At 70.6% G+C, this 115,343-nt stretch carries 100 protein-coding genes and 1 riboswitch (2 of these 101 only partly in view); of the genes, 64 read left to right on the top strand and 36 right to left on the bottom strand.

All coding sequences use genetic code 11. The features are described 5' to 3' along the window. Both ACNYS0_RS12135 and ACNYS0_RS12130 read right to left on the bottom strand, forming a co-directional pair. Positions 1-403: the 5' portion of a hypothetical protein gene (locus tag ACNYS0_RS12135; protein ID WP_422473154.1), read on the bottom strand. The gene continues 362 nt to the left of window position 1, outside the view; the window shows 403 of its 765 coding nt (coding positions 1-403); the start codon lies at positions 401-403; its stop codon lies beyond the left edge, outside the window. A gap of 83 nt (positions 404-486) precedes the next feature. Further along, positions 487-1,407, bottom strand: coding sequence for an aminoglycoside phosphotransferase family protein (locus ACNYS0_RS12130; protein ID WP_422473153.1), 921 nt, complete (start codon positions 1,405-1,407; stop codon positions 487-489). A gap of 243 nt (positions 1,408-1,650) precedes the next feature. Here ACNYS0_RS12130 and recA point away from each other — a divergent pair, with 243 nt between their 5' ends. Both recA and recX read left to right on the top strand, forming a co-directional pair. Beyond that, positions 1,651-2,772 (top strand): recombinase RecA, encoded by a 1,122-nt coding sequence (gene recA, locus ACNYS0_RS12125; RefSeq protein WP_422473151.1) that lies wholly within the window; start codon positions 1,651-1,653, stop codon positions 2,770-2,772. A gap of 6 nt (positions 2,773-2,778) precedes the next feature. Beyond that, complete coding sequence (gene recX, locus ACNYS0_RS12120) at positions 2,779-3,558, top strand: recombination regulator RecX (protein WP_422473149.1); 780 nt, start codon at positions 2,779-2,781, stop codon at positions 3,556-3,558. Between the two features lie 126 nt (positions 3,559-3,684). Here the strand turns inward: recX and ACNYS0_RS12115 are convergent, their stop codons facing one another. The 8 genes from ACNYS0_RS12115 to ACNYS0_RS12080 form a co-directional block, all read right to left on the bottom strand. Continuing rightward, the gene (locus tag ACNYS0_RS12115) at positions 3,685-4,086 is read right to left on the bottom strand and encodes a rhodanese-like domain-containing protein (RefSeq protein WP_422482606.1); all 402 of its coding nucleotides are present in this window, start codon (positions 4,084-4,086) and stop codon (positions 3,685-3,687) included. Next, entirely contained in the window at positions 4,077-4,646 is a 570-nt protein-coding gene (locus ACNYS0_RS12110) for a cupin domain-containing protein (protein WP_422473147.1), read from the bottom strand. The genes ACNYS0_RS12115 and ACNYS0_RS12110 overlap by 10 nt, the downstream gene beginning before the upstream one ends. A gap of 90 nt (positions 4,647-4,736) precedes the next feature. Then, the gene (locus tag ACNYS0_RS12105; protein ID WP_385769274.1) at positions 4,737-4,826 is read right to left on the bottom strand and encodes a putative leader peptide; all 90 of its coding nucleotides are present in this window, start codon (positions 4,824-4,826) and stop codon (positions 4,737-4,739) included. A 60-nt stretch (positions 4,827-4,886) separates the two neighbouring features. Next, positions 4,887-6,572, bottom strand: a complete 1,686-nt coding sequence (locus ACNYS0_RS12100) for an FAD-dependent monooxygenase (RefSeq protein WP_422473145.1) — start codon at positions 6,570-6,572, stop codon at positions 4,887-4,889. Positions 6,573-6,784: 212 nt separating this feature from the next. Continuing rightward, positions 6,785-7,783 carry an amino acid ABC transporter permease gene (locus tag ACNYS0_RS12095; protein ID WP_422473143.1) on the bottom strand — a complete coding sequence of 333 codons (999 nt, stop codon included), beginning with the start codon at positions 7,781-7,783 and terminating at the stop codon, positions 6,785-6,787. Beyond that, positions 7,780-8,427: an amino acid ABC transporter permease gene (locus ACNYS0_RS12090; RefSeq protein WP_422473141.1), complete on the bottom strand. Its 648-nt coding sequence runs from the start codon at positions 8,425-8,427 to the stop codon at positions 7,780-7,782. Before ACNYS0_RS12090 ends, ACNYS0_RS12095 begins: the two co-directional genes overlap by 4 nt. Positions 8,428-8,570: 143 nt before the next feature. Next, on the bottom strand, positions 8,571-9,491 hold the full coding sequence (locus ACNYS0_RS12085) for a glutamate ABC transporter substrate-binding protein (RefSeq protein ID WP_422473139.1): 921 nt from the start codon (positions 9,489-9,491) through the stop codon (positions 8,571-8,573). A 94-nt stretch (positions 9,492-9,585) separates the two neighbouring features. After that, entirely contained in the window at positions 9,586-10,365 is a 780-nt protein-coding gene (locus ACNYS0_RS12080; protein WP_399230211.1) for an amino acid ABC transporter ATP-binding protein, read from the bottom strand. Between the two features lie 247 nt (positions 10,366-10,612). Here ACNYS0_RS12080 and ACNYS0_RS12075 point away from each other — a divergent pair, with 247 nt between their 5' ends. Continuing rightward, positions 10,613-11,296 carry a response regulator transcription factor gene (locus ACNYS0_RS12075; protein ID WP_422473137.1) on the top strand — a complete coding sequence of 228 codons (684 nt, stop codon included), beginning with the start codon at positions 10,613-10,615 and terminating at the stop codon, positions 11,294-11,296. 21 nt (positions 11,297-11,317) lie between these two features. Beyond that, positions 11,318-12,832, top strand: coding sequence for a sensor histidine kinase (locus ACNYS0_RS12070; RefSeq protein ID WP_422473135.1), 1,515 nt, complete (start codon positions 11,318-11,320; stop codon positions 12,830-12,832). Here the strand turns inward: ACNYS0_RS12070 and ACNYS0_RS12065 are convergent. After that, positions 12,811-13,806, bottom strand: coding sequence for a TAXI family TRAP transporter solute-binding subunit (locus ACNYS0_RS12065; RefSeq protein ID WP_422473133.1), 996 nt, complete (start codon positions 13,804-13,806; stop codon positions 12,811-12,813). The two genes, ACNYS0_RS12070 and ACNYS0_RS12065, sit on opposite strands and share 22 nt — an antisense overlap. Positions 13,807-13,951: 145 nt before the next feature. Between ACNYS0_RS12065 and miaB the strand changes: the two genes are divergently transcribed. Then, complete coding sequence (miaB, locus tag ACNYS0_RS12060) at positions 13,952-15,475, top strand: tRNA (N6-isopentenyl adenosine(37)-C2)-methylthiotransferase MiaB (protein ID WP_422473132.1); 1,524 nt, start codon at positions 13,952-13,954, stop codon at positions 15,473-15,475. 81 nt (positions 15,476-15,556) lie between these two features. Beyond that, positions 15,557-16,243, top strand: a complete 687-nt coding sequence (locus ACNYS0_RS12055; protein ID WP_422473131.1) for a class III extradiol dioxygenase subunit B-like domain-containing protein — start codon at positions 15,557-15,559, stop codon at positions 16,241-16,243. A gap of 76 nt (positions 16,244-16,319) precedes the next feature. Here the strand turns inward: ACNYS0_RS12055 and ACNYS0_RS12050 are convergent, their stop codons facing one another. After that, entirely contained in the window at positions 16,320-16,604 is a 285-nt protein-coding gene (locus tag ACNYS0_RS12050; RefSeq protein WP_422473129.1) for an antitoxin, read from the bottom strand. Between the two features lie 35 nt (positions 16,605-16,639). Beyond that, on the bottom strand, positions 16,640-16,918 hold the full coding sequence (locus ACNYS0_RS12045) for a hypothetical protein (RefSeq protein ID WP_422473128.1): 279 nt from the start codon (positions 16,916-16,918) through the stop codon (positions 16,640-16,642). Positions 16,919-17,100: 182 nt separating this feature from the next. Here ACNYS0_RS12045 and miaA point away from each other — a divergent pair, with 182 nt between their 5' ends. The 6 genes from miaA (at position 17,101) to hflX (ending at position 25,053) form a co-directional block, all read left to right on the top strand. Beyond that, positions 17,101-18,039, top strand: coding sequence for a tRNA (adenosine(37)-N6)-dimethylallyltransferase MiaA (gene miaA / locus ACNYS0_RS12040; RefSeq protein WP_422473126.1), 939 nt, complete (start codon positions 17,101-17,103; stop codon positions 18,037-18,039). A gap of 107 nt (positions 18,040-18,146) precedes the next feature. Then, positions 18,147-18,614 (top strand): hypothetical protein, encoded by a 468-nt coding sequence (locus ACNYS0_RS12035; protein ID WP_422482604.1) that lies wholly within the window; start codon positions 18,147-18,149, stop codon positions 18,612-18,614. Positions 18,615-18,660: 46 nt separating this feature from the next. Then, positions 18,661-19,530: a diaminopimelate epimerase gene (dapF, locus tag ACNYS0_RS12030; RefSeq protein WP_422473124.1), complete on the top strand. Its 870-nt coding sequence runs from the start codon at positions 18,661-18,663 to the stop codon at positions 19,528-19,530. A gap of 139 nt (positions 19,531-19,669) precedes the next feature. After that, positions 19,670-21,793: a RelA/SpoT family protein gene (locus ACNYS0_RS12025; protein WP_422473122.1), complete on the top strand. Its 2,124-nt coding sequence runs from the start codon at positions 19,670-19,672 to the stop codon at positions 21,791-21,793. Positions 21,794-21,871: 78 nt separating this feature from the next. Then, positions 21,872-23,368 carry a M1 family metallopeptidase gene (locus ACNYS0_RS12020; RefSeq protein WP_422473120.1) on the top strand — a complete coding sequence of 499 codons (1,497 nt, stop codon included), beginning with the start codon at positions 21,872-21,874 and terminating at the stop codon, positions 23,366-23,368. Positions 23,369-23,544: 176 nt separating this feature from the next. Then, positions 23,545-25,053, top strand: a complete 1,509-nt coding sequence (hflX, locus tag ACNYS0_RS12015; RefSeq protein WP_422410541.1) for a GTPase HflX — start codon at positions 23,545-23,547, stop codon at positions 25,051-25,053. A gap of 94 nt (positions 25,054-25,147) precedes the next feature. On the opposite strand, the gene ACNYS0_RS12010 is transcribed toward hflX, so the two are convergent. Then, entirely contained in the window at positions 25,148-26,371 is a 1,224-nt protein-coding gene (locus tag ACNYS0_RS12010; RefSeq protein ID WP_422473118.1) for a trypsin-like serine peptidase, read from the bottom strand. Positions 26,372-26,830: 459 nt separating this feature from the next. Here ACNYS0_RS12010 and ACNYS0_RS12005 point away from each other — a divergent pair, with 459 nt between their 5' ends. The 5 genes from ACNYS0_RS12005 to ACNYS0_RS11985 all read left to right on the top strand — a co-directional run bounded on the left by ACNYS0_RS12005 (position 26,831) and on the right by ACNYS0_RS11985 (position 35,253). After that, the gene (locus tag ACNYS0_RS12005; protein ID WP_422482602.1) at positions 26,831-28,249 is read left to right on the top strand and encodes a diaminobutyrate--2-oxoglutarate transaminase family protein; all 1,419 of its coding nucleotides are present in this window, start codon (positions 26,831-26,833) and stop codon (positions 28,247-28,249) included. Between the two features lie 99 nt (positions 28,250-28,348). After that, entirely contained in the window at positions 28,349-30,319 is a 1,971-nt protein-coding gene (locus tag ACNYS0_RS12000; RefSeq protein ID WP_422473116.1) for an IucA/IucC family protein, read from the top strand. A gap of 15 nt (positions 30,320-30,334) precedes the next feature. After that, on the top strand, positions 30,335-31,258 hold the full coding sequence (locus tag ACNYS0_RS11995) for a GNAT family N-acetyltransferase (protein ID WP_422473114.1): 924 nt from the start codon (positions 30,335-30,337) through the stop codon (positions 31,256-31,258). Positions 31,259-31,298: 40 nt separating this feature from the next. After that, entirely contained in the window at positions 31,299-33,197 is a 1,899-nt protein-coding gene (locus ACNYS0_RS11990; RefSeq protein WP_422473112.1) for an IucA/IucC family protein, read from the top strand. A 40-nt stretch (positions 33,198-33,237) separates the two neighbouring features. Continuing rightward, entirely contained in the window at positions 33,238-35,253 is a 2,016-nt protein-coding gene (locus ACNYS0_RS11985) for an ATP-dependent DNA helicase (protein WP_422473110.1), read from the top strand. 93 nt (positions 35,254-35,346) lie between these two features. On the opposite strand, the gene lexA is transcribed toward ACNYS0_RS11985, so the two are convergent. Then, positions 35,347-36,132 carry a transcriptional repressor LexA gene (gene lexA / locus ACNYS0_RS11980; protein ID WP_327661174.1) on the bottom strand — a complete coding sequence of 262 codons (786 nt, stop codon included), beginning with the start codon at positions 36,130-36,132 and terminating at the stop codon, positions 35,347-35,349. A 528-nt stretch (positions 36,133-36,660) separates the two neighbouring features. On the opposite strand from lexA, the gene nrdR reads away from it, so the two are divergent. Beyond that, complete coding sequence (gene nrdR / locus ACNYS0_RS11975) at positions 36,661-37,206, top strand: transcriptional regulator NrdR (protein ID WP_385765903.1); 546 nt, start codon at positions 36,661-36,663, stop codon at positions 37,204-37,206. A 137-nt stretch (positions 37,207-37,343) separates the two neighbouring features. After that, complete coding sequence (locus tag ACNYS0_RS11970) at positions 37,344-40,238, top strand: vitamin B12-dependent ribonucleotide reductase (RefSeq protein ID WP_422473108.1); 2,895 nt, start codon at positions 37,344-37,346, stop codon at positions 40,236-40,238. A 116-nt stretch (positions 40,239-40,354) separates the two neighbouring features. Here ACNYS0_RS11970 and ACNYS0_RS11965 read toward each other — a convergent pair whose 3' ends face one another. Continuing rightward, the gene (locus ACNYS0_RS11965) at positions 40,355-40,894 is read right to left on the bottom strand and encodes a TerD family protein (protein WP_422473107.1); all 540 of its coding nucleotides are present in this window, start codon (positions 40,892-40,894) and stop codon (positions 40,355-40,357) included. Positions 40,895-41,040: 146 nt separating this feature from the next. Here ACNYS0_RS11965 and ACNYS0_RS11960 point away from each other — a divergent pair, with 146 nt between their 5' ends. From ACNYS0_RS11960 to ACNYS0_RS11950, 3 genes are all read left to right on the top strand, one after another. Continuing rightward, complete coding sequence (locus ACNYS0_RS11960) at positions 41,041-41,646, top strand: YdbC family protein (RefSeq protein WP_422410554.1); 606 nt, start codon at positions 41,041-41,043, stop codon at positions 41,644-41,646. A gap of 108 nt (positions 41,647-41,754) precedes the next feature. After that, positions 41,755-42,414: a histidine phosphatase family protein gene (locus ACNYS0_RS11955; RefSeq protein WP_422473105.1), complete on the top strand. Its 660-nt coding sequence runs from the start codon at positions 41,755-41,757 to the stop codon at positions 42,412-42,414. Between the two features lie 12 nt (positions 42,415-42,426). Continuing rightward, a complete protein-coding gene (locus ACNYS0_RS11950) occupies positions 42,427-43,329 on the top strand; it encodes an ADP-ribosylglycohydrolase family protein (RefSeq protein WP_422473103.1) in 903 nt (300 codons plus the stop codon). A gap of 29 nt (positions 43,330-43,358) precedes the next feature. On the opposite strand, the gene ACNYS0_RS11945 is transcribed toward ACNYS0_RS11950, so the two are convergent. After that, positions 43,359-44,915: an MFS transporter gene (locus ACNYS0_RS11945; RefSeq protein WP_422473101.1), complete on the bottom strand. Its 1,557-nt coding sequence runs from the start codon at positions 44,913-44,915 to the stop codon at positions 43,359-43,361. 256 nt (positions 44,916-45,171) lie between these two features. On the opposite strand from ACNYS0_RS11945, the gene ACNYS0_RS11940 reads away from it, so the two are divergent. The 3 genes from ACNYS0_RS11940 to ACNYS0_RS11930 are packed head-to-tail and all read left to right on the top strand — an operon-like array spanning position 45,172 to position 47,255. Beyond that, positions 45,172-45,798, top strand: coding sequence for a TetR/AcrR family transcriptional regulator (locus ACNYS0_RS11940; protein ID WP_422482600.1), 627 nt, complete (start codon positions 45,172-45,174; stop codon positions 45,796-45,798). A gap of 51 nt (positions 45,799-45,849) precedes the next feature. Further along, positions 45,850-46,551, top strand: a complete 702-nt coding sequence (locus ACNYS0_RS11935; RefSeq protein WP_422473099.1) for a ribonuclease HII — start codon at positions 45,850-45,852, stop codon at positions 46,549-46,551. Between the two features lie 29 nt (positions 46,552-46,580). Beyond that, a complete protein-coding gene (locus tag ACNYS0_RS11930; protein WP_422410563.1) occupies positions 46,581-47,255 on the top strand; it encodes a hypothetical protein in 675 nt (224 codons plus the stop codon). 81 nt (positions 47,256-47,336) lie between these two features. Here ACNYS0_RS11930 and ACNYS0_RS11925 read toward each other — a convergent pair whose 3' ends face one another. Beyond that, positions 47,337-47,975: a hypothetical protein gene (locus tag ACNYS0_RS11925; protein WP_422473097.1), complete on the bottom strand. Its 639-nt coding sequence runs from the start codon at positions 47,973-47,975 to the stop codon at positions 47,337-47,339. Between the two features lie 221 nt (positions 47,976-48,196). Further along, positions 48,197-50,359, bottom strand: coding sequence for a RecQ family ATP-dependent DNA helicase (locus ACNYS0_RS11920; RefSeq protein WP_422473095.1), 2,163 nt, complete (start codon positions 50,357-50,359; stop codon positions 48,197-48,199). 132 nt (positions 50,360-50,491) lie between these two features. Here ACNYS0_RS11920 and ACNYS0_RS11915 point away from each other — a divergent pair, with 132 nt between their 5' ends. The 7 genes from ACNYS0_RS11915 (at position 50,492) to ACNYS0_RS11885 (ending at position 61,419) form a co-directional block, all read left to right on the top strand. Further along, entirely contained in the window at positions 50,492-51,952 is a 1,461-nt protein-coding gene (locus tag ACNYS0_RS11915; protein WP_422473093.1) for a DUF4192 domain-containing protein, read from the top strand. Between the two features lie 374 nt (positions 51,953-52,326). Beyond that, positions 52,327-54,294, top strand: a complete 1,968-nt coding sequence (locus tag ACNYS0_RS11910; protein ID WP_422482598.1) for a glycogen debranching N-terminal domain-containing protein — start codon at positions 52,327-52,329, stop codon at positions 54,292-54,294. A gap of 107 nt (positions 54,295-54,401) precedes the next feature. Next, entirely contained in the window at positions 54,402-55,163 is a 762-nt protein-coding gene (locus ACNYS0_RS11905) for an NUDIX hydrolase (protein WP_266714958.1), read from the top strand. 247 nt (positions 55,164-55,410) lie between these two features. Beyond that, positions 55,411-57,372: an ABC transporter ATP-binding protein gene (locus ACNYS0_RS11900; protein ID WP_422473091.1), complete on the top strand. Its 1,962-nt coding sequence runs from the start codon at positions 55,411-55,413 to the stop codon at positions 57,370-57,372. A 163-nt stretch (positions 57,373-57,535) separates the two neighbouring features. Further along, positions 57,536-58,420, top strand: coding sequence for a FadR/GntR family transcriptional regulator (locus ACNYS0_RS11895; protein ID WP_422473089.1), 885 nt, complete (start codon positions 57,536-57,538; stop codon positions 58,418-58,420). 454 nt (positions 58,421-58,874) lie between these two features. After that, entirely contained in the window at positions 58,875-60,425 is a 1,551-nt protein-coding gene (locus tag ACNYS0_RS11890) for an RNA polymerase sigma factor (RefSeq protein ID WP_422473087.1), read from the top strand. A gap of 160 nt (positions 60,426-60,585) precedes the next feature. Next, the gene (locus ACNYS0_RS11885; protein WP_422473085.1) at positions 60,586-61,419 is read left to right on the top strand and encodes a serine protease; all 834 of its coding nucleotides are present in this window, start codon (positions 60,586-60,588) and stop codon (positions 61,417-61,419) included. 102 nt (positions 61,420-61,521) lie between these two features. Here ACNYS0_RS11885 and ACNYS0_RS11880 read toward each other — a convergent pair whose 3' ends face one another. Then, on the bottom strand, positions 61,522-61,752 hold the full coding sequence (locus ACNYS0_RS11880) for a DUF7455 domain-containing protein (protein WP_422473083.1): 231 nt from the start codon (positions 61,750-61,752) through the stop codon (positions 61,522-61,524). A gap of 440 nt (positions 61,753-62,192) precedes the next feature. On the opposite strand from ACNYS0_RS11880, the gene ACNYS0_RS11875 reads away from it, so the two are divergent. The 6 genes from ACNYS0_RS11875 (at position 62,193) to ACNYS0_RS11850 (ending at position 69,097) form a co-directional block, all read left to right on the top strand. Next, the gene (locus tag ACNYS0_RS11875; RefSeq protein WP_422473081.1) at positions 62,193-64,316 is read left to right on the top strand and encodes a DNA gyrase/topoisomerase IV subunit B; all 2,124 of its coding nucleotides are present in this window, start codon (positions 62,193-62,195) and stop codon (positions 64,314-64,316) included. Between the two features lie 182 nt (positions 64,317-64,498). Further along, entirely contained in the window at positions 64,499-65,005 is a 507-nt protein-coding gene (locus tag ACNYS0_RS11870; protein WP_422473079.1) for a DUF1453 domain-containing protein, read from the top strand. Next, complete coding sequence (locus tag ACNYS0_RS11865) at positions 65,002-66,159, top strand: sensor histidine kinase (protein ID WP_422473077.1); 1,158 nt, start codon at positions 65,002-65,004, stop codon at positions 66,157-66,159. Before ACNYS0_RS11870 ends, ACNYS0_RS11865 begins: the two co-directional genes overlap by 4 nt. Then, positions 66,156-66,863: a response regulator gene (locus tag ACNYS0_RS11860; protein WP_422473075.1), complete on the top strand. Its 708-nt coding sequence runs from the start codon at positions 66,156-66,158 to the stop codon at positions 66,861-66,863. The genes ACNYS0_RS11865 and ACNYS0_RS11860 overlap by 4 nt, the downstream gene beginning before the upstream one ends. A gap of 93 nt (positions 66,864-66,956) precedes the next feature. After that, positions 66,957-67,490 (top strand): DUF485 domain-containing protein, encoded by a 534-nt coding sequence (locus ACNYS0_RS11855; protein WP_422473073.1) that lies wholly within the window; start codon positions 66,957-66,959, stop codon positions 67,488-67,490. After that, complete coding sequence (locus ACNYS0_RS11850; RefSeq protein ID WP_422473071.1) at positions 67,487-69,097, top strand: solute symporter family protein; 1,611 nt, start codon at positions 67,487-67,489, stop codon at positions 69,095-69,097. The genes ACNYS0_RS11855 and ACNYS0_RS11850 overlap by 4 nt, the downstream gene beginning before the upstream one ends. A 13-nt stretch (positions 69,098-69,110) precedes the next feature. On the opposite strand, the gene ACNYS0_RS11845 is transcribed toward ACNYS0_RS11850, so the two are convergent. The 4 genes from ACNYS0_RS11845 to ACNYS0_RS11830 all read right to left on the bottom strand — a co-directional run bounded on the left by ACNYS0_RS11845 (position 69,111) and on the right by ACNYS0_RS11830 (position 73,767). Beyond that, positions 69,111-69,788, bottom strand: coding sequence for a response regulator (locus ACNYS0_RS11845; protein ID WP_422473069.1), 678 nt, complete (start codon positions 69,786-69,788; stop codon positions 69,111-69,113). Then, complete coding sequence (locus tag ACNYS0_RS11840; protein ID WP_422473067.1) at positions 69,785-71,428, bottom strand: sensor histidine kinase; 1,644 nt, start codon at positions 71,426-71,428, stop codon at positions 69,785-69,787. Before ACNYS0_RS11840 ends, ACNYS0_RS11845 begins: the two co-directional genes overlap by 4 nt. An 86-nt stretch (positions 71,429-71,514) precedes the next feature. Next, a complete protein-coding gene (locus ACNYS0_RS11835; protein WP_422473065.1) occupies positions 71,515-72,471 on the bottom strand; it encodes a sucrase ferredoxin in 957 nt (318 codons plus the stop codon). A gap of 27 nt (positions 72,472-72,498) precedes the next feature. Continuing rightward, positions 72,499-73,767, bottom strand: a complete 1,269-nt coding sequence (locus ACNYS0_RS11830) for a citrate synthase family protein (RefSeq protein WP_422473063.1) — start codon at positions 73,765-73,767, stop codon at positions 72,499-72,501. 97 nt (positions 73,768-73,864) lie between these two features. Between ACNYS0_RS11830 and ACNYS0_RS11825 the strand changes: the two genes are divergently transcribed. Next, positions 73,865-75,061, top strand: coding sequence for a citrate synthase/methylcitrate synthase (locus tag ACNYS0_RS11825; protein WP_422473061.1), 1,197 nt, complete (start codon positions 73,865-73,867; stop codon positions 75,059-75,061). A 310-nt stretch (positions 75,062-75,371) separates the two neighbouring features. On the opposite strand, the gene ACNYS0_RS11820 is transcribed toward ACNYS0_RS11825, so the two are convergent. Beyond that, complete coding sequence (locus tag ACNYS0_RS11820; RefSeq protein ID WP_422473059.1) at positions 75,372-75,608, bottom strand: hypothetical protein; 237 nt, start codon at positions 75,606-75,608, stop codon at positions 75,372-75,374. 144 nt (positions 75,609-75,752) lie between these two features. After that, positions 75,753-76,283 (bottom strand): DUF6082 family protein, encoded by a 531-nt coding sequence (locus ACNYS0_RS11815; protein WP_422473058.1) that lies wholly within the window; start codon positions 76,281-76,283, stop codon positions 75,753-75,755. A 344-nt stretch (positions 76,284-76,627) separates the two neighbouring features. Between ACNYS0_RS11815 and ACNYS0_RS11810 the strand changes: the two genes are divergently transcribed. Continuing rightward, on the top strand, positions 76,628-77,719 hold the full coding sequence (locus tag ACNYS0_RS11810) for a CobW family GTP-binding protein (protein WP_422473056.1): 1,092 nt from the start codon (positions 76,628-76,630) through the stop codon (positions 77,717-77,719). Here the strand turns inward: ACNYS0_RS11810 and ACNYS0_RS11805 are convergent. Further along, positions 77,716-80,172, bottom strand: coding sequence for a DNA gyrase/topoisomerase IV subunit A (locus ACNYS0_RS11805; RefSeq protein WP_422473054.1), 2,457 nt, complete (start codon positions 80,170-80,172; stop codon positions 77,716-77,718). The two genes, ACNYS0_RS11810 and ACNYS0_RS11805, sit on opposite strands and share 4 nt — an antisense overlap. 295 nt (positions 80,173-80,467) lie before the next feature. Between ACNYS0_RS11805 and ACNYS0_RS11800 the strand changes: the two genes are divergently transcribed. From ACNYS0_RS11800 to ACNYS0_RS11785, 4 genes are all read left to right on the top strand, one after another. After that, positions 80,468-81,811 (top strand): M16 family metallopeptidase, encoded by a 1,344-nt coding sequence (locus tag ACNYS0_RS11800; RefSeq protein ID WP_385765954.1) that lies wholly within the window; start codon positions 80,468-80,470, stop codon positions 81,809-81,811. Positions 81,812-81,828: 17 nt separating this feature from the next. Then, complete coding sequence (locus ACNYS0_RS11795; protein WP_422482596.1) at positions 81,829-83,196, top strand: M16 family metallopeptidase; 1,368 nt, start codon at positions 81,829-81,831, stop codon at positions 83,194-83,196. A 241-nt stretch (positions 83,197-83,437) separates the two neighbouring features. Then, positions 83,438-83,600, top strand: a riboswitch (cyclic di-AMP (ydaO/yuaA leader). 13 nt (positions 83,601-83,613) lie between these two features. Next, positions 83,614-84,414: a M23 family metallopeptidase gene (locus tag ACNYS0_RS11790; RefSeq protein ID WP_422473052.1), complete on the top strand. Its 801-nt coding sequence runs from the start codon at positions 83,614-83,616 to the stop codon at positions 84,412-84,414. Positions 84,415-84,634: 220 nt separating this feature from the next. Further along, a complete protein-coding gene (locus tag ACNYS0_RS11785) occupies positions 84,635-85,321 on the top strand; it encodes a GntR family transcriptional regulator (RefSeq protein WP_422410605.1) in 687 nt (228 codons plus the stop codon). Positions 85,322-85,527: 206 nt separating this feature from the next. Here the strand turns inward: ACNYS0_RS11785 and ACNYS0_RS11780 are convergent, their stop codons facing one another. Then, the gene (locus tag ACNYS0_RS11780; protein ID WP_030021209.1) at positions 85,528-85,809 is read right to left on the bottom strand and encodes an HPr family phosphocarrier protein; all 282 of its coding nucleotides are present in this window, start codon (positions 85,807-85,809) and stop codon (positions 85,528-85,530) included. Positions 85,810-85,997: 188 nt separating this feature from the next. Here ACNYS0_RS11780 and ACNYS0_RS11775 point away from each other — a divergent pair, with 188 nt between their 5' ends. The 4 genes from ACNYS0_RS11775 (at position 85,998) to ACNYS0_RS11760 (ending at position 91,424) form a co-directional block, all read left to right on the top strand. Further along, entirely contained in the window at positions 85,998-88,847 is a 2,850-nt protein-coding gene (locus tag ACNYS0_RS11775) for a bifunctional acetate--CoA ligase family protein/GNAT family N-acetyltransferase (RefSeq protein ID WP_422473050.1), read from the top strand. 90 nt (positions 88,848-88,937) lie between these two features. After that, a complete protein-coding gene (locus tag ACNYS0_RS11770) occupies positions 88,938-89,528 on the top strand; it encodes a DUF5998 family protein (protein WP_385765818.1) in 591 nt (196 codons plus the stop codon). Then, a complete protein-coding gene (locus ACNYS0_RS11765; protein ID WP_422473048.1) occupies positions 89,525-90,712 on the top strand; it encodes an alkaline phosphatase family protein in 1,188 nt (395 codons plus the stop codon). Before ACNYS0_RS11770 ends, ACNYS0_RS11765 begins: the two co-directional genes overlap by 4 nt. Before the next feature lie 61 nt (positions 90,713-90,773). Further along, entirely contained in the window at positions 90,774-91,424 is a 651-nt protein-coding gene (locus tag ACNYS0_RS11760; RefSeq protein WP_422473046.1) for a thymidine kinase, read from the top strand. 50 nt (positions 91,425-91,474) lie between these two features. Here the strand turns inward: ACNYS0_RS11760 and ACNYS0_RS11755 are convergent, their stop codons facing one another. After that, positions 91,475-92,251 (bottom strand): VOC family protein, encoded by a 777-nt coding sequence (locus ACNYS0_RS11755; protein ID WP_422473044.1) that lies wholly within the window; start codon positions 92,249-92,251, stop codon positions 91,475-91,477. Positions 92,252-92,524: 273 nt separating this feature from the next. Here ACNYS0_RS11755 and ACNYS0_RS11750 point away from each other — a divergent pair, with 273 nt between their 5' ends. Beyond that, positions 92,525-93,382: a sulfurtransferase gene (locus ACNYS0_RS11750; RefSeq protein WP_422473042.1), complete on the top strand. Its 858-nt coding sequence runs from the start codon at positions 92,525-92,527 to the stop codon at positions 93,380-93,382. Positions 93,383-93,464: 82 nt separating this feature from the next. On the opposite strand, the gene sepH is transcribed toward ACNYS0_RS11750, so the two are convergent. After that, positions 93,465-94,556: a septation protein SepH gene (gene sepH / locus ACNYS0_RS11745; RefSeq protein ID WP_422473040.1), complete on the bottom strand. Its 1,092-nt coding sequence runs from the start codon at positions 94,554-94,556 to the stop codon at positions 93,465-93,467. A 519-nt stretch (positions 94,557-95,075) separates the two neighbouring features. Here sepH and ACNYS0_RS11740 point away from each other — a divergent pair. Further along, a complete protein-coding gene (locus tag ACNYS0_RS11740) occupies positions 95,076-96,374 on the top strand; it encodes a hypothetical protein (protein WP_422473038.1) in 1,299 nt (432 codons plus the stop codon). A gap of 31 nt (positions 96,375-96,405) precedes the next feature. On the opposite strand, the gene ACNYS0_RS11735 is transcribed toward ACNYS0_RS11740, so the two are convergent. Further along, positions 96,406-97,755, bottom strand: coding sequence for a D-arabinono-1,4-lactone oxidase (locus tag ACNYS0_RS11735; RefSeq protein ID WP_422473036.1), 1,350 nt, complete (start codon positions 97,753-97,755; stop codon positions 96,406-96,408). Then, positions 97,685-98,959, bottom strand: a complete 1,275-nt coding sequence (locus ACNYS0_RS11730) for an MFS transporter (protein ID WP_422473034.1) — start codon at positions 98,957-98,959, stop codon at positions 97,685-97,687. The genes ACNYS0_RS11735 and ACNYS0_RS11730 overlap by 71 nt, the downstream gene beginning before the upstream one ends. Before the next feature lie 105 nt (positions 98,960-99,064). On the opposite strand from ACNYS0_RS11730, the gene ACNYS0_RS11725 reads away from it, so the two are divergent. Beyond that, positions 99,065-100,204: a ferrochelatase gene (locus tag ACNYS0_RS11725; RefSeq protein WP_422473032.1), complete on the top strand. Its 1,140-nt coding sequence runs from the start codon at positions 99,065-99,067 to the stop codon at positions 100,202-100,204. Between the two features lie 10 nt (positions 100,205-100,214). Further along, positions 100,215-101,057, top strand: a complete 843-nt coding sequence (locus ACNYS0_RS11720; protein ID WP_422473030.1) for an inositol monophosphatase family protein — start codon at positions 100,215-100,217, stop codon at positions 101,055-101,057. Positions 101,058-101,167: 110 nt separating this feature from the next. On the opposite strand, the gene ACNYS0_RS11715 is transcribed toward ACNYS0_RS11720, so the two are convergent. After that, complete coding sequence (locus tag ACNYS0_RS11715) at positions 101,168-101,341, bottom strand: hypothetical protein (RefSeq protein ID WP_385765791.1); 174 nt, start codon at positions 101,339-101,341, stop codon at positions 101,168-101,170. 341 nt (positions 101,342-101,682) lie between these two features. Between ACNYS0_RS11715 and ACNYS0_RS11710 the strand changes: the two genes are divergently transcribed. The 4 genes from ACNYS0_RS11710 (at position 101,683) to ACNYS0_RS11695 (ending at position 105,258) form a co-directional block, all read left to right on the top strand. After that, entirely contained in the window at positions 101,683-102,336 is a 654-nt protein-coding gene (locus ACNYS0_RS11710) for a response regulator transcription factor (protein ID WP_266714992.1), read from the top strand. A 7-nt stretch (positions 102,337-102,343) separates the two neighbouring features. After that, complete coding sequence (locus ACNYS0_RS11705) at positions 102,344-103,585, top strand: sensor histidine kinase (protein ID WP_422410627.1); 1,242 nt, start codon at positions 102,344-102,346, stop codon at positions 103,583-103,585. Between the two features lie 427 nt (positions 103,586-104,012). Further along, the gene (locus ACNYS0_RS11700) at positions 104,013-104,309 is read left to right on the top strand and encodes a DUF4193 domain-containing protein (RefSeq protein ID WP_018535993.1); all 297 of its coding nucleotides are present in this window, start codon (positions 104,013-104,015) and stop codon (positions 104,307-104,309) included. A 13-nt stretch (positions 104,310-104,322) separates the two neighbouring features. Next, positions 104,323-105,258: a hypothetical protein gene (locus ACNYS0_RS11695; RefSeq protein ID WP_422473028.1), complete on the top strand. Its 936-nt coding sequence runs from the start codon at positions 104,323-104,325 to the stop codon at positions 105,256-105,258. A 25-nt stretch (positions 105,259-105,283) separates the two neighbouring features. Here the strand turns inward: ACNYS0_RS11695 and ACNYS0_RS11690 are convergent, their stop codons facing one another. Next, positions 105,284-105,733: a DUF3093 domain-containing protein gene (locus tag ACNYS0_RS11690; RefSeq protein ID WP_422473026.1), complete on the bottom strand. Its 450-nt coding sequence runs from the start codon at positions 105,731-105,733 to the stop codon at positions 105,284-105,286. Positions 105,734-105,791: 58 nt separating this feature from the next. On the opposite strand from ACNYS0_RS11690, the gene ACNYS0_RS11685 reads away from it, so the two are divergent. The 7 genes from ACNYS0_RS11685 (at position 105,792) to ACNYS0_RS11655 (ending at position 112,395) form a co-directional block, all read left to right on the top strand. Next, positions 105,792-106,376 (top strand): PaaI family thioesterase, encoded by a 585-nt coding sequence (locus ACNYS0_RS11685; RefSeq protein WP_422473024.1) that lies wholly within the window; start codon positions 105,792-105,794, stop codon positions 106,374-106,376. A 35-nt stretch (positions 106,377-106,411) separates the two neighbouring features. Then, a complete protein-coding gene (dut, locus tag ACNYS0_RS11680) occupies positions 106,412-106,936 on the top strand; it encodes a dUTP diphosphatase (RefSeq protein ID WP_422411684.1) in 525 nt (174 codons plus the stop codon). Position 106,937: 1 nt separating this feature from the next. Beyond that, complete coding sequence (locus tag ACNYS0_RS11675; protein ID WP_422473022.1) at positions 106,938-107,696, top strand: DUF3710 domain-containing protein; 759 nt, start codon at positions 106,938-106,940, stop codon at positions 107,694-107,696. Positions 107,697-107,861: 165 nt separating this feature from the next. After that, on the top strand, positions 107,862-110,444 hold the full coding sequence (locus ACNYS0_RS11670; RefSeq protein WP_422473020.1) for a DUF4118 domain-containing protein: 2,583 nt from the start codon (positions 107,862-107,864) through the stop codon (positions 110,442-110,444). Beyond that, complete coding sequence (locus tag ACNYS0_RS11665; RefSeq protein WP_422473018.1) at positions 110,441-111,124, top strand: response regulator; 684 nt, start codon at positions 110,441-110,443, stop codon at positions 111,122-111,124. Before ACNYS0_RS11670 ends, ACNYS0_RS11665 begins: the two co-directional genes overlap by 4 nt. A gap of 65 nt (positions 111,125-111,189) precedes the next feature. Continuing rightward, a complete protein-coding gene (locus ACNYS0_RS11660; protein ID WP_385765766.1) occupies positions 111,190-111,600 on the top strand; it encodes an OB-fold nucleic acid binding domain-containing protein in 411 nt (136 codons plus the stop codon). A 3-nt stretch (positions 111,601-111,603) separates the two neighbouring features. Next, positions 111,604-112,395: a DUF3159 domain-containing protein gene (locus tag ACNYS0_RS11655; RefSeq protein WP_422473016.1), complete on the top strand. Its 792-nt coding sequence runs from the start codon at positions 111,604-111,606 to the stop codon at positions 112,393-112,395. 123 nt (positions 112,396-112,518) lie between these two features. On the opposite strand, the gene ACNYS0_RS11650 is transcribed toward ACNYS0_RS11655, so the two are convergent. Together ACNYS0_RS11650 and ACNYS0_RS11645 are read right to left on the bottom strand one after the other, a co-directional pair. Continuing rightward, complete coding sequence (locus ACNYS0_RS11650; RefSeq protein WP_306318135.1) at positions 112,519-113,190, bottom strand: potassium channel family protein; 672 nt, start codon at positions 113,188-113,190, stop codon at positions 112,519-112,521. Further along, complete coding sequence (locus ACNYS0_RS11645; protein WP_306318136.1) at positions 113,190-113,858, bottom strand: potassium channel family protein; 669 nt, start codon at positions 113,856-113,858, stop codon at positions 113,190-113,192. The genes ACNYS0_RS11650 and ACNYS0_RS11645 overlap by 1 nt, the downstream gene beginning before the upstream one ends. 270 nt (positions 113,859-114,128) lie before the next feature. Between ACNYS0_RS11645 and ACNYS0_RS11640 the strand changes: the two genes are divergently transcribed. Next, on the top strand, positions 114,129-115,343 hold the 5' portion of the coding sequence (locus ACNYS0_RS11640; RefSeq protein ID WP_422410637.1) for an APC family permease. Its footprint extends 831 nt past the window's final position; the window shows 1,215 of its 2,046 coding nt (coding positions 1-1,215); it begins with the start codon at positions 114,129-114,131; its stop codon lies beyond the right edge, outside the window.

Genomic DNA, 115,343 nt, shown 5'->3' with positions numbered 1-115,343 from the left:
GCAGTGCCACCAGGATGCCGCCGCCCACCGCGAGGGACATGGAGACGGCGCTGTCGAACGCGGTCTCCATGTCGAGGTGCGACGGCACCTTGCGCCATGCCTGAAGCGTGATGCCGGCGACCTCCAGGACGCAGTCCGCGGCGAACACCACGAGCAGGGCGGTGCGCAGCCGGGCGCCGACCTTGAGGTACGAGGTCACCCACGTGACGGCCATGAGTGTCAGGCCGAAGGAGAGCCCGAAGGTGATGGGCTTGTGCCAGGAGACCGGCCCGTTCCAGGGGCCGCCGTCGACTCCGAGGACGACGAGGTGCACGAGGCCGGACGCGACCAGGGCGGCGCCGGTCGCGTGGCAAAGGCGCTCGGCTGGGCGGCGGATCGGGGCTCGGTTCGCATGGGTGGCCATGGGCACAAGGCTCGTCACACGGGCCCCTGTGGTCGTCGTCCGGCCGAAGACACCCGCCGTACGACGCGGGGAGTACGCCTGGGTCAGCGCGCGGCCGACGCGACAAGGCGGCGCAGCGAGGCGTGTCCGGGCGGCCCCCAGGAGGGCTTGCCGCCGGGGCGGCCGTGGTCTCCGGCGTGCCCGATGAGGATGCAGACCAGGGCCTTGATCACGGCCCAGCCGCGGGCACGGCGCAGGGTGGCGGCGTCGGAGGCCGGCCGGTAGACGCTGTGGAAGCGCTCGGTGGCGCCCTCCGGCAGCAGCAGCCAAGCGGCGGCGATGTCGCAGGCCGGATCGCCCGCGCAGAGGTCCCCGAAGTCGATCACACCGCAGAACGTGCCGGCCGAGGTGAGGACGTTGGCCGGGTGCAGGTCGGCGTGGAGCCACAGCGGCGGCCCCGACCACTCCGGCGCACCGGCGGCGTCGTCCCAGACCGCGCGAACCGCGTCCGGGTCGGGGATCAGGCCGCGCTCGGTGGCCTCCTCGAGTTGCTGGGCGAAGCCCTCGGCATGCTCGCTCAGCGGGCCCCCGCGCCCGCGGTCGCGGCCGTCCGGCGCCCCTTCGGGGGCCGGACGGTGGAGAGCGGTCAGGAAGGCGGCCAAGGCGTCGGCCGAGCCGGCGGAGGTGACAGGGGCCCGGTCGGCAGGGGTGCCCGGCACCCAGGTGGTGACGATCCAGGGGCGGGGAAACCGCTCGGAGGGCTCACCGAGGCGCTGGGGGACAGGGACGGGCAGGGGGAGATCCGCGGCGAGAGAAGGCAGCCAGGCGTGCTCCTTGCGCAGCAGGGCGTCCGCCGAGTCGGTGGCCCAGGGCAGCCGGACGGCGAGGTCCTCACCGAGCCGCCACAGCTGGTTGTCCCAGCCGCGGGCGCCGAGTCTCACGGGGCGGTCGGCCAGGTCGGGGTGCTGTTCGTGGAGCAGCTCCTGGACCAGTTCTGCGGTGATCTCGGTCGCTGTGTGGGTCATGCGGAGTCACGGTAGCCGAGGCGCGCCGACCCGCGTGGCGCGCTTGACACCAAAATCGAACATCCATTCTTATGGAATGTCCAGAGCCACTTTTCCCAGTGTTTCCAAGGGATTCGGGGAGGGTGGCCGGGCGAGGAGCCTCGAGTTATCCACAGGCGAGACAGGCGTCGAGGCCGATTGTCAGTGGCAGGCGTTAGCGTCTTTGGCGTGAAGCGATCGACTCAAGCAAACCGGGTGGAACCCATGGCAGGAACCGACCGCGAGAAGGCGCTCGACGCCGCGCTCGCGCAGATTGAACGGCAATTCGGCAAGGGCGCAGTGATGCGCATGGGCGAGCGGCCGAATGAGCCCATCGAGGTCATCCCCACCGGGTCGACCGCGCTCGACGTCGCGCTCGGCGTCGGCGGCATTCCGCGTGGCCGAGTGGTGGAGGTGTACGGGCCGGAGTCCTCCGGTAAGACGACCCTGACCCTGCACGCCGTGGCCAACGCGCAGAAGGCCGGCGGCCAGGTGGCCTTCGTGGACGCCGAGCACGCGCTCGACCCCGAGTACGCCAAGAAGCTCGGCGTCGACATCGACAACCTGATCCTGTCCCAGCCGGACAACGGCGAGCAGGCTCTCGAGATCGTCGACATGCTGGTCCGCTCCGGCGCCCTCGACCTGATCGTCATCGACTCCGTCGCCGCGCTCGTGCCGCGCGCGGAGATCGAGGGCGAGATGGGTGACTCGCACGTGGGTCTCCAGGCCCGCCTGATGAGCCAGGCGCTCCGGAAGATCACCAGCGCGCTCAACCAGTCCAAGACCACCGCGATCTTCATCAACCAGCTGCGCGAGAAGATCGGCGTGATGTTCGGCTCGCCCGAGACCACGACCGGTGGCCGCGCGCTGAAGTTCTACGCCTCGGTGCGCATCGACATCCGTCGTATCGAGACCCTGAAGGACGGCACGGACGCGGTCGGCAACCGCACCCGCGTCAAGGTCGTCAAGAACAAGGTCGCGCCGCCCTTCAAGCAGGCCGAGTTCGACATCCTCTACGGGCAGGGCATCTCCCGTGAGGGCGGCCTGATCGACATGGGCGTGGAGCACGGCTTCGTCCGCAAGGCCGGCGCCTGGTACACGTACGAGGGCGACCAGCTCGGCCAGGGCAAGGAGAACGCGCGCAACTTCCTGAAGGACAACCCCGACCTGGCCAACGAGATCGAGAAGAAGATCAAGGAGAAGCTGGGCGTCGGCGTCCGACCGGAGGAGCCGGCTGCCGAGCCGGCCGCGGACGCGACGGCGGAGGCCGCCCCTGCCGAGGACGCGGGCAAGACGGTGCCCGCGCCCAAGGCGGCCAAGTCCAAGGCCGCGGCGGCCAAGAGCTAGTCCGCCGTGACACGACGAACCGACTGGGCCGATGACGACGTACGCTTCGCCGTTCCCGAGGGCCGGGGGAGCGGGGGCGGCGGGGTGTACGACGACGCGGCGTACGGCGAGGCCGGGGACGACGTCGAAGCGGGGAGCGGCGCGGCGGACGGGCCGCGCCGTGGTGGGCGCAAGCGGAGCGGGGCCGGACCGCGCGGGCGCCGGCGCCGGGGCGGATTCGGGGATCCGCCCGGCGCCGAAGAGGACGACGGCCCCCCTGACTCGTCGAGGGCCGAGCGGGGGGCGCCGTCAGGAGACCCGGCTGAGCGGGCGCGGAACATCTGTCTGCGTCTGCTCACCGGGACTCCGCGCACGCGCAAGCAGCTGGCCGACGCACTGCACAAGCGCGAGATCCCCGATGACGTGGCGGACGAGGTGCTCACCCGTTTCGAAGAGGTGGGGCTGATCAACGACAGCGCGTTCGCGGACGCGTGGGTGGAGTCGCGGCACCACGGCCGGGGGCTCGCCCGCCGGGCGCTCGCCCGTGAGTTGCGCACCAAGGGCGTGGACTCGACGGTGATCGACGAGGCGGTCGGCCAGCTCGACTCCGAGCGGGAAGAGGAGACCGCGCGCGAGCTCGTTGCGCGCAAGCTCCGTTCCACGCGGGGCCTCGAGCGGGACAAGAGGCTGCGCCGTCTCGCGGGGATGCTCGCCCGCAAGGGCTATCCGGAGGGCATGGCGCTGCGAGTGGTGCGGCAGGCGCTGGAGGAAGAGGGGGAGGAAACAGAGGACTTGGGCTTCGAGTAACGGCTCTGCGGGTGTCGACTCAGCGGGTGCCGGGTGCCGGGTGCCGGGTGCCGGGTGCCGGGTGCCGGGTGCCGGGTGCCGGGGGCGCCGCGCTCTCGCGCCCCCGGACCACCACAGCCCGCCTCTCTAGGCCTCCGTGACGGGCAGTCCCGCCGCTCGCCAGGCCTGGAAGCCGCCGACCAGGTCCGTCGCGCGGTGCAGGCCCAGTTGGTGCAGGGAGGCGGCGGCGAGGCTCGACGCGTAGCCCTCGTTGCAGACGACCACGACACGCAGGTCGTGACCGGTGGCCTCCGGGGCACGGTGGCTGCCACGGGGATCGAGGCGCCACTCCAGTTCGTTGCGCTCGACCACGAGCGCGCCGGGGATCAGGCCGTCGCGTTCCCGCAGCTCCGCGTACCGGATGTCGACCAGGAGCGCCTCGCCATGGGACGCCGCGTCGAACGCCGCCCGCGCCTCGACACGGTCGAGACCGGTGCGCACCCGCTCGAGAAGCTCGTCGATGCCCACCGGCGAGGCGCTCACTGCCAGTCCTCCGGGCGCTCCACCGACTCCAGACGCAGCACCGGGCCGGTGCGGCTGTAGCGCCGGATCCGGGGGAGCGGCGGGTAGTAGGCGTGGACCGAGACGGCGTGTTCGGTGAGGGACTCGTTCAGGACCTCGTGCACATGGTGCCGACCGAAGGCGCGCCCCTCACCCGCCGTCAACTTTCGTTCCCTGTCGACGTCTTCGGAGAGTTCCAGGGTCTTCCAGCCGTCGGTGGGAAGGCGGGCGGCGAGCGAGTTCTCCGTGAGGGCGCCGCCCGCGGTCAGGAAGGCGCCGGCGGACTCGGCATGGTCGTGCCAGCCCGTGCCGGTGCCCGGAGGCCAGCCGATGAGCCAGGCCTCGCTGCCGTCGGGGCCTTCGAGCCGCAGCCATGTGCGGCCCTCCGGATCGAGCGGGAGCGAGGCGATCAGGTCGCGGTCCTCGGCGACGCGGCGGACGAATGCGAGGAGGTCGGCCTGCGTGGGCGCGGCCGACGGCGTACGGGCGGAGGCCGTACGGGAGTGCGCAGCGGATTGCGCGGGAGCGGATTGCGTGAAACTGGACACCAGTACCGTCCTGAGAGTTCGCGAGCAGCACGCGCCGCCAAAACGCCGGACGGCGTGGGCGCGTGGAAGGAAGGAATGCGAAGTGCGAATTCAGCAGGAGGGGTGACACACGCAGCCCGCGTAGCGGACGAGGTCCATATGGACCCTCCGCCACAGGCGTACATCGGTGTCGACCGTCACGCTCCGGAGTACACCATGGGGGCAGGAGACGGTCAACTCACCGAGGGAACGGCCGGCCGATCAGCGGCCGGCGCCGCTCTTCACCGGCCCCTTCTCCTCCGCGGGCCTGCCCACGGCCACGCGCGCGGCCTCGTACAGCTCCGCAGGGCGGACGCCGCTCAGGGCCGTGACCAGATGGCCGTCGGGCCGGATCAGCAGCACCGTGTGCGCGGGAGCCTGCGGGTAACGCTCCGCGACGAGCAGCTCGGCCTCGTGGGGGAGCGCCGCGACGGCCGCCGCGAGCCGTGGCATCAGCCCCGCCGACATCCAGTGCTTGCGCTCCCACACCCCGGTCCCGGGGGCGACGAGGACGACGAGCAGCGGCCCGCGGCCGAGCCGGTCCCTGAGGCGTACGGACGAGCCGTCGGGCGCGGTCACCTCGACGTCGGTGATCGGCGTGCCGGGCGCCGTGCCCACCTCCACCTGCGATTCGGAGCGCGCAGGCGCGAGCGGTGAGTCGGAGTACGCCCCCGGCGCGCCGAGCGGACCGTGCCCCAGGTGACCGTCCGTGAGCAGCGCGTCGTGCCCGCGCGCGGCACCGGGGACGTACGCCCGCAGCCCGCCGCCACCGCGCAGTATCGGCAGCGCCTGGTCCGCCGCGCGCAGCCGTCCGGCCACCACGGCCCGGCGCTCGGCCTGATAGCTGTCGAGCAGCGCTTCGGCGGCGGAGTGCGTCCCGTCGTGCCAGGCCAGAGCGAGCTTCCAGGCGAGGTTGTCGGCGTCGCGCAGCCCCTCGTCCAGGCCCTGGGTGCCGAGCGCGCCCAGCAGGTGCGCCGCGTCCCCCGCGAGGAAGACGCGGCCCACGCGCCACCGGCGGGCGAGCCGGTGGTGGACCGTATGGACTCCGGTGTCGAGCAGTTCGTACGGCGGGGTGGAGCCTCCGCACCAGCCCGCGAGCGTCTCCCGGATGCGGGTGACCAGGGCATCCGGGGTGACCAGGTCGCTGCGGGGCGGCAGCAGCCAGTCCAGGCGCCAGACGCCGTCGGCGAGGGGGCGGCCGACGACCTCCGAGCCCGAGCGGCCCGAGGTCCGCCACGGAGGGCTCCGATGGAGCAACGCCTCACCGGGCCACGGAAGTTCCGCGCGCAGCGCCGCGACCGCGTGCCGTTCGACGGCGGTGCGGCCCGGGAAGCGGATGTCGAGGAGCTTGCGGACCGTGGAGCGGGGCCCGTCGCAGCCCACCAGGTAACTGCCGCGCCACCATGTGCCCTTCGGCCCGCGGGTGTGTGCGGTCAGGCCGCTCTTCTCCTCCTCGATCGAGTCGAGGCGGCTGTCGACGGCGACCTTGATGAGCCGCTCGGCGGCGACGGCTCTGCGCAGGGCGTCCGTCAGGTCGTGCTGGGCGATGTGCAGCGGAGCGGGCAGCGATTCGCCGGGCGACACCGGCCCACCGGGTGACACCGGTCCACCGGATGCCCCCCGCTCACTCTCCGCGTTCTGCTCACCGAAGGTGAGCACACCCATCACCTGCTTGCGGCGCATGGAACGCCAACCCGTCCAGCGGGCACCGATCCCCTCGAACGACGTACCCGCGAGCCGTTCGGCGAGGGCCGCGGTGTCCTCGCGCAGCACCACCGTGCGCGCCGGCCGCTGTTCGTCCTTGCCGGGGCCCTCGTCCAGCAGTACGGAAGGCACACCGTGCCGGGCGAGGGCGAGGGACAGCGCGAGCCCGACCGGGCCGGCGCCGACGACGATCACCGGGTCCACGGCGTGGCCCCTCCCGCCCCGAGCGGCCCGCCGGGAAGTGTCCCGTGCCAGGGCACGGGCGGCGTACTGGACGTACAAGGACGGGCAGTTGGAGCGGGGTGCGCGTTCACAGAGCGTATGCAACCCATTGCCGGTGCTTGCGTCAAGTGACGGCGGCAGTGGCGATCACGCCACTGCCGCCGTGCAGCTCAGGCCCCGCGCCCGGGGTCGGGTCAACTCCTCGGCGAACCAGGTCCTTCGGATCGGTCATCGCTCTGTGACGGCTCGGCGGTCGCCTCGGAAGCGGCGGCTCCGTGGCCGGCCCCGCCGGGCAGGTCCGCGGCGTCCATCAGACCGCCCTCGCCGACGGGTTCGGCGGCCGCGGCCACCTTGATGCCGGTCTTGGCGCGGCGCCCGCGGCGCTCGATCCAGTTGGCGAGCCCCGACAGCGCCAGACACATCAGGACGTAGATCGTGCCGGTCACGATGAGCACGGGGACGTACGGGTATTCGCCCTCGACCAGGGTGTTGTTGGCCAGCTTGCGGGCCGCGTACAGAAGCTCCGCGTACGTGATGATGTAGCCGAGCGAGGTGTCCTTGAGGGTGACCACGAGCTGGCTGATAATCGTCGGCAGCATCGAGCGGATGGCCTGCGGCAGCAGCAGCATGGTCATCACTTGATACTTGCGCAGCCCCAGCGCGTAGGCCGCCTCGACCTGTCCGCGCGGCACGGCCTGGAAGCCGGCCCGCAGCACCTCGGCCTGAACCGAGCTGTTGTAGACCGTCAGACCGATCACCAGCGCCCAGAAGGCGTTGTTCTCGCCGATGACGCCCAGGTCGCTCTTGTAGGTGAGGAAAAGAACCCACAGGGCGTAAATGGTGATCAGCAGCGGGATGGCGCGGAACAGCTCGATGAAGCCCGTGGCGAACCAGCGGATCGGCCGGTGGTCCGAGTGGCGGGCCACCGCCAGGACGACGCCGAACACCAGTGAGAGCGCGCCCGCGGCGGCGAAGACCTTCAGCGTGGTCAGGATGCCGTCACGGATCGCCGCACGAACGTTGGCGTAGTTGAAGATGTCCCACTTGGCGGCGGAGAACTGATCCTTGGACGCGAGCTGCGCGATGACGAAGACGATCAGGCCGACGACCGCGAGCGTACCGACGACGGTGTAGATCCGGTTGCGCGTGCGGGCCTTGGGGCCCGGGGCGTCGTAGAGAACGCTGGCACTCATCGGGCGACCTCCAGGGTCCTCTCGAGCACCCGGAACAAGATGCTGATGGCGAAGGTGATGACCAGGTAGCCGAGTGCCACCCACAGGAAGACCCAGGCGATCGGGTACCCCTGGTCGCTCAACAGCTTCTGCCAGCCGAACAGTTCGGTGACGCTGAAGGCGCCCGCGATGGCCGAGTTCTTGGTCAGCGCGATGAAGATGGAGCTCAGCGGCGGCAGCACGGTGCGCACCGCCTGCGGCAGGATGACCAGGCCGAGCGTCTGGAAGAACGACATGCCGATCGAGCGCGCCGCCTCGGCCTGTCCGAGCGGCACGGTGCTGATGCCGGAGCGCACCGCCTCGCAGACGAACGACGAGGTGTAGCAGCTCAGCACGATCAGGGCCTTGACCCAGGGGCTGAAGCCGAAGTCGAGGACCTGGGGCACCGCGAACCAGATGACGAGGAACAGCAGCGTCAGCGGGGTGTTGCGGAAGAGCGTGACCCAGGCGGTGCCGAAGTACCGCAGGGGCGGTACGGGTGAGACCCGGAAACCGGCGAGGATCGTGCCGAGCAGCATCGCGAGGAGGCCACTGGCCAGGGTCAGGCCTATGGTGCCGAGGAATCCCTCGCGGAATTCCGAAAGGTGGTCGAGCAGTACATTCACGGGGAGTTCCTCGTGGGGCGGCAGCGGTCGGGCAGGGGGAGCCGCGCCCTGTACGCCGAGGCGGCGTACAGGGCCACGGTCAACTCACTGCCTGCGAGAGACAGGCGGCTGGACGCTCAGGAGTGCCGAACGCTCAGCAGCGCTCAGTAGCGCTCCAGGGCCGGCGGCTCGGTGTACTCGGCGCCGGAGAGGCCGAGCGTCGCGTCGTAGGCCTTCTTGTAGTCGCCGTTCTTCTCGTGCGCCTCCAGGGCGTCGGAGACCGCGTCGCGCAGGGCCTTGTCGTCCTTGCCCATGCCGACGCCGTACGGCTCCTCGGTGAAGGGCTTGCCGACGACCTTCAGCTTCTTCGGGTTCTGCGCGGCGTAGCCCTTCAGGATCGCGTCGTCGGTGGTGACGGCGTCGACCTCGTTGTTGAGCAGCTGCTGCACGCACTCCGAGTACTTCGCCAGTTCGACGGTCTCGGCGCCGTACTTGGGCTTCTTGATCTCCTGAAGCGGGGTCGAGCCCTTGATCGAGCAGACCTTCTTGCCCTTCAGGGACGTCGGGCCCGTGATGCCCTTCTCGTCGCTGCGGACGAGGAGGTCGGCGCCGGCCTGCATGTACGGGCCCGCGAAGCCGACCTGCTTCTTGCGCTCGTCGTTGATCGTGTACGTGCCTACGTAGAGGTCGACATCGCCCTTGGAGATGGTGGTCTCGCGGACGCCGGAGTCGATCGTCTTGAAGGTGATCTGGCTGGGCTTGAAGCCGAGGTCGGCCGCGACCATCTTGGCGATCTCGATGTCGAAGCCGGAGCGCTTGCCGCTGGAGTCCTGGAAGCCCAGGTACGGCTGGTCGTCCTTGGAGCCAATGACGAGCTTGCCGGCCTTCTGGGCCTTCTTCAGGGTCGCGGAGTCGACCTTCACATCGCTCTTCACCGCGTACGTGGGCAGCTTCGGCTGGTTCTTGCCACCCGAGGCCCCGGCGGGCTTGTCACCGGCGTTGCCGGACTCGCCGCCACAGGCGGTGGCGGTCAGCGCGAGCGCGGCGACGGCGGCGGCCGCGGCGGCGGACTTACGGAGCTTCATGGTGAACATCCTTCGTGTCGGCAGATTCGGCAGTAGGGAATAAGGCAACACGCGCGCGCGGGCCGCCGGTTGCGGCCCCGCGCGGGGCGCGCGTCTAGTGGTGCAGGATCTTCGACAGGAAGTCCTTGGCCCGGTCGCTGCGCGGATTGCTGAAGAACTGGTCGGGAACGGCCTCCTCGACGATCCGGCCGTCCGCCATGAAGACGACACGGTTGGCCGCGGAGCGGGCGAAGCCCATCTCGTGCGTGACCACCACCATCGTCATGCCGTCCCGGGCGAGCTGCTGCATCACTTCCAGGACCTCGTTGATCATCTCCGGGTCGAGCGCGGACGTCGGCTCGTCGAAGAGCATCACCTTCGGGTCCATCGCCAACGCCCTTGCGATGGCGACGCGTTGCTGCTGCCCGCCGGAGAGCTGCGCGGGGTACTTGTCGGCCTGCGCGGCGACACCGACGCGGTCGAGGAGCGCACGTGCCTTGTCCTCGGCCGCCTTCTTGTCCGTCTTGCGGACCTTGACCTGCCCCAGCGTCACGTTCTCCAGCACCGTCTTGTGCGCGAAGAGGTTGAACGACTGGAAGACCATCCCTACGTCGGCGCGCAGGCGGGCCAGTTCCTTGCCCTCCTGGGGCAGCGGCTTGCCGTCGATCGTGATGTCGCCGGAATCGACGGTCTCCAGGCGGTTGATCGTGCGGCACAGCGTCGACTTGCCGGAGCCCGACGGGCCGATGACGACGACGACCTCACCTCGCGCGATGGTCAGGTCGATGTCCTGGAGCACGTGCAACGCGCCGAAGTGCTTGTTGACTCGGCTCAGTGCGACCAGTGCGTCGCCCGCAGGGGGAGTGGCGTCCTTGGTCACCGAAACTTCGGTCATCGGGGTCTTGCTCCGTCCTCCTCGGTTGGGAGGACAGTAGTAACCCCGTACGACCAGCGTCATTACATCTGAGGGGAAATTGAGCATAACGATCCGGCCGCAACCGGACACTATGCGTGAAGGGGGCGCGGGCCGCTCATACCGGCTGCGTAACGGAACACGGCCGTAACCGGAAGGCTCTTGACGTCGTCCTTACTTTTCGGAGTGGATGCCTTGGTGAACCGCGCGGGAGAGGTGAGGGGGCGTAATGAGACTGCTTCTCGTCGAGGACGACGACCACGTGGCGGGTGCCCTTTCGGCGGTCCTTTCCCGGCACGGCTTCGAGGTGCGGCATGCCCGCAGTGGTGAGGAGGCCCTCCAGGCGCTGGTGCCCGAGGCGGACGCCTTCGGTGTCGTGCTGCTCGATCTGGGCCTGCCCGACCTGGACGGCTACGAGGTGTGCGGCAGGATCCGCAAACGCACCACGACGCCCGTGATCATGGTGACCGCGCGGGCGGACGTGCGTTCGCGCATCCATGGGCTCAATCTCGGTGCGGACGACTACGTGGTGAAGCCGTACGACATAGGGGAGCTGCTCGCCCGCATCCACGCGGTGAGCCGCCGCACCGTGCAGGAGGAACCCGCCGCCGTCGACCACGAGGTGCGGTTCGGGGACGTCAGCATCGATCTGCCCACCCGTAAGGTCGTGGTCGCGGGTGAGGTGGTTCAGCTCACCCGCAAGGAGTTCGACCTGCTCGCCCTCCTGGCGCAGCGCCCGGGGGTCGTCTTCCGCAGGGAGCAGATCATCAGCGAGGTGTGGCGGACCAGTTGGGAGGGCACGGGGCGCACCCTGGAGGTGCATGTCGCCTCGTTGCGCTCCAAGCTGCGCATGCCGACCCTCATCGAGACCGTGCGGGGAGTCGGTTACCGGCTCGCCGCCCCGGCCGCGTAACAGAAGTCGTAGAGTCCTGGCGTGCGCGCCCGCCTGCTTCCGCTGCTCATCGTCCTCATGGCGGGTGTGCTGCTCGCGCTCGGTTTCCCGCTGGCCGTGAGCGTGGCCTCCGCCCAGCAGCAGAAGGTGGTCGTCGACCGCATCGACGACACCGCGCGCTTCGCCTCCCTCGCACAGTTCGTGACCACGCGCCCGGACAAGGCCGGCAAGGGCGAGAAGCTGGTGAGCGACGAGCGACAGCAGACGCTGCGCACCGAACTCGCCCGCTACCACGATGTGTACGGCATCAAGGCGGGTGTCTTCTACCGGGACGAGGAGCCCATGGGGCGCGCTCCCGGAGACTTCCGCGTGCCGCCGCCGGGCTCCGGCGGTGTGCTGCGCGCCGCCTTCGACGAGGCGCTGTACTCGCGCGGCAGCCACGACCCGCCGCAGGTGTGGCCGTGGCAGCGGGGTCGGCTGGTGGTCGCGTCACCCGTCATCCGGGACGGAGACGTCGTCGCGGTCGTGGTCACCGAGTCGCCGACCGGCGCGATGCGCAGCAAGACGCTGCGCGGCTGGCTCGTCATCGGTGCGGGTGAGGTGGCCGCGATGCTGCTCGCCGTAGGTGCCGCGCTGCGGCTGACCGGCTGGGTGCTGCGGCCCGTACGGGTGCTGGACGCGACGACGCACGACATCGCCACGGGTCGCCTCAAATCGCGGGTCGCGGCAGCCGGTGGCCCACCGGAACTCCGGCGCCTGGCACGGTCGTTCAACGAGATGGCGGACAACGTCGAGGACGTGCTCGAACAGCAGCGCGCCTTCGTCGCCGACGCCTCGCACCAGCTGCGCAACCCGCTCGCCGCCCTGATGCTGCGCATCGACGTACTGGCGCTCGAACTGCCGGAGGGGAACGAGGAGATCGGGTCGGTGAAGGCCGAGGGCAAGCGCCTCGGCCGGGTGCTCGACGACCTGCTCGACCTGGCCCTGGCCGAGCACGCCCCCGCCGACCTCCAGCTCACCGACATCGGCGAGCTGGCCGCCGAGCGGGTGGAGGCCTGGCGGCCGCTGGCGGAGGAGAAGGGCGTACGACTCGTGGCCGACTGTCCCGCGGTGACGGGCTGGGCGGATCCGGTCGCACTGTCCAGCGCCCTGGACGCCGTGGTCGACAACGCCCTGAAGTTCACGCCCGAGGGCGAGCAGGTGACCGTCACGGCCAAGGCCACCGGAGACGCGACCGTGATCGAGGTCGCGGACGGCGGTCCCGGCCTGGGCGAAGAGGAACTCGCCCGGATCGGCGACCGGTTCTGGCGCAGCGGGCGGCACCAGAACATCAAGGGCTCGGGCCTCGGCCTGTCCATCTCGCGGGCCCTGCTGACGGCGGGCGGCGGCTCCCTCGGGTACGCGCGGCGGGAACCGCACGGTCTGGAGGTGACGCTGCGGGTGCCCAGGACGGCACCGGTGCCGGTCCAGGGGGCCGTGGAGCGGGTTCGCGAGGCGAAGGGCGCGGAGGGCGGTTCGGGCCGGGAGGCGGCCGCTCAGGGCTTGACCGAGCGGTAGTAGCGGCGCGCGCCCTCGTGGAGGGTGAGCGGGTCCGTGTAGACGGCCGTTCTGAGGTCGACGAGCTGGGCCGCGTGCACCTTGGCGCCGATGTGGTCGCGGCTGTCGATGACCGTACGGGTGACGGCTTCGGTCAGCTCCGGGTCCACCCGGTCGGTCGTCACCAGCAGGTTCGCCACCGCCAAGGTGCTGACGGGCTCGCCCTGTTGGGCCGCCGGATAGGCGTCGGCGGGCATCACGGCGGCCCGGTAGTAGCGCGAGTAGCCACCCATGGCGTGCAGCTTGTCGACCAGCGAGCCGAGTTCGACGAGCCGGATCGGGGCGTCCTCCGACAGCTTCCGTACGTGGTTGGTGGGCAGGCCTCCCGACCAGAAGAACGCGTCGATCTCGCCGGACTCCAGGGCGCGCGGCATGGCGTCTATGCCGATGCCCACTTCGGTGACGTCCTTGCTGACGTCGAGGCCCGCGGCCTTCAGGATCCGCTCGGCGATCAGCCGCACCCCGGAACTCCGACCGCCCACCGCCACCTTCATGCCGCGCAGGTCGGAGACCTTCCGCACGGAGGAGGACCGCTCCACGACGAGCTGCATGTAGTCGTCGTAGAGGCGGGCGCAACCGCGCAGGCGCCCCGCGCCGGGCCGGTCCTCGGACTGGTACTTGGCGACGGCGTCCGCCGCGGCGATGGTGAAGTCGGCCTCGCCGGTGGCCACGCGCTCCACGTTCTCCCAGGAGCCCTGGCTGCCCTTGAGCGTGACCCCCAGGTCGGGCAGGTCACGGTCCACGGCCCGCTCGAGGAGCTTGCCGTACCGCTCGTAGACGCCCGTGCGCGCGCCGGTGCTGAAGGTCACCTGGCCCCGGGGCGACTGCTCGCCGATCGGCAGCAGCCACCACAACAGCAGGCCGAACACCACGAGTCCGGCCGTGGCGCCCATGAGGGCGCTGCGGCGGGTGACGCGGAGGGGCGGCTGCGGCATGGCGTGATCCTGCCAGTTGGGGGCGCGTGGTGACCAGGTTCGGAACGTCCCCTTGCGGTCACGTTCGGTGACGTCGTCGCCACGGCGTCCGCAGGACGCGGAAGGCGCCACAGAAGCACTCCGGGAACCCCATACCCTTGTTGTTATGAGCAGCAGCGACCCGCGTCCGGCCGTGGACGACCGTTCACCGAAGACATACGAAGTACGCACCTACGGGTGTCAGATGAACGTCCACGACTCCGAGCGCTTGTCGGGTCTCCTGGAGGGCGCCGGTTATGTGCGCGCCCCCGAGGGCTCCGACGGCGACGCCGACGTCGTGGTCTTCAACACGTGCGCGGTGCGGGAGAACGCTGACAACAAGCTCTACGGCAACCTCGGCCACCTCGCCCCCAAGAAGGCGGAGCGTCCGGGCATGCAGATCGCGGTGGGCGGCTGCCTCGCCCAGAAGGACCGCGACACCATCGTGAAGAAGGCGCCCTGGGTGGACGTCGTCTTCGGCACGCACAACATCGGCAAGCTGCCCGTCCTCCTGGAGCGTGCCCGCGTCCAGGAGGACGCCCAGGTCGAGATCGCCGAGTCCCTGGAGGCGTTCCCCTCCACGCTGCCCACCCGCCGCGAGAGCGCGTACGCGGCCTGGGTGTCCATCTCGGTCGGCTGCAACAACACCTGTACCTTCTGCATCGTCCCGGCCCTGCGAGGCAAGGAGAAGGACCGCAGGACGGGCGACATCCTGGCGGAGATCGAGGCCCTGGTCGGCGAGGGCGTCTCCGAGATCACGCTGCTCGGCCAGAACGTCAACGCCTACGGGAGCGACATCGGCGACCGTGAGGCCTTCAGCAAGCTGCTGCGCGCCTGCGGCGGCATCGAGGGCCTGGAGCGCGTGCGCTTCACGTCCCCGCACCCGCGCGACTTCACGGACGACGTGATCGCCGCGATGGCCGAGACCCCGAACGTGATGCCGCAGCTGCACATGCCCTTGCAGTCCGGCTCGGACACGGTCCTGAAGGCGATGCGCCGCTCGTACCGCCAGGAGCGGTTCCTGAACATCATCGAGAAGGTCCGTGCGGCGATGCCGCACGCGGCCATCACGACCGACATCATCGTGGGCTTCCCCGGCGAGACCGAGGAGGACTTCGAGCAGACGATGCACGTCGTGCGCGAGGCCCGCTTCGCCAACGCCTTCACCTTCCAGTACTCCAAGCGCCCCGGAACGCCGGCCGCCACCATGGAGAACCAGGTCCCCAAGGAGGTCGTGCAGGCCCGCTACGAGCGCCTCGTCGCCCTCCAGGAGGAGATCGCCTGGGCGGAGAACAAGAAGCAGATCGGCCGCACCGTGGACCTCATGGTCGCCGAGGGCGAGGGCCGCAAGAACGGCGCCACCCACCGCCTCTCCGGCCGCGCCCCCGACAACCGCCTCGTGCACTTCACGAAGCCCGAGGCCGAGGTGCGCCCCGGCGACGTCGTGACCGTCGAGATCACGTACGCGGCCCCGCACCACCTGCTCGCCGAGGGCGACGTCCTGAACGTGCGCCGCACGCGCGCGGGCGACGCGTGGGAGAAGCGCAACCAGGAGGAGCAGGACACGAAGCAGGGCGTGCTGCTGGGCCTCCCGAAGATCGGCGTTCCCGAGCCGCTGCCCGCGGTGACCGGGGGCTGCGCCGTCGACTGACCGGTCGACGGCCTGGTCGCCGCCTGTGGGGGCGGCGGCCGCCTTTCCCGTGCGCGGCGGGGGCGCAGTAGGCTGCCGATCATGCTTGTCGCCGCTGCCGTCTGCCCGTGTCCGCCCCTGCTCGTGCCCGAGGTCGCCGCCGGTGCGGCCCCGGAGCTTGACGCCGCGCGCGCGGCCTGCGACGAGGCGATCGCGGCACTGCTCGCGGCGGAGCCCGACCTGGTGTGGGTCATCGGAGAGGGCCCGCGGACGGGCGTTCACGAGCCGGGTGCCCGCGGCTCCTTCCGCCCCTTCGGCGTCGACCTCGACGTGCGTCTGGGCACGGCGCCGTCCGACGCCGTCGAGCCGACGCTCCCGCCCTCCCTCTCCGTAGGCGCGTGGCTGCTCGCGCGCGCGGGGTGGAGCGGTGAAGTGCGCGGCTACGAGACGGCGGGCGACGGCACGGCGTTCTCAGGCGCCGCCGACGCCGAGCGGGTGGGCTTCCTCGTCATGGGCGACGGCACGGCCTGCCGCACGCTGAAGGCCCCCGGCTACCTGGACGATCGGGCCGAGGGCGTGGACACGGCCGTCGCAGCGGCCCTGCGCGACCTCGATGCCGACGGCACGCTCGCGAACCTCGACGCGGACCTCGCCCGCGAACTGAAGATCTCCGGACGCGCCCCGTGGCAGCTCCTCAGCGCCGCCTGGGACAGGCGGGACGGCACGGGCCGCCTTCTGTACGAGGGCGCGCCCTACGGAGTGGGCTACTTCGTGGCGTCCTGGACGTAGCGCTTCACACCCACAGACGGCGACGGCCGCGAAGCCCGAGGGGCTCGCGGCCGTCGCCGTCTGTGGGTGCGCGGGGTCACGATGTCGAGGAAGGGGGCGGCGGCGGGGTGTTTCCGCCGTCCGTGTCCCTGGGGTTCTCGGCGTTCTCGCCCTCTGTCGCGGACATCCGGCCGACGGCGTCCTTCGCCTTGTCCGTGCCCATCCGGATCTGGTCGCTGTACTTGCCCTTGGTCTTCTGGTCGACCAGCCTGCCGGCCTTGTCCAGGCCCTGGTCGATCTTGTCCCCGTGCTGCTGCGCGAGGTCCGAGACCTTGTCCTTGGCAGGGCCGAACTTGGCCTTCAACGAGTCCAAGATGCCCATCGCTGCACCCTTCTGTCGCACCGAGCTCTCAGGAGCTACTTGCGGACGCCCTCGCCGGCCTCGTTGTCCGCGGCCTGCTCGGCGGACTGCTGCTTCGGGATCTCCACGCCCTCCGCCGCCGCGGCCTCGGCGCCCTCGCCGTCGGCCGGGGCCTCCGCGGCCTCCTGCTCCGCGGTGGGAGCCACGGGAGCCTCGGTGGGTCCCTCGGCGTCCTCCGCCTCCGGAGCGGCCGTCAGAGTGGCGGCCTGGGCCTCGGCGGTTGACGCCTCGTCCGCAGCGCTGGCCTTCCGGCGAAACCTGGTAAAAACGCCCATTTCAACTCCATACGTTACTCGTGTGGGCGAAATCCCGCCCTACCCGGTGCGTCCCATTGCGGAGACCGGGGCGCCGGCTCTCGAAACCGGCGGCTGGAACCTCGCAACAGGCAACGAACCCGGACCTGTGGCGTCACGTAGCTCATTCGTGAACACGTGCCCGGGTTTGCGAGACTGGGGCGGTGAGTAGCGCAGCTCCCGCCCCGCGGGTCATCGCCGTCGTCGGGCCGACCGCGGCAGGAAAGTCAGATCTAGGCGTGTTCCTGGCCAAGGAACTCGGCGGCGAGGTGGTCAACGCCGACTCCATGCAGTTGTACCGGGGGATGGACATCGGCACCGCCAAGCTGACGCCCGATGAACGCGCCGGAGTGCCGCACCACCTCCTGGACATCTGGGACGTCACCGAGGCCGCCAGCGTCGCGGAGTACCAGCGCCTCGCCCGCGCGGAGATCGACCGGCTGCTCGCGGCGGGCCGCTGGCCCGTCCTCGTCGGCGGATCGGGGCTCTACGTAAGGGGCGCCGTCGACAAGATGGAGTTCCCCGGCACCGACCCCGAGGTCCGCGCCCGCCTGGAGGACGAACTCAGACTGCGCGGCTCCGGCGCCCTGCACGCGCGCCTCGCCGCCGCCGATCCGGAGGCGGGCACGGCGATCCTGCCGAGCAACGGCCGGCGCATCGTCCGCGCCCTCGAGGTCATCGAGATCACCGGCAAACCGTTCACGGCCAACCTGCCGGGACACGACTCCGTCTACGACACGGTCCAGATCGGCGTGGACGTGGCGCGGCCCGAACTCGACGAACGCATCGCCACGCGCGTGGACCGCATGTGGGAGGCGGGTCTGGTCGACGAGGTGCGCGCGTTGGAGGCCCAGGGGCTGCGTGAGGGGCGTACGGCGTCGCGCGCGCTCGGCTACCAGCAGGTGCTCGCGGCGCTCGCGGGCGAGTGCACGCTGGACGAGGCGCGCGCGGAGACCGTCCGCGCCACCAAGCGCTTCGCGCGCCGTCAGGACTCGTGGTTCCGGCGCGACCCGCGGGTGCATTGGCTCAGTGGAGCCGTGGCGGAACGCGGGGAACTCCCGGCTCGCGCAATGTCGTTGGTCGAACGACCGGTTACAGCCTGATCACGTGATGGCATCGGGACGCTCCGGCCGTCATCCCGGCCTCTGCGAGCGTGCCATCATCGACCATCGATCGACCAGTGGAGTCCGGAGTGGGAGGGCGCGTGGCGATGGAGGCCGGCCCTCGTGACACCGCACCAGGCGGAGAGCAGCTCAGTACCGATGGCCCTGAGGCGAGCGCCGACGGCGTGATCGCCGACGGTCCGACCCCGGAGGAACTCGCCGCGCAGGACGAGGGCCAAGAGGTCGAGGTCGAGCTGCGTCCGCAGCGCAGGCTCCGCATCTGGCAGCTGGCACCCATCGTGATGCTGGCCGCGATCGGTTCCCTGATGTTCGCGTTCCCGCTGTTCTTCGAGTTCGGCGACGGCGGCGCGGTCGTCGCGATGCTCGGCCTCCTGATCAGTTCCTGCGCCGCGGGCTGGGGCATGATGGCCGCCCGCCGGGTGGGCTACACGCTGCCGGGACTGCCGCCGCGGGGCTCGGGCAACTGGCCGGACTGGCGGGTCGTGGGGGCGTACGTGGTCGTGGTCGCGGCGGTGGCCGTGCTCGCCGTGTGGCGCGTCGCACGGTTGCGCTGACCACACCGCCCACCGTCTTGTCGGACTCATCTCGTACGATCGAGAAATGAGCACCTTCCTCAAGGGTCACGGGACCGAGAACGACTTCGTGATCATCCCGGACCCGGAGAACGCCATCGCGCTCTCCCCGGCCGCCGTGGCCGCCCTGTGCGACCGCCGGGCCGGTATCGGGGGCGACGGTGTGCTCCACGTCGTGCGCAGCGCCGCGCACCCCGAGGCGCGCCACATGGCCGACGAGGCGGAGTGGTTCATGGACTACCGCAACGGCGACGGCTCGGTGGCCGAGATGTGCGGCAACGGAGTGCGGGTCTTCGCCCGCTACCTCCAGCACGCGGGGCACGTCGGCGAGGGCGACCTCGCCGTGGCCACCCGGGGCGGCGTCAAGGTGGTCCACATCGACAAGGAAGGCCTGATCACGGTCGGCATGGGCAGGGCGGCGCTCCCCGAGGGCGACGTCACGGTCAGTGTCGGCGAGCGGACCTGGCCCGCGACGAACGTGAACATGGGGAACCCGCACGCGGTCGCCTTCGTGGCCGACCTCGCGCACGCGGGCTCGCTGTACGAGGCACCCCCCTTCGCTCCGGCGAACGCATACCCGGAGGGTGTGAACGTCGAGTTCGTCGTCGACCGAGGCCCGCGGCACGTCGCCATGCGCGTGCACGAGCGGGGCTCGGGCGAGACCCGCTCCTGCGGCACCGGCGCCTGCGCCGTGGCCGTCGCGGCCGCCCGCAGGGACGGCCTGGACCCCGCGGTGACCGGGGCTCCTGTCACATACGAGATCGATCTGCCCGGAGGCAGGCTGACGATCACCGAGCGTGCGGACGGCGAGATCGAGATGACCGGTCCCGCCGTGATCGTCGCGGAGGGTCGGCTCGACACCGACTGGTTCGCGGCAATCGAAACCGTAAACCAGTGAACCTTCGCTCGAATGGGTGATCCGTTTCACGCTCGGCGAGAGCGGGACTGCGCCACGTGATGGGCTCGGTAGCATCAAGCACCGGTCCGGACGGGTGCCGCCGCCAGCCCGCCGCCGGTCGACAAAGCCGGAGGTGCTCATGAGTGCGGAGGCGACCAACCCCGCGAACCCGGGACCGATCACGCCCGGAGCGCATCGTCGGCGCAGCCGCCCCCGGATCGACCTGCGACGTCTCGGCCGGGCCGCGCTCCTCGGCCCCACCGCCCGCGGCCGCCTCCCCGACGCGATCGGCCACGTGGCGGAGGCCCACAGGGCCCACCATCCCGAGGCCGTCCTGGACCCGCTGCACCGCGCCTACGTACTGGCCGAGTCCTCGCACCGCGGCCAGATGCGCAAGAGCGGCGAGCCGTACATCACACACCCGCTCGCCGTGACGCTGATCCTGGCCGAGCTGGGCGCGGAGACCACGACACTGACGGCGTCCCTGCTCCACGACACGGTCGAGGACACCGAGGTCACGCTCAGCCAGGTGCGCGAGGAGTTCGGCGAGGAGGTCGCCTATCTCGTCGACGGCGTGACCAAGCTGGAGAAGGTCGACTACGGAGCGGCGGCCGAACCCGAGACCTTCCGCAAGATGCTGGTCGCGACCGGGAACGACGTGCGCGTCATGTCGATCAAACTCGCCGACCGCCTGCACAACATGCGCACCCTCGGCGTCATGCGCCAGGAGAAGCAGGAACGGATCGCCAAGGTCACCCGCGACGTCCTGATCCCGCTCGCCGAGCGCCTGGGCGTGCAGGCGCTGAAGACCGAGCTCGAGGACCTCGTGTTCGCGATCCTGCGTCCCGAGGAGTACGGGCAGACGCGTGAACTCATGACGGCCTACGCCCAGCGCACCGAGGACTCGCTCGCCGGGTTCGCGGCCGATCTGCGCTCGGTGCTGCGCGAGGCGGGCCTGAGCGCCGAAGTCCTCATCAGGCCGCGGCACTTCGTCTCCGTCCACCGGGTGCGGCGCAAGCGCGGCGAGATGCGCGGGGCCGACTTCGGGCGCCTTCTCGTGCTCGTGAACGAGGACGCGGACTGTTACGGCGTCCTCGGCGAACTGCACACGTGTTTCACGCCGGTGGTCTCGGAGTTCAAGGACTTCATCGCGGTACCGAAGTTCAACCTGTACCAGTCGCTGCACACCGCGGTCGCCCGCAAGGACGGCGAGGTCGCCGAGGTCCTCATCCGTACGCACCAGATGCACAAGGTCGCGGAGGCGGGCGTCGTGGCGCTCGGCAATCCGTACGCGCCCTCCGCCGAGGAGCACCTGGACACCGTGGGCGAGCGCTCCGACCCCACGCGCCCCGGCTGGCTCAACAGGCTCCTCGACTGGCAGCAGTCCGCCCCGGACACCGACACCTTCTGGTCGACGCTGCGCGAGGACCTCGCCCAGGACCGCGAGATCACCGTCTTCCGGCCCGACGGCGGCACCATCGGGCTCCCCGCCGGCGCCAGTTGCGTCGACGCCGCGTACGCGCAGTACGGCGAGGACGCCCACGCCGTCATCGGCGCGCGGGTCAACGGCCGTCTGGCGACGCTCAGTACGGTCCTCGGCGACGGTGACACGGTCCAGCTGCTGATGGCCGGGGTGGAGGGCAGCGCCGCCTCCGAGCCTTCGGTCGCCTGGCTCGACCACGCCCGTACGCCCGCCGCCCGCATCGCCATCCGCCGCTGGCTCGCCACGCACCCGGAGGGGCCGAGCGCGCCCCAGTCGCCGCCCAGAGCCCCGTACAGCGGCCCCTCGGCGCGGCCCTTCGCGGCGAACGCCGTCGTCGACCAGCCGGGTGCCACGGTGCGCCTCGCGGGCTGTTGTACGCCCGTGCCGCCCGACGAGGTGACCGGGTTCTCCGTGCGCGGCGGTGTCGTGACCGTGCACCGTGTCGCCTGCTCCGGAGTGGCGCGCATGAAGGACGCGGGGCGCGCGGAGGTCGGCGTGCGCTGGGCGGACGCGGCGGCCGCCGAGTACCGGGTGACCCTGATCGCCGAGTCGTTCAGCCGCCCCCACCTGCTCGCCGACCTGACCGAGGCCATAGCGCTGGAGGGCGTCGCCATCATCTCGGCGACCGTCGACCCGCCCGACCAGGGCCGCGTCCGGCACACGTACACGCTTCAACTCCCGGACGCCGCGCACCTCCAGGGCCTCATGCGGGCGATGCGCAACGTGCCGGGCGTGTACGACGTGGGGCGCACGCGACACGCGGCGGCGGGCGCCCTGTAGGCCCACCCGGAAACCTCGTTCGGGTGGTGCGGCGCGTGCCGCACCGTGCACCGGGGCGCGCGCTGATAGCCGTAGCTCATGCTGCTCAGCTCCCGAACGCCCCGCGTCGCCGCGCTCCTCGCCGCCGGCGCCTCGCTCGCCCTTGTCGCCGCGGCCGCGCCCGCCGAGCCGCTCGGCATCGGCGACCGGCTCTTCCCGCACCTGGGCAACCCCGGCTACGACGTCACCGACTACGACATCTCCTTCACGTACCGCGGTGACAACAACAAGCCCCTCGACGCCGTCACCAGGATCAACGCCCGGGCGACCGCCCCGCTCGACCGGATCAACCTCGACTTCTCGCACGGCACCGTCCGCTCGGTGACGGTCAACGGTGCGCGGGCGCAGTACGTCACCAAGGGCGAGGACCTGGTCGTCACGCCCGCGGCGGCCGTGACGCCGGGCCAACCGCTGAAGATCGCCGTGCGGCACACCAGCGACCCCAGGCCAGGGAAGAAGGAGGTCGGCTGGGTGCGCACCAAGGACGGCCTCGCGATGGCCAACCAGGCCGACGCGGCGCACCGGGTGTTCCCCTCCAACGACCACCCCTCCGACAAGGCGTACTTCACCTTCCGGGTCACCGCCCCCAAGGGGTACACCGCGGTCGCCAACGGGCTCCCTGTCGCGAAGAACGGCCTTCCTGCTGCGAAGAACGGCCTTCCTGCCGCGAAAACGCGACAAGGAGGAGCCACGCAGTGGGTCTACCGCACCGCCCACCCCATGGCCACGGAGCTGGCCCAGGTCTCCATCGGCCGCTCCGCCGTGCTGCACCAGGAGGGCCCGGGCGGACTTCCCGTGCGGGATGTCGTGCCGGCCAAGGACGTCAAGGCCCTGAAGCCCTGGCTCAAGAAGACGCCCGACCAGATCGCCTGGATGGAGGGGAAGGTCGGCAACTACCCCTTCGAGAACTACGGGCTGCTGATCGCCCACGCGTCCACCGGCTTCGAACTCGAGACGCAAACGCTCTCTCTCTTCGAGAGAGACCTGTTCACGCGCTCCGAGTACCCGAAGTGGTACGTCGAGTCGATCATGGTCCATGAGCTGGCGCACCAGTGGTTCGGCGACAGCGTCAGCCCCCGCTCGTGGTCCGACCTGTGGCTCAACGAGGGCCACGCCACCTGGTACGAGTCCCTGTACGCCCAGGAGAAGGCGGACCGGCCCATGGTGAAGCGGATGCGCGCCGCCTACCGCGCGTCCGACGCCATGCGCGCCGACGGCGGACCGCCCGCCGCTCCGAGGAAGCCCACGAGCGACGGCAAGATCAGTATCTTCCGGCCGGTCGTCTACGACGGCAGCGCCCTGGTCCTCTATGCCCTGCGCCAGGAGATCGGCGCGGACGCCTTCCAGCGCCTGGAGCGCACATGGCTGGCCACGCACCGTGACTCCACCGCCACCACCGCGGAGTTCGTGCGGCTGGCCTCGCGGCTGGCCGGGCGGGACCTAAGCGGCTTCTTCGACGCCTGGCTCTACGGGAAGAAGACGCCACCCATGCCGGGCCACCCGGACTGGAAGTCCGACCCGGTGTCGAAGCACTGACACGGGGAAACAATCCAGATGACGAGACGGCCCGTACCGTGCGAATATCGTCGACGTCGACGGCGCGGGCCATCGGATCGGCGCTCGCGGGAATCCCCGGGGCAGGCCGGGCGTTGTCAGAGATGACGGGTGGGACATCCGTCGCGTATCCCGTATCCCACAGACGTAAGGATCCAATGACCTCCTCTTCTTCCCCTTCCCAGGACGCGCAGAACATGGTGCAGAACCACACCGAGAGCCTTCGGGCCGATGCCCTGATGGAAGAGGACGTCGCCTGGAGCCACGAGATCGACGGAGAGCGGGACGGCCAGCAGTTCGACCGCTCCGAGCGCGCGGCTCTACGCCGTGTCGCCGGCCTCTCCACCGAGCTCGAGGACGTCACCGAGGTCGAGTACCGACAGCTCCGTCTGGAGCGTGTGGTCCTCGTCGGCGTGTGGACGTCGGGAACGGTTCATGATGCGGAGAACTCCCTCGCGGAGCTCGCCGCCCTCGCCGAGACGGCCGGCGCGCTCGTGCTCGACGGCGTCATCCAGCGCCGCGACAAGCCGGACGCGGCGACGTACATCGGCTCCGGCAAGGCCCAGGAGCTGCGCGACGTCGTGCTCGAGACCGGAGCGGACACCGTCGTGTGCGACGGTGAGCTCAGCCCCGGCCAGCTCATTCACCTCGAGGACGTCGTCAAGGTCAAGGTGGTCGACAGGACCGCCCTGATCCTCGACATCTTCGCCCAGCACGCCAAGTCCCGAGAGGGCAAGGCGCAGGTCGCGCTCGCGCAGATGCAGTACATGCTGCCGCGCCTGCGTGGTTGGGGTCAGTCGCTGTCCCGGCAGATGGGTGGCGGTGGCTCCGGCTCCTCGGGCGGCGGTATGGCCACCCGTGGTCCCGGTGAGACCAAGATCGAGACGGACCGGCGTCGGATCCGCGAGAAGATGGCGAAGATGCGCCGTGAGATCGCGGAGATGAAGACCGGGCGCGACATCAAGCGCCAGGAGCGCCGCAGGCACAAGGTGCCCTCGGTGGCCATCGCCGGGTACACGAACGCCGGCAAGTCCTCGCTCCTCAACCGCCTCACGGGCGCGGGCGTCCTGGTGGAGAACTCGCTGTTCGCCACCCTCGACCCGACCGTGCGCCGGGCCGAGACCCCGAGCGGCCGGCTGTACACGCTGGCCGACACGGTCGGTTTCGTACGGCACCTGCCGCACCACCTCGTCGAGGCGTTCCGCTCGACCATGGAGGAGGTCGGCGACTCCGACCTGATCCTGCATGTGGTCGACGGTTCGCACCCGGTGCCGGAGGAGCAGCTCGCCTCCGTGCGCGAGGTCATCCGCGACGTCGGGGCGACGAAGGTGCCCGAGATCGTGGTGATCAACAAGGCGGACGCGGCCGACCCCTTGGTGTTGCAGCGGCTGTTGCGCGTGGAGAAGCGCGCCATCGCCGTCTCGGCCCGCTCGGGTCAGGGCATCGAGGAACTGCTCGAGCTCATCGACGCCGAACTGCCGCGCCCCGCGGTCGAGATCGAGGCCCTCGTGCCGTACACGCACGGCCAGCTGGTCGCGCGGGCGCACGCCGACGGCGAGGTGATCTCCGAGGAGCACACCCCGGAGGGCACGCTCCTGAAGGCACGCGTCCACGAGGAACTCGCGGCGGAATTCGCGCCGTACGTTCCCGCGGCGGTCGCGGGCTGACGGCTCGTACCGAAGTACCGCACATAGCTGAGCCCCTCTCCGGTCGACCGGAGAGGGGCTCAGCCATGAGACCGGCCGCCTGCGCGGCGCGTGCTTACTGCCCGGCGAACTTCCTGCTCACCGAGTCGTAGATCCCCTTGGCCTCCTTGCCGAGCCGCGGGCCCGCGAGCCAGCCCGCGGTCACCGGGCCGATCGAGGTGTTGGACACCAGGGCCGGCTTGCCGTCGGAGCCCTCGGCGACCCAGCCGCCGCCGGACGAACCGCCCGTCATGGTGCAGCCGATGCGGTACATCGTCGGGTCCGTGTCGCTCAGCGAAAGACGGCCCGGCCGGTCAGCGCACTGGTACAGCTTCTGCCCGTCGAACGGCGCCGCCGCCGGGTAGCCCTTCGCGGTCAGCTGCGCGACCTTCGGCACCGCCGGCGCGTTGAAGTCCACCGGGAGCGCCGAACCCACCGTCTCCTCCAGGGACTTGGTGGTGCCGCCCTTCTCCGGTGTCACATGGATCACCGCGAAGTCGTACGAAGCGCCCGCTCCGCCGCTCGGGCCGCCCTGCGCGATCCACTGGTCGGACGTCAGCGCCGCGTCGCCCCACCACACTCCGTACGGCGCGACCTCGTTCCTGGGCGCGTTCTGCAGCTCCTGCGCGGACTTGCCGCTGTCGTTGTACGAGGGCACGAACGCGATGTTGCGGTACCAGCCGCCGTTCTTGCCCGCGTGCACACAGTGGCCCGCCGTCCAGAGCATGTTGGACTTGCCGGGGTGCGCCGGGTCGGTGACCACGGTCGCCGAGCAGACCATCGAGCCCTTGGGGCCGTCGAAGAACAGCTTGCCCGCGTACGGGGCGTTCGCGTGGTACGGAGTGGACACGCCCGCGGCCGCCACCGGCTTCGGCTCCGGGTCCGTCACACCCTGGTCCCCGGAGAGGTCGTTCTCGTCGACCTCGCCACCGGTGGGCTTGTCGGCGTCCCGCATCCGGTTGGAGTCCCACAGCCCGTCGATGATCGGGTTGACGAAGTCCTGCGCCTCACGCAGCCACTTGTCCTTGTCCCAGTTCCTCCACTCGCCGTCCTTCCACTTGTCCGGGTCGATCCCGTGCTCCTTGAGCCGGTCCCCGATGTCGTCCGGGATCTTGAACTTGCCATCGCCCGCGGAGGCCGAGGCGGTCGGCTTGTCGTTCGCGTTGTTCTCGCCCGGACCGCACGCCGTGGCGGTCAGAGCGACCACGGCACCGAGCGCGACCGCCGCCGCCACGGGGGACGTTCTGCTTCGCGCGCCTCGAGTGCGGCGCGCGGCGAACTGCGGGCGTATGGGTCGCATGTCGTGAATCCCCCTGGGCTTCGAAAAGTTGAACTGTCGTACGCGTGCGGTGGGGACGAGGCGAACCCCGCCGTCTCCGAACGGCACACCACCCTATGCCGGTGCCGTCGGGGACGGCCGACGGAACAGCAACGGTTCCGTCACGGAGGGATCTTGCGGCCGGTACGCGTCGTTACGGGGCCGCGCGCTCCGGGCGCACGGTGAGGGAGCGGCGGCCGCGGTGACCCGCCGGCGCCGAGGACTGCCGGCAAAGGTCCCCTCATGAGTCCCGTACGAGCCGTGTTCCTCCGCCCGTCCCGTCGTTGGTACGTACGGGGGAACCGCAGTCGGCGTTCAGTGCGCGCCGACTCGCCCCGCCGATCGGTGAGTCGAGGGGCCTTTTCGGCCGTATATCCAGCGGGAGGACCAACAGCCGTGGCGGTGACCGATCCTGTGCCTGTGACCGATCCTGAGACCGTGGTGGTGCCGGCCCCGCATGGCGGGGGGACACACAGGAGCCCTGTCCACGACACCGTCGCGCACGAGGGGATCCTGCGCCGTCAGTGCGCGCGGGAGTCCGCGGCGCGCACCTATGCGCGCGCCCTGCCGATCGTGCCGGTGCGGGCCCGCGGGCTCACCATCGAGGGCGCCGACGGCCGCCGCTATCTGGACTGTCTGTCCGGCGCGGGGACCCTCGCGCTCGGCCACAACCACCCGGTGGTGCTCGAGGCCATCCGCAAGGTGCTCGACTCGGGCGCGCCGCTGCACGTGCTCGATCTGGCCACCCCGGTCAAGGACGCGTTCACCACCGAGCTGTTCCGCACGCTGCCGCCCGGACTGGCCGACCGGGCCCGCATCCAGTTCTGCGGGCCCGCGGGCACCGACGCCGTCGAGGCCGCACTGAAGCTGGTCCGCACCGCCACCGGCCGCTCGGGCCTGCTCTCCTTCGCGGGTGCCTATCACGGGATGACCGCGGGGGCGCTCGAAGCGTCCGGCGGCGCGCAGGACGTCCGGGTCACGCGCCTCCCGTATCCGCAGGACTACCGCTGTCCCTTCGGTATCGGAGGCGCACGCGGCGCCGAACTCGCCGCCCGCTGGACCGAGTCGCTCCTCGACGACACCAAGTCCGGGGTGCCACAGCCCGCGGGCATGATCCTCGAACCGGTTCAGGGGGAGGGCGGCGTCATCCCCGCCCCCGACGCCTGGCTGCGCCGGATGCGAGCCGCCACCGAGCACCGCTCGATCCCGCTGGTCGTCGACGAGGTGCAGACCGGCGTCGGCCGCACCGGCGCCTTCTGGGCCGTGGAGCACAGCGGTGTCGTGCCCGACGTCATGGTCCTGTCCAAGGCCATCGGAGGCAGCCTGCCGCTCGCCGTGGTCGTCTATCGGGACGACCTCGACGTCTGGCCCCCGGGGGCGCACGCGGGCACCTTCCGCGGCAACCAGCTCGCCATGGCCGCGGGCGCCGCCACCCTCTCGTATGTCCGCGAGAACCGCCTGGCCGACCGTGCCGCCGCCCTCGGTGCGCGCATGCTCGACCAACTCCGGGGTCTCTCGGGCGAGTTCGACTGCGTCGGTGAGGTCCGCGGGCGCGGCCTCATGATCGGCGTGGAACTCGTCGACCCGGAAGGCGCTGGTCCCGCCCACGCCGCCCCGGAACTCGCCGACGACCCCCTGCTCGCCGGGCCCGCCCCGCTCCCGGCCGCACCCCAACTCGCCGCCGCCGTCCGCGAGGCCTGCCTGCACCGCGGCCTGATCGTCGAACTCGGCGGCCGCCACTCCAGCGTCGTACGCCTGCTACCTCCCCTCACCATCACCGACGAGCAGGCCGCGGCCATCGTGGACCGGCTCGCCGACGCCCTGGCGGCCGTCGCCCGCACCCGCCGTCACGAGTCGTAGGAGCGCCCGACGACAGACCGCCAGCAGCGACGGCAGTGACGTGCCGGACCGGCCGGACCACTGCCTCACGGAGCCCACCACCCCACGCTAGGAAGCCAGTTGAACGCCACCCCCGCACCCGACGGCCGTCCCCGTCCCACCGTCGGCGGATCCTGCGACACGCAAGCCCCGCGCGCCCAGGAGCGCGACTCGGTCCCGCGGCAGCAGGGCGGCGACCAGGAGGCCGATCGTTCCCGTACGCCCGCCGTCGATCTCCTGGAGCACCCGGACCCCGCGACCGCCGCCCAGCTGGCAGCGGTCGAGAACCTGCTGCGCTGCTGGGTGCGTGAGAACAACATCGCTCCTCCTCCCTTCGGCGCGCTCCGCATCCCGCTGCCCGCGAGCGGCACCGTCCTCCTCGTCCCGGTCCACTACTGGTCGCTCTCCGGCTGGCACCGCTTCGGCCTGCCACACCTGGAGCACGCGCCTCCGCACGCCCCCGGCGTGGACGCCGTCGCACTCGCCGCCCTCCTGAGCAGAGAGTCGGCCCAAGGCGAACCCGCAGCTCCGGCCGCCCCCACGTCCTCCGGTGACTCCGCCCAAGGCGCTCCCACCCCCGGCGGTGACAGCGGTGAGCTGGTGGTCCGTGTCGCCGACTCGCTGCGCCGTACCACCGACTTCATCGCGGACCGCCGCGACCGCCCCGAGGATCGGGCCGACCCCTTCCTCGCCGCGGAGCAGGCGCTTCTCCTCGGGCACCCGCTGCACCCGACTCCGAAGAGCCGCGAAGGGCTCTCCGACGCCGAAGCGGCCCGCTACTCACCTGAGTTGCGCGGCTCCTTCCCCCTGCACTGGATCGCCGTCTCCCCGGACGTCCTCGCCCACGACTCGGCCTGGTCCGAGGGCGGCCGCGCCCGCCCCGCCGCCGAGCTCACCTCCGATCTGGCAGGGCCCGGGCTCTCGCTCCCCGCAGGGCACGCCGCGCTGCCCGTGCACCCATGGCAGCTGCGGGAACTGCGTGACCGCCCCGCCACCGCCGCCCTCCTGGACGCCGGGCTGCTGCGCGACCTGGGCCCGCACGGCGAGCACTGGTTCCCCACCTCCTCCGTCCGCACGCTGTACCGGCCCGGCGCGCCGGCCATGCTCAAGCTCTCCCTCGGGCTGCGCATCACCAACTCCCGCCGGGAGAACCTCCGCAAGGAACTCCACCGGGGCGTCGAGGTCCACCGGCTCCTCGGCACCGGTCTCGCGGAGCAGTGGCAGGCCGCGCACCCCGGCTTCGACGTCGTCCGCGACCCGGCCTGGCTCGCCGTCGACGGACCGGACGGCGAACCCGTGCCGGGCCTGGACGTGATGATCCGCACCAACCCCTTCCGCTCCCGCGACGACGCGGTGTGCGTCGCCGGATTCGTCTCTCCCCGGCCGACCGCCGACCCGGCCGACCCCACCGGCCACCCGGTCATGAACTCCCGCCTCGCCGACACCGTGACCCGGCTCGCGGCCCGCACCGGACGGACCCGTGCAGCCGTGTCCGCCGAGTGGTTCCTGCGGTATCTGGAACACGTCGTACGCCCCGTGCTCTGGCTCGACGGCGAAGCCGGCGTCGCCCTGGAGGCCCACCAGCAGAACACCCTGCTGCTCCTGGACACCGAAGGCTGGCCCGTCGGCGGACGCTCCCGGGACAACCAGGGCTACTACTTCCGCGAGTCCCGCCGCGCCGAACTCGAACAGCGCCTGCCGGGCATCGGCACACACAGCGACACCTTCGTCGACGACGACGTCACCGACGAGCGATTCGCCTATTACCTCGCCATCAACAACATCCTCGGCCTGATCGGAGCCTTCGGTTCCCAACGGCTGGCCGACGAGCAGCTGTTGATCGCCGCGTTCCGCCGCTTCCTCGGCGAGGCCGCCACCGGACCGAACCGGCAGCGCAGCACACTGCCCAGCCAGCTGCTCGACTCACCCACGCTGCGCTGCAAGGCCAACATGCTCACCCGGCTGCACGGCCTCGACGAACTCGTCGGCCCCGTCGACACCCAGTCCGTCTACGTCACCATCGCCAACCCCTTTCATTCCCGTCGTACCTGAGAGAGGAGCGTCGCCGTGCCTCCCACCGATGCGAGCACCGACGCCGACACCACTCCCACCACCGACCGCCATGCGCCCGCCCCACCCGCTGAGAGCGGAGAGCGCGCCGACGACGCCGACAATGCCGACAACGCTGACAACGTGCAGGGCGGCCAAGGCGTGCAGGGCGCGGAGCACGCAGAGCACGCAGAGCACGCAGAGCACACGAGGAGCGCGGACGGCGCGGACAGCGCCGACTTCCAGGACACCCTGGACCTGCGGCTCCCCGACGAACTGCTCGCGCTCTTCGCGGAGGCGGAGCAGGACGGCGGGCACCGAGCCACCCCCGATCTCAGCGCCGCGACCGAGCACGACCTGCTGGACGACGTGGGGGAGTGGGGACCGGTCACCACTCCCTCAGGCGTGTTCCAACTCGTCCCGGTGCGCGTCGAGCGAGACCTGGCACTGATCAGCCGCTGGATGAACGACCCCGCAGTGGCGGCCTTCTGGGAGCTCGCGGGACCCGACACCGTCACCGCGGAGCACCTCGCCCCCCAACTCGACGGCGACGGGCGCAGCGTGCCCTGCCTCGGTGTCCTCGACGGCGCCCCCATGAGCTACTGGGAGATCTACCGCGCCGACCTCGACCCGCTGGCCCGCCACTACCCCGCCCGCCCGCACGACACCGGAATCCACCTCCTCATCGGTGGCGTCGCCAACCGCGGACGAGGGCTCGGCACCACGCTGCTCAAAGCCGTCGCCGACCTCGTACTCGATCATCGCCCGCGCTGTGCGCGCGTCGTTGCGGAACCCGACCTTCGCAACACCCCCTCCGTCTCCGCTTTCCTGGGCGCGGGATTCCGCTTCTTCGCCGAGGTGGACCTCCCCGACAAGCGGGCCGCGCTCATGGTCCGTGACCGCGCCCTGCGCAACGTGCTCCAGGCCAGTCACTCTCAGTAACGAACCTCGACCCGATCCGGTTCCCGTCCGAGGAGTCCCCGTGCCGAATCCGTCCGTCGCCCCGAGTTCCGAAGAGCCGACCGAGCTGTACGACCCGCCCGAGCTCACATCCGGGAACTGGGACAGGGCGGGCGCCCGGCTGCTGGCCAAGCTGATCGGCGAATTCGCCTACGAGGACATCCTGCGACCCACGGCCCTCGCCCCGGACGGCCCCGGCCCCTGTCGTTACGCTCTGTCCCTGCCTGCCTGCCGGTCCGGCGGGGAGGGAGCGCCCGAAGCCGGCGCGAGGGAGATCGGCGGCACCGTCCACTTCCGTGCCCGCCGCGGCGCGTACGGAAGTTGGCAGGTCGACCCGGCGAGCATGGAGTGGGAACCCGAACTGCCGGGCGGCGGACGTGAGGAACGCGAGCCCTTCACCGACCCGCTCGCCTTCCTCCTCCGCGCCAAGCACGTCCTCGGCCTCGACGGCAGCACCCTCGGCCACCTCGTCCGCGAACTCACCGTCACCCTCGCCGCCGACGCCCGCCTCGACCACACCGCGCTCACCGCGGCACAACTGGCCGAACTCGGATACGCCGACCTCGAAGGGCACCAGACCGGCCACCCCTGGCTCGTCCTGAACAAGGGCCGTCTCGGGTTCTCCGCGACCGACACCGCACGCTGGGCGCCTGAATCACGCCGCCCCACCCGCCTCCCGTGGATCGCCGTGCACACCGGCCTCGCCACGTACCGGGGCGTCGCGGGACTGGAGGACCCCGCCTCCCTCTATGGCGGCGAACTCGACGCGCCGACCCGGACGTTGTTCGAGCAGGCGCTCCGCTCGCGCGGCCTGGACCCGGCCGCGTATCTCTATCTCCCGGTGCACCCCTGGCAGTGGGACGACATCGTGCTGCCGCTCTTCGCGCCGTCGATCGCCACGAACGACATCGTTCCGCTGCCCACGGACGGTGATCTGCGCCTGCCCCAGCAGTCCATCCGTACCTTCCTCAATACGGCCCGCCCCGACCGGCACACAGTGAAGTTGCCGCTTTCCATCTTCAACACCCTTGTCTGGCGCGGGCTTCCGACGGAGCGCACCTGGGCCGCGCCCGCCGTCACCACATGGGTGCACGCTCTGCGCGATGCCGACCCCTTCCTGAGCGAGGAATGCCGGGTCGTCCTGCTGGGCGAGGTCGCTTCCGTGACCGTGGAGCACCCGCTGTACGACGGTCTCGACGAAGTCCCCTACCAGTACAAGGAATTGCTGGGCGCGATCTGGCGCGAGCCCCTCACCCGGCACCTCGCTCCTGGAGAACGCGCTCGAACGCTCGCCTCCTTGTTGCACGTCGACACCGAGGGGCGCGCGTTCGTCGCGGAGCTGGTCGCACGGTCGGGCCTGGACCCGAAGACGTGGCTTCGTAGGCTCTTCGTGGCCCTGCTGCCCCCACTGCTGCGCTTCCTCTACCGCTACGGGACCGTCTTCTCTCCGCACGGAGAGAACGCCATCGTCGTCTTCGACGACCAGGACGTGCCCGTGCGGCTCGCGGTCAAGGACTTCGTGGACGACGTCAACATCAGCTCGGAGCCGCTGCCCGAGCACGACTCCATGCCGGACGACGTGCGCGAGGTCCTGCTCACCGAGGACCCCGCGTTCCTGACCCAGTTCATCCACTCGGGACTCTTCGTCGGCGTCTTCCGCTATCTGGCGCCGCTGTGCGAGGAGCAACTCGGGCTCCCCGAGGACGAGTTCTGGTCTCTCGTACGCGCCGAGATCCTGCGCCACCACGCGCGCTTCCCGGAGCTCAAGGAGCGGTACGAGATGTTCGACCTGCTCACCCCGGAGATCGAGCGCCTGTGCCTCAACCGCAACCGGCTGCACCTCGACGGCTACCGTGACCGCGCCGACCGCCCGCACGCCGCCGTGCACGGCACCGTGGCCAATCCGCTGCATCAGCCGTGATCGCCGGATTGTCAGTGGGTCCGTTTAGGGTGGTCGAGCTATGACGAAGCCCTCACTCCCCGAGCTCCTGCACGCCGCCGTCACCGCTGTCGGCGGCACGGAGCGCCCTGGCCAGGTCACCATGGCCGAGACCGTCGCCGAGGCGATCGACGACGGTTCCCATCTGCTCGTCCAGGCGGGCACCGGCACAGGCAAGTCCCTGGGCTACCTCGTGCCGGCCCTGGCTCACGGGGAGCGCGTCGTCGTGGCGACCGCCACGTTGGCGCTGCAGCGCCAGCTCGTGGAGCGGGACCTGCCGCGCACGGTGGAGTCGCTCCACCCGCTGCTGCGGCGCAGACCCAATTTCGCCATGCTCAAGGGCCGGTCGAACTATCTGTGCCTGCACCGCCTCCACGAGGGCGTACCGCAGGAGGAGGAAGAGGGCCTCTTCGACCAGTTCGAGGCGGCCGCGCCCACCAGCAAGCTCGGCCAGGACCTGCTGCGCATGCGCGACTGGGCGGACGAGACGGAGACGGGCGACCGGGACGACCTCACCCCCGGCGTCTCGGACAAGGCCTGGTCGCAGGTCTCGGTCTCCTCGCGCGAGTGCCTGGGCGCGTCGAAGTGCGCCTACGGCCAGGAGTGCTTCGCCGAGATGTCGCGGGAGCGCGCCAAGCTCGCCGACGTCATCGTGACCAACCACGCGCTGCTCGCGATCGACGCCATCGAAGGCGCGCCGGTCCTCCCGCAGCACGAGGTGCTGATCGTGGACGAGGCGCACGAGCTCGTCTCGCGGGTGACCGGGGTGGCGACGGGGGAGCTGACCCCCGGCCAGGTCAACCGGGCGGTGAAGCGGTCGGCGAAGCTCGTCAACGAGAAGGCGGCGGACCAGCTGCAGACCGCCTCCGAAGGCTTCGAGCGGGTCATGGAGCTGGCCCTGCCCGGCAGACTCGAGGAGATCCCCGAGGACCTCGGCTACGCGCTGATGGCGCTGCGCGACGCGGCCCGTACGGTGATCACCGCGATCGGCACCACGCGCGACAAGTCGGTCCAGGACGAGGACGCCGTCCGCAAGCAGGCCCTCGCCGCTGTGGAGAACATCCACGACATGGCGGAGCGGATCACGAACGGCTCGGAGTGGGACGTCGTCTGGTTCGAGCGGCACGACCGCTTCGGCGCCTCCCTGCGTGTCGCCCCCATGTCGGTGTCCGGCCTCCTGCGGGAGAAGCTCTTCACCGACCGCTCCGTCGTCCTGACCTCGGCGACACTGAAGCTCGGCGGCGATTTCAACGGGGTGGGTGCCTCCATGGGCCTGGCCCCCGAAGGCACCGAGGGCGAGGACCTTCCGGTCTGGAAGGGCGTCGACGTCGGATCGCCGTTCGACTACCGCAAGCAGGGCATCCTCTACGTCGCCAAGCACCTGGCGAAGCCGACGCGCGACGGCACGCGCACGGACATGACGGACGAGCTGAGCGAGCTGATCCAGGCGGCCGGCGGCCGCACGCTCGGCCTGTTCTCGTCGATGCGGGCGGCCCAGGCGGCGGCCGAGGAGCTGCGCACGCGGATCCCGGAGTTCCCGATCCTGTTGCAGGGTGAGGACACCCTGGGGGAGCTGATCAAGGCCTTCGCGGCGGACCCGGAGACCTGTCTGTTCGGCACCCTGTCGCTGTGGCAGGGCGTGGACGTACCGGGTCCGAACTGTCAGCTGGTCGTGATGGACAAGATCCCGTTCCCGCGGCCGGACGACCCGCTGATGAGCGCGCGCCAGAAGGCGGTCGAGGAAGCGGGGGGCAACGGCTTCATGGCCGTGGCCGCTACGCACTCGGCACTGCTCATGGCACAGGGCGCGGGCCGTCTCATCCGGGCCACGGGCGACCGCGGCGTGGTCGCGGTCCTGGACCCCCGCCTGGCGACGGCACGCTACGGCAGCTATCTGAAGGCCTCGATGCCGGACTTCTGGTTCACGACGGACCGGAACCAGGTGCGGCGCTCCCTCTCGTCGATCGACGCGGCGGCGAAGAAGGCGGACGCGGAGAAGGACGTGGAGAGAGACGTGGAGAACTCGGACGCGGAGTAGTACCCGGACCGCAGCACGCACGGGACCTGGCGCGGACAGCGCTGGGCCCCGGAACCGGCGCAGGTGGTTCCGGGGCCCGGTCAGGGAGGAGCGTCAGACGCGCCGCAGAACGGCTACCACCTTGCCGAGGATCGTCGCCTCGTCGCCGGGAATCGGCTGGTACGCGGAGTTGTGCGGCAGGAGCCAGACATGGCCGTCCTCCCGCTTGAAGCGCTTGACCGTGGCCTCGCCCTCGAGCATCGCGGCGACGATGTCACCGTTCTCCGCGACGGGCTGGCGGCGGACCGTGACCCAGTCCCCGTCACAGATCGCGGCCTCGATCATCGAGTCGCCGACGACCTTCAGGACGAACAGCTCACCGTCACCGACGAGCTGCCGGGGGAGCGGGAAGACGTCCTCGACGGACTCCTCGGCGAGGATTGGGCCACCGGCGGCGATCCGGCCCACCAGGGGCACGTACGAGGCGGCAGGCTTGCCCGCGGTGTCCGTGGGCTGCGCGCTGGGCTGGTCCGAGCCGCGGACTTCGTAGGCGCGCGGGCGGTGCGGGTCGCGGCGCAGGAAGCCCTTGCGCTCGAGCGCCATCAGCTGGTGCGCGACCGACGACGTGCTGGACAGGCCGACCGCCTGGCCGATCTCCCGCATGGACGGCGGGTATCCCCGACGCTGCACCGAGTCACGGATGACCTCGATCACGCGGCGCTGCCGATCCGTGAGCCCCGAGCTGTCCGCGCGGATCCCTGGTGGCCGGCCGGGCAGGGAGCGCCCCGGCTTGGGGCCCTCCTGACTCATGGCTGTGTCATTCATGGCATGCACCGGCTCGAGTCGGCCCTGGGCGCGGCCCTGGGCAGTGATGGTGGCACTGTCTGCGGTCGTGGTCACGTCGGTCGGCCCCTCTCGAGAATGTCTCCCTAGCTAGCCAACGGTAGTTCCTTTCGAAAGGTTGCGCCAAACACACGTTCGAGTGAAAAACCGTTGATTGCTTGTCGTGATCATGCACCTGGGTGTATGGCGGCCTCGAAGCGGAGTGTCGATTCAGCCGATCCGGTACGCTTCTCGGCTGGAGTCGAGGTTCGGCCCGTGAGTCCCACAGTCTGCCACTCGCCTCTCCGTCAACCAGGCACCGCCCTCGTTTTTCCTTGTGTCGTGCCGGTACGGATCCGAGCGCCTCTCGGCCCCGGCCGCCCCGGGTGCGACGCGTTCCGCCCCCGCGACACGCGCGACACGCGCTAGGGCCTCAAAATGCGACCGAACCCCAGATGTAGTGGTTGGATTGGATCCGCAGCCCAGAAGTTGTGGTCCCCGGTCCATCTCGGCCGTGGTCATCGCCTATGCTTGGGGCTGCTTCGGGAGACGTGAACCAGCCTCCCGGGGTCATCGAGTCGTGCCGTGAAGGAGGGTTGGGAGTTCATGCACTGCCCCTTCTGTAGGCATCCCGACAGTCGTGTCGTCGACAGCCGCACCACCGACGACGGCACGTCCATCCGTAGGCGCCGTCAGTGTCCGGACTGCTCCCGTCGTTTCACGACGGTGGAGACGTGCTCGCTGATGGTCGTGAAGCGGAGCGGGGTGACCGAACCCTTCAGTCGCACCAAGGTCATCAATGGCGTACGCAAGGCGTGCCAGGGGCGTCCGGTCACCGAGGACGCCCTCGCCCAGCTCGGCCAGCGGGTCGAGGAGGCGGTGCGCGCCACCGGAAGTGCCGAGCTGACCACTCATGACGTGGGCCTGGCCATACTCGGCCCGCTTCAGCAGCTGGACCTCGTCGCCTACCTGCGGTTCGCGTCCGTGTACCGGGCGTTCGACTCGCTGGAGGACTTCGAGTCGGCCATCGCTGAACTGAGGGAACAAACGCCCGGCGCCGAAACGGACGGCGCGGGCGAAGAGCGCACACAGAGCGAGTGCGGGCCCGGAGGGACTGTGGAAGTCCCCGTGCCCGCCCACGCCGCCGACTGACGGCCACGGGCCGGGCGGCGGCGACCCCAAAGACCTGTTGCGGGCGGCAAGAGCGGCGGCCGCAACACAAGACAGACACCGTGCGCGGGAAGATCCGGGCACTTTAGGGCGTTTTAGCCCGATATATGGGAGGCGGCATGACAGAGACGGCGAGCGGCCCGGCACGAGGCTCCCGGGCCAAGGGAGCCAAGGCCAACAAGGGTCTGCGTGTCGAGCGCGTCCACACCACCCCCGGCGTGCACCCGTACGACGAGGTGGAATGGGCGCATCGTGACGTCGTCATGACCAACTGGCGCGACGGCTCGGTCAACTTTGAGCAGCGTGGCGTCGAGTTCCCCGAGTTCTGGTCGGTGAACGCGGTCAACATCGTCACCAGCAAGTACTTCCGGGGCGCCGTCGGCACCCCGCAGCGCGAGGTGAGCCTCAAGCAGCTCATCGACCGCATCGTGAAGACCTATCGGAAGGCCGGCGAGGACCACAAGTACTTCGCCTCGCCCGCCGACGCCGAGATCTTCGAGCACGAGCTGGCGTACGCCCTCCTGCACCAGATCTTCAGCTTCAACTCGCCGGTGTGGTTCAACGTCGGCACGCCGCAGCCCCAGCAGGTCTCCGCCTGCTTCATCCTGTCCGTCGACGACTCCATGGAGTCGATCCTCGACTGGTACAAGGAAGAGGGCATGATCTTCAAGGGCGGCTCCGGTGCCGGCCTGAACCTCTCCCGGATCCGCTCCTCCAAGGAGCTGCTCTCCTCCGGCGGCAACGCCTCGGGTCCCGTCTCCTTCATGCGCGGTGCCGACGCCTCCGCAGGAACGATCAAGTCGGGTGGCGCCACGCGCCGCGCGGCCAAGATGGTCATCCTCGACGTCGACCACCCCGACATCGAGGGCTTCATCGAGACCAAGGTGAAGGAAGAGGAGAAGATCCGCGCCCTGCGCGACGCGGGCTTCGACATGGACCTGGGCGGCGACGACATCACGTCCGTCCAGTACCAGAACGCCAACAACTCGGTCCGCGTGAACGACGAGTTCATGAAGGCCGTCGAGTCCGGCTCGAAGTTCGGCCTGCGCGGCCGTATGGACGGCGAGGTCATCGAGGAGGTCGAGGCCAAGTCCCTCTTCCGCAAGATGGCCGAGGCCGCCTGGGCCTGCGCCGACCCGGGCATCCAGTACGACGACACCATCAACCACTGGCACACGTGCCCGGAGTCCGGCCGCATCAACGGCTCGAACCCGTGCAGCGAGTACATGCACCTGGACAACACGTCCTGCAACCTCGCCTCGCTGAACCTGATGAAGTTCCTCAAGGACGACGGCCTGGGCAACCAGTCCTTCGACATCGAGCGCTTCTCGAAGATCGTCGAGCTGGTCATCACCGCGATGGACATCTCCATCTGCTTCGCGGACTTCCCGACGCAGAAGATCGGCGAGAACACCCGCGCCTTCCGTCAGCTCGGCATCGGCTACGCGAACCTGGGCGCCCTGCTCATGGCGACCGGCCACGCCTACGACTCGGACGGCGGCCGTGCCCTCGCCGGCGCCATCACGTCGCTGATGACGGGTACGTCCTACAAGCGCTCGGCCGAGCTCGCCGCGGTCGTCGGCCCGTACGACGGCTACGCGAAGAACGCCACCCCGCACAACCGCGTCATGAAGCAGCACGCCGACGCCAACACGGCGGCCGTCCGCATGGACGACCTGGACACCCCGATCTGGGCCGCCGCCACGGAGGCCTGGCAGGACGTCATCCGCCTCGGCGAGAAGAACGGTTTCCGCAACGCCCAGGCGTCGGTCATCGCCCCGACCGGCACCATCGGTCTCGCGATGTCCTGCGACACCACCGGTCTCGAGCCCGACCTCGCCCTGGTCAAGTTCAAGAAGCTGGTCGGCGGCGGCTCGATGCAGATCGTCAACGGCACCGTGCCGCAGGCCCTGCGCCGCCTGGGCTACCAGGAGGAGCAGATCGAGGCGATCGTCGCCCACATCGCCGAGCACGGCAATGTGATCGACGCCCCGAGCCTCAAGCCCGAGCACTACGAGGTGTTCGACTGCGCCATGGGTGAGCGCTCCATCTCCGCGATGGGCCACGTCCGCATGATGGCGGCCATCCAGCCCTGGATCTCCGGCGCGCTCTCCAAGACGGTCAACCTGCCGGAGACGGCGACCGTCGAGGACGTCGAGGAGGTCTACTTCGAGGCCTGGAAGATGGGCGTCAAGGCGCTCGCCATCTACCGCGACAACTGCAAGGTCGGCCAGCCCCTCTCCGCCAAGAAGAAGGAGCAGGAGAAGGCCGAGGTCACCGAGAAGACCGAGGCGACGATCCGCGAGGCCGTCGAGAAGGTCGTCGAGTACCGCCCGGTCCGCAAGCGCCTCCCGAAGGGCCGTCCCGGCATCACCACCTCCTTCACGGTGGGTGGCGCCGAGGGCTACATGACCGCCAACTCCTACCCGGACGACGGTCTCGGCGAGGTCTTCCTGAAGATGTCCAAGCAGGGCTCCACCCTCGCGGGCATGATGGATGCCTTCTCCATCGCCGTCTCGGTCGGCCTCCAGTACGGCGTGCCGCTGGAGACCTACGTCTCGAAGTTCACCAACATGCGCTTCGAGCCGGCCGGCATGACGGACGACCCGGACGTGCGGATGGCGCAGTCGATCGTCGACTACATCTTCCGCCGCCTGGCGCTCGACTTCCTGCCCTTCGAGACGCGCTCCGCGCTCGGCATCCACTCCGCCGAGGAGCGCCAGCGTCACCTGGAGACGGGTTCCTACGAGCCCAGCGAGGACGAGGTCGACGTCGAGTCCCTGGCCCAGTCGGCGCCCCGCGCCCAGGAGTTGAAGGCCGTCGAGACGCCGAAGGCCCAGGACGCCGCCGCGCAGTCCGTGCCGCAGCAGGCGCACACCAGCGCCGAGCTCGTCGAGATGCAGCTGGGCATCCAGGCCGACGCCCCGCTCTGCTTCTCCTGCGGAACGAAGATGCAGCGGGCCGGCTCCTGCTACATCTGCGAGGGCTGCGGCTCGACCAGCGGTTGCAGCTGATCGGGCTGAACGCCTGATCGGGCTGGACGCCTGAACCGAAGGGCGGCGGAACCATCACGGTTCCGCCGCCCTTCGGCGTGGGCCACCGGACCCCGCAGGGGGCACGGCGGATGTGCTTACAGCGCGCCCATCGCCGCGGCGAACGCGTTCAGGTCCCCGTCGTCGAAGCCCCGGACCGCCTCGTGGAACGACCATGCCCCGTCGGCATCCCGCGTGAACTCCGCGATCGTGGTCGCGGCGGCGCCGGAGACCACCGCGAAGTCGTGCTCCGACAGGTCGGTGTAGCCCTCTCTGATCCGGACCGCCGTGTTCGCGATGTCCCCGAACACCTTGGCGCGGCCGGGCTCCTGCTCGTCCTGCTGGATGGCCACGCCCACGACCACGCGCGCGTACGAGGGCGCGAGTCGATCCAGTTCGAGCGTCATGACCTCGTCGAACCCGAAACCCTGGCCGGTCCTGCTGTCCCGGTTGAGCGTGATGGTCCCGTCGGGCGAACGGCTGTCGAAGTGAACGACGTACACGGGGCTGCCGTGCGGGTCGTCGCCCGTGTACGTCGCGGCGATCAGGTCCAGGTCATGGGGAGGCGAGCCCATGGGGCTCGGGTCCCACTTCAGGCCGATCTCGATCTTCTCGATTCCCTTACGAAGGCTGCTCACCGAACTCCCCCTCCTCGGTGCGATGTTGAGTACTACGGACACGCTACGTGGTCCCACTGACAACAACACGACCATCCCCTCAGGGCGTCTCGACCGTGGGTTCGGGACCACCCCGGCAAGTGGCCGGCGCGCCGTACGATGGCGCGGTGCTGGTCAAGTGGATTCGTTGCACTGTGGTGGATCGTCGGGGTTTCGAGCGGGGACAGCGGAAATGGGCGGGGCTTCTGGGAGAGCCAGGATTCCGAGGTCAGGGTGGAGGCTGGAGCAGGCAACGGCCCGATGTGGCGCATGTCTTCGGCTTCTGGGAGAGCCGCGCCTTCTACGACTCCTTCATGGCGCGCTCCCATGACCGGCTCGCGGCCGCGCAGTCGGGGACGTACAAGAACATCCAGGTGAAGCTCTTCGACCATCGCTTCGACGTGAAGACCGGGTTCGAGCCGCGGTTCACGGACGCGGACGTGGTGCGGGTGGCGCACTGCACGGTGCACGCCGAGCGGGCCGAGCACTACACGTTGATGCAGCAGAAGGTGTGGAACCCGGCGATGGCCGGATCGCCGGGCATGGTGCGTGGGCTGTTCGGTGACGCCCCGGGGGACGAGTTCCTGGTCCTCTCCATGTGGCGTTCGGCGGCCGAGCACGGCAAGTACCAGGTCGACCGGGTGGAGCGGCTTTCGGCGCGCGCCCAGACGGACGCCGACATCGCGGCCATCACGGGGGACATCGTGGATCTGGAATCGACCTGGACGGTCTGAACGCGTGACCACGCGCGCGTGCACGTCCGTCGACCGCCGATCCACACGACCTCCGCCACACCACCCGCACGGGTGCTCGACGCCGCCCGGCGATCTAGGGTCGTGTGCATGGCACGACCGCGGCGCATCGTTCTTGTCCGGCACGGCGAATCCGAAGGCAACGCCGACGACACCATCTACGAGCGCGAGCCCGATCACGCCCTGACGCTCACCGACAAGGGGTGGCGCCAGGCCGAGAACACCGGCGAGGACCTCCGGCGGCTGTTCGGACGCGAACGGGTGAGCGTGTACGTCTCGCCGTACCGGCGCACCCACGAGACCTTCCGCGCCTTCCGGCTCGACCCCGACCTCGTACGCATCCGGGAGGAGCCCCGGCTCAGGGAGCAGGACTGGGGAAACTGGCAGGACCGCGAGGACGTGCGGCTGCAGAAGGCCTATCGGGACGCCTATGGGCATTTCTTCTACCGATTCGCCCAGGGCGAGTCCGGGGCGGACGTGTACGACCGGGTGGGTGCGTTCCTGGAGAGTCTGCACCGCAGCTTCGAGGCCCCGGACCACCCGCCGAACGTCCTGCTCGTGACGCACGGACTGACCATGCGGCTGTTCTGCATGCGCTGGTTCCACTGGTCCGTCGCGGATTTCGAGTCCCTGTCGAACCCCGGGAACGCGGAGACGCGGTTGCTCGTTCTCGGGGAGAACGGGAGGTACAAAATGGACCGCCCGTTCGAACGATGGCGCGAACCGGAATCGTACGGAGTCACCGGATAGAGTGGCAGAGCGATGACCGCTGACTCCTCACCCGACGGGCGCTTGAACCGCGCCCTGTCCAGCCTGCGCGGACTCTCCGTGGGAGACGCGCTGGGATCACAATTCTTCGTTCCGGCGAACTATCCGCTGCTCAAGACCCGCGCACTGCCGGACGGCACATGGCAGTGGACCGACGACACCGAGATGGCCGCCTCTGTGGTGGCTGTCCTGGCGGCCCACGAGCGCGTCGACCAGGACGAGCTGGCGCGATCGTTCGCGGAGCGCCAGGACGTCGAGCGCGGGTACGGCCCTGCCGTGAACCGGCTGCTTCAGCAGGTCCGTGAGGGCGACGACTGGCGGGCCCTGGCCTCCGCGCTGTTCAACGGTCGGGGGTCGTGGGGGAACGGCGCGGCGATGCGGATCGCGCCGCTCGGCGCCTATTACGCCGACGATCCCGAGCAGGCCACGCACCAGGCCGAGATCTCCGCCTATCCGACGCACCAGCACCGGGAGGCCGTCGTGGGTGCGATGGCCGTGGCGGCCGCTGCCGCCCTGGTGGCCGACCCCGCGGGGCCTCCCGCGCCGCAGGACCTGCTGGACGGCGTGATCTCGCTCGTGCCGCGCAGCGCGGTGGGCGCCGGTCTGCGCCGAGCCAAGGACATGCTCGACTACGGGGACCCGTCCACGGTGGCTGCGGTCCTCGGCTGCGGCCGGAGGACGACGGCGCACGACACCGTGCCGTTCGCCGTCTGGTCGGCGGCGCGCGGCCTCGGTGACTTCGAGGGCGCCTTCTGGAGCACGGCCCAGGTCGGCGGCGACATGGACACGACCTGCGCGATCGTGGGCGGCATCGTCGCTTCCGGCGCGGACGGGGCGCCCTCGGCCGAGTGGCTCGGACGGACCGAGGCACTGCCGGCCTGGGCGCCGACCGCGTAGGGCACGGAACAGGTCCGGGGGAGTACCCCTCAGACCGCGGCCCCGGACTTCCCGCTCAGTGCCTCCAGGTCACTCTTGCGGACCTGGATGACGAACACGGCGATGAGCGCCGCCACCACGGCCAGTGCGGCGGCCGCTATGAAGGCATTGCCGATGCCGTGAGCCAGCACCGAGTCGTTCCATGGAGCGGGCAGCCGGTGGGTCCTGGCGAACTCGGCCTTCTGCTCCGGTGAGCCCTCGGCGAGGAACTTCGGGATCTGCTTCTTGGCCTCGCTCTCGCTGGCGCTGCTGAAGATCGTGGTGAGGACCGACAGACCGAGGGCGCCACCGACCTGCTGCGTGGTGTTGAGCATGCCCGACGCCGCACCGGACTCGCTGTCGGCGATGCCGGAGACCGCCGTCAGGGTCAGCGTGACGAAGTTCAGGCCCATGCCGAAGCCGAACAGGAGCATCGGGCCGAGAATGCCGCCGAGGTAGGAGCTGCCCGGGTCGATGAGCGTCAGCCAGCCCATCCCTGTGGCGGTCAGCACGCAGCCCACCGTCATGAAGGGCTTGGGGCCGAGCCGGGGCAGCAAGTTCGTGGCTATCCCCGCGCCGAGCACGATGGCGGCGGTCACCGGCAGGAAGGCGAGGCCGGCCTTGACCGGGCTGTAGTGCAGCACGTTCTGCACGAAGAGCACGATGAAGAAGAACATGCCGAACATCGCCGCGGCGAGGCTCAGCATCATGGCGTAGGTGCCGGACCGGTTGCGGTCCCTGAACAGCTTCAGGGGCGTGATCGGCTGGCTGGTGCGCCTCTCGATGGCCACGAAAGAGATCAGCAGGACCGCGGCCGCACCGAAGGACGCGATGGACAGCCCGTCGCTCCAGCCTTCGGAGGCGGCACGGATGAATCCGTACACGAGGGCGGCCATGCCGAGGGTCGAGGTGAGGGCTCCCGGCAGATCGAACCGGCCGGGGTGGCGCTGCGATTCGTTGATGTAGCGGGGAGCGAGGAGGGCGATCAGTACGCCTATGGGTACGTTGACGAACAGTACCCAGCGCCAGTCCAGCCAGTCGGTGAGCATGCCTCCCGCGAGCAGACCGACGGCGCCGCCACCTGCGGAGACGGAGGCGAAGACCCCGAACGCCCGGTTCCGCTCGGGCCCTTCGGGGAACGTGGTGGCAATGAGTGCCAGCGACGTGGGCGACGCGATCGCGCCACCGACGCCCTGAAGCGCGCGGGCCGCGAGCAACTGCCAGGGTTCCTGGGCGAATCCGCCCAGGAGCGAGGCGAGGCTGAACAGGGCGATACCGGTGATGAACATGCGGCGGCGTCCGAGCAGGTCGCCGGCCCGTCCGCCAAGGAGCAGCAGTCCGCCGAAGGTGAGCGCGTAGGCGTTGATCACCCAGGTCAGATTGTTGGTGGAGAAGCCCAGTGCCGTCTGGATGTGCGGCAGGGCGATGTTCACGATGGTGGCGTCGAGCACGACCATCAGCTGGCATGCGGCGATCACGGTCAGCGCGATGCCGGGCCGGGGTCGGCGCGCGGTGGCGCGGGGCTTGATGGGTGGAGCCGGATGTGCCTGGACCTGATCCTGTGTCACGAGCGATCCCCCATGGGCAAGATTAGAGAACGGTGACGTTCCCTGTCCGGGATCGTAGTGGCATCGTCATAGTGAACACAAGCGTTCTTTATGGGAGTTGGGGATGGGGCGGCAGAACCTTGCCGTCGACCCATCGAAAGGAGGGGGTGAAGCCTGAGATGCTCGGTGGTGGCTCCCCATCAGTGCACGTGAGCGTGTGCTGAGCTCGCTGCCGCGCGTCCGAACCGCTCTCGGACGGCTCAACGGAGAGATGATGATGGTTAGTTCACGTCGGACGGTCGCCCCCGCTCAGGCGGCCTCCGCGCTTCGCAGGCGTGGCCCCGTGCTGGAACGGGCCATTCTGGAAGCCGCGTTGGATCAGCTCAGTACGGTCGGCTGGAACGGCCTCACGATGGAAGGTGTCGCCGCGGGCGCGCAGACCGGTAAGGCCGCGGTATACCGGCGGTGGCCCTCCAAGGAGGACCTCGTCGTCGACGCGCTCCAGGCGGGACTGCCCGCGTTGGACGCGGCGCCCGAGTGCGGAAGCGTGCGGGAGGACCTGCTGGAGCTGTGCCGCCGCCTGCGGGCGGCCATGTACTCGCGGCCCGGTTACGCGCTCCGCTCCGTGCTTCACGAATGCGACACCCTCACCGCCGAACGCTTCCATGCCGTGATCACCGAAGGCGTCATCGAGCCCAGCGTCGAGCTGATCAAGGAAGTCGTGCGCCGCGGTGTTGAGCGCGGCGAGGTGCGCCCGGACGTCGACGAGGCGAGTGTGTGCGACGTGATTCCGGCGCTGATGATGTATCGCTCGAAGGTGTGCGGAAGCGAATGGGAAGAGGTGGATCTGGTGCAGATGATCGACCACGTGATGGTCCCGTTGTTGCGTCGGAGGACGCTTTGAGGTGAGCCGGGTGTCGCGACGGTACCCGGGCGGCGTACGCTGTCTGCCGCCATGCCGTACGAAGCACCCACCCACACCGTCGAGCGCTCACTGCGCGCCACCACCGGTGCCAAGATCATTGCTGGTGTCGACGAGGTCGGTCGCGGTGCCTGGGCCGGTCCGGTCACCGTCTGCGCAGCCGTCACAGGGCTGCGCCGTCCGCCGGAGGGCCTCACCGACTCCAAGCTGATCAGCCCCAAGCGCCGCGAGACCCTCGCGGTCGAGCTGGAGAGCTGGGTGTCCGGGTATGCCCTGGGGCACGCCTCGCACGAGGAGATCGATGAGCTGGGGATGACGGCAGCCCTCCGGCTCGCCGCCGTGCGAGCCCTCGAGGGCCTGCCGGTGCGGCCGGACGCGGTCATCCTCGACGGCAAGCACGACTACCTGGGTGCCCCCTGGCAGGTTCGTACGGTGATCAAGGGGGACCGTTCCTGCATCGCCGTCGCCGCGGCGTCGGTGATCGCCAAGGTCCGCCGCGACAAAATGATGGCCGAACTGGGCATCGACCATGCAGACTTCGGGTTTGCGGCGAACGCCGGATACCCGTCGCCGGTGCATCGCGCCGCGTTGGAGGAACGGGGGCCCACCCCGTACCACCGGCTTTCGTGGGCATATCTTGATGCGCTGCCCCAGTGGCGGCACCTCAAGAAGGCCCGCAGTTGGGCGGATGTCGGCGTTCCGGAGATCGAGGGGCAACTCGGCTTCGACTTCTGACCGCCGCGCTCGCACTGACGTGCCATCCATTGGCGCGATCCGCACCTGCGTTTGATAGATATCAGCTCAAGCCTCTCAGTCCCGAGGAGCCTCAGATTCACGAGAGTGCCCAGGGTCCCCGCGCCACGCCCACCAGCGGCCGTACCGCGCCGACCCCCCGTCCCGTACCCGGCCCGCGTCCCGCGGCGCCACCGCGACCCGGACGTCCGGGTCCCTCCAGGCCCATGCCGCCCGCGCAGCGAACCCCGCGCGACTCGGCGGGTGCCCAGAAGCCGGGGCCGAACGCCCCTGCCGCCACGCCGACTTCGGCCTCCCAGCCGCAGATCCAGCTCATCCCGGCCTCGGTCGAGGGCGCGCTGGACGCCGCGGAGGAAGCCCTCGACATGCTGCTCGACTCGGGCCGTGCGCCGGGCGAGGTCCTGGTGGTCACCACGGGTGACCCGCACCCGTGGGCGGCCCACGAGCTGTCCTTCGGTGAGGACTCCTACTGGGCGCAGCACGACGCGCGCGACGACGTCTTCTACGCCGACGCCTCCGCCCTGGGGCGCGCCGCGTCCCGCCCGGTGGTCGTCGTCGCCGTGAACGGCGGAGCCGAAGAGGTGGCCACCACAGCGCTGCCGAGTGCGCTCGGTCGGGCCGGTGCGCTGCTCATCGTGTGCGGCGACCCGGAGCGCATCAACTCAGCTCTGGGCGCCGGGGTCTGACGCGCCGCTTGCCGGCTGCCCGCACCGTGAAACGGTGTCCGGGGAGTCCGGCAGGCGGGCGCGCGTCGGCCTCCGTGCCGTTCAGCGCGCCGCTGCGCGGCGGAGCGCCTCCGTCGTGGCGCCGCCGGTGCGTGGCGCCGACGGCTCCTCGGCCCCCAGGGCCTCGGCGACGGAGCCCATGCTCGGGCGCCGTCCTGCCCTGCCCTCGCCGAGTACCTGCCAGCCGTCCCGCGTCATCGTGATGTACGCGCCGCAGCGCAGGCCGTGCAGCGTGCACGCGTCACGCAGCCCCCACATCCAGGCCCCGTCCTCCTCCGTCCAGCGGGTGTCCCCCTCGCGGCAGTACAGCATCACCGCGGTGCGCACCGGCGTACGGCGGCGCAGGTCGTGCGGGATCACCCGGCGCAACTGGGACAGCAGGGCGTTGCGGAACGTCCAGCCGTCGGTGGTGCTCTCGCGGCGCACGAACGAGGCGCTGGCCCGCAGGCGCTCGTCGGGATCGAGCACGGCTATGACGACGGTCTGTGGGATCGGCCGGTGGCGGGAGTGCAGGCCGCTGACGACCTCGCGCGGGTTGCGCAGCAGCGGTATGCCGGCCGCCGCCCACTCCGCGGGTTCGAGCAGCCTTGTCGGTCGGTTGACGGAATCGGCGGACCTCTCGGTGCGCATCGAGGACGCGGACATCGATACCGCCGAGGACGGAGCGAATCCGAAGGTCACGGTCCTCCCTTCGGCTAGACGCCCACACTGAGGGCGGGGTCGGATTGGGAGCGCACCGCGACACAGCTCTACCGTCCACCGGATCACGCGGAGCCGCGCGGGAGCAGCTCCAATTCTTCCCGTCGCAGTGGCAGAGGGCAACGAGCAATTGGGACCGCGTTCCTGTATCTGACGATGCGTCGTCAATATCCCTGCCCAAAGGTCGGATCGCTACGCGTTCCTCACCCCTGCACCGCCAGGACCAGTGGCAACACCCCCTCGGCACCGGCCCTGCGCAGCAGCCGGGCCGCCATCGCCAGCGTCCAGCCGGTCTCCGTGTAGTCGTCGACGAGCAGGACCGGGCCACCCGCTTGCGCGAGCGCCTCGGCCAGCTCGGCGGGGAGCGTCAACGTGCCGTCGAGGGCGCGCAGCCGCTGGGCACTGTTGCTGCGCGGGATGTGCGCGGTGTCGCTGCCCGGCGCGTACGAGACGCTGCCCAGCAGTGGCATGCGGCCGACCTGCGCGATGCCCGCGCCCAAGGACTGGATGAGCTGCGGGCGCGTGTGGGACGACATCGTCACCACGCCTACGGGGCGGGGCGAGGCGTCGGCGGAACCGGATGCCCAGCCGCCCGGCCCCTTGGCCCAGTCGGCGAGCACCTCGACGACAGCTCCCGCCACGTCGTCCGGCACCGGGCCGTCCGGAGCCTTCGGAGCGAACATGGGGCGCAGTCGGTTCCCCCAGCCGATGTCCGACAGGCGACCGAGAGCCCGCCCGGAGCCGGCCTGCTCGCCCGCCGGAATGCGGCCCTTGAGGTCGATGCCGACGGCCGCGAGCCCGGTGGGCCACATCTTCCTGGGCTCCACCTCGACACCGGGACGTCCGAGTTCACCGCGCGCCGAGTTCAGCGCTTCGGGGGAGACGGTGTCGGAGAACCGCGGCTTCGCGCAGTTGTCACAGCGGCCGCAGGGGGCAGCCTCCTCGTCGTCCAGCTGGCGGCGCAGGAACTCCATGCGGCAGCCGCTCGTCGTCGCGTAGTCGCGCATCGCCTGCTGTTCGGCCTCGCGCTGCTTGGCCACCCACGCGTAGCGCTCGGTGTCGTACGCCCAGGACTGCCCCGTGGCGATCCAGCCGCCCTTCACCCGGTGCACCGCGCCGTCCACGTCGAGGACCTTGAGCATGGTCTCCAGGCGGGAGCGGCGCAGTTCCACCAGCGGTTCGAGCGCGGGCAGGGAGAGCGGCCTGTCGGACTGTGCGAGTACGTCGAGGGTGCGCCGCACCTGCTCCTCCGGAGGGAAGGCGAGCGAGGCGAAGTAGCGCCAGATCGCCTCGTCCTCCTTGCCGGGAAGCAGCAGTACCTCCGCGTGGTCGACTCCACGCCCGGCGCGGCCCACCTGCTGGTAGTAGGCGATCGGCGAGGACGGGGAGCCCAGGTGGACGACGAAGCCGAGGTCCGGCTTGTCGAAGCCCATGCCGAGCGCCGACGTGGCGACCAGCGCCTTCACGCGGTTCGCCAGGAGGTCCTCCTCGGCCTGCTGCCGATCGGCGTTCTCCGTCTTCCCCGTGTACGAGGACACGGTGTGGCCGCACTGTCGCAGATAGGCCGTGACCTCCTCCGCGGCGGCGACGGTGAGGGTGTAGATGATCCCGGAGCCAGGAAGCTCGTCCAGATGGTCCGCGAGCCAGGCCAGGCGGTGTGCGGCGTCGGGCAGCTGGAGGACCCCGAGGCTGAGGCTCTCGCGGTCGAGCGGGCCGCGCAGCACCAGGGCGTCCGAACCGGATCCGGTGCCGAGCTGATCGGCCACGTCCGCCGTCACGCGCGCGTTGGCCGTCGCCGTCGTCGCGAGGACGGGGACGCCCTGTGGAAGCTCGGCCAGCATCGTGCGCAGGCGGCGGTAGTCGGGGCGGAAGTCGTGCCCCCAGTCCGAGATGCAGTGCGCCTCGTCGACGACGAGGAGGCCCGTGGCCGCCGAGAGTTGCGGCAGCACGTTGTCCCGGAAGTCGGGGTTGTTGAGCCGCTCCGGGCTGACCAGGAGGACGTCGACCTCGCCGGCCGCGACGTCGGCCCGCACGGTGTCCCACTCCTCGGTGTTCGACGAGTTGATGGTGCGGGCACGGATGCCCGCACGCTCCGCGGCCTCCACCTGGTTGCGCATGAGCGCGAGCAGCGGGGAGACGATCACGGTCGGCCCGCCGCCGCGCTGACGGATCAGCGCGGTCGCGACGAAGTACACCGCGGACTTGCCCCAGCCGGTGCGCTGCACGACGAGGGCCCGACGATGGTCGGCGACCAGGGCCTCGATGGCGCGCCACTGGTCCTCGCGCAGTCTGGCCTTGCCGCTCGGATCGCCGACGAGTCGGGCGAGAACGGTATCGGCGGTCGTCCGCAGCTCTTCGTTGCTCATGCCCCCATGCAACCCGATCGCACTGACATCACGCGAACGAGCCCGCCGACTGTGGACAACTCCTGTCGTGTCCCTGATCGGGGTTATCCACAGGTCGAACCGGAGTCGTTCATTCCGCGGCATGGTCGGCGCATGACGAATCACAGCGAGTCGGCCGGGATGACCGGCGAAGCAAAGATCACTCTCCGCACAGCGGGCGAACTCGCCGAGGCGCTCCCGTACTTGCTCGGGTTCCGGCCCGACGACAGCATCGTCCTGGTCGCCCTGCACAAGGGGCGTTTCGGCGGTCGGGTGCGCCTCGGCATTCCCGAGCGCACCGAGGACTGGCAGGCCGTGGCGCGAGAGATGGCCCAGTGCCTGATCGGCGAGTGCGAGCGCAGGGACGGCCACCCCGACAGCGTGGTCGCGTTCCTCTGCCAGGACGCCCCGACCCCCGGACCCGATTCGGGGCGGCGGATCATGCGGCGGCTCAGGCCGCTGGCCCAGCTCCTGCGCACCGAATGCGGCGCCCTCGACGTGCCGGTCACGGAGGCGCTGTGCCTGTCGGAAGGCAGGTACTGGTCCTACTGCTGCGCACGCGCTGAGTGCTGCCCGGCCGAGGGCAACGTCATCGCGACCGACGGCACCTCGGTGATGGCGGCCACGGCGGCCTTCGCGGGCATTCGGGTCCGAGAGTCCCTGGGGAGGATGAGGGCGCGCCTGACCCCCTTGGCGGCGGGGCTCGTCAGGGATCAGACGCGTGCCCTCGACGCGGCGGCGATGGATCTCGTGCCGAGGATCCTGGCCGGTACTCCCCGTGAGGAGGTGGAGGAGGCGACGCTGGATCTGGCCCGTCTGGTCATGCGGCGCCTCGCGGACGCGCCGGGGGCGGAGGACGCCCTCGCCGCCGACCTCAAGGACGACGAGCTGCTCGCGCACGACGAGGCCGCGTCCCTGATTCTCGGTCTCCAGGACCGGGTGACCCGAGATCGGGCGGCGGAGTGGATGGAGGGCGAGGAGGGCGTTCAGGCCCTGCGCCTGTGGAGGGCGCTGGCGCGCCGGTGCGTCGGGCCGTACGGGGAGTACGCCGCGGCACCACTGGCACTGGTGGGGTGGGTGGCCTGGTCGCTCGGCGACACCGTAGAGGCGGACCAGGCGCTGGAGATGGCCCTCGGTGCCGATCCGCGCTACGTGTTCGCCCGCTTGCTCAACGAAGCGCGCGCGGAGGGGCTCGACCCCGAGCCGGTGCGGCGCTCCCTGCGAGCGCGGCGGACGAACCCGGACTCGGATCCGGACTCGGACTCGGATCTTGACTCGGACGCGAACCTGGACCTTGATCTGGGCCTGGCATCGGACAAACCGGCCGGGGTGGCCGAGGGCGCCTCCACGAGTACCGGCGGAGGCGCCGGACCTCGGCCGTCCGCGGTGGCCGTCCCCGGAGGCGCCGATCCAGGTGTGTCCCGTGCCTCCCGCGGCCTGGAGGCCGCCCTACGGCGACGGGGCGAGCGGCGCCCCGGAGCCGGGACACGTCCCGCACGGGCGGGCGTGCGGGCACCGCGGCGGCCGACGGAGCCCCGCCGCCCCAGGCGACAGCGGAGCGGGGGCGACGGATGAGGACCGACCGCCCCACGGGTCCGCGTTCTCGCTTCGCGATCCTGTGGCGTTACTTGGAGTGGGTGCGCCCCGTTCATCTCGGTGAGCGGTGGCGGCGGCCGGGCCGCGCCGCCGAGATGCGGGGCAGGTCACCGGCGGGCCGTACCCGCCAGGGAAGAGGAGCGAAGATGGCATCCGACCCTTCGCCGCAGTACCCACCTACGGTGCGCGACGACGATGCACTCCGTGGCCCTCTGGCGGTTCGTGAGGTGGCCGGGGCGTCGGCCCCGCATCGCGCCTTCGATGCCGTGCTGCCCGAGTCCGGGCAAGGACGGCCACGTACGCCTCCGGGCCTCCCGGGCCTTCAGGCGCCTTCGTCGGGACCCGCCCGTGCGCTGCGGCGGAGCACGGAACTCGCGCCGGTTCACCAGGCGTTGATCTGTGTCGCCCTGCCCGGCCTCGCGATCTCTTCGAGCCCGGGACAGCTGACAGGGCAAGGACTCGAAGGCTTCTACCACCGGGGCAGACGTCTGCTGTCGCGCTGTCAGATCCGGGTGGCGGGGCGTGAACCGACCGCCTTGCAGGCACGCATGATCTCCGCGGACCGGGCCTTCTTCACGGCGACGCTGCGGGCGGCCGCGGCCGCCGGGCCCGACCCCGACGTCTTCGTCGAGCGGATCCGACACGCGGAGGGCACGGAGGACATCACGTTGCGCAGCTTCGCGCAGCGCACGCTGCGGCTGCCGTTCGAAGTGGCTCTGGGCACGGATCTCGCGGACCTCGGCGCCGTCGCGGCCGGGAGCGGCGGGCGCGAACTGCCTGCCATGGTCCATGACAGCGGACTGCGCTGGCCGTCACCGCCGGGCGGCGGGCCGGCCGCCCTCGTCACCGTGACGCCGCCGCCGACGGACGCCCTGGCATCCGCCGGCCTGCTGCGCTGGGACTTCGAACTTCCACCGGGCGGCAGGCGCACGGTGCGGCTGCGGGTGCGGGAGATCGGTGAAGGCACCCGCAGAGCGGCCGGGCGCAGCGCAATCCGGCCGTTCGCCCAGGCCATGGCGCAGGGGGACGACCCGCGCGTGGGCCCACTGCTGCGCGCGGGCATCGACGACCTACAGGCGCTCCTGGTGGGTGATCCTGCGCATCCGGGGGACGTCTGCGTGGCCGCGGGCGCCCCGTGGCGCTGCGGTCCGGCCCCCGCCGAGGCCCTGGCGGCCGCCCGGATGGCCTTGCCGCTGGGGACCGCGCTCGCCCTCGGCACGCTGCGAGCCCTCGCCCGTACGCAACTGCGCGAGCCCGGCGCGGCGTTCGGGAAGCTACCGGGGCCGATGCGGCAGGCGGGTGGGCAACTGCCGTCACGTTGCACGGGGGTCGAGGCGACTCTCCTGTTCCCGGTCCTGCTCGCCGAGGCCAGACGCTGGGGCCTGGGCGAGCCCGAGGTGGCGGAGCTACTGCCGGCCGCCGAGCGCTGTCTTCAGTGGCTGCGGAGCACCGCCCGCGAAAGCCAGTACATCCCGGATCCCGGCCCGGGAGGACCTCAACGGTGCGAGACCCAGGCGCATGCGCATCGGGCGGCCCTGCTCGGTGCCGACCTGCTGGACGCCCACGACAGACCCGGCGGCGGCGAACTGCGCCAGTGGGCCGAGGAGCTGCGGCGGCGTTTCCAGGAGGACTTCTGGGTCGAGGACCGAGGCGGAGGGCGACCGGCGGCCGCGCGCATGGCGGACGGGCGCAGGTCGGCGTATCTGGGCAGCGACGCCGCGCACCTTCTGGACACCGGGCTGCTCGGTGCGGGTGAGTGCGCGCCGGGCCTGCTGGACAAGGTGCAGACCGAGCACCTCGCGAGGCTCTTCGGCGCACCGGGGCTCGATTCCGGCTGGGGGCTCAGAAGTCTGGGGGTGAAGGAGGCGTCGTACAACCCGTTCGGGCACCGCTCGGGGGCGGTGCGGGTGCACGAGACCGCTGTCGCCGTCGCGGGCTTGTCCGCCGCCGGGTACGAGAATGAGGCGGCGTCACTGATCAGAGGTGTCCTCGACGCGGCCGACGCCTTCGACGGCAGGCTGCCCGAGATGTACGCGGGGTTGCAGCGGGTCGAGGGCGGCGTTCCGATGCCGCACCCCGCCGCGTGCCGACCCGCTGCCGTGGCGGCCGCGGCCGGCGTGCTCCTGCTGGCCACCCTCGTGGGCGTCCGCCCCGACGTGCCGGCCCGGACGGTGACGCTGTCGCCGATGCGCAGCGCCCCGCTGGGAGAGATCGGGCTGACCGGGCTGCGGGTCGCCGGGCAGCCGTTCTCCGTACGCGTCAGCAGGCTCGGCCTCGCCATGGTGGAGGAGGCTTCGGGCGAACTGCAGTTGGGCGTGTGACGGGCACGGACCCTGACGGGCCTGGACTCCTGCGCACCGCTCGACGCACGGTGGAGCAGGAGAGCGAAGGGAGTGTTTATCGTCAGGCAGACGACTATGATCGTTCCATGTCGCCCTACGACCCGTCGGCCTTTCCGCCCTTCGCAGTCACCGTCGATCTGGTCGTGCTGACCGTGCGCCGTCACGCACTGTGTGCGTTGGCGGTACGCCGTGGTGAACCGCCGTTTCAAGGGCGTTGGGCCTTGCCCGGCGGGTTCGTACGGGACGACGAGGACCTGACCGCGGCGGCCGCGCGTGAGCTGATCGAGGAGACGGGGCTGTGCGCCCACGACCCCATGGCACCGGCACAGGACAACGGCGCACACCTGGAACAGTTGGCCACCTACGGCGACCCGAAGCGGGATCCACGGATGCGCGTGGTCAGCGTCGCCCATCTCGCGCTCGCCCCCGACCTGCCCGCGCCGCGCCCCGGCGGCGACGCGCACAGCGCGCGGTGGGCCCCGGTGGAGGCGCTGCTGAAGCACGGTGGCTACGGGCGCGAGGACGAGCAGGCGGCACCGTTGGCCTTCGACCATGCGCAGATCCTGGCGGACGGCGTGGAGCGGGCGCGCTCAAAGATCGAGTACTCCTCGCTCGCCACGGCGTTCTGCCCGCCCGAGTTCACCGTCGGCGAGCTGCGCCGCGTCTACGAAGCCGTATGGGGCGTCGCGCTCGACCCGCGCAATTTCCACCGCAAGGTGACGGGCACTCCGGGCTTCCTGGTGCCGACCGGCGGAACCACCACCCGCCAGGGCGGTCGGCCGGCCCAGCTCTTCCGCGCCGGTGGGGCGACACTTCTCAACCCGCCGATGCTGCGACCGGAAGCCTGATCGATTCGCGGTGAGGACGAGGTGCGTCTCACGCGTCTCACGCACCTCACGTGCGGTCCGAGTGGCGCCCAGTGGGGCACGGCGGTACCGGCGGGAGGCCCGGAATCGTGGGCACTCGCATAGGCGCGATGCCCGAAAAGTACTGAATATCGCGTTATCTTGCTGAAGTACCTCAGGGGTTTGCCCGTCGCCCTGTCGGCGGGTGGGCCCCGGCCGCCGAGCGGTCGCCCGTCCTGCGAGAGAAGCGATGATCCAGGCCATCGGACTGACGAGTAACGCACGCAAGGGGAGCCCGCCCGCGGTCGACGACGTGTCCTTCGACGCGAGCGTCGGCCGTGTCACCGCCCTGCTCGGCGCCCGCCGGTCGGGCAAGACCACGGCTGTACGCCTGATGCTCGAACTCCAACAGGGCCGTGGTGTCACCTACTTCAGAGGTCGCCCGCTGCACCGCATCGCCCATCCCGCGCGGGAAGTCGGCGTACTCCTCGGTGACGTGCCCGGCCACCCGGCCAGAACCGTCCGGGGGCACCTGCGCATGCTCTGCTCCGCCGCAGGCGTGTCCGTGCGCCGCGCGGACGAAGTGCTTGAGGTGGTGGGCCTGGTGAGCCTGCGAGAGGAGCGCCTGGGCAGTCTGTCGCGCGGCATGGACCGACGGCTCGGCCTGGCCTGCGCGCTGCTCGCCGATCCGCACACGCTGGTGCTCGACGACCCCGCGGCGGGCCTCTCCGTCAGGGAGGGCAAGTGGCTGCACGGCATCCTGAGGGCGCATGCCGCGCTCGGTGGCACGGTTCTCTTCACCACGGAGGACGCCAAGGAGGCGGCCCGGGTCGCCGACCGCGTCGTCACGCTCGACCAGGGCAGGGTGGTGGCGGATCAGGATGTCGCCGACTTCGCCCGTACCCGACTGCGGCCCCGGGTCGCGGTCCGCAGCCCGCACGCCGCGAGGTTCGGCGTCCTCCTGGCGAAGGAGGCACGTACGGCCAAGCGCTCCGTCGAGGTGGTCACGGAGGACGGCAGCAGGCTGTCGGTGTACGGGAGCACCTGCGCGGACGTGGGGGACGTCGCGTTCCGGCACGGCATCCTCGTGCACCAACTCGCCGACGAGACAGGCGACGCGGGTCCTGCGGCGGTGACGCCCCTCGCCACCGCCACCGACACCGACACCGACATCCGGCCGGACAGCGGCGACGGCGGCATCGACGCGGACGCCAATGCCCGGGCCGGCACCGGAACCGACGGCCCGGCCGACGTCCCCGCGTCCATCGCGCCCCTCAACGCTCTTTCCCCCACCAGCACCTTCGTGCCGCTCGCCGGTGCGGCATCGCCCTCGCGGGCACAGCGCCGAGCCACCTCGAACGACTTTGCGCCTGGGAGTGAATCCGCGCGCGAGGCGTCCGTCGCGCTGCCGACGCTGCCGCCCCCGATCACCGTGCGGACCGCCCGCGGCCCGCTGCGCCCGGTGCGCTACGAACTGCGTCGCGCGACCGGCATCGCCACCGGTCATGTCACCGTCGCACTCGTTCTCGCCGTCTCCGCACTCCTCTCCGTACTGCTCGCACGTGCCGGGCACACCCCGCAGCCACGTCTGATCGCCGCCTGGCCGCAGGCCCTTCCGCTGCCGCCCGCCGCCCTGGGGGCGGGACTGCTCGGAGCCTTCGCGTTCGGTGACGAATTCCGCCACCCGGCCCTCGCGGCCGATCGCGGAACCGTCCCCCGCCGCCTGGGACTTCTCGCCGCGAAGCTGCTCGTCGGTGCGGCGGGCGCCCTCCTCCTGGGCGTTCTCACCGTCGTCGGTGATGCCGCGCTGCTCCACCTCGTATACGGACCGGAGCTCACGCACGTTCCCACCGATTGGCTCTCCCTGAGCGCGAGTTGGCTCGCCCTGGTCATCGGTTGCGCCTGGGCGGGCGTTCTCGCGTCCGGCCTGTTCTGGTCGACGGCGGCCGGACTCGCCGCCGTGGTGGCCGTGCCGATCATCATTGTGCCGCTCGTACAGAAGGCCTTGGAGGGACCATCTGTGCGAACAGCGGCGGGACTTCCCGGACGCCTGCGTGATCTTGCGCTGGTGGACTGGCCGTTCGGGATCGAGCGGTTCGCCGCTGCCGGAATGCGGATGATCACTCAACCTGTGGGCGGTGCGCTGATGTTGTCGTTGAGCGCTCTGCTCTGCGCATATCTGCTCACAGCGCTGCGTACTCGGGCGCGGTGACGACCACCCGACGCCTTCCGGTGCCTCATTGAGCACAACTCCCCGTTGAACGCCCACTTCTTTCCGATAAGGCGTCAAGTGCAGCGAGGAGGGAGATCACCCTTTCGTGTGCTTTTCACCAAAGACCTCAAGGGAGTTGGGGACGGCGCCGACAACAGATTCCGTGAGTACCCTTGCGCACACCATGATGACCGCCGCCCGCTCCGCCGAATCAGGCCTCGCAGGACCGGGCGAACTCGACCGCTACCCCTATGTGGAGTCCACCGCCGACCGCGTCGGCAGTCCCGCCTGGGAGAGCCCCGACCCGGATCTCGGCCGGGTGGGCCGACGTGCCGGGGGAAGCCGGGGGCGCGGTCTGCACGGCCAACTCGTCCAGCAGCTCGGGCAGATGATCGTCTCCGGCGACCTCGGTGCCGACCGCCCGCTGGTTCCGGAGGAGATCGGCCAGCGTTTCGAGGTCTCCCGCACCGTCGTCCGCGAGTCCCTGCGCGTGCTGGAGGCCAAGGGCCTGGTCAGCGCCCGGCCGAACGTCGGCACGCGCGTGCGGCCGGTCAGCGACTGGAACCTGCTGGACCCGGACATCATCGAATGGCGCGCCTTCGGGCCGCAGCGCGACGACCAGCGGCGCGAGCTGAGTGAACTGCGGTGGACGATCGAGCCCCTCGCCGCGCGGCTCGCCGCGGGGCACGGCAGGGAGGACGTGCAGCAGCGCCTCGCCGACATGGTGGAGATCATGCGGCACGCGCTGGGGCAGGGCGACTCGATCACGTTCTCGCGCGCCGACGCGGAGTTCCACTCCCTGCTCATTCAGCTCGCGGGCAACAGGATGCTCGAGCACCTCTCCGGCATCGTGTCCGCCGCGCTGCACGTCTCCGGCGGCCCGGTCATCGCCTGCGACCGTCCGAACGAGACGGTCGTCGCGCACCACGCGCGCATCGTCGACGCGCTCGCGGCGGGTGACGCTTCGGCCGCCGAGGCGGCGGTGCGTCAGCTGCTCACGGTCCACCCCGAAGTGGAGCGCGTGGTGCCGGCTCCCCGCGAGCACTGATCGGGCCAGGGGCGCGACAGGCCGGGCAGGGCGAACCGTGGGTCGCCGGACGGTGCCGCATGTGCGACGTGGGCGCGGAGCATGTGCAGGAGGGCGCCATCCGGCGACCCGAGGCGTAGGCGGAAGGTTCGTTCTCCTCTGGGGATCCGCTCTTCGGGGGCCGCCATCTGCCCGGACCGGTGAAGCCGCATGACCTGTTCTGTCCGTATCAGTCAGTCTTTGACCGATAACGCGGTGTGACTCGGGCCACGCAGATTGGGCGTAACGCTCCTCGGGGTAGCGCGATGACCTAAGAGGTGACAGCCGAGGAGGGAATACAGCAGCCGCTTGTGGCGCTGTCCATCTCCCAGGCTCCTGCCCGCGCCGTCGGCCCATCCCCAAGCCGGCGGTCGTCGGCTCCGGTCCACACAGGACGGGGCCGGAAGCCGTTTTCCAACGTTCCGAGAGGTTGTTCGTGTCGGCCAGCACATCCCGTACGCTCCCGCCGGAGATCGCCGAATCCGTCTCTGTCATGGCGCTCATTGAGCGGGGAAAGGCTGATGGCCAGATCGCCGGCGACGACGTGCGCCGTGCGTTCGAAGCCGACCAGATTCCGGCCACTCAGTGGAAGAACGTTCTGCGCAGCCTCAACCAGATCCTCGAGGAAGAGGGTGTGACGCTGATGGTCAGTGCCGCTGAGCCCAAGCGTCCCCGAAAGAGCAGCGTCGCAGCCAAGAGTCCGGTCAAGCGCACCGCGACCAAGACCGTCGCGGCCAAGACGGTCACCGCCAAGAAGGTCGCCGCCAGCACCACCCCCGAGCCGCCGGCCGTCGAGGCCGTCGACGAAGAGGCCGAGCCGGCGAAGAAGGCCGTGGCGAAGAAGGCGCCGGCCAAGAAGGCCGCCGCCAAGAAGACGGTCGCCAAGAAGACCGCCGCGAAGAAGACCGCCGCCAAGAAGGACGACGACCTTCTTGAGGACGAGGCGACCGAGGAGACCGCTCCCGCCGCCGGTAAGGCCGCCGAGGGCGAGCCTGCCGAGGAGAAGGAAGGGCAGGGCTTCGTCCTGTCCGACGACGACGAGGACGACGCGCCGGCCCAGCAGGTCGCCGCCGCCGGCGCCACCGCCGACCCGGTCAAGGACTACCTCAAGCAGATCGGCAAGGTCCCGCTGCTCAACGCCGAGCAGGAGGTCGAGCTCGCCAAGCGCATCGAGGCCGGTCTGTTCGCCGAGGACAAGCTGGCCAACGCCGACAAGCTCGCGCCGAAGCTCAAGCGCGAGCTGGAGATCATCGCCGAGGACGGCCGCCGCGCCAAGAACCACCTCCTGGAGGCCAACCTCCGCCTGGTGGTCTCCCTGGCCAAGCGCTACACCGGCCGCGGCATGCTCTTCCTGGACCTCATCCAGGAGGGCAACCTCGGTCTGATCCGCGCGGTCGAGAAGTTCGACTACACCAAGGGCTACAAGTTCTCGACGTACGCCACCTGGTGGATCCGTCAGGCGATCACCCGCGCCATGGCCGACCAGGCCCGCACCATCCGTATCCCGGTGCACATGGTCGAGGTCATCAACAAGCTCGCGCGCGTGCAGCGTCAGATGCTCCAGGACCTGGGCCGCGAGCCCACCCCGGAGGAGCTGGCCAAGGAACTCGACATGACCCCCGAGAAGGTCATCGAGGTCCAGAAGTACGGCCGCGAGCCGATCTCCCTCCACACCCCTCTGGGTGAGGACGGCGACAGCGAGTTCGGTGACCTCATCGAGGACTCCGAGGCCGTCGTCCCGGCCGACGCGGTCAGCTTCACGCTCCTCCAGGAGCAGCTGCACTCCGTGCTCGACACCCTGTCCGAGCGCGAGGCGGGCGTCGTCTCCATGCGCTTCGGTCTCACCGACGGTCAGCCGAAGACCCTCGACGAGATCGGCAAGGTCTACGGCGTGACGCGTGAGCGCATCCGCCAGATCGAGTCCAAGACGATGTCGAAGCTGCGTCACCCGTCGCGCTCGCAGGTCCTGCGCGACTACCTCGACTAGTCACAGGCGCTGAACGGTCCTACGAAGGCCCGGCACTTCCCGCTCGCGGGAAAGTGCCGGGCCTTCGTCGTGGGCGCTTGTGGGCGGATCCTCGCGGTGCGCGGCATGTCCCCCTGAATGACTCTGGGTGGGCTGTTGCAACCCAAAGTGAGGAGACCGTATGCGACGCCCTTTCGCGAAGGTGCTGACCGCCCCACTGGCCGTGCTGGCCGCGGCGGCGGTGCTGCCGTTGGCCTCCCCCCAGTCGGCGGCCGCCGACGAGGGGATCGTCGGCGGGCATCGGGTCGACGCCGCCAAGAGTCCCTGGGTGGTGGCGCTCGGAAGCCGTGACCGGTTCGGGGGTACCCGCGCGGGTCAGTTCTGCGGGGGAGTGGTCGTCGGACGGTCGACGGTGCTCACCGCTGCCCACTGCCTGGGGGAGGACGTGCTCGGCGCGCCGCGCGACCAAGTGGGGGATCTCAAGGCGATCGTCGGCCGCGGTGATCTTGATGCGTCCAACGGCACCGAGGTGCCCGTGCGCAGCGAATGGATCAACCCGGCGTACGACGGCCGGACCAATGCCGGCGATGTGGCGGTCCTCACACTCGACACACGGCTGCCCGAGGGATATGTGCTCCCGATCGCCGACAAGGGTGACCCGGCGTACAAGGCCGGCACCGAGGCCTCTGTCTACGGCTGGGGCGACACGACCGGGGCGGGCGACTACGCGCGTACGTTGCACGCCGCACAGGTGCAGGTTCTCGCCGACGCCGAGTGCAAGAAGGCGTACCCGCCGGGTGGCACGGACGGGACGTACAAGCCGTCGTCGATGCTCTGCGCGGGCGAGCCCGCCGGAGGCAAGGACGCCTGTCAGGGGGACAGCGGTGGCCCGCTGGTCGCAGGGGGCAAGCTGATCGGACTCGTGTCCTGGGGGAGCGGGTGCGGGCGTGCGGGCAGTCCCGGCGTCTACACACGCGCCTCGGAGGCGCTGCGCGTCCTGCAGCAGCACGCCTGACGCGCCGTACGGATACGAGGACGGGCGGCTGCTCCTGTGGTCAGGAGCAGCCGCCCGATCACCGGCCTGATGCCGGAGCTGGCTCGTCGGGTGTGCGAGGCGTCAGCGTTCCTCGGTCTCGGCGTTTGCCGGAACGGCGGTCAGTCGCTCCGTCTCGTCCTGTATCTCAGCGGCGATCTTCTTGAGTTCCGGCTCGAACTTGCGACCGTGGTGGGCGCAGAAGAGCAGTTCACCACCGCTGATCAGAACGACGCGCAGATATGCCTGGGCGCCGCAACGGTCACAGCGGTCAGCGGCCGTCAGGGGGGTCGCGGGGGTCAGAACAGTAGTCACGTCGCCTCTTCTCTAGCTCGACGAGCTGTCGTACCAGGGTCAACATCCAACCAGGCCGAAAACGTTCCCGCTCTCGGCTTTTCCTCGAAAAATTTCTTCGAGGCCGGCTGTCTGTCGCCGGGTGGCGGCGAATGTGCCGTATTGCGTCTCTAACGTCTTACGGGTTCGCGCGTTCTGTCAGGTCGGTCCTCCCCCGGCTGGTTGCCGGTTTGTTCATGAGGACGTGCCCGGAGCCTAAATGGTTCATGCCTGGAAGGGAACGTGATGTGGGCGTCACTCCATCGAGGGATCGAACACTCATGCGATCCTGGACTAGTCTGGGCTGAGGTGAGGGTGGCGTGACAAAGGCTCTACCAGGCCTCGGTACCCTCTGAACGGCGACCGACGCCGGCCCTTCATTAGTGAGGGCCCCATCTGAAATTCAGCGAGGAGCGAACCGCGTGACCGCCGATACGTCCGTGCCGTCCACAGCGCTGCTGACCGGAGCAGACCGGGACGGTTCCAACTACACCGCGCGGCACCTGCTCGTCCTTGAGGGGCTCGAAGCCGTACGCAAGCGTCCGGGCATGTACATCGGCTCGACCGACAGTCGTGGCCTGATGCACTGCCTCTGGGAGATCATCGACAACTCGGTCGACGAGGCCCTCGGAGGCTACTGCGACCGCATCGAAGTGATCCTTCACGACGACGCCTCCGTAGAGGTGCGGGACAACGGCCGCGGCATCCCCGTGGACGTCGAGCCCAAGACAGGCCTCTCCGGAGTCGAGGTCGTCATGACGAAGCTCCACGCGGGCGGCAAGTTCGGCGGCGGCGCGTACGCGGCCTCCGGCGGCCTGCACGGCGTGGGCGCCTCCGTGGTGAACGCGCTGTCGGCGCGCCTCGACGTCGAGGTGGACCTCGGTGGGCACACGCACGCCATCAGTTTCCGGCGCGGTGTCCCCGGCGGCTTCGCCAAGGCCGGGCCCGACGCTTCGTTCGACCCCTCGGTGCGACTGAGCAAGGTCAAGAAGGTCCCGAAGGCGCGCCGGGGCACCCGGGTCCGCTACTGGGCGGACCGCCAGATCTTCCTGAAGGACGCCAAGCTCTCCCTGGGCGAGCTGCACCAGCGCGCGCGGCAGACGGCGTTCCTGGTGCCGGGCCTGACCATCATCGTCCGTGACGAGTTCGGTCTCGGCGAGGGCGGCAGCAAGGGCGAGGAATCCTTCCGTTTCGACGGAGGCATCAGCGAGTTCTGCGAGTACCTGGCGCAGGACAAGCCGGTCTGCGACGTCCTCCGCTTCACCGGGCAGGGCACCTTCAAGGAGACCGTCCCCGTGCTCGACGAGCACGGGCAGATGACGCCGACCGAGGTCCAGCGCGAGCTCGGTGTCGACATCGCGCTGCGCTGGGGCACCGGGTACGACACGACCATCAGGTCGTTCGTGAACATCATCGCCACGCCCAAGGGCGGCACCCATGTGACCGGCTTCGAGCGCTCGCTCACGAAGACGATGAACGAGGTGCTGCGCGCCCAGAAGGTGCTGCGCGTGGCCGAGGACGACGTCGTCAAGGACGACGCCCTGGAGGGCCTCACGGCGGTCGTCACGGTGCGTCTGGCGGAGCCGCAGTTCGAGGGTCAGACCAAGGAGGTCCTCGGCACCTCGGCGGCCAACAGGATCGTCGCGAATGTCGTGGCCAAGGAGCTCAAGGCGTTCCTGTCGTCCACCAAGCGCGACGCCAAGGCGCAGGCCCGTGCCGTCATGGAGAAGGCCGTCGCCGCGGCCCGTACGCGCATCGCCGCGCGTCAGCACAAGGACGCGCAGCGTCGTAAGACGGCCCTGGAGTCCTCGTCCCTCCCCGCCAAGCTCGCGGACTGCCGCAGTGACGACGTGGAGCGCAGCGAGCTGTTCATCGTCGAGGGCGACTCCGCGCTCGGCACCGCCAAGCTCGCCCGGAACTCCGAGTTCCAGGCCCTGCTGCCGATCCGCGGCAAGATCCTCAACGTTCAGAAGTCGTCCGTGACGGACATGCTGAAGAACGTGGAGTGCGGCGCCATCATCCAGGTCATAGGAGCTGGGTCCGGCCGGACCTTCGACATCGACGCGGCGCGCTACGGGAAGATCATCCTGCTCGTCGACGCCGACGTCGACGGCGCGCACATCCGTACGCTGCTGCTGACGCTGTTCCAGCGCTACATGCGGCCGATGATCGAGGCCGGCCGCGTCTTCGCCGCCGTGCCGCCCCTGCACCGCATCGAGCTGGTCCAGCCCAAGAAGGGCCAGGACAAGTACATCTACACGTACTCGGACCGCGAGCTGCGCGAGACACTGCTCGAGCTCCAGCGCAAGGGTGTGCGGTACAAGGACTCGATCCAGCGGTACAAGGGTCTCGGCGAGATGGACGCCGACCAGCTCGCGGAGACCACGATGGACCCGCGCCACCGCACGCTGCGCCGGATCAACATCGGTGAGCTGGAGGCGGCGGAGCACGTCTTCGACCTGCTGATGGGCAACGACGTGGCGCCGCGCAAGGAGTTCATCAGCAGCTCGGCCTCGACCCTCGACCGCTCGCGCATCGACATGTAGCGACGAGGCCGGGGTGCGGCGATCGTGCCCCGCAGCGCGGTTCGTCTCATGCGGCTCCACCCACGGGTGGAGTCGCATGATCCACCCCCGATCCACCCCGGGTCCGATCTCCTGACCTGCCCGTTTCCGTAGCGTCGAAGGCGTTGAACCACTTCGCTCCCGACCGCTCCACGGAGGCAGTCATGTCCGGGGTCCCCACCGTCTTGGTGATCGTCGCCGTCGTCGTATTCGTCCTGGTCCGGCAGTTCAGGACGGAGCGCCTGTCCGGCGACCGGAAGTGGTGGCTCCTGCCCGCGATCCTCGCGGTCCTCGCCGTGAAGGACGGCGCGGTGACGGACCCCCAGCACGTGACGGGCTCGGTCGTGCTGCTCGCCGTCGAGGTTCTGGTGAGCCTGGGCATAGGCGTCGGATGGGCCTTCACGACCCGCGTGTGGACGGATGAGCGGGGCGACGTGTGGACCAAGGGCACGGTCGCGACGGCCGGGGCCTGGCTCGGTGGTGTCGCGGCCCGCGCCTCCGTGGCGGGTGTCGGTCTGGCGATGGGCATCCACGCCGGCAGCTCCAGCCTGATGCTCGGCTTCGCCGTCTCGCTCCTGGTCCGCTCCGGCCTGCTGATGCTGCGGGCCGAGCGGGAGCGCTCGGCGTACGTTGGTCCTGTCGCCCAGCCGGCGTGGGAGGACCGCAGGTGATCTCCGGAAAATGGACGGATTGGCCCTCCCGGGAGGCGCTCTCCCGTGAGGGCGTCACGCGCGCCCGGCGCATGCTTGCCCGATCGGTGCGGCTGGTCGTGGTCGCGGTCCTGGTGTGGACCGCCGTCACGCAGCGCGGCGTCAGCGACTGGTCGCTGTTCTTCGTCCCCGTGCTGCTGATCGCGTGCGCGGCAGCGGCCTGGGCCTTCTTCCGTACGACTCTCGACCACCGGTTGTGGCCCTCTCTGGGGCTGCTGGCGTTTCTGGTGGCGACGGCTGTGCTGGCCCAGTGGGCCGGGTTCGTCGGGCCCGCCATCGTCCTGTGGTGCGGCTGCGCGGTCTCCGCGCTGGAACGGCTGCCCCTGGCGGCTTCCGTGCCGGCCACCGCGGTGGCACTCACCGGGTTCGCGCTGGTCAACAACGACGCCTGGCTGACCACGACCGTCGTCGCCATCGGCCTCTCCCTCTCCGGGTACGTGCTGCGGCTGGACGCCGAGGCGCGGGGGAGCGCACAGCGTGCCCTGGAGCAGGAGCGTGCCGCGCGCGCCGCGGAGGCCGAGTCGGCGGCGCTCGCCGAGCGGTCGCGGATCGCCCGCGAGATCCACGACGTCCTCGCGCACAGCCTCTCCGCCCAGCTCGTGCATCTGGAGGCCGCCCGGCTCCTCATCGAACGCGGGGCGGACCGGGACCAGATCCTGGAGCGCGTCGTGGCGGCGCGCGGCATGGCCCGGGACGGACTGGACGAGACGCGGCAGGCCCTGTCCGCGCTGCGGGGCGAGATGACACCGCTGGAGGACTTCCTGCGGGAGCTGGTCGAGTCCTCGGACGGGGCGACGCTCACGGTGGGAGGCGGACGCCGGCCCGTGCCCGCCGAGGCGTCCCAGACCGTGCGCAGAGTCGCACAGGAGGCGCTGACGAACGTGCGCAAGCACGCTCCGGGCGCGAAGACTGACATCCGGCTGGAATACGGGCCGGGCGAAGTGGCCCTGGAAGTACGGGATTCGGGGGCATCCCGACCGCACGCGGAGCTCACTGTCAGTGGTGGCGGTTACGGTCTGTTGGGGATGAAGGAGCGCGCCGAGTTGCTGGGCGGCACGCTCGAGGCGGGGCCGTACGAGGAGGGTTTCGTGGTCAAGTTGAAGGTTCCCGTATGAGCGGGGCCCCGGCGGGGGAGCGCGCGGAGAGGCCACCGGCCCGCGTGGTGGTGGTCGACGACCAGACGGTGGTGCGCGAAGGCATCGTGATGCTGCTCGGGCTGCTGCCCGGGATCGAGGTCGTCGGCTCCGGGGGAGACGGTGACGAGGCCGTCGCGCTCGTGGCCGAACTGTCCCCGGACGTCGTCCTGATGGACCTGCGCATGCCGCGCTGCGACGGAGCGGAGGCGACCAGACGGATTCGGCAGGAGTACCCGGGCACCCAGGTCATCATCCTGACCACGTACGCCGATGACGAGTCGCTCTTTCCGGCCCTCAGAGCGGGAGCGCGCGGCTATCTCACGAAGGACGCCGGCGGGGACGAGATCGTCCGGGCGGTGGAGGACGTGCTGTCCGGTGACGCGGGCCTCTCGCCCAAGATCCAGCGGCGCCTCCTGGAGAGACTGTCGCAGCCCGAGGCCGCCGTGCCGGATCCCGTGGAGCCCCCCGATGGCCTGACGGCGCGGGAGGCCGAGGTACTGGTGCTGATCGCCGAGGGGCTGACGAACCAGGAGATCGCCAAGTCGCTGCACGTCTCCACCGCGACGGTGAAGACCCACATCAACAATCTGTTCGCGAAGGCCGGGCTCAAGGACCGCGCCCAGGCCGTCCGTTACGCGTATCAGCACGGACTCGCGAAACTGCCGGGATCGTCCATCACCTAATGGGGTGAAGGGTCTGCGGAGAGCGTCCGGGATCTTCCCGGTCTGTCCATCCTTGGTCCGCGGCCGCAGTGGGCCGCGGACAAGGAGAGTTCGGTGGACAAGCACGACGGGCGCGCGACCGCGCCGCCCAGGGCCGTTGCCACGAGAGGCAGCGGCGATCCCTGGTACGACGAGCCGGACTCGGAATGGGGTGAATGGCGCGGTCCGGGCGCGACGTCGGCCACCGTGCCTGCCCAGTCCGTGCCGTCCGAGCGGAGCGCGGCGGGGGTCTACCTGGAGGTGCAGCGCAGCGCGGCGTTTCAGGAAGTGCGCAGGCGCTACCGGCGGTTCGTCGTCCCGGCGTCCGTACTCTTCTTCGCCTGGTACGTCGCGTACGTCGTGACCGCCACTACGGCGCCCGGCCTGATGGCCGAACCGGTCGCGGGCGCCGTGAACGTGGCGATGGTCGCGGGCCTCGGGCAGTTCGCCAGCACGTTCCTGCTGACGTGGCTGTACGCGCGCCATGCGCGGCTGCGTCGTGATCGCGCGGCGCTCGAACTGCGGTGGGACACGCAGGAGATGACGCGCGGTATCGCCGGTCACGCGCGAGTGAACGGTGTCGCGCGCGGCGAGGGCGGCCAGTGGTGACCGGGGCGCACCAGACCTTGGCCCTGGTCCTGTTCAGCGCGTTCGTGGCGGTCACGCTCGCCATCACGACCTGGGCGAGCCGCAAGCGGCACGGTTCGGCGGAGGAGTTCTACGCGGGCGGTCGGCTGTTCTCGCCCATGGAGAACGGATTCGCCATCGCCGGTGACTACATGTCGGCCGCGTCCTTCCTCGGCATCTCCGGACTGATCGCGCTGTTCGGCTACGACGGGCTGCTCTACTCGGTCGGCTTCCTCGTGGCCTGGCTCGTGGTCCTCTTCCTCGTGGCCGAACTGGTGCGCAACTGCGGCCGGTTCACGCTCGCCGACGTCGTCGCGGCCCGGATGCGGGAGCGGCCGGTGCGCATCGCGGCGGGAACGTCCTCGGTCACCGTGTCCGTTCTGTATCTGGTGGCGCAGATGGTGGGTGCGGGCAGCCTGGTCGCGCTGCTGCTCGGGGAGGCGAGTGGCGCCGCGCAGTCCTGGACCGTCGTCGGCGTGGGCGCGCTCATGGTCGTCTATGTGTCGGTGGGAGGGATGCGGGCCACCACGTGGATCCAGATCGTGAAGGCCGTCCTGCTCATGGGTGGGGCGATCGCCCTGACGGTGCTCGTCCTGGCGCGCTTCCACGGTGACTTCGACCAGCTGCTGCGCACCGCCGCGGCACGCAGCGGGCACGGCTCGGACTTCCTTGTGCCCGGTCTGAAGTACGGCGGAAGCTGGACCGCGCGCTTCGACTTCATCAGCCTGGGCCTCGCGCTCGTGCTCGGCACGGCGGGCCTTCCGCACATCCTGTCGCGCTTCTACACCGTGCCGACCGCACGGGCCGCGCGCCGCTCGGTCGTGTGGTCCATCGGGCTCATCGGCAGCTTCTACCTGATGACGATCGTGCTCGGGTTCGGCGCCGCGGCCCTCGTGGGCCCCGAGGCCGTACGGGGTTCGAACGCGGCGGGGAACACGGCGGTTCCGCTGCTCGCCCTCGACCTGGGCGGCGGCGCCGACTCCACCGGGGGCACGGTGCTGTTCGCGATCGTGGCCGCGGTCGCCTTCGCCACCATCCTCGCCGTCGTCGCCGGGATCACGCTGGCCTCCTCCGCCTCCGTGGCGCACGACCTGTACGCCTCGCTCCGTCGAGGCGGGCCGGAAGGGAAGCCCGGCGGCAGGCAGTGGAGCGAGGTCGCGGTGGCGCGGGTCGCCGCGGCCGGCGTCGGCGTGCTCGCGATCGGGCTCGGGCTGCTGGCCCGGGACCTGAACGTGGCGTTCCTCGTCGGGCTCGCGTTCGCGGTCGCCGCGTCGGCGAATCTGCCCGTGCTGCTCTACTCGCTGTTCTGGCGGGGCTTCACCACGCGGGGCGCCGTGTGGTCGGTGTACGGCGGTCTGGTGCCCGCGCTGCTGCTCGTGGTGCTGTCCCCGGTGGTCTCCGGGAGCCCCACATCGCTGTTCCCCGGCGTGGACTTCCAGTACTTCCCGCTGGAGAACCCCGGGCTCGTCTCGATTCCGCTCGGCTTCCTGGCGGGCTGGCTCGGCACCGTGACCTCTCCAGAGGCGCCGGACGAGGCAAAGCACGCGGAGACCGAAGTACGGGCGCTGACCGGCGCAGGGGCGGTCTGACAGGGGCAGGGGGTCAGCGGCTGGCGGCCCACTCGTACCGGTGCTCGGGCCGCCCCGTGTCGCCGTACTTGAGGCTCAGCCGCACGCGTCCGGTCCGTTCCAGGAGCTTGAGGTAGCGCTGGGCGGTCTGCCGGCTGAGCCCGGTGGCGTCGGCCAGTTCCTGCGCCGACAGCGGGCCCTCGGCGGTCATCATCGCCCTGCGGACCAGCTCGGCGGTGGTGGGCGAGTGGCCCTTGGGCAGCTCGGGCGCGGGCCCGGCGGAGAGCGCACCGAAGATCCGGTCGACCTCCGCCTGCTCCGCCTCGCCCCCGCCGTCGAGGGTGCGCCGCAGCGTCGCGTACGCCTCCAACTTGCCGCGAAGGCCCGCGAACGAGAACGGCTTGACCAGGTACTGCAACGCCCCGTGACGCATCGCGGCCTGCACGGTCCCCACGTCGCGTGCGGCGGTCACCATGATCACGTCGATCTGGTGGCCGCGCTCGCGCACCGTCCGGGCCAGCGCCAGGCCCGTCTGGTCCGGCAAATAGTGGTCGAGCAGCACCAGGTCGACATGGAGCTCCTCGATCCGGTCGAGTGCCTCGCCCGCGCTGTGGGCGGTCGCCGCGACACGGAATCCGGGCACCTTCGCCACATAGGCGGCGTTGACGTCGGCCACGCGCGTGTCGTCGTCCACGACCAGTACGTCGATCATCGGGCCTCCTCGGTCACGTCCGGCACGTCCACGGTGAGGGCCTCCGGCAGGACGACGACGAATTCGGCACCCCCGAGGGGCGACCGGGTCACCTCGGCCGTGCCGCCCTGTCGCTCGGCGAACCTGCGGACCAGGGCGAGTCCGATGCCCCGCTTGCCGTGGGCCGGTGGCTCCTTGGTGGACCAGCCTTCCACGAAGACGGTCTCCCGCTGGTCGGCGGGGACGCCCGGCCCCGAGTCGCGTACCCGTAGGACGGCACTGCGGCCTTCGGCCCGCAGATCCACTTCCACGCGCGCGTGCTGCCCCGAACCGGCGGCCGCGTCCAGGGCGTTGTCCACCAGGTTGCCGACGATCGTCACGAGGCCGCGCGGATCCACGAGGCGGTCCGGCAGCCAGGTGCCCTCGGAGATGCCGAACGCGACACCGCGCTCCGCCGCCACGGTCGCCTTGCCCACCATGAGGGCCGAGAGCAGCGGGTCCTCGATCCGCTCGGTGATCTGTTCCGCGGTCACCCGGCGCGCCCCCGCCACCTCGCCCACGAAGTCCACGGCCTCCTCGTACATCTCCAGCTCCAGAAGGCCCAACAACGTATGCATGCGGTTCGCGTGCTCGTGGTCCTGTGCGCGCAGCGCGTCGATCAGACCACGCGTGGAGTCGAGTTCGCGGCCCAGCTGTTCCAGTTCGGTGCGGTCGCGCAGGGTGGCGACCGCGCCGCCGTCGTCGGTGGGCATCCGGTTCGCGACCAGGACCCGCTGGCCACGGACGGTCAGCAGGTCGGTCCCGGAGACGTTCCCGGCGAGCACGTCCGTCGTACGCCCTTCCCCGAGTGCCTCGTCCAGGGGCCGTCCGATGACCCGTGCGTCCACGCCCAGCAGTCGCTGTGCCTCGTCGTTGAGCAGGCGCACCCGGCCGCCTCGGTCCAGGGCCACGACGCCCTCGCGAATGCCGTGCAGCATGGCCTCGCGCTCGGCCAGGAGCGCCGAGATGTCCGAGAAGGCCAGGTCGCGGGTCTGCCGCTGGACCCGCCGCGAGATCAGATACGCGGCGAGCGCCCCGACGGCCAGGGCTCCTCCCGCATACGCGAACAGCCCCGGGATGGCGTGGACGAGGCGCGCGCGGACGCTGTCGTACTCGATGCCGACCGAGACGGCTCCCACGATGGCCCCGTCGGCGGCCCTCAGGGGCACTTTGCCGCGCGCGGAGCGGCCGAGCGTCCCGTCGTCGATCTCCATGACCGCGCGGCCCCCCAGCGCCGCGCTGGGGTCCGTCGACACGATGTGCCCGATCCGGCCGCGGTCGGTGTGTGACCAGCGGACGCCTTCCCTGTTCATGATCACGACGTACTCGGCGCCGCTGGCCCGCCGGATCCGCTCCGCCGCGGCCTGCACGGGACCGTCCGGGCTCGGCCGTGAGGAGCGCAGTTCCTCGGCGATCCGCGGCTCCGCGGCGGTGGTCTGCGCGATGGCCAGGGCCCGGCGCATCGCCTGATCGTCGAGCTGGTCGCTCAGCGGCGCCAGGAAGAGCCCCGTGGCCAGCACCGCCACCCCCGCGGCGATCGCCACCTGCATCAGCAGCACCTGGGCGAACACCCGCTTGGGGAGGCCGAAGCGCAGGCGGCGGGCAGGGGAAGTCGAGCTCATGGCTCAGAACGGTACGGGCCCGTCGGCCCTGGTCGAAGGCCTTGTGGCGCGGATCTCCCCGCCGCTCCCGTCCGGGAGCACCCAGGTCATCCGCGTTGGACGGCAGCCTCACGCACAGCGACGACATCCATACGCGCCGGCGACCCGAGCGCGGCTCCGCAACTCTCGGGACGGGCCGGGAGCGAGGCACCGCGGGCGACCACGACCGTCCAGCAACGGCCGTCCACATGGTCCACCGTGACGTCCCAGTACGCGTTGTACATGGGTGCATCAGCAGGTGGATCGGTTGGTCGATCCACCGATGCAGTGTGTACGACGCTCAGGACACCGGCACGGTACTCGGCGGTCGTCCGGCGCACGGCGAGCTCGGCGGCCTGCCCCGGACGGTCCCAGGCGGAACTGCCACGGCAGCCATGGAGCACGATCCGGTCCGAGCGCACCGCATCGAGGGTCTCCATGACGTCGGCCGCCGATGACCTCCCGTAGGCATAGCCGTAGGGCAGCACAAGGAGGGTGGGGGAGAAGCGGTGGCCGCCCAGGTGTGTGACCTCCCAGACGCCCTCTCCTTCGGAGGAGGCGAGTTCGGAGGCCAGAGGCCTTCCTAGAAGCGCGCAGCACCGGTCGCGTTTGCCGTTCGTGCAGACGAGGGCGAGGGGCCCGCCTTCGTGGGGTGCGCCGAAGCCCCCGTGCCGGCCTGCTCCCAAGGCGGCGAAATCGAGCCGTAGCAGCTCTTCAGGAGTCGCGACGGTGGTGCTGCGCAGCCAGGTGTTTCCCGGGACTGTGTGGGCCACATACACCTGGTGGCGCTCCGCGGCGTGGTAATCCGCGTGCCGGCCCGGACGGCGGATGAGGGCGACGCGCACGCCGGTGCCGTCGGCCGCCGACTCCAGAGCGCGGCCCACCTCGGGATCGAGATGGCTGGAGACCAGGGCCTTCGCGCCCCACGGCCCCGGCTGTTCGATCAGCAGCCAGGTGCGCGCGGTGGCCGCCGTCCCGGCCAGAGGCTCCTCAAGATCCCGCGAGGCGGTCGTGCACGTGTTCACAGCGGCGACCCTAACCCGCCCGCCCGGTCACTTGGCCGCGGAAGCCGACGGCAGGGGCTGAGGTGGACGCAGACCTACGTAGTGTCCCGTCGGCCGCATGCGGAGTGGGCGTTCTCCGTACTCCTCCAGGGCGTGTGCGATCCAGCCCGCCGTGCGTGCGACGGCGAAGATCGTCTCGCCTGCCTCCGCCGGCATCCCGAACGAGGCGGTGAAGACGGCGAGGGCCAGGTCCACATTGGCGTGCAGGTCCGTATGGCGCGCGGTGGTCGCCACGACGTCGCGGGCGGCCATCAGGGCGGGCTGCGCCTTGGGCAGCTCCTCGAGGGCCCCGAACAGTGCCTGCGCGCGCGGGTCCTCACCCTGGTAGAGACGGTGGCCGAGCCCGGGCACGCGGCGGCCCGAGCGCAGTTCGTCGGCGACCACGGCGCCTGCGCTGCCCCGGTCGAGGACGTCAAGGAGCATCCGGTGGGCCATGCCGCTCGCCGCTCCGTGCAGCGGCCCCTCCAGGACGCCCAGGCCCGCCGAGACGGCGGCGTAGGTGTGCGCCCGCGCGGACGCCGCGACGCGCACGGCGAGCGTCGAGGCCGCCAGGTCGTGATCGACCAGCAGGGCAAGTGCCATGTCCAGGACGCGCAGTGACGCCTCGTCGGGCTCCCGGTAGGTCAGCCGCCCCCACAGCCGCTGGGCGATCGGCGCGCCGTCCACGTACGTCGTCCGTACGAGGGGCAGCGCGGCCGCGAGGGTGGGGATGAGGGAACGGGCGGCGCCGAGCACGGAGTCCTCGGACAGGTCGTAGCGCAGCGGGTCCGCCGTCGCCGCGGCGACGGCCGCCACCCGCAACCGGTCGATGGGGCTGCTGAGTTCGGGGAGGGCGGCCATGGCCTTGCGGGCCGCGGCGAGCGACTCCTTGGGCGCCGTGAACCGGATGCCGGGGCGCAGCGTGCCCGTCCACAGCCACTCCGCGACCTCCTCGTACGAGTGATGGGTCGCGAGCCGTACCGCGTCGACCCCCCGGAAGAAGTACCGGTCGTCGTCGATGAGGGTGAGCCGTGTGCGTACCGACAGCTCGCCGGTGCCCGAACCGCTCGTGGTCTCCCGCCTGTTGCGGCGGGCGAGGGCCTCGACCTCGGCGGCGTCGAAGGTGCTGCCGCGCGTGCTCTCTCCGCGCCTGCTGGTGAGCTGTCCGCGGCTCACGTACGCGTAGACCGTCTCGGGCTTCACGCCGAGCAGCTCGGCGGTCTCCTTGGTGGTCAGGCGGCGGGCCTGCTGCGTCGGTGCAGGTTCTTGATCCCTCATGCGCGTCACCGTATCCGGATCGCCATACATTGATTCAATCAATATTGACAGTTGTTGAGTCAAGCATGGACAGTCGGATCAAGTCCAGGGAGGAAACATGCCGATCAACGGGACCATGTCTGCCGCGGCCGCCACGGCCGCCACAGCCGCCACGGGCGTCGACGTACCGCGCGGGCTCGCCGGTGTCGTCGTCACCGACACCGAACTCGGGGACGTCAGGGGGCGCGAGGGCTTCTACCACTACCGCCAGTACTCCGCCGTCGAGCTCGCGGAGACCCGTGGGTTCGAGGACGTGTGGCATCTGATGCTCCACGGCGAACTGCCCGACGCCGAGCGGTCGGCGGCCTTCGCGCGCGAGACCGCTGGGCAGCGCGGGCTGCCGCAGGACGTGCGGGCCGCGCTGCCGGCGATCGCCCGGGCGGGTGCGGTCTCCGGGCCGCTCGCCGGGTTGCGTACGGCGCTCTCGTTGTTCGGTGCGTCCCGTGGATTCCGGCCCGTGTACGACATCGACCGGGATCGGCGGCGTGCGGACGCCGTCGCGGCGACGGCCGTGGTCCCGACGATGCTCACTGCGCTGCACCGGCTCGGTGAGGGGCTGGAGCCCGTGGAGCCGCGGGAGGATCTCTCGTATGCGGCCAACTACCTGTACATGTTGACGGGTTCGGAGCCTGACCCCGCGCGTGCACGGGCCATCGAGCAATACCTGATCTCGACCATTGACCACGGATTCAATGCGTCAACGTTCACGGGCCGTGTCATCGCGTCGACCGGGGCCGACGTCGCGGCGTCCCTGGTCGGGGCGGTGGGGGCGCTGTCAGGCCCGCTGCACGGAGGAGCTCCCAGCCGGGCGCTCGACACCCTGGACGCGATCGGCACGCCGGACCGCATCGACGCCTGGATCCGGGAGCGGGTGCTCGCGGGGGAGCGGATCATGGGGTTCGGTCACCCCGTCTACCGCACGGAGGACCCGCGTTCGCGCATGCTGCGCGGTATCGCGGAGCGGTTCGGCGGTCCGCTGGTGGATTTCGCGGTCCAGGTCGAGCGCCAGGTGGAGGCGATCCTCGCGGAGCTGAAGCCGGGGCGTGAACTGCACACGAACGTGGAGTTCTACGCGGGCGTGGTCATGGAGCTGTGCGGGCTGCCGCGCACCATGTTCACGCCGACGTTCGCGGCGGCGCGGGCTGTCGGCTGGACCGCCAACATCCTCGAACAGTCGGAGGACTCAAAGATCATCCGCCCGGCGGCGCGGTATGTGGGGGTGGGGGCGCCGGTGGCGGTACCGACCGTCGGGTGACGGCATGGGCAGGGCCCGACAGGTGGCTGCTGTCGGGCCCCATGTGCTGATGTGGTGCGTGGGCCACTCTCATGCGTCGGGCTCTTGGCCGTTGGACAGAGGGCCGTCAGGGCCCGACGCTGAGGCGCGGTCGCCGCTGCCTGAGCGTCTGCGGCGCCGTGCGTCCAACGCGACGATGAGTGCTGCAACGCCGGCCGCGAAGCCGCCCACGGCCGTCAAGGTTTCGTTGACGTCGGACAAAGCCATGGCTATCGGGGGCACTGTGAACCTCGACATCCGGGAGCACGGGGTGTCGACAGGGCGGTTGCCATCAGCTGTCCGGGATGTCTTCCTTGGCGCGCACCAGCGTCTCCCGGTTCACGATGACGATGCGTTCGTAGTCGGCGACCCCGGCGTCCGAGGGGAGTTCGCTCCGCAGCTCCGCGGTGGCCTCCGTGCCGATCACGGCGAAGTTCCCATCGCTGAGTTCGAAGACATCGGGGCAAGTGGCGCCGGAGGCACTGCCGCGGGCGCTGGGCGGTACTCCGATGCGGCGTACGATCTTCACGGGAACCGGTTCCTTCTCGAGGAGTGACGTGACGCCGTCACAGTAGTGCGCCGATTCAGGCGTAAGGATACCGATCCGCCTTCCAGTAGCGGGAGTTGTCGGCCAACTTCACCGCTACGGGGGAACCTCGCTCCGGCAGGTGCGTCAATCCGAAGGCGGCTCGCCCACCACCCACCACTCCTCCGTGTCCGAGGCCGCTGCCATCTCCTGGAAGAGCTCCTCGGCCATCCTCCCGATCTCTGCTTCCGTGGAGGTCGGGTCCAGGGCGGCGCGGTGCGGCCGGGTGGCTTCCCAGTACTCGCAGATGAGCGGGCTCTGGAACAGCTCGCGCAAGTGGCCGAAGAGTTCCCTCAGGTCCAGCAGGCCGGCTTCGTAGAGGTGAAAGGCGTTGATGTACCAGAGGTTGGCGTACATGTATTGACGCCGCTTCTGCGGAGTGAGGTCCAGGCCGTAGTTGTCGATCACGACCGCGAGGTCGGGATCGTCGATGGCCTTGCTCAGCAACTCCCAGTGCATGCGCTGCTGATGTGCGCGGGCCAGGCGGCGGCGTTCTTCCGAGGCCCACTTCGTGCCCGGGCCGAAGCGGTGCCACAAATGCGTCGCGGTGCCACCCGCGAGCCCGCCGACGGCAGCGGCGACTACCGTCCGGCATATCCCTTGACTCTGTGTGGCCATGTCAACCCCCGATTCAGGCGACCGTGCGCCGGTCGTCGGATGCGGGGCGACGGGGACGGAAACCGGCGGCGGTGGGCGGCGCGCTTGCCAACTCCCAGGATGCCGAGCGGCTCTGATCGGCGGGAGGCGGAGAGGAGGCGCACGGGTGGATGCTCAGTTCGCGAAAACCGGCGCCATGTCCAACGTGTGCCCAGCGGGCGCCGTTAGCAATCGTTCACTTCGCAGGCTTTCCACCCGCTCGTATCCTGGGTCGGCATTCATTTCTTCGTAGGAGAGCCGGACCCTGAACCGGCGTGCGCCGCCGCGCACGCCGCGGCGTGCGATTCGGTGTGAGAGAGGTCGCGTTGAGCAAGGCCAGCCCGCAGCAGATCCCCGTCGTCGTCCTCGCCGGCTTTCTGGGGTCGGGGAAGACCACCTTGCTCAATCATCTGCTGCACCGCAGCGGGGGCACCCGGATCGGGGCGATCGTCAACGACTTCGGGTCGATCGAGATCGATGCCATGGCCGTCGCCGGGCAGTTGGGCGACTCGACCGTCTCGCTCGGCAATGGGTGTTTGTGCTGCGCCGTCGACGCCAGTGAACTTGATGTGTATCTGGACAAGTTGACCCGGCCCGTCAATGACGTGCACGCCATTGATGTCATCGTGATCGAGGCGAGCGGTATCGCGGAGCCTCAAGAGCTCGTGCGCATGGTGCTGGCCAGTGACAACCCGCGCATCGTGTACGGAGGGCTGATCGAGGTCGTCGACACCGCCGAGTTCGACGCCACCCGCGAGAAGCACCCCGAGGTGGACCGGCACCTGGGGATCGCGGACCTCGTCGTGGTGAACAAGGGCGACCGTGTCGGCCCGGACGAGCGTGAGCGGGTCCTCGGCGCCGTGCGGGCCGCGGCCGGCCGGGCCGCCGTGGTGTCCGCGTCGTACGGGCGCATCGACCCGGCGCTGCTCTTCGACTGCCGCCCCACGGAGGAGCGGATCGGGCAGTTGTCCTTCGACGATCTGCACCGGCACGGCGACCAGGACGACCACGCGGCGCACGACGGGCATCTGCACGCCGCCTACGACAGCGTCTCGTTCACCTCCGACGTGCCCATGGACCCCCGGCGGCTGATCGCGTTCCTCGACAGCAGGCCCGAGGGGCTCTACCGCATCAAGGGATATGTCGACTTCGGCGCGGGCGACACGGGCAACCGGTACGCCGTGCACGCCGTGGGGCGCTTCCTGAGGTTCTACCCGGAGCCGTGGCCGAGCGGCGAGGAGCGCCTCACCCAGCTCGTTCTGATCGGATCCGGCATCGACACGACCGTCCTCCGCGAACAGCTCGATGCCGCCACGAGCGACGCCCCACACGCCGCCGACGAACAGGGCATGTGGGGCGTCCTCCGCTACGTCCAGGACAAGGGCGAAGCGGAGGAAGTCGCGGACTACGTGCTCTAGACCGGTCCCGCCGTCGACGCCACCGTCTTCGGCAGCGACACGCCCGAGCCGTCACGGCGCGGGTCCATCTCGGGCAGCTCGGCCGGTGTGCCGTTCTTCTGCGCCGCACGCGCGGGTGCCGGGCCCGCCCAGGCCAGGCTCAGGCAGTCCTCGCCCTTCAGGAAGCGCTGGCAGCGGACGCCGCCGGTGGCACGCCCCTTCCTCGGATACTGGTCGAACGGCGTGAGCTTGGCCGTCGTCTGCACCGAGTCGTCCAGCGTGCCGCGCGAGCCGGCCACGGTGAACACCACCGCGTCGACCGCCGGGTCGACCGCCGTGAACGAGATGACCTTCGCGCCCGTCGCGAGCTTCACGCCGGACATGCCGCCCGCCGCCCGGCCCTGCGGGCGCACGATGGAGGCCTGGAAGCGCAGCAGCTGGGCGTCGTCCGTGATGAAGACCAGGTCCTCCTCGCCGGTGCGCAGCTCCGCGGCGCCGACGATGCGGTCGCCGTCCTTGAGGGTGATGACCTCCAGCTCCTCCTTGTGGGACGGATAGTCGGGCACCACGCGCTTCACGATGCCCTGTTCCGTGCCGATCGCCAGGCCCGGCGAGGACTCGTCCAGGGTCATGAGGCACACCACCGACTCGTCCGCCCCCAGGGAGGAGAGGAACTCGGTGACCGGGGCGCCTCCGGAGAGGTTCGGCGCGGAGGCCGAGTCCGGCAGCTGTGGCAGGTCGACCACGTTCAGGCGCAGCAGGCGACCTTCGGACGTGACGACGCCGATCTCGCCGCGCGCCGTCGCGGGGACCGAGGAGACGATCACGTCGTGCTTCGTGCGCTTGGTGTCTTCGCCTTCGGTGAAGGGATCGCCGTTCGCCGTACGGGCCAGGAGGCCGGTCGAGGAGAGCAGCACGCGGCACGGGTCGTCGGCGACCTGGAGCGGAACCGCCGACACCGGGGCGCCCGCCGACTCCAGGAGCACCGTGCGCCGGTCGTCGCCGAACTTCTTCGCCACGGCGGCCAGTTCGGAGGAGACCAGCTTGCGCAGCTCGGAGTCGGACTCGAGGATGCCGGTCAGCTCGTCGATCTCGCCGTTGAGCTTGTCGCGCTCCGCGTCCAGCTCGATGCGGTCGAACTTGGTGAGGCGGCGCAGCGGCGTGTCCAGGATGTACTGCGTCTGGATCTCGCTCAGCGAGAAGCGCTCGATCAGGCGCTCCTTGGCCTGCGCGCTGTTGTCGCTGGAGCGGATGATGCGGATGACCTCGTCGATGTCCACCAGGGCGACGAGGAGGCCCTCCACCAGGTGGAGCCGGTCCTGCTTCTTGCTGCGGCGGAACTCGCTGCGGCGGCGGACCACGTCGAAGCGGTGGTCCAGGTAGACCTCGAGGAGTTCCTTGAGGCCGAGGGTGAGCGGCTGGCCGTCCACCAGGGCCACGTTGTTGATGCCGAAGGACTCCTCCATGGCCGTCAGCTTGTAGAGCTGCTCCAGGACGGCCTCCGGCACGAAGCCGTTCTTGATCTCGATGACCAGGCGCAGGCCGTGCTCGCGGTCCGTGAGGTCCTTGACGTCGGCGATGCCCTGGAGCTTCTTGGAACCGACCAGTTCCTTGATCTTCGAGATGACCTTCTCGGGGCCGACCGCGAAGGGCAGCTCGGTGACGACGAGGCCCTTGCGGCGCGCCGTCACGTTCTCCACGGAGACCGTCGAACGGATCTTGAACGTGCCGCGGCCCGTCTCGTACGCGTCCCTGATGCCGGACAGGCCGACGATCCGGCCGCCCGTCGGCAGGTCGGGCCCCGGCACGTACTTCATGAGCGTGTCGAGGTCGGCGCCCGGGTGCCGGATCAAGTGCCGCGCGGCGGCGATCACTTCACCCAGGTTGTGCGGCGCCATGTTCGTCGCCATGCCGACCGCGATGCCCGACGCGCCGTTCACCAGCAGGTTCGGGTACGCCGCCGGGAGGACGAGCGGTTCCTGCTCCTGGCCGTCGTAGTTCGAGACGAAGTCGACGGTGTTCTCTTCGATCGACTCCGTCATGAGGGACGCGGCGGCGTCCATCCGGCACTCGGTGTACCGCATGGCGGCCGGGCGGTCGTCATTGCCCAGGGAGCCGAAGTTCCCGTGCCCGTCCACCAGGGGGACGCGCATGGAGAACGGCTGGGCGAGGCGCACCAGTGCGTCGTAGATCGACGAGTCGCCATGGGGGTGCAACTTACCCATGACCTCGCCGACGACGCGGGCGCACTTCACGAAGCCGCGCTCGGGGCGCAGGCCCATCTCGTTCATCTGGTAGACGATCCGACGGTGGACGGGCTTCATCCCGTCGCGGGCGTCGGGCAGGGCGCGTGAGTAGATGACCGAGTACGCGTACTCCAGGTAGGAGCCCTGCATTTCGTCGACCACGTCGACGTCGAGGATCTTCTCCTCGAAGTCGTCGGGCGGCGGGGTCTTCGTGCTGCGGCGGGCCATCGCGGCTGCGGCTCCTTCACCTACAAGAACGGTTACATGAACGGGAACTGTCGCGGACCATTGTGGACCGCCGCACTGACAACGCCGCTCGCGGCCCTTCAGTACCGGGTGTCGCGCGGCCCCGGGAGGGCCGTCTGCTCGCTCACGGCGTAGCACCGGCGGGAACTTCGCCAGGTGCCAGCACGCTTGCATACAGTGGCAGCACTCGCAGCAGTTCAGTGTTCCAGGACCTGCCGCGGTTCCAGAGCTCACCGCGTATTCGCGTTGCACCGCGATCGAAGGGACGTACATGCCCATGGGTCACACGGCCACCGCCGAGGCCGGCTCCGGCGGCCTGACAGCGACCGAGCACCGGCTGGCCAACGGCCTGCGCGTGGTGCTCTCCGAGGATCATCTGACCCCGGTCGCGGCGGTCTGCCTCTGGTACGACGTCGGCTCGCGCCACGAGGTCAAGGGCCGCACGGGCCTGGCTCACCTCTTCGAGCACCTGATGTTCCAAGGCTCGAAGCAGGTGCACGGCAACGGGCACTTCGAGTTCGTCCAGGGCGCGGGCGGCTCGCTCAACGGTACGACGAGCTTCGAGCGCACCAACTATTTCGAGACCATGCCCGCCCACCAGCTGGAGCTCGCGCTGTGGCTGGAGGCCGACCGCATGGGCTCGCTCCTGACGGCCCTCGACGACGAGTCGATGGAGAACCAGCGGGACGTCGTGAAGAACGAGCGCCGCCAGCGTTACGACAACGTGCCCTACGGCACGGCGTTCGAGAAGCTGACCGCCCTCATGTACCCCGAGGGGCACCCGTACCACCACACGCCCATCGGCTCCATGGCCGACCTGGACGCGGCCACCCTCGAAGACGCGCGGAACTTCTTCCGCACCTACTACGCGCCCAACAACGCGGTGCTGTCGATCGTCGGCGACATCGACCCCGAGCAGACGCTGGCCTGGGTCGAGAAGTACTTCGGCTCCATCCCCGGCCACGACGGCAAGCCCGCCCCGCGCGACGGCGCGCTCCCGGAGGTCATCGGCGAGCAGCAGCGCGAGGTCGTCGAGGAGGAGGTCCCGGCGCGCGCCCTGATGTCGGCCTACCGGCTGCCGCAGGACGGCACGCGTGCGTGCGACGCCGCCGACCTCGCCCTCACCGTCCTCGGCGGCGGCGAGTCCTCGCGCCTGTACAACCGGCTCGTACGCCGTGACCGCACCGCCGTGGCGGCCGGTTTCGGTCTGCTGCGCCTCGCCGGAGCGCCCTCGCTGGGCTGGCTGGACGTGAAGACCTCCGGAGACGTCGAGGTGCCGGTCATCGAGGCCGCCGTCGACGAGGAACTCGCCCGGTTCGCCGAGGAGGGCCCGAGCCCCGAGGAAATGGAGCGGGCCCAGGCCCAGTTGGAGCGCGAGTGGCTGGACCGCCTGGGCACGGTCTCGGGGCGCGCCGACGAGCTGTGCCGGTACGCCGTCCTGTTCGGCGACCCGCAGCTCGCCCTGACCGCCGTGGGGCGCGTCCTGGACGTGACCGCCGAGGAGGTCCAGGAGATCGCCAAGGCGCGCCTGCGTCCCGACAACCGCGCGTCCCTCGTGTACGAGCCGACCGCGCCCGCCGACACCGAGACCGCCGAGATCACCGAGGAGGCGGGCCAGTGACCGAGCAGCTCGCGAACATGGACTTCCACCCCCGGCCGCAGGCGGGCGAGCCCAAGCCGTGGGCGTTCCCGGCCCCGGAGCGCGGCGCGCTGCCCAACGGCCTGACGGTGCTGCGCTGCCACCGGCCCGGCCAGCAGGTCATCGCCGTCGAGGTGCACCTGGACGCGCCGCTGGACGCCGAACCGAAGGGGCTCGACGGCGTCTCGACCATCATGGCGCGGGCCTTCAACGAGGGCACCGACAAGCACTCCGCCGAGGAGTTCGCCGCCGAGCTGGAGCGCTGCGGCGCCACGATGGACGCGCACGCCGACCACCCCGGTGTCCGTGCCTCCCTCGAAGTGCCGGCCTCGCGCCTCTCCAAGGGCCTCGCCCTCCTGGCCGACGCCCTGCGCGCCCCCGCCTTCGACGACAGCGAGATCGAGCGCCTCGTCCGCAACCGCCTGGACGAGATCCCGCACGAGAGCGCCAACCCGGCCCGGCGCGCCGCCAAGGAGCTCTCCAAGCAGCTCTTCCCGGCCGACGCGCGCGTGTCGCGCCCGCGCCAGGGCACCGAGGAGACCGTCTCGGCCATCGACGCGGCGGCCGTGCGCGCCTTCTACGACCGCCACGTGCGCCCCGCCACCGCCACGGCCGTCGTCGTGGGCGACCTGACGGGCATCGACCTCGACGCGCTCCTCGCCGACACGCTCGGTGCCTGGACGGGCGACACCGCCGAGCCGCGCCCCGTGCCGCCGGTCGTCGCCGACGACACCGGCCGTGTGGTCATCGTGGACCGCCCGGGAGCCGTGCAGACGCAGTTGCTGATCGGCCGGATCGGACCGGACAAGCACGACCGTGTGTGGCCTGCTCAGGTCCTCGGCACGTACTGCCTGGGCGGCACCCTCACCTCGCGCCTGGACCGCGTCCTGCGCGAGGAGAAGGGCTACACCTACGGGGTGCGTTCCTTCGCCCAGGTGCTGCGCTCCGCGCCCGACGGCAGCGGTGCGGCGATGCTCGCCATCAGCGGCTCGGTGGACACGCCGAACACCGGTCCCGCGCTCGACGACCTGTGGAAGGTGCTGCGCACGCTGGCGGCCGGAGGACTGACGGACGCCGAACGGGACACCGCCGTACAGAACTTGGTGGGCGTGGCCCCGCTGAAGTTCGAGACCGCGGCGGCCGTCGCGAGCACCCTCGCCGACCAGGTCGAGCAGCATCTGCCGGACGACTTCCAGGCGCAGGTGTACCGCCAGCTGGCCGCCACGGGCACCGTGGAGGCCACCGCCGCGGTCGTGAGCGCGTTCCCCGCGGACCGTCTGGTGACGATCCTGGTGGGCGACGCCGCGCAGATCGAGGAGCCGGTCAAGGCGCTCGGCATCGGCGAAGTCACGGTGGTCGCGGGCTGAGTCCGCTTCCCGAGGAACACTCACGAAGCCCCGGCGCCGGTATCGGCGGCCGGGGCTTCGTGGCGTCCGTCACGATCATCTTCAATCACTACACGATCACAAATGTCCGAATTGATGTAGAGGTTGCCTCTCTGCCCTGTGGCGTGCACTACAAAAGCGGGGTTCTGTTTGTCGATCCAAAGACGCCCCGCTTAGCGTTCCCTCCGGCTGTCCGCCAGACGTACGTCGCGCCCGCGACACCGGACAGTCATCGCCGAGTCCCCGTGGTGCGAGCCAGGGGAGCCGGGGACCCACCGAAGTCCCTGGGGTGAATCGGGCGCTCTTCCCGCGAGGGGAGGGGGCCTGTAGGAGACCTTCCTGCTCCGAACCCGTCAGCTAACCCGGTAGGCGAGAAGGAAGGAAAGGACCAGCCACTTCATGGGGTTCACCCGTGCCACCGGGAAGCACCGCCGTCCCAGCCGCCTGACGCGTACCACCGCTCAGGTCGCGGGCGTCGCCGCCATCACCACGACGGGCGTGGTGGGCGGTCTCGCCGCCCCCGCCCTCGCCGCCGACACCGCGACAGCCCCGCACGACGGCCTCACGCAGGCCGTCGCCATCGGCGACTCCCTGGCCGAGCAGATCGACGCGCAGGCCACCGCGCAGCAGAAGGCCGCCGCCAAGGCGAAGGCCGAGGCCGAGGCCAAGAAGAAGGCCGAGGAGGCCAAGCGCAAGGCCGAGGCGGAGGCCAAGAAGCGTGCCGCGGAGAAGGCCGAGAAGGAGCGCGAGGCCAAGGAGCGCGCCGCCCGTGAGGCCGAGCGCAAGCGCCTGAACAGCTTCGTGTCGCCGATCGCCGGCTCGTACGTCTCCACCGCCTACCAGGCCGGCAGTGGCCTGTGGTCCTCCGGCAGCCACACCGGCATCGACTTCCACGCCTCCAGCGGCACTTCGGTGCACGCGGTCGGCATGGGAACCGTCGTCGAGGCCGGCTGGGGCGGGGCGTACGGCAACAACGTCGTGATCAAGATGAAGGACGGCACGTACACCCAGTACGGTCACATGTCCTCCATCGGCGTCTCCGTCGGCCAGGACGTCACCCCCGGCCAGCAGATCGGCCTCTCCGGGGCCACCGGCAACACCACGGGCCCGCACCTCCACTTCGAGGCCCGCACCGGCCCCGACTACGGCTCGGACATCGACCCCGTCGCGTACCTGCGCCAGCACGGTGTGAACGTCTGATCCGTCGCCACACTCCACGAAAGCCCCGGCTCGCCGAGCCGGGGCTTTCGCGTGCGCGGGTCCGCACTGTCCAAAAAATATCCCCGGATTCACTTCCCGCGTCGGAAATTCAACTCCGGTGGAATAGAGTCTTCGGGTAAACGTTCCGGCCGCGCGTCATTCGTGCTTGACCGGGCGTCAATCGACCGCGTAACGCGGGCGTTGAGGCGGAGGTCGAGTCATGCGCATTCCCGCGCAGTCGGTATGCACAGCGATCCGCGACGACATCGTCGCCGGCGTCTACGAGCGCGGCGGCAGGCTCACCGAGGAACTGCTCGCGCGTCGCTACGGGGTCTCGCGCGTGCCCGTCAGGGAGGCGCTGCGCACCCTGGAGGCGGAGGGGTTCGTCGTCACGCGCAGGCACGCGGGCGCGTGCGTGGCCGAACCCACCGAGCGGGAGGCGGCCGACCTCCTGGAGATCCGCATGCTGCTCGAACCCATGGGGGCCGCCCGCGCCGCGCAGCGCCGCACCGAGGCCCACCTCAAGGTCCTGCGTGGCCTGGTCAGGCTGGGCCAGGAGCGCTCCAGGCAGGGGCAGAGCGAGGATCTGCGCTCCCTCGGCAACTGGTTCCACGAGACGCTCGTGCAGGCCTCCGGCAGCCCAGGGCTGATCACCCTGCTCACCCAGCTCCGCCACAAGATCGCCTGGATGTACGCCGTGGAGAGCCCCGCCCGGCCGGCCGAGTCCTGGGCCGAGCACGGCGCCATCGTCGATGCCGTGGCGCGCGGCGACGCGGAGCGTGCGCGCGCCCTGGCCGCCCTGCACGCGGAGCGCGCGACGGCGGCCCACAGGCTGCGCGTCCCCCGCGCGGGCGAGCGTGTGAGGACTTCGCAACATGCAGTCAACACGGTGGGGCGTCAGGTTTAACAACACCGCCGTATACAAAGAAGTGCGCTATTCGAAGAATGGGTTGAACGAGGTGCGGCGCAATTTCCGCTGCCTATTTCTGCCCGCTCCAGCCTGTTCTTCGTCGCCCCATTCGCGCCGCGATTCAGCGCCGCAATGGTGAACGAAAAAGCCGCGCGCCCCGAAGAGGGGCACGCGGCTCAGACGTACTGCTTTTCGTCTTTGTCTCAGACGGTCTCGGGAAGCTCCTCGAGCCCCTCGGCGACCAGCTTCGCCAGACGGTCGAGCGCGGCGTCCGCACCTTCGGCGTCGGAGGCCAGCACGATCTCCTCGCCGCCCTGCGCGCCCAGGCCGAGCACGGCCAGCATGGAGGCGGCGTTGACGGGGTTGCCGTCGGCCTTGGCGATCGTCACGGGAACGCCGGCCGCCGTGGCAGCGCGGACGAAGATGGAAGCGGGGCGGGCGTGGAGGCCCTCGGCCCAGCCGACGTTGACGCGGCGCTCAGCCATGTGATGCTGCCCTTCAGGTGTCTCACGGTTGTCTAGACCAGTGTTCCATACCGGGAGGCGTGCGTGACGCGGACCCAGGTCCTCACCGGCACGGTCCTTCGGTCCTCCATAGGGTGCCTTCCGTACGCGTCGGCCGCGACCCGTACGGTCGACCGTCATATGTCGGTGCCCGGCCCTACGCTTGCGGCATGGAGACCCCGTCGGACCAGCATGCGTACCCCGCCCACTGGGAGGCCGACATCGTGCTGCGCGACGGCGGCACCGCGCGGATCAGGCCCATCACCACCGCCGACGCCGAGCACCTGACCAGCTTCTACGAGCAGGTCTCGGACGAGTCGAAGTACTACCGCTTCTTCGCGCCCTACCCCCGGCTGTCCGCCAAGGACGTGCACCGCTTCACCCACCACGACTACGTGGACCGGGTCGGCCTCGCGGTCACGATCGGCGGCGAGTTCATCGCCACGGTGCGCTACGACCGGATCAACGCGCACGGCATGCCGGCGACCGCCCCCGCCGACGAGGCGGAGGTCGCCTTCCTCGTGCAGGACGCCCACCAGGGCCGCGGCGTCGCCTCCGCCCTCCTGGAGCACATCGCGGCCGTCGCCCGGGAGCGCGGCATCCGCCGTTTCGCCGCCGAGGTGCTGCCCGCCAACAGCAAGATGATCAAGGTGTTCCGGGATGCCGGATACACGCAGAAGCGCAGCTTCGAGGACGGTGTCGTCCGCCTGGAGTTCGACATCGAGCCCACGGAGGCCTCGCTCGCGGTGCAGCACGCGCGCGAGCAGCGCGCCGAGGCCCGCTCGGTGCAGCGCCTGCTCGCGCCCGGCTCCGTCGCCGTGATCGGCGTGGGCCGTGCGGCCGGAGGAGTGGGCCGCAGCGTTCTCGACAACCTGAAGGACGCGGGGTTCACCGGACGCCTGTACGCGGTGAACCAGGCGTTCGGTGACGAGGTCACCGAGATCGACGGCGTGCCCGCCCACCGCTCCGTACGCGACATCGACCCCGCCGAACCCGTCGACCTGGCCGTCGTCGCCGTACCCGCCCCCGACGTCCCCGCGGTCGTCGCCGAGTGCGGAGAGCGCGGCGTGCAGGGACTCGTCGTGGTCTCCGCCGGTTACGCCGAGAGCGGGGACGAGGGCCGCGAGCGCCAGCGCGCCCTGGTCCGCCAGGCCCGCAGCTACGGGATGCGCATCGTCGGGCCGAACGCCTTCGGGGTCATCAACACGTCACCGGAGGTGCGGCTCAACGCCTCGCTCGCCCCCGAGATGCCGCGCGCCGGGCGCATCGGCCTGTTCGCCCAGTCCGGCGCCATCGGCATCGCCCTCCTGTCCCGCCTGCACCGCAGGGGCGGGGGAGTCACCGGCGCCAGCGGCGTCTCCACGTTCGTCTCCGCGGGCAACCGCGCGGACGTCTCGGGGAACGACGTCCTTCAGTACTGGTACGACGACGCGGACACCGACGTCGCCCTCATGTACCTCGAATCGATCGGCAACCCCCGCAAGTTCACCCGGCTCGCCCGCCGCACCGCCGCCGCCAAGCCCCTGGTGGTCGTGCAGGGAGCCCGGCACAGCGGCATCGCGCCCACGGGCCACGCGGTGCGCGCCACCCGCCTCCCGTACGCCACCGTCTCCGCGCTGCTGCGCCAGGCCGGGGTCATCCGGGTCGACACGATCACCGAACTCGTGGACACCGGCCTCCTGTTGGCCCGCCAGCCGTTGCCCGAGGGACCGCGCGTCGCCATCCTCGGCAACTCGGAGTCGCTCGGCCTCCTCACGTACGACGTATGCCTCTCCGAAGGGCTGCGGCCCAAGCCGCCGCTGGACCTGACGACGGCCGCGTCCGCCGCCGACTTCCGGGCCGCGCTCGAGCAGGCCCTGGCCGACGAGAAGACCGACGCCGTCGTGGTCACCGCCATACCCGCCGTGGGGGAGGGCCCCTCGGAGGACGCGGAACTCGCCGCCGCCCTGAGCGCGGCCGCCGCCACAGGGCCCACGAAGCCGGTGCTGGTCGTCCATGTCGAACTGGGCGGCCTCGCGGAGGCGCTCTCCGCCGCGGCCAGCACGGGCCCCAACGCGCCCGACACGCCACCGCAGCGCACCACCCCCGAGACGGCCTCCGAGGACGCGCGGCCTCCCGCCGAAGCGGAGCTCACCCCCCGCCTCATCCCCGCCTACCCGGCCGCCGAGCGCGCCGTCCGCGCGCTCTCCCAGGTGGCCAAGTACGCCCAGTGGCGACGCGACGCCGCCGCGCCCGGCAAGGTGCCCGAGTACGACGCCGTCGACGAGCAGGGGGCCGCCGAGCTCATCACGGAACTGCTCGCCAAGGAGGGCGACCCGCGCGGCGCCGACCTCGCCCCCGAGGACGCCCGCGCCCTGCTGTCCCACTACGGCATCGAGGTGCGCAGCACACTGCCCGCGCCAGGTCCTGACGAGGCAGCGCAGGCGGCACAGACGCTCGGCTACCCCGTGGCCCTGAAGACGACCGCGCCGCATCTGCGGCACCGCCCCGATCTCGGCGGCGTACGCCTGGACCTGTCCGGCGAGGGCGAGCTGCGGCGCGCCTACGAAGACCTGACCCGGCGCCTCGGCAAGCCCGCCGAGCTGCGGCCGGTCGTGCAGTCGATGGCGCCGCGCGGAGTCGACACCGTCGTACGCGCCGTCATCGACCCGGCCGCGGGCGCCGTGCTCTCCTTCGGGCTCGCCGGAGCCGCGTCCGAGCTGCTCGGTGACACCGCGCACCGGCTGATCCCGGTGACCGACAAGGACGCGCAGGCGATCGTGCGGTCCATCAAGACGTCCCCGATCCTGTTCGGCTGGCGCGGCGCCGCCCCCGTGGACACGCCCGCGCTCGAAGAGCTGTTGCAGCGGGTGTCGCGCCTGGTCGACGACCACCCCGAGGTCGTCGGCGTCGCCCTCGAACCCGTCGTCGTGGCGGAGCGTGGGCTGACCGTCCTCGGCGCCTCCGTCCGGCTCGCGCCGCCGCCCGCCCGCGACGGCCGTGACGAATCGGGCCCGCGCACCCTGCCCGCCGCGTACTGAACCACCTCGTGACCACCCCGTACGGAGCCCTCACGGAGAGTTATCCACAGGGGCACCGGCAGTCTCTTTTCGGGCCTTAGGATGGACCCCATGGCCAAGACCAGTACGACGACCCAAGGGCTCCGCACGGCGATCGAGCGCAGCGGCTACTACCCGGCGCTCGTGGCCGAGGCGGTGGAGGCCGCGGTCGGCGGCGAGCCGATCTCGTCGTATCTGGTGCACCAGGAGACCACGTTCGATGCGAACGAGGTCCGTCGTCATGTCACCGTCCTGGTCCTGACCGACAGCCGTTTCATCGTCAGCCACACCGACGAGCAGGCGGCCGACAGCACGTCCCCGACGTCGTACGCGACGACGTCGACGGAGTCCGTGCAGATCGGCCGGATCTCGTCGGTCGTGCTCAGCCGCGTCGTCGCCAATCCCGAGAAGTACGTCCCGGGGTCGCTGCCCCGCGAGGTCGTCCTCACCATCGGCTGGGGCGCCGTCTCCCGCATCGACCTGGAGCCCGCGACCTGCGGCGACCCCAACTGCGAGGCGGACCACGGATACACGGGCAGCACGACGGCGGACGACCTGAGCCTGCGCGTCAGCGAGGCCGGGGACGGCCCGGAGACCGTGCGCCAGGCCCTCGCCTTCTCCCAGTCCCTCTCCGAGGCCATCGCGGACGCGGGCCGTCGATGACGCAGGCCGCCTGGGACGACGTAGAGCCGCTGCCCGTCCACTCCGCTCCCGTCCCGGCGTACGGCACCGGATCCCTCGCCGATCTGCTGCCCACCCTCGGTTCCCACCTGGGCGTGCCCGGCTGCACCGCCGGAATCCCCGAGCTGCAACCGGTCGACCGCGCCTGCGTGTTCCTCATCGACGGCCTGGGCTGGGAGCAGCTGAGGGCGCACCCGGACGAGGCCCCGTTCCTCAGCTCGCTCATATCGTCCTCGCGCGGCGGCACCGGCCGCCCGATCACCGCGGGCTACCCGGCGACGACCGCGACGTCCCTCGCCTCCGTCGGCACCGGCCTGCCGCCCGGCGCGCACGGCCTGCCCGGCTACACCGTGCGCAACCCGGACACCGGCGAGCTGATGAACCAGCTCCGCTGGAACCCGTGGACGAAGCCGCGGGTCTGGCAGCCGTATCCCACGATCTTCCAGCGCGCCCACGAGGCGGGCGTGCGCACGGCGCAGGTGTCCGCGCCGCACTTCGAGTCGACGCCCCTCACGAAGATCGCCCTCAGCGGCGGCTCGTTCTACGGGCGCCTCTCCGGTGAGGACCGCATGGACCTGGCCGCCGAGCAGCTGGCCGCGGGGGACCGGTCGCTGGTCTACACGTACTACAGCGAGGTCGACGGCAAGGGGCACCGCTTCGGCGTCGACTCCGACGCCTGGCGCGGACAGCTCATGTACGTCGACCGCCTCGCCCAGCGTCTCGCCGAGCAACTGCCGCCGCGCAGCGCCCTGTACGTCACCGCCGACCACGGCATGGTCGACATCGCCTTCGACGAGCAGTCCCGCATCGACTTCGACGAGGACTGGGAACTGGGCGCGGGCGTCGCCTTGTTGGGCGGCGAGGGTCGGGCCCGCCATGTGTACGCGGTGCCGGGCGCGGCGGGCGACGTGCTCACGGTGTGGCGCGAAGTGCTCGGCGAGCAGTTCTGGATCGCCTCGCGCGACGAGGCGATCGCGGCCGGCTGGTTCGGCCCCCAGGTCGACCAGCGGGTGTACGACCGGCTCGGCGACGTCATCGCCGCCGCCCGCGACGACGTGCTCCTCATCGCCTCGCGGAACGAGCCGAAGGAATCGCAGATGGTCGGCAACCACGGCTCGATGACCCCCGCGGAGCAGCTCGTGCCGCTGCTGGAAGTGCGGTCCTGACCCCTCCCGACCGCCCCGCTCCGCCCCCACCCCGCGTGATCCGAAAGGTGCTCAACTCCCCATGCCCGAGCTGGTGTTCTTCTCCGGAACGATGGACTGTGGGAAGTCGACCCTCGCTCTTCAGATCGAGCACAACCGCTCGGCGCGCGGCCTCCAGGGCCTCATCTTCACCCGCGACGACCGGGCGGGGGAGGGCAAGCTCTCCTCCCGCCTCGGCCTGGTCACGGACGCCGTGGAGGTCGCGGACGACCTGGACGTCTACGCGTACGTGGTCGAGCACCTCTCGCACGGCGGCAGGGTGGACTACCTGATCGCGGACGAGGCGCAGTTCCTGGCACCCGGGCAGATCGACCAGCTGGCCCGCGTCGTCGACGAGCTGGAACTCGACGTCTTCGCCTTCGGCATCACCACGGACTTCCGGTCCAAGCTGTTCCCCGGCTCGCAGCGCCTGGTCGAACTCGCCGACCGCGTAGAGGTGTTGCAGGTGGAGGCGCTGTGCTGGTGCGGCGCCCGCGCCACGCACAACGCCCGCACCGTCAACGGCGCGATGGTCGTCGAGGGCGCCCAGGTCGTCGTCGGCGACGTGAACCATGTGCCGGACGAGGTCGGCTACGAAGTGCTGTGCCGCCGACATCACCGGCGCCGCATGACGAGCGCCACGGCGCACGCGGCGGCACTCTCCCCGGACGTGCTGCCCGTCGGCTCGGCCTGAGCGCAATCTGGGCCCGGCCCGCGACGCGCCGGCCCCGGCAGCCGCCCCGGCTACGCGGCCGGCGACGCCACCACCGAGAACTCCGCCCCCTCGGGATCCGCCACCGTGGCCACCCGCCCGTGCGAGCCCTCGCGGGCGGGGGACACCACGTGGCCGCCCAGGTCGGCGACCCGCTCCACGGCCTCGTCGACGTCCACGACCTTGAAGTACGTCATCCAGTGCGGGCCCCGGTCGCGGGGCAGGGCGTGGCCCGCGCCGTGCACGGAGGCCACGGGCAGGCCCTCCAGGTGCAGGGTCAGGAAGTCGAAGTCGGCGGAGACGAGGGCCTCTTCGGTGTATCCGAAGACCGCCTGGTAGAACTTCGCGACGCTCGCCGTCTCCCGTGTCACCAACTCGTTCCACGCCATCGCGCCCGGTACCCCGGTCACCGCCGAGCCCGCGTGCTCGGCGGCCTGCCAGATCCCGAACACCGCGCCCGACGGGTCGGAGCCGATCGCCAGCCGGCCGGCCTCCCCGGCATCCAGCGGGCCCACGCCCACCGTGCCGCCGCAGTGCCGCACCGTCTCGGCCGTCGCGTCCACGTCGTCCGAGGCCAGGTAGGGGGTCCAGGCGATCGGCAGCTGGCGGTCGGGCGGCAGCTGCCCGATCCCGGCGACCTCCTTGCCGTCCAGGAGCGCCCGCACATACGGGCCGAGCTGTTGCGGGCCGGGCCTGAACTCCCAGCCGAACAGCGCCCCGTAGAACTCCTGGGTCGCCGCCATGCCGTGCACCATCAGGCTCACCCAGCAGGGGGTGCCGGGTGCGCGCCGGGCTGCTGCCTCGGTCATCGTCACTCTCTCCTCGGAACGGAACCCTCGGGGCCCGCGGCTCGGGATCCCACATGTCAGTGGCGCCGTGTCGATCGTGGCACTCGGTGCCGCGCGACGCTCTTCGGCCGCGCCGAAACCGGCGGACTCCACGCCGAGGATGCCCGAAACGGTGTTTCGCATACGTTTCGGCGCCACGACCCTGCCATGTCCGGTCAATAGACGCTCGGTAGTCGATCGAGCACGCTATACGACCGTGAGCGCGCGGGCCAGACCATGAGCAAGGATGGGCCCATGAATGCCATCATCTCCGCATCCGAACTTGCGAGCGAGTTGACGGGTGACCGGGCGCCCGTGCTGCTCGACGTCCGCTGGCAGCTCAGCATCGCCAAGACCGCGGGAGCGCCCGCTTTCGACGGCCGTGCCGAGTACGCGGCAGGTCATCTGCCGGGCGCTGTCTACGTCGATCTCGACACGGAACTCGCTGGTCACGCGGGCCCGGGCGAGGGCAGGCACCCGCTGCCCGAACTGTCCGTGTTCGGCGCCGCGATGCGCGCCGCAGGCGTCTCGGCCAACCGCGACGTCGTCGTATACGACGGCGGTCAGGGCTGGGCCGCGGCGCGCGCCTGGTGGCTGTTGCGCTGGACGGGTCACCCGTCCGTGCGGGTTCTCGACGGCGGGCTCGCCGCCTGGGACGGCCCCCTGGAGACCGCGGCGCCGACGCCGGAGCCGGGCACCTTCGAGCCTGCACCCGGTGCCACCGGGCTGCTCGACGCGGATGCCGCCGCGGCGCTGGCCCGCTCGGGGCTGCTCCTGGACGCCCGCGCCGCCGAGCGCTACCGCGGCGACGTGGAGCCCATCGACCGCGTCGGCGGCCACATCCCCGGCGCGGTGTCGGCCCCGACCACGGAGAACGTCGGCGACGACGGCCGCTTCCGCCCGGCCGCCGAACTCGCGGAGCGCTTCAAGTCCCTTGGCGCGAACGGCGATCCGGGCCAGGTGGGCGTCTACTGCGGCTCGGGTGTCTCGGCCGCGCACGAGATCCTGGCGCTCGCCGTGGCCGGCATCGATGCCCGGCTGTACGTCGGTTCCTGGTCCCAGTGGTCGGCCGACGAGGCGCGCCCGGTGGCCACGGGTCCTGACCCGCAGTAACAGGCCGTCAGAAGCCGCCCGCACGCGAAAGGGGCCCGCGCCGACTGAACGGCGCGGGCCCCTTCCCCGTACAAGAGGTGGGCTACTCCTGCTTCTTGCGGCGCGTACCGAAGACGATCTCGTCCCAACTCGGCACCGCGGCGCGGCGGCCGGGGCGGACGCCGTCGGCCTCCGCCTGGCGGTCGGTGGTGCCGGTGAGGCGGTCGCGGTGACCGGCGACGGCACGCGGCATGAGGATGTCCGCGTACGCCGATCCGGCCCCTGCGGAGGCCGCGGGCTCCTCCACCTCGGCCGCGGGTGACTCGGGCTCCTCCTGCGGCGGCTCGGGAGCCACGGCGGGACGCTCGGGGGCCACCGAGGGGCGCTCCGGCACGGCGAGGTCGCCGCGGTAGCTCGGCACGGCCTCCAGGAGGCTGGTCAGCGAGTCGCGCTCCGGCGGGGCCGAGGAGGCGATCGCCGGCAGTTCCGTTTCCTCGGGCTCCGGCTCCGCGGGCGGCGCGGGCCGCTCGAGCTGCCGGTCCAGGGCGCGGTCGAGGGGGCGGTCCCGGGGCAGCCGGGCGATGCGCGGCACGAACGGGAACGTGGGTTCGGGCGTGCCGATGTCCTCGGACTCGCCGATCAGCGAGCGCGCCTCGTCGTCCACGGCCTGAACGAGCCTGCGGGGCGGGTCGTACGTCCAGCTCGCGGAGTGCGGTTCGCCCGCGACCCGGTAGACGAGCAGGACTTCCCAGGTGCCGTCGTCCCGGCGCCAGGAGTCCCACTGGACCGTGTCTTTGTCGGCGCCGCGCAGCAGAAGGCGCTCCTGCACCGCCTCGCCCAGCTGGGGTCCCGCGTTCTCGCCGGGGCGGCGCACGGGAGTCTTCCTGGCGCGCTCGGCCATGAACGCGCGCTCCGCGAGCACGGGGCCCTCGAAGCGGCGCACCCGGTCGACCGGGATGCCGGCGAACTGCGCGACCTCCTCGGCGGTCGCGCCTGCCCGTATACGCGCCTGAATGTCGCGCGGGCGGAGGTGGCTCTCCACCTCGATCTCGATCTGGCCGAGGCGCGGACGGTCGCCACGTACGGCGGCCCGGAGGCGCTCGTCGATCGGCAGCGTGTACTCCGTGCTGTCCGCAGCCTTCAGCACCAGCCGTGTGCCGTCGTTAGAGACGGCCACGACACGCAGTTCGGGCATGGGGACCTCCCGGGTGGTGCCTGCCGACGTCACGTGCGTCGCTGCTTCCGCTAGTCGAGTGTGGCCTGCCCGGGTGCAGCCTGCCACAACCTTGCCGAGTTGCCCGGCGTGTCGGGCATGGGCCCGGGTTCGCCGTTATGGCACGGTTACCTATTCGCAACGCTAAGTGACGGACTCCGTCACCCTGTGCAGCGAACCCCCTCCCCACGGTCCTGGCAGGACCCGAGCACCCTGGCGGGAGACCGGACCCAGGGCTCGCAACAGTACTCCATTCGGGCCACTTGCGTGGATCGGCACGCCACCGAAGTTCTCTCGGGGCGCGGGAGTTGAGGCCGCGGGCTCCCGATCGTTGCGGTCGATGTGTGGGGTCCGCGTGTTCTGCTTCACGAAATCTCCGGAACCGGAACTGATTCCTCCTCCGATACGTCCTTTCTCTTGTGTCCTAGGGAGTTCGCTTACTCTTGGGAGCTTCGCTGGGGCATGGGCGGTTTTGTCGAGAAAGGCAGGCAAGTTCCAACAATGGGCAAGAGGTCGGAGATCTCCGAGGACATATCCGAGAACGAGGAGGAAGCGCCCAAGGGGAAGCGGCTTGATCTGAGCGTCCCGCAGGTGGCGGGCAGTGCCGTCGCCGCCGTCGTGGCCGCGAAGCTCGCCTCCGGCCTCGGGGTCTACGGGACGATCCTCGGCGCCGGCGTGGTCAGCGCCCTCGCCACCTGCGGCGGCACGCTCTTTCAGCACTTCTTCCGACGCACCGGCGAGCAGATACGCGACGTCCGGGTGGTGAAGCCGAAGACCCGGCAGGTGCCGGTGACGGCACAGGGCACGCCCGTGCCCCGCACCTTCCGCTCGGACTCCTCGATGGACGCCACTCGTTCCATGGTCACCGGCTCGGAGCCGCCCGCGGCGCGGCCCGCCATGTCGGCGTTGCCGACCACCACGACCTGGGGGGCCGGCGCGACCCCCACAGCCGAAGCCGAAGAGGCGTCGGCGCTGCCGCAGGTCTCCGCGCTCGAGCAGGCCACCGCCATGGAGCGGATCCCCGACTCGGCCACCGCGGGGACCCAACTGCTCGACACGGGCGCCGTGGCCGACCTGCTGCCCGACGAGGACACCGGCAAGACCCAGTTGCTGGGCGCCGTGGGCGCGACCGCCTCGGTCGATCCCGAGAAGACCCAGCTGATCAGCCCGGAGACGGTCGACGAGGCCACGCGGATGCTGCGCGTGCCGGACGGCGACCGCACCGAAGGCGGCGAGCACGCCGAAGGCGAAGCGGATGCCGGCGACGAGTTCACCGAGGGCACCGTGCACCGTTCGCGCATCAAGAGCTGGAAGCGGCCGCTGATCGCCGCGGCCCTCGTGTTCGGCGTCACCATGGGCGGCATCACGACGTACGAACTGGTGTCGGGCCACACCTTCGGCGGCGGCGGTGGCACCACCATCGGCGACGCCTTCAAGGGGCGGAACTCGTCGACCGACAGCGACACCACCCCGGACACCACGCAGACGCCGTCCGACGGCGGAAGCACCGGTTCCGACTCCGGTACGCAGCAGAACGACGGCGGAGCCACCACCGCCCCGGACCCGAGCGCCACCCCGAAGACCGGCGGCACCGACGGTTCCGGCACGGGTTCGGACTCCGGTTCGGACAGTGGGTCTTCCGATTCGGGTTCGGACTCCGGCTCGGACAGCGGTTCCTCCGACTCCGGTTCGGACTCGGGCTCCGACAGCGGCTCGGACTCCGGTTCGGACAGCGGCAGCACCACCGACCCGACCACCGCGCCCACGCAGGGCTCGGACGTCCAGCCGCAGTCGGAGTGATCCGACGCGTGCCCCTCCGGGGGTCGGCGGGTCAGTCGCCGAGGACCCGCCGCAGATAGGCGTTGCCGAACACGCGGTCCGGGTCCAGGCGGTCGCGCAGCGCCGTGAACTCGCCGAAGCGCGGGTACAAGCGCGCGAAGTACTCGGCGTCGCGGGTGTGCATCTTGCCCCAGTGCGGGCGCCCCTCGTGGGCGGTGAGGATCTGCTCGGCCGCGGTGAAGTACCGGTGGTACGGCGTCCCCTTGTACATGTGCACGGCCACGTAGGCGGTCTCCCGGTCGGACGCCGTGGACAGCGCGATGTCGTCGGCCGGGGCGGTGCGGACCTCTACGGGGAAGCTGATCCGCAGGCGCGAGCGGTCGACCATGGACTTCAGCTCGCGCAGGGTGTCCACGAGGGCCGTACGCGGAACCGCGTACTCCATCTCCACGAAGCGCACGCGACGCGGCGATGTGAAGACCTTGTAGGGAATGTCCGTGTACGTCCGGGAGGACAGTGCCCGGCTGGAGACCTTGGCGATCGACGGGATCGTGGCGGGCACGGCGCGGCCGATCGAATTGACCACCTGGAACAGGCCGTTGGAGAGCAGCTCGTCCTCGACGAAGCCGCTGAGCCTCGGGACGGGGGCCTCCGGGCCCGCGCTGCGGTTGTTGCGCTTGGTGTTGCAGCTGCCCGTGTGCGGGAACCAGTAGAACTCGAAGTGCTCGTTCTCCGCGTGCAGCTCCTCGAAGTCCGTGAGCACGCGATCGAGGCTCATCGGCTCCTCGCGCGCGGAGAGCAGGAAGATCGGTTCCACGGCGAAGGTGATCGCCGTGATGATGCCGAGGGCGCCGAGGCCGATCTGGGCCGCCGCGAAGACCTCGGGATTCTCCTTCTCGGAGCAGGTGAGGAGTTCGCCACTCGCGGTGACCAGCTCAAGTCCCTTGATCTGTGCGGCGATCGAAGCGGAGTCGCGGCCCGTGCCGTGCGTGCCGGTGCTGGTGGCGCCGGAGACCGTCTGCTCCATGATGTCGCCCATGTTCGTGAGCGACAGGCCCTCACGGGCCAGGGCCATGTTGAGTCGCTTGAGCGGAGTGCCGGCCTCGACCGTGACCGTCCCGTTCTCCCGGTCAATGCTGCGGATTCCGGTCAACAGTTGAGGGCGTATCAACATCCCGTCGGTGGCGGCCGCCGCCGTGAAGGAGTGGCCCGAGCCGACGGCCTTCACCTTCAGGCCGTCCTGCGCGGCGCCGCGCACCGCCGCCGTCAGCTCCTCGACGGAAGCGGGCGTCACCTCGCGCACGGGGCGTGCGGTGACGTTCCCCGCCCAGTTACGCCAGGCTTCGCTGCTCCTCCGGCTGCCCGTCCGCGTGCCCGGCGTGCCCCGCTGTGCCCTGCTCATCCGTGCTTCCTCCCCGCTGCGGAACCGGCCGCTTCAGCCGGCGGTAGCCCAGGAGCCCGACGAGGACCGCGACGGCGCCGGAGACTCCCGGCACCGCGTACCCGACTTCCGCCCCGGCCGCGTCGATCACCCAGCCGGCCACGGAGGAGCCGAGCGCGACGCCGACCGAGAGTCCGGTGCTCACCCAGGTCATGCCCTCGGTCAGCTTCGCGCGAGGTACGTGCTGCTCGACGAGGGCCATCGTCGTGATCATCGTCGGTGCGACGGACAGGCCCGCGACGAAGAGCGCCACGGCCAGGAGTGGCAGGTTCCCGACCAGTTGGAGGGGGATCATACTCACGGCCATCGTGACGACACCCACCAGCCACCTGGGAGCGGGCGCCCCCTTGAAGTGCAGCAGGCCGAACAGGGCGCCCGCGATGCAGGAGCCGGCCGCGTAGACGGCGAGCACCACGCTGGCCATCGACTTGTGGCCGAGATCCTCGGCGTAGGCCACCGTGACGACGTCGATCGAGCCGAAGATCGCCCCCGTCGCGACGAAGGTCGCCACCAGGACCTGCAAGCCACGCGCGCGGAGCGCCGATCCGCGGCTGTGCTGTTCACGCGGGTGCGGCACCGGTTCCGTGGCCCGCTGCGACGTCAGCCAGAAGACACCGGCCGCGAGGAAGCAGCCCGCCAGGAGGGGCCCCGCCTCCGGGAACCACACCGTCGACAGGCCGATCGAGATGATCGGCCCGAAGACGAAGCACACCTCGTCGAGGACCGACTCGAAGGAGTACGCGGTGTGCAGCTGCCGCGGGACGTCTCCGTAGAGGGCCGCCCACCGGGACCGGATCATCGAGCCGACGCTCGGGACGCAGCCGACGAGCGCCGCGCATGCGAAGAGGGTCCAGTCCGGCGCCGCGTACTTCGCGCACAGCAGCAGACCGGTGACGGCGACGAGCGAGATCAGCGTGGCCGGCCGGAGCACCCGGCGCTGCCCGTGCCGGTCGACGAGCCGGGAGATCTGCGGCCCGATCAGCGCGGCGGACAGCGCCACCGTCGCGGACAGGGCGCCCGCCAGTCCGTAGCGCCCGGTCAGCTGCGAGACCATTGTGACGATGCCGATGCCCATCATGGACAGGGGCATTCGGCCCAGGAGCCCGGCCGCGGAGAAGCTCTTGGTTCCGGGCGGGGCGAATATGGCGCGGTAGGGGCTGGGCAACTCGACTCCGGTAAGGCGTAAAAGTGGTTGATACAGCTTACGCGCGCCACGGTCGGGGGACACGCGGTTTTCCGCCTGTCAGTGCCGGGTGGCAGGATCGAAGACATGCCAGAAGCGCACGCTGCCAGCCCCGATGCCCGTCCCTACGACGCCCTGCTGCTGCTCTCGTTCGGAGGCCCGGAGGGCCCCGACGACGTCGTCCCGTTCCTGGAGAACGTGACGCGCGGCCGGGGCATCCCCAAGGAGCGGCTCAAAGAGGTCGGGCAGCACTACTTCCTGTTCGGCGGGGTCAGCCCGATCAACGACCAGAACAGGGCCCTGCTCGACGCCCTGCGCAAGGACTTCGCCGACCACGGCCTGGAACTGCCGGTCTACTGGGGCAACCGGAACTGGGCGCCGTACCTGACGGACACGCTGCGCGAGATGGTCACCGACGGCCACCGTCGCATCCTCGTCCTCGCCACCAGCGCCTACGCCTCGTACTCGGGCTGCCGCCAGTACCGCGAGAACCTCGCCGAGTCGCTCGCCGTGCTGGAGGCCGAGGGCCTGGAGCTGCCTCGGATCGACAAGCTGCGGCACTACTTCAACCACCCCGGCTTCGTCCGCCCCATGATCGAGGGCGTCCTGAAGTCCCTCGCCGATCTCCCCGACGACGTCCGCGCCGGCGCCCACATCGCCTTCACCACGCACTCCATTCCGACCGCGGCGGCCGACACCTCCGGGCGCCCCGAGGAGCACGGCGACGGCGGCGCGTACGTGAAGCAGCACCTGGAGGTCGCGCGGCTCATCGCCGACGCGGTGCGCGAGGAGACGGGCGTCGCCCACCCCTGGCAGCTCGTCTACCAGTCGCGTTCCGGCGCCCCGCACATCCCGTGGCTCGAGCCCGACATCTGCGACCACCTGGAGGAGCGCCACGCGGCGGGCGTCCCGGCCGTCGTCATGGCGCCCATCGGCTTCGTCTCCGACCACATGGAGGTCCTCTACGACCTCGACACCGAGGCCGAGGCGAAGGCCGCGGAGCTGGGCCTTCCGGTGCGCCGCTCCGCGACCGTGGGAGCCGACCCGCGCTTCGCCGCCGCCGTGCGGGAGCTGGCCCTGGAGCGGGCCGCCACCGAGAGCGGACGGAACGTCACTCCTTGCGCCCTGGGAGCCCTCGGGGCCGGCCACGACCTGTGCCCCGTGGGCTGCTGCCCCGCCCGCACCCCCAAGCCGGCCGCCGCCGGCGCCGACAGCCCGTACGCGTAAGGACAGTCACGTGACCGATCCCAAGGCCACCGAGGCCGCCCGCACCGCCGACGACCTCGCGTCGCTCAAGGCGGAACTGCTCGAGATCGCCCTGGAGGCGGCGGCCCGGGCCGGTGTGTTCCTGCGCGACGGCAGGCCCGAGGACCTCGGCGTCGCCGCGACCAAGACGAGCGCCGTCGACGTCGTCACCGAGATGGACATCGCCTCCGAGAAGCTGATCACGGACTACCTGGCCGAGCGCCGCCCCGAGGACGGGGTGCTCGGCGAGGAGGGCGCCTCCAGCGAGGGCACCAGCGGCGTCCAGTGGGTGATCGACCCCATCGACGGCACCGTCAACTATCTGTACGGGCGCCCCGATTGGTCCGTCTCCATCGCGGCCCGCAAGGACGGCGAGACCATCGTCGGCGTCGTCGCCGCCCCGATGCGCGGCGAGACCTACCGCGCCGTCCTCGGCGGGGGCGCCTTCGTGAACGACCGCCCCGCGCACACGCGCGTGGCGCCGCCTCTCGAGCAGGCCCTCGTCGGCACCGGCTTCGGCTACCTGGAGTCGCGCCGCGCCCGCCAGGCCGAGGTCCTCGGTCACCTGGTGCCGCGCGTGCGCGACATCCGACGAGGCGGCTCGGCCGCCATCGACCTGTGCGACGTGGCGCTCGGCCGCATGGACGCGTACTACGAACGCGGCCTGAACCCCTGGGACTTCGCGGCCGGCGACCTCATCGCGCGCGAGGCGGGCGCCCGCACGGGCGGCCGCCCCGGGGAGCCGCTCTCTCCGGAGCTGACGGTCGCGGCGCCGCCCGGCGTATTCGAGCCGCTCCAGAATTGGCTCGAAGAGCTCGGCGCCTGGCACGACTGAGCGTTCCGGCTCGCGGCACGCGAGCTCACGGCACGGCGCCCGAGAGCGCATACGAAAGGGCCCCGGCGCCCGCCTGGATCGAACCGGCGCCGGGGCCCTTCCGTGTTGCGTCAGACGCTCGAGGCGTGAACCTCCACGCCGTGCTCGGCGGCGAGGCGGCGGAGGTCGTCCAGCTCGCCCTGCTCGACCTCGGCGAGGAAGTCGTCACCGGTCTCGCGCGCCCGCGACAGGTCGGTCTCGGCCGCCCTAATGCGCTGCAGAAGTCCTGCGGTGAATGCGTCCATGGTTGCGCCCCCTCGTCCTGGGTCGTGGGTCGATGGCACGGGGGTGTGCCCTGGGAAGGGTCGATCACGTCCCGAGTCGCCCCTGGCGGATGTGCGGTCTCGACAGCGGCTCGTGGCATGCCACATACAAAGCGTGATCGCGGGTGTACAGCCGTCCTCCCCAAGGCCCCTTCCGCAGAAACCTCAACCCGCGCAGAAAATCCCGCATTCCCCGGGACGCCAGTCCGTCTTACAGCCGGTTTATGGCCGAAAGGGGCAGGATGGTGACCACAGCCCACACCGAGCCTGCCCGCGCGCCCCGAGAAACGCGCTGGTGGGAGACCAGAGGAAGGACAAGCGACGTGCGCGTACTCGTCGTCGAGGACGAGCAACTGCTCGCCGATGCGGTAGCCACCGGACTCCGCCGGGAGGCCATGGCCGTCGACGTCGTGTACGACGGTGCGGCCGCCCTGGAGCGCATCGGCGTCAACGACTACGACGTGGTCGTTCTCGACCGCGACCTCCCGCTCGTGCACGGCGACGACGTGGCCCGCAAGCTCGTCGAGCTGGGCATGCCCACCCGCATCCTGATGCTGACCGCCTCGGGCGACGTCAGCGACCGCGTGGAGGGCCTGGAGATCGGGGCGGACGACTACCTCCCCAAGCCCTTCGCGTTCAGCGAGCTGACGGCCCGTGTGCGGGCCCTCGGGCGGCGTACGAGCATGCCGCTGCCGCCCGTGCTCGAGCGCGCCGGGATCAAGCTCGACCCGAACCGCCGCGAGGTGTTCCGGGACGGCAAGGAGATCCAGCTCGCCCCCAAGGAGTTCGCGGTCCTCGAGGTGCTGCTGCGCAGCGAGGGCGCCGTGGTCTCCGCCGAGCAGCTCCTGGAGAAGGCCTGGGACGAGAACACGGACCCGTTCACCAACGTCGTCCGGGTCACCGTGATGACCCTGCGCCGCAAGCTGGGCGAGCCCGCCGTCATCGTCACCGTGCCCGGCTCGGGCTACCGGATCTGATCCCTGGATGGCCGCCGCACCCGCGCCCCCCTCTCAGGCGCCACCGAAACCGACATGGAAGCCCGGGACGAAGGCGGAGCCGCCCTTCCCCTGGCTCCGCCCGACCATCCGGATACGGCTCACGCTGCTGTACGGAGGCATGTTCCTGATCGCGGGCATCCTGCTGCTCTCGATCATCTACCTCCTGGCCGCGCAGGCCCTCGACGTGGGCGGCGATCTGCCGTTCAAGGTCACCGACGGGCACGTCATCAGCACCAGCTGCAATTTCCCGCCGGGGAACATCTCGGCGAGCGAGCTGAACGACCTGATGAACTCCTGCGTCAACAAGCAGCGCCAGCACGCCCTCGACGTGCTGCTCAGCCGCTCCCTGATGGCCCTGATGGGGCTCGCCGTGATCGCCTTCGCCTTCGGCTACGCCATGGCGGGCCGCGTCCTGTCCCCGCTCGGCCGGATCACGCGCACCGCGCGCCGGGTCGCCGGCACGGACCTGACGCGCCGCATCGAGCTGGACGGGCCCGACGACGAGCTGAAGGAACTTTCGGACACCTTCGACGAGATGCTGGACCGCCTGGAGCGCGCGTTCACGGCGCAGCAGCGCTTCGTCGGCAACGCCTCGCACGAGCTGCGCACACCGCTCGCGATCAACCGCACCCTCCTGGAGGTGCACCTCTCCGATCCGGGCGCCCCTGTGGAGCTCCAGCAGCTCGGCAAGACCCTGCTCGCCACGAACGAGCGCAGTGAGCAGCTCGTGGAGGGGCTGCTGCTGCTCGCCCGCAGCGACAACCAGATCGTCGAGCGCAAGCCCGTGGACCTGGCGGAGGTCGCCTCGCAGGCGATCGACCAGGCGAGGGCCGAGGCCGACGAGAAGAACGTGGAGATCCGCGGCGAGTGCAAGGAAGCGGTGATCCAGGGCAACGGCGTGCTCCTGGAGCGCATCGCCCTGAACCTCGTGCAGAACGCCGTCCGCTACAACATCCCCGAAGGGGGATGGGTGGAGGTGGACACGGAGGCCCAGCACGGCCAGGCGGTCCTGGTGGTGGCGAACACGGGCCCGGTGGTCCCCGCGTACGAGATCGACAACCTCTTCGAACCCTTCAGGCGGCTGCGTACCGAGCGCACCGGCAGCGACAAGGGTGTGGGCCTCGGGCTCTCCATCGCCCGGTCCGTCGCGCGCGCCCATGGAGGCCGCATCACCGCCGAGCCGCGCGAGGGGGGTGGGCTCGTGATGCGGGTCACCCTGCCGATCTAGGCCGGTTCGACGTGCGTCGCGCGCATGGATCTGACATGCTTCCGCCGACGCGCTGGGGAAGTTCGCTTTTGGCTGAATTTTCCGGACCTGCGCCGGAGATCTCCGTGTGTGATCGATCACATGGACTTTTTTTCGGCCGTCCACTCTCCGTGATCGCAAAAGCCGTGTGAAAGCCGGGAAAGTCCGGGTTTTCGGGCGCCTTGATCACGGGAAGTACACGGGGTGGCGCCTGTGCAGTGCGGCAATCGGACCGTGTACGGTCCCGTTCGCCACCCAAGACGATCACTCGTGAGGGGTCCAGTTGGGTGTCGATTGAGTAACAGACCTTGATGTGAGGCAAAATCTCCGCCTCAGGTCGGGCACAAGTCCGGCCTCTCATGCGTTACGGCGCTTGAGACACCGCAGACACCCAGAGGGGGAGAGCGACATGGCAACGGATTACGACACCCCACGCAAGACCGATGACGACCTCAACGAAGACAGCATTGAGGAACTGAAGTCGCGGCGTAACGACAAGTCGGCTTCGAACGTCGACGTGGACGAGTTCGAGGCGGCGGAGGGCCTGGAGCTTCCGGGCGCCGACCTCTCGAACGAGGAGCTGGCCGTCCGTGTCCTGCCCAAGCAGCAGGACGAGTTCACCTGCATGAGCTGCTTCCTGGTGCACCACCGCAGCCAGCTCGCGCGGGAGAAGAACGGGCAGCCCATTTGCCGCGACTGCGACTGAGGGCGGGTCGGGCATGACCAGCTCGACCCCGCCCTGGAAGCGCCGCTCCCGCAACAAGAAGGTCCGCGGAGCGGTTCAAGGCCCGTCAGAGGCCGTGCGTGACGACGAGCGAGGCTCTTTCCCAGGAGCACCCGGTACAGAGCCCGGTGCCCCCGGAGAAGACGCCTCGCTCGAATCGGCGGACGCCCCTGAGCCGACGGGCGACCTGCCGGTGGCCCCGGCGGCCGACGGTGACGGTGCGCGCAGAGGCGGCGCCGTCGCGAGAAGCGCCAGAACAGCCAGAACGGGGCTGGCCAAGGGCGGCGCGGCCGCCAAGGCCTCGATCGGCTATCTCGCCGACCGGATCATTGAGAACGCGCCGCGGGTTCCCGTGCGGGACCTGGCGACCCTCCGCAAGCAGTTCCCCGACCTCGAACCCGAACGCCTCGCGGACAAGCTGGTCACGGGCGCGTCCGCCGCCACGTCCACCGTGGGCGCGGGAGTCGGCGCCGCCGCGATGCTGCCCGTCCCGCCCGCGATGCCGTACGAGCTGGCCACGGAGATCACCGGTGTGGCCGCGATCGAGCTGAAGCTCATCGCCGAGCTGCACGAGGTCTACGGGCTGCGCCCGCCGGGGAATCTGAAGGACCGCAGCAGCGCCTATCTGACCTCGTGGACCGAAGAGCGCGGCATCGACGTGGCGAAGCCGACGACGATCAACGCGGCGCTCGGCGGGCAGATGAAGCGCGAACTGCGCCAGCAGATCATGAAGCGGATGGTGCGGAACCTGCCGAGCCTGACGCCGTTCATGATCGGCGCGGCGGTGGGGGCGTTCATGAACCGGCGCGACACCAAGAAGCTCGCGGACCGGGTGCGTCAGGACCTGCGGCGGCACCAGGTGCCCTGGGAGGCGCTGAGCGAGCTGCCGTCCCTGGAGGAGCCGCCCGACGCCCTGGAGATCGGGGCCTGACCCCGTCCGCTGTCGGGCGCGGCCCTCAGGCGCGGCTCAGAGCCTTTGCCAAAGCTTCAGGTTCGCGCGTCGACAGGTAGACGTACGGCGTGGGGTCCGAGGGATCGGTGATCTCCGCCCGCACCGCGGTCGGGACGTAGCTGCGCAGCAGCATGAAGGCGCGCGGGTCGGCCTTGTAGGTGCGCCACGCGCGGGCCTCCTCCGCGTCCAGGACGTGCACTTCGCCGAGGGCCGACAGCGGGATCTTCGCGTCGCCGGCGACCAGTGAGTCGGCCACGACGCGGACCCGCGCGGAGCCGTACGCGCTGGTGATCACGGACGCGATGAGCAGACCGCCGACGAAGCCCCCGAGCAGCGGCAACGTGCCGAAGGGCAGCAGGATGATGGCCCCCACGACCCCCACCATGAAGGTGATCAACCACCACGAACGCGGCGCGGTGAGTCGTTCCTCGTAAGGCGTCGTCGAGAGCTCCATGGGGTCAAGCTTGGCACGATGCGTGCACTGATAGGACGCGCGGGTAAGGTCTGCGGCTGTGAGTGGTACTTCTGCAGCTCTGACGCCCCCCGCCGACGCCATAGCCCCGGTCCGGCACCCCGACGCGCCCGCCGCCGGCGAGCTCCTCGGCGCGCACTACGGACACTGTTTCGGCTGCGGCGGCGAGCAGCCGCACGGGCTGCACCTGGAGGCGCGGGCCGGTGAAGGCGTCACCGTCACCGCCGAGTTCACCGTGCGCCCCGCGCACCAGGGCGCGCCGGGTCTCGCGCACGGCGGGGTCCTCGCGACCGCGCTCGACGAGACGCTCGGCTCCCTGAACTGGCTGCTCCAGGCCATCGCCGTGACCGGTCGTCTGGAGACCGACTTCGTGCGGCCCGTTCCCGTGGACACGGTGCTGTTCCTGTCCGCCGAGGTGACGGCCGTCGCGGGACGCAAGATCTACTCGACCGCGACCGGCCGGATCGGCGGCCCCGAGGGGCCCGTCGCGGTGCGTGCCGACGCCGTCTTCATCGAGGTCAAGGTCGACCACTTCATCGAGAACGGCCGCGAGGAAGAGATCCAGGCGGCCATGAGCGACCCCGACCAGGTCAGGCGCGCCCGCGCCTTCGAGGTGAATCCGTGAGCACTGCCCCCAGCGGCCCCGGCAACGAACTCGGCGTGCTGGTGCGGCGCGTCGACCCCGACGTGCCGCTGCCTTCGTACGCGCATCCCGGTGACGCGGGAGCCGACCTGCGCACCACCGAGGCGTGCGAACTCGCGCCCGGTGAGCGGGTCGTTCTGCCCACCGGTGTGTCTGTCGCCCTGCCTCAGGGGTACGCGGCCTTCGTGCACCCCAGATCCGGCCTCGCAGCACGCTGTGGCGTGGCTCTGGTGAATGCCCCCGGGACGGTGGATGCCGGGTACCGTGGGGAGATCAAGGTGATCGTGGTGAATCTCGATCCGCGCGAGAGCGTGCGGTTCGAGCGCTTCGACCGGATTGCCCAACTGGTGGTCCAGCAGGTCGAGAGGGTCCGCTTCCAGGAGGTCGCGGAGCTTCCCGATTCGGTGCGGGCCGAAGGGGGCTTCGGGTCGACCGGCGGGCACGCTGCCGTGGGTGACCCGACCGTTGCCGGTGACGGCGCGGACGGTCAAAAGGGTGGGAATCGATACGCTTCGGTCGTATCCGACCGGGAAGGACAGTGACGTGTTCGGACGTCGTAACAAGGACGGCGCCGCCGAGGATGCGGCCGGCGAGGCCGAGCAGGTCGTCGACAGCGTCGACAGTGGCGACACGGACGGGGAGGAGCGCGTCCGGCTCGAGCCCGAGCCCCGTCCCGACGGGCCCTGGGACGCCTCCGAGGTCCGCGAGCCCGGCGAGGGCCGGGTCGACCTGGGTGGCGTCTTCGTCCCCGGCGTGGAGGGCATGGAGTTGCGCGTGGAGGTCGCGGGCGACGCGATCGTCGCGGCGACCGTCGTCCTCCAGGACAGCGCGATCCAGTTGCAGGCCTTCGCCGCCCCCAAGAAGGAGGGCATCTGGGGCGAGGTCCGCGAGGAGATCGCCTCGGGCATCACCCAGCAGGGTGGTGTGATCGACGAGATCGAGGGCCCGCTCGGCTGGGAGCTGCGGGCCCAGGTGCCGGTGCAGCTGCCGGACGGCACGGGCGGCTTCCAGGTCGTGCGGTTCATCGGCGTGGACGGCCCGCGCTGGTTCCTGCGCGGCGTGATCTCGGGCCAGGGCGCCGTGCAGCCGCAGGCGGCCGGTCTCCTGGAGCAGATCTTCCGCGACACCGTCGTGGTGCGCGGCGACGGCCCGATGGCCCCGCGCGACCCGATCGTCCTGAAGCTCCCCGACGACGCGCAGATGGTCGCCGAGAGCGCCCAGGCCGAGGGCCAGGAAGCCTCGCGCTTCTCCGGCGGCATGGGCCAGCTGGCCCGCGGCCCGGAGATCACCGAGGTCCGCTGAGGCGCTTCTTCGCAGTACGTGACCGGGGCCGCGCATCCGTGAGGGTGCGCGGCCCCGGTTTCGTGCGTCAGGCGGCCCACGGGCCGCATCAGGGTTGCGTCAAAGCAGCCCGCCCGGCCGCCCTCCAGCCCATTTGCACAGTTCACTGGCCTTAGGCTCAGGTTCATGGGACGCGGGACGCGCGGCAAACTACGTATCTACCTCGGCTCGGCGCCGGGCGTCGGCAAGACGTACGCGATGCTGTCGGAGGCGCACCGCCGGGTGGAGCGGGGCACCGACTGCGTCGTCGCGTTCGTCGAGCATCACGACCGGCCGCGCACCGAGGTGATGCTGCACGGCCTGGAGCAGATCCCGCGCCGGGAGCTCGCCTACCGGGGGACCGCCTTCCACGAGATGGACGTGGACGCCGTGCTGCGGCGCGCCCCCGCCGTCGCCCTCGTCGACGAGCTGGCCCACACGAACGTGCCGGGCTCGCGCAACGCCAAGCGCTGGCAGGACGTCGAGGAACTGCTTGGTGCGGGCATCGACGTCATATCGACCGTCAACATCCAGCATCTTGAGTCACTCGGCGATGTGGTTGATTCGATCACTGGTGTACGTCAACGCGAGACGGTCCCCGACGAGGTCGTCCGCCGTGCCGACCAGATCGAGCTCGTCGACATGTCGCCGCAGGCGCTGCGCCGCCGCATGGCGCACGGCAACATCTACAAGCCGGACAAGGTCGACGCGGCGCTCTCCAACTACTTCCGCCCCGGGAACCTCACCGCACTGCGGGAGTTGGCGCTCCTGTGGGTCGCCGACCGGGCCGACGAGTACCTCCAGGAGTACCGGGGCGAGCACAACATCCGCTCCACCTGGCAGGCCCGCGAGCGCATCGTCGTCGGACTGACCGGAGGCCCCGAGGGCCGCACGCTGATCAGGCGCGCGGCGCGGCTCGCCGAGAAGGGCGCGGGCGGCGAGGTGCTCGCGGTCTACATCGCCCGCAGCGACGGCCTCACCGCCGCCTCGCCCAAGGAGCTGGCCGTCCAGCGCACCCTGGTCGAGGACCTGGGCGGCACGTTCCACCACGTCATCGGCGACGACATCCCCGCCGCCCTCCTGGAGTTCGCCCGCGGCGTCAACGCCACCCAGATCGTCCTCGGCTCCTCGCGCCGCAAGACCTGGCAGTACATGTTCGGCCCCGGTGTCGGGGCGACCGTCGCCCGCGAGTCCGGGACCGACCTCGACGTGCACATCGTCACGCACGACGAGGTCGCCAAGGGGCGCGGACTGCCCGTCGCCCGCGGCGCCCGGCTCGGCCGCTCCCGGATCGTCTGGGGCTGGCTGATCGGCGTCGGCGGCCCCGCGCTGCTCTCGCTGATCCTCACGCACACCCACAGCGACCTCGGCCTCGCCAACGACATGCTGCTGTTCCTGTCGCTGACGGTCGCCGCCGCGCTGGTCGGCGGGCTGCTCCCGGCGCTGGCCTCCGCGGCCTTCGGCTCGCTGCTGCTCAACTACTTCTTCACGCCGCCGCTGCACCTGTGGACCGTCGCCGACCCCCGCAACATCGTCGCCATCGTGATCTTCGTAGGGGTCGCGGTGTCGGTGGCCTCGGTCGTGGACACCGCGGCGCGGCGCACCCACCAGGCGGCCAGGCTGCGCGCCGAGTCCGAGATCCTCTCCTTCCTGGCGGGCAGCGTGCTGCGCGGCGACACCAGCCTGGAGGCGCTGCTCGAACGCGTACGGGAGACCTTCGCGATGGAGTCCGTGGTCCTCCTGGAGCGGGAGGGCGACACCGCGCCGTGGACCTGTGCGGCGAGCGTGGGACCGCAGACCCTCGGCCGCCCCGAGGACGCCGACGTCGACATGCCGGTCGGCGACCACATGGCGCTGGCCCTGACCGGGCGGGTGCTGCCCGCGGAGGACCGGCGGGTGCTCGCCGCCTTCGCCGCGCAGGCCGCCGTCGTACTGGACCGCCAGCGCTTGCAGTCCGAGGCCGACCAGGCACGCACCCTCGCCGAGGGCAACCGCATCCGTACGGCGCTGCTGGCCGCCGTCTCGCACGATCTGCGCACCCCGCTGGCGAGCATCAAGGCGTCGGTGTCGTCCCTGCGCTCCGAGGACGTCGACTGGTCGCCCGAGGACCAGGCGGAGCTGCTCGCCGGGATCGAGGAGGGCGCCGACCGGCTCGACCACCTCGTCGGGAACCTGCTCGACATGTCGCGCCTCCAGACCGGCACCGTCACCCCGCTCATCCGCGAGATCGACCTCGACGAGGTCGTGCCGATGGCGCTGGTCGGCGTGCCGGACCCGGACCTCAGCGTCGACCTGGACGTACCCGAGACGCTGCCCATGGTCAGCGTCGACAAGGGACTCCTGGAGCGGGCCGTCGCCAACGTCGTCGAGAACGCGGTCAAGTACAGCCCGGCCGACCAGCCCGTCCTCGTCTCGGCGAGCGCGCTCGGCGACCGCGTCGAGCTGCGCGTCGTGGACCGCGGCCCCGGGGTGCCGGACGATGCGAAGGACCGGATTTTCGAGCCCTTCCAGCGCTACGGTGACGCTCCGCGCGGCGCCGGTGTGGGCCTCGGGCTCGCCGTGGCGCGCGGCTTCACGGAGGCCATGGGAGGCACGCTGGGCGCCGAGGACACCCCGGGAGGCGGGCTCACGATGGTCCTGACCCTGCGGGCCGCGGCCCGCACCACCCCCAACGCGGCCCCGGAGGCCGAACCCACCGCAGCAGGACCCCAGAGAGGCAGGAACGCATGACCCGGGTGCTCGTGGTCGACGACGAGCCGCAGATCGTGCGCGCCCTCGTCATCAACCTGAAGGCGCGCAAGTACGAGGTGGACGCCGCCACGGACGGGGCGCAGGCGCTCCAGCTCGCCGCCGCCCGCCACCCCGACGTGATCGTCCTCGACCTGGGTCTGCCCGACATGGACGGCGTCGAGGTGATCAAGGGGCTGCGCGGCTGGACCCGCGTACCGATCCTCGTGCTGTCCGCGCGGCATTCGTCCGACGAGAAGGTCGAGGCGCTCGACGCGGGCGCCGACGACTACGTGACCAAGCCCTTCGGCATGGACGAGCTCCTCGCCCGGCTGCGGGCGGCCGTGCGGCGGGCCGAGCCCACCGGCGGGAGCGAGGACGAGGGGATCGTCGAGACCTCGGACTTCACGGTCGACATGGCCGCGAAAAAGGTCAACAGGGGCGGGCACGACGTACGGCTGACCCCGACCGAATGGCATCTCCTGGAGGTCCTGGTGCGCAATACGGGCCGCCTGGTGAGCCAGAAGCAGCTCTTGCAGGAGGTGTGGGGGCCCTCGTACGGGACGGAGACCAACTACCTGCGGGTGTACATGGCGCAGTTGCGCCGCAAGTTGGAGGCCGACCCCTCGCATCCGCGGCACTTCGTCACGGAGCCGGGAATGGGCTACCGATTCGAGCGGTGAGGCGCGCCGAAGCGGGGTACACCAGCGGGTACGACCGTGTCACAGGGCCCAGGTACGCTTCCAGTATGAGTGCTGTTCCGCGTTCCGACAGGGCCTCCGAGAAGCCGGCGGGCCGTTTCCGGCGCATGCTCGACCGGCTGTCCAGTTCCCAGGAGGACCTGGAGTCGGAGGAGCTGCGCGAGGACTCGGAGACCACCGGCTGCACGCGCATCGGCGACTGCACGGACCGACAAATGGTCACCGTAACTGGTACGTTGCGCACGGTAACCCTGCGGCCACGCGCCGGAGTTCCCGCACTGGAGGCGGAGCTGTTCGACGGCTCGGCCGCGGTGGACGTGGTGTGGCTCGGCAGGCGCTCGATCGTCGGGATCGAGCCGGGGCGCAAACTCATAGCTTCGGGACGGATCTCGATGAGCCGGGGCCGTAGGGTGCTGTTCAATCCGAAGTACGAACTCAGACCGCTCGGACGGGAGTAACCGGTGACGTCCCTCGACAAGCCGACCGACCGCGAATCCACAGGCCAGGACGGGCAGGACGTGACGGACAAGTCCGTGACCGAGGCCGCGCTCTTCGAGGCCTTCGGCGGCGTGCGGGGCATGGTGGAGACCGTCCTGCCGGGCCTCCTCTTCGTGAGCATCTTCACGGTCAACAAGGACCTGCACATGGCGGCCATCGCGGCCATCGCGGTGTCCCTGGTGATGGTGGCCGTGCGCCTGGTCATGAAGGACACCGTGAAGCACGCCTTCAGCGGCGTCTTCGGCGTCGCCTTCGGTGTGGTCTTCGCGATGATGACGGGCAACGCCAAGGACTTCTACCTGCCCGGCATGCTCTACACGCTGGGGCTCGCGCTCGCCTACATCGTCACCACGCTGTGCGGGGTGCCCCTGATCGGCCTGATCCTCGGGCCGGTGTTCAAGGAGAACCTGTCGTGGCGCACCCGCAACCCGGGGCGCAAGAAGGCCTACGCGAAGGCGAGTTGGGCCTGGGGTCTCATCCTCCTGGCCAAGTGCGCGATCCTGTTCCCGATGTACTTCTGGGCGGACACGGACTCGGCCAACACCCAATTCGGCTGGGTGCTCGTCGCGTTGAAGATCCCGCCGTTCCTGCTGGCCGTGTGGCTCACGTGGGTCTTCCTGGCGAAGGCGCCCGCGCCCATCGACGTGTTCGCGGAGATGGAGGCGGCCGACCGCGAGAAGGAGGCCGACCGCGAGAAGGCCGAGGCGGCCCGCAGCGAGGGCGGGGGCGCGCCGCGGCACCGCCGCGAGGCCTGATCCTCGTACGCCACCGAGTACGCCACCGAGTACGCCACTGAGTGCGCCACCGAGTGCGCCCATGAACGACAAAGGAGGCGGCCCCGAGCGAAGTGCTCGGGGCCGCCTCCTTCGTTTGCCTCGCTACGCGTCCTCGCGCCGCACCGACAGCAGGTCCTCCAGCTGCTCCTCGCGCGCCTGCGCCGCGACGAACAGCAGCTCGTCGCCCGCCTCGAGCGAGTCCTCCGGGCTGGGGGCCAGCACGCGGGTGCCGCGGATGATCGTCACCAGGGACGTGTCCTGCGGCCACTGGACGTCGCCGACCCGGGTGCCGGCCAGGGCCGACTCCTCCGGAAGCGTCAGCTCCACCAGGTTCGCGTCGCCGTGGCTGAAGCGGAGCAGGCGGACCAGATCGCCCACGCTGACCGCCTCTTCGACGAGCGCCGACATGAGGCGCGGCGTCGAGACGGCCACGTCCACGCCCCACGACTCGTTGAACAGCCACTCGTTCTTGGGGTTGTTGACGCGGGCGACGACCCGCGGGACCCCGTACTCGGTCTTCGCGAGCAGCGAGACGACCAGGTTGACCTTGTCGTCTCCGGTGGCCGCGATGACCACGTTGCAGCGCTGGAGCGCCGCCTCGTCCAGGGACGTGATCTCGCAGGCGTCGGCGAGCAGCCACTCCGCCTGCGGCACGCGCTCGACCGAGATGGCCGTCGGCGCCTTGTCGACGAGGAGCACCTCGTGACCGTTCTCCAGGAGCTCGCCCGCGATCGAGCGGCCGACCGCCCCTGCTCCGGCAATGGCGACCCTCATCAGTGACCGCCCTCCTCAGGGCCCTCGGCGAACGCCGCCTCGACCTTCTCGACGTCGTCCGTGCGCATCATCACGTGCACCAGGTCGCCTTCTTGCAGGACCGTCTGCGACGTCGGCAGGATCGCCTCGCCGAGCCGCGTCAGGAACGCGACGCGTACGCCCGTCTCCTCCTGGAGGCGGCTGATCTTCTGGCCGATCCAGGACTCCGACGCGTGCACCTCGGCGAGCTGCACGCCTCCGGTGGGGTCGCGCCACAGCGGCTCCGCGCCGGACGGCAGGAGACGCCGCAGCATCTGGTCGGCGGTCCAGCGGACCGTGGCGACCGTCGGGATGCCCAGGCGCTGGTAGACCTCCGCGCGGCGGGGGTCGTAGATGCGCGCCGCCACGTTCTCGATGCCGAACATCTCGCGCGCCACACGCGCGGCGATGATGTTCGAGTTGTCACCACTGGAGACGGCGGCGAAGGCGCCGGCCTCCTCGATGCCCGCTTCGCGCAGGGTGTCCTGGTCGAAACCGACTCCGGTGACGCGACGGCCGCCGAAACCCGAACCCAGGCGACGGAACGCCGTCGGGTCCTGATCGACCACGGCGACCGTGTGGCCCTGTTGCTCCAGGGTCTGGGCGAGTTGGGACCCTACTCGGCCACAGCCCATGATCACGATATGCACGGCCCTACCCCGCACTCCTCATAGGCCTTCTGACCTGCGTAAACGTCCTGCTCATGGCTCTCTCTCGCGGCATGGTCCAGCCGGTGCGGCTCGATCTCGGGCACGATGCGGGCTGCTGTGCGGCTCGCGCTCTGGACCACCGTATCGGCTCTGTGGGGGAACTCGTCCTCCGCGTCGGCGGCGAGATCGCCGAAGGAGTGGTGCAGGGCACGAAGCCGAATGGGGGTGGTGGGTGGGCGGCCCCCCGTTCGAACGCTTACGATCCTCTCCGTGTCCAAACTGACCGACGTGCCCAAACGGATCTTGATCGGGCGCGCACTGCGCAGTGATCGGCTGGGCGAAACGCTCCTGCCGAAGCGCATCGCACTCCCCGTTTTCGCTTCCGACCCGCTGTCCTCCGTGGCCTATGCGCCCGGCGAGGTCCTGCTGGTCCTCTCCATCGCGGGCGTGTCGGCCTACCACTTCAGCCCCTGGATCGCGGTCGCGGTCGTCGTGCTGATGTTCACGGTCGTCGCCTCCTACCGCCAGAACGTCCACGCCTACCCGAGCGGCGGCGGCGACTACGAGGTGGCGAACACCAACCTCGGGCCGAAGGCGGGGCTGACCGTCGCGAGCGCGCTGCTCGTCGACTACGTCCTGACCGTGGCCGTGTCGATCTCCTCCGGCATCGAGAACCTCGGCTCCGCGATCCCCTTCGTGGTCGAGCACAAGGTGCTGTGCGCGGTCGCCGTGATCGTGCTGCTCACGCTGATGAATCTGCGCGGTGTGAAGGAGTCGGGGAAGCTTTTCGCGATTCCCACGTACGTCTTCGTGGCCGGCGTCTTCATCATGATCGTCTGGGGTGCCTTCCGCGGGCTCGTCCTCGGCGACTCCATGCACGCGCCCACCGCCGACTTCCACATCAAGGCCGAGCACCAGGGCCTCGCCGGCTTCGCGCTCGTCTTCCTGCTGCTGCGCGCGTTCTCCTCCGGGTGTGCGGCGCTCACCGGGGTCGAGGCGATCTCCAACGGCGTTCCGGCGTTCCGCAAGCCCAAGTCGAAGAACGCGGCGAGCACCCTCGCGCTCATGGGCGGCCTCGCCGTCACGATGTTCTGCGGCATCATCGCCCTCGCCCTCGTCACCGACGTGCGGATGGCCGAGAACCCGGCCAAGGACCTGATCCACAACGGCGTGGCGGTCGGTTCCGGCTTCGTCCAGGACCCGGTGATCTCCCAGGTCGCCGAGGCCGTCTTCGGCGGCGGCAGCTTCATGTTCCTGATCCTCGCGGCCGCCACCGCCCTCGTCCTCTTCCTCGCGGCCAACACCGCGTACAACGGCTTCCCGCTGCTGGGCTCGATCCTCGCCCAGGACCGCTACCTGCCGCGCCAGCTGCACACCCGCGGCGACCGCCTCGCGTTCTCCAACGGCATCGTGCTGCTCGCCGGCGCCGCGGCCCTCCTGGTCGTCATCTACGGGGCCGACTCGACCCGGCTGATCCAGCTGTAC

This window comes from Streptomyces anthophorae, from assembly GCF_049310305.1.
In the GTDB taxonomy this organism is placed as follows: Bacteria; Actinomycetota; Actinomycetes; order Streptomycetales; family Streptomycetaceae; genus Streptomyces.
Note: the sequence above shows the minus strand (reverse complement) of the source record. Positions and strands in the feature narration are given on the sequence as shown.

Coding starts and splice junctions, on each gene's coding strand:
- ACNYS0_RS12085 (WP_422473139.1), bottom strand. CDS start 9,491: ATGAAGCTCCGTAAGTCCGCCGCCGCGGCCGCCGCCGTCGCCGCGCTC.
- ACNYS0_RS12065 (WP_422473133.1), bottom strand. CDS start 13,806: ATGCCGCAGCCGCCCCTCCGCGTCACCCGCCGCAGCGCCCTCATGGGC.
- ACNYS0_RS11905 (WP_266714958.1), top strand. CDS start 54,402: ATGTCGCCCTACGACCCGTCGGCCTTTCCGCCCTTCGCAGTCACCGTC.
- ACNYS0_RS11915 (WP_422473093.1), top strand. CDS start 50,492: ATGACGAATCACAGCGAGTCGGCCGGGATGACCGGCGAAGCAAAGATC.
- ACNYS0_RS11950 (WP_422473103.1), top strand. CDS start 42,427: ATGACCGCTGACTCCTCACCCGACGGGCGCTTGAACCGCGCCCTGTCC.
- ACNYS0_RS12080 (WP_399230211.1), bottom strand. CDS start 10,365: ATGACCGAAGTTTCGGTGACCAAGGACGCCACTCCCCCTGCGGGCGAC.
- ACNYS0_RS11935 (WP_422473099.1), top strand. CDS start 45,850: ATGCCGTACGAAGCACCCACCCACACCGTCGAGCGCTCACTGCGCGCC.
- ACNYS0_RS11800 (WP_385765954.1), top strand. CDS start 80,468: ATGGGTCACACGGCCACCGCCGAGGCCGGCTCCGGCGGCCTGACAGCG.
- miaB (WP_422473132.1), top strand. CDS start 13,952: ATGAGCAGCAGCGACCCGCGTCCGGCCGTGGACGACCGTTCACCGAAG.
- recA (WP_422473151.1), top strand. CDS start 1,651: ATGGCAGGAACCGACCGCGAGAAGGCGCTCGACGCCGCGCTCGCGCAG.
- ACNYS0_RS12055 (WP_422473131.1), top strand. CDS start 15,557: ATGCTTGTCGCCGCTGCCGTCTGCCCGTGTCCGCCCCTGCTCGTGCCC.
- ACNYS0_RS11700 (WP_018535993.1), top strand. CDS start 104,013: ATGGCAACGGATTACGACACCCCACGCAAGACCGATGACGACCTCAAC.
- ACNYS0_RS11825 (WP_422473061.1), top strand. CDS start 73,865: ATGCCGATCAACGGGACCATGTCTGCCGCGGCCGCCACGGCCGCCACA.
- ACNYS0_RS12130 (WP_422473153.1), bottom strand. CDS start 1,407: ATGACCCACACAGCGACCGAGATCACCGCAGAACTGGTCCAGGAGCTG.
- ACNYS0_RS11705 (WP_422410627.1), top strand. CDS start 102,344: ATGGCCGCCGCACCCGCGCCCCCCTCTCAGGCGCCACCGAAACCGACA.
- ACNYS0_RS11940 (WP_422482600.1), top strand. CDS start 45,172: ATGGTTAGTTCACGTCGGACGGTCGCCCCCGCTCAGGCGGCCTCCGCG.
- ACNYS0_RS12095 (WP_422473143.1), bottom strand. CDS start 7,783: ATGAGTGCCAGCGTTCTCTACGACGCCCCGGGCCCCAAGGCCCGCACG.
- ACNYS0_RS11780 (WP_030021209.1), bottom strand. CDS start 85,809: ATGGCTGAGCGCCGCGTCAACGTCGGCTGGGCCGAGGGCCTCCACGCC.
- ACNYS0_RS11775 (WP_422473050.1), top strand. CDS start 85,998: ATGGAGACCCCGTCGGACCAGCATGCGTACCCCGCCCACTGGGAGGCC.
- ACNYS0_RS11795 (WP_422482596.1), top strand. CDS start 81,829: ATGGACTTCCACCCCCGGCCGCAGGCGGGCGAGCCCAAGCCGTGGGCG.
- ACNYS0_RS11920 (WP_422473095.1), bottom strand. CDS start 50,359: ATGAGCAACGAAGAGCTGCGGACGACCGCCGATACCGTTCTCGCCCGA.
- ACNYS0_RS11770 (WP_385765818.1), top strand. CDS start 88,938: ATGGCCAAGACCAGTACGACGACCCAAGGGCTCCGCACGGCGATCGAG.
- ACNYS0_RS11970 (WP_422473108.1), top strand. CDS start 37,344: ATGACAGAGACGGCGAGCGGCCCGGCACGAGGCTCCCGGGCCAAGGGA.
- ACNYS0_RS12045 (WP_422473128.1), bottom strand. CDS start 16,918: ATGGGCGTTTTTACCAGGTTTCGCCGGAAGGCCAGCGCTGCGGACGAG.
- ACNYS0_RS11650 (WP_306318135.1), bottom strand. CDS start 113,190: ATGAGGGTCGCCATTGCCGGAGCAGGGGCGGTCGGCCGCTCGATCGCG.
- ACNYS0_RS11785 (WP_422410605.1), top strand. CDS start 84,635: ATGCGCATTCCCGCGCAGTCGGTATGCACAGCGATCCGCGACGACATC.
- ACNYS0_RS11695 (WP_422473028.1), top strand. CDS start 104,323: ATGACCAGCTCGACCCCGCCCTGGAAGCGCCGCTCCCGCAACAAGAAG.
- ACNYS0_RS11985 (WP_422473110.1), top strand. CDS start 33,238: ATGACGAAGCCCTCACTCCCCGAGCTCCTGCACGCCGCCGTCACCGCT.
- ACNYS0_RS11860 (WP_422473075.1), top strand. CDS start 66,156: ATGAGCGGGGCCCCGGCGGGGGAGCGCGCGGAGAGGCCACCGGCCCGC.
- ACNYS0_RS11760 (WP_422473046.1), top strand. CDS start 90,774: ATGCCCGAGCTGGTGTTCTTCTCCGGAACGATGGACTGTGGGAAGTCG.
- ACNYS0_RS11665 (WP_422473018.1), top strand. CDS start 110,441: ATGACCCGGGTGCTCGTGGTCGACGACGAGCCGCAGATCGTGCGCGCC.
- ACNYS0_RS12020 (WP_422473120.1), top strand. CDS start 21,872: ATGCTGCTCAGCTCCCGAACGCCCCGCGTCGCCGCGCTCCTCGCCGCC.
- ACNYS0_RS12035 (WP_422482604.1), top strand. CDS start 18,147: ATGGAGGCCGGCCCTCGTGACACCGCACCAGGCGGAGAGCAGCTCAGT.
- ACNYS0_RS11885 (WP_422473085.1), top strand. CDS start 60,586: ATGCGACGCCCTTTCGCGAAGGTGCTGACCGCCCCACTGGCCGTGCTG.
- ACNYS0_RS11840 (WP_422473067.1), bottom strand. CDS start 71,428: ATGAGCTCGACTTCCCCTGCCCGCCGCCTGCGCTTCGGCCTCCCCAAG.
- ACNYS0_RS12010 (WP_422473118.1), bottom strand. CDS start 26,371: ATGCGACCCATACGCCCGCAGTTCGCCGCGCGCCGCACTCGAGGCGCG.
- ACNYS0_RS11755 (WP_422473044.1), bottom strand. CDS start 92,251: ATGACCGAGGCAGCAGCCCGGCGCGCACCCGGCACCCCCTGCTGGGTG.
- ACNYS0_RS11690 (WP_422473026.1), bottom strand. CDS start 105,733: ATGGAGCTCTCGACGACGCCTTACGAGGAACGACTCACCGCGCCGCGT.
- nrdR (WP_385765903.1), top strand. CDS start 36,661: ATGCACTGCCCCTTCTGTAGGCATCCCGACAGTCGTGTCGTCGACAGC.
- dapF (WP_422473124.1), top strand. CDS start 18,661: ATGAGCACCTTCCTCAAGGGTCACGGGACCGAGAACGACTTCGTGATC.
- ACNYS0_RS11715 (WP_385765791.1), bottom strand. CDS start 101,341: ATGGACGCATTCACCGCAGGACTTCTGCAGCGCATTAGGGCGGCCGAG.
- ACNYS0_RS11815 (WP_422473058.1), bottom strand. CDS start 76,283: ATGGCCACACAGAGTCAAGGGATATGCCGGACGGTAGTCGCCGCTGCC.
- ACNYS0_RS11955 (WP_422473105.1), top strand. CDS start 41,755: ATGGCACGACCGCGGCGCATCGTTCTTGTCCGGCACGGCGAATCCGAA.
- ACNYS0_RS11845 (WP_422473069.1), bottom strand. CDS start 69,788: ATGATCGACGTACTGGTCGTGGACGACGACACGCGCGTGGCCGACGTC.
- ACNYS0_RS12050 (WP_422473129.1), bottom strand. CDS start 16,604: ATGGGCATCTTGGACTCGTTGAAGGCCAAGTTCGGCCCTGCCAAGGAC.
- ACNYS0_RS11900 (WP_422473091.1), top strand. CDS start 55,411: ATGATCCAGGCCATCGGACTGACGAGTAACGCACGCAAGGGGAGCCCG.
- ACNYS0_RS11735 (WP_422473036.1), bottom strand. CDS start 97,755: ATGAGCAGGGCACAGCGGGGCACGCCGGGCACGCGGACGGGCAGCCGG.
- ACNYS0_RS11830 (WP_422473063.1), bottom strand. CDS start 73,767: ATGAGGGATCAAGAACCTGCACCGACGCAGCAGGCCCGCCGCCTGACC.
- sepH (WP_422473040.1), bottom strand. CDS start 94,556: ATGCCCGAACTGCGTGTCGTGGCCGTCTCTAACGACGGCACACGGCTG.
- ACNYS0_RS11790 (WP_422473052.1), top strand. CDS start 83,614: ATGGGGTTCACCCGTGCCACCGGGAAGCACCGCCGTCCCAGCCGCCTG.
- ACNYS0_RS12075 (WP_422473137.1), top strand. CDS start 10,613: ATGAGACTGCTTCTCGTCGAGGACGACGACCACGTGGCGGGTGCCCTT.
- hflX (WP_422410541.1), top strand. CDS start 23,545: ATGACCTCCTCTTCTTCCCCTTCCCAGGACGCGCAGAACATGGTGCAG.
- ACNYS0_RS11670 (WP_422473020.1), top strand. CDS start 107,862: ATGGGACGCGGGACGCGCGGCAAACTACGTATCTACCTCGGCTCGGCG.
- ACNYS0_RS12025 (WP_422473122.1), top strand. CDS start 19,670: ATGAGTGCGGAGGCGACCAACCCCGCGAACCCGGGACCGATCACGCCC.
- ACNYS0_RS11725 (WP_422473032.1), top strand. CDS start 99,065: ATGCCAGAAGCGCACGCTGCCAGCCCCGATGCCCGTCCCTACGACGCC.
- ACNYS0_RS11805 (WP_422473054.1), bottom strand. CDS start 80,172: ATGGCCCGCCGCAGCACGAAGACCCCGCCGCCCGACGACTTCGAGGAG.
- ACNYS0_RS11660 (WP_385765766.1), top strand. CDS start 111,190: ATGAGTGCTGTTCCGCGTTCCGACAGGGCCTCCGAGAAGCCGGCGGGC.
- ACNYS0_RS11740 (WP_422473038.1), top strand. CDS start 95,076: ATGGGCAAGAGGTCGGAGATCTCCGAGGACATATCCGAGAACGAGGAG.
- ACNYS0_RS11765 (WP_422473048.1), top strand. CDS start 89,525: ATGACGCAGGCCGCCTGGGACGACGTAGAGCCGCTGCCCGTCCACTCC.
- ACNYS0_RS11750 (WP_422473042.1), top strand. CDS start 92,525: ATGAATGCCATCATCTCCGCATCCGAACTTGCGAGCGAGTTGACGGGT.
- ACNYS0_RS11870 (WP_422473079.1), top strand. CDS start 64,499: ATGTCCGGGGTCCCCACCGTCTTGGTGATCGTCGCCGTCGTCGTATTC.